Origin of the sequence: Paenibacillus endophyticus (genome assembly GCF_014192395.1) — a bacterium.
GTDB lineage: Bacteria > Bacillota > Bacilli > Paenibacillales > Paenibacillaceae > Pristimantibacillus > Pristimantibacillus endophyticus.
In genome coordinates, this window is the sequence record NZ_JACHXW010000006.1 from 288,356 (window position 1) to 384,819 (window position 96,464).

Consider the following 96,464-nt stretch of genomic DNA (forward strand, 5'->3'; position numbering starts at 1 on the left):
GAATAAGATAGAGCCTGCCTTATCCGCTTCCTTTGTGTTATTCAAGCATGCCGCGTGCCGCTACGAGTGCTTTGCGCAGCTGTCCGGACGACTCCTCGAGGTAGACGAAGCTGTGTAAATTAACCGTGCTGCAGATATGGTTTGGAATGATTCGGATGACGTCGCCAACCTGATAGGCGGACTCTGGGGATACCCGTATCATGCCATGTTCTTCGTTCATCCGCTCCAGCACGGCGTCGGAATCGTTAGTGATGTGGCCGAAGCCTTTCAGGTACAATGGGGCATTGCCTGGCTGCACGTCAGTGGCGAAGGTTTTACTGCCGCCGTCGATGATGATCAGGTCGTCCGCAGGACGGCTCACAACAGTGGCAAGTACAGTGGCCGCGCATTGCTCCAGCGTACTGGTGCCGAATGCGGCCTGCATTCGGTCTTGATAGATATAGGTGCCGGGCCGAACCTCCGTTACGCCTTCGATCTCTGCTGCAAATACGGCTGTCGGCGAGGAGCCGACGCTTACATCTTGGATATGGATGCCGGCCGTCCGAATGGCAGAGGCCGCCGCCACCATTAATCGGCCTTCCTCGTGTCCGGCTCCTTGGACATCGAGCGTTGAAGTGCCGTTCAGCAAAGCTCCTCGATAAGTGAAGATTCCGCTTAGCCTAACACCTGGAAGCTCCGAAATCTGCTTGGCCGCAGTCACGGCTTTCCCTATGGCGACTCCACTCCGCTGCAAGCCAGTATCCAGCTCAAGTCTTACCTCAAGCTCAGTGCCTTCCCGCATGGCAGTCTCGGAAATACGCCGCGCACCCTCAAGACTGTCTACTCCGATAATGAGGCGTACGCCGGACATGCTAAGTGCAGCCGCACGCTCCAGCTTGGAGAGGGCAATTAGCGGATAAGCGACGAATATATCACGGATTCCGGCGTTTGCCATAACCTCAGCTTCGGAAATTTTGGCAACGGTAATGCCTACGGCACCCGCGGATAGCTGGCGCGCGGCCATTTCCGGCAGCTTATGGGTTTTGGCATGCGGCCGCAGCATTACGCCGCGGTTTGCTACAGCCTCCGCCATTCTTGCAACGTTGGCATCAACAATTGCATGGTTGACGATGATGCAAGGTGTTTCCACCTCGCGCCCATTGTACAAAGGGATATCCAGCAGCTTGCTCATTCGAACCCTCCCTCTTCGTTTTCAGCGACCTTGGATTCCTCCAAATAGCTATACAACGTAAATTTGGAAATGCTTAAATAGCTGCAAATCTTCTCGCCGGACTTCTTGATGAGGAAAGCTCCTTTTTGGTCGAGCAGATGGATGATTTTGATTTTGTCATCTTTGGTCATCGCTGCCGGAGGCTTGCCGACCGTCTCCTGCGCTTCCTGGATGAGCGTATCGAGCAGATCGTTCACATTGCTTACAAACGATTCGCGTATCGGCTGGAGGCCGCTTGCCGTAAGGGATTGCAGGGTTTTCTCGGCCACCATCAGATCGGTGATGTCGAAATTGATGCACATCGCGCCGATGATCGTGCCGGCATTGTTTTTTACATACATGGAGGTGGAGCGGAGAATCCGCCCGTCCTTCGTTTGCGTTACGTAATTATGGCGGTTGTCGCCTTCCGATGTTCCGCGCATGATTTCCAAACCGAGATTCGTGCCGGGATCCCCAACCTTTCGCCCTGTGACATGTCCGTTCTCGATCGCGACGATGGTACTGTCAACGGGCTTCGACCAGTCATGCACGACAACTTCGCAGTTGTCGCCGAACTGGGCAGTTATGCCTTTGGCCATCTCTGTGAAAAATAGCAATTCTTGCGATATCGATTCCACCTTGGGATCACTCTCCAGTTTGCCTTTCAGTCTTATTGCACACATGGTACTATGGCTCGCTCGAAAAATCAAACAAAAAATCTGTTAACCTAAAAAAAAGTGTGATAGGATGTTTGTAAACTTTTTAAGCGATAAGACATTAAGAGAGTGTGAAGAACATGCGCTGGATCAGCAGCTCGTACCTATGCGGCTTTGACTTTTCCCTATACGGCTTTAATTCTTTCCTATACGGCTCTTGAGCTTCCCATTGCGATATTCGTGTGCGTCGCGTATATGAACACCTTTCCCAAAGAAATTGAAGAAGCGGCGATGATTGACGGCTCCGGCTATTGGGGAATTTTCCTGTGTATGATGCTGCCTTTGTCCTGCCTTGTCCCTGCCAGTGCTGCCGCTGTCCCTGCCTGCACTGGCAACCGTCGGCATTCTCGCCTTCTTGAGATATTGGAATGATTTCTCGTTCGCGCTTGTCTTTATCAGCGATCCATACCTCAAGACAGTGCCACTCAGCCTATCGATATTCGCAACAGGCTATTCGACCGATTCCAAACTGACAATGGCCGCTATGGCGCTTGCAGTTATTCCAACTATCATTGCGTATCTAGCCTTTCAGGAGCAGGTTATGAAAGGCATGACTGCGGGAGCTGTAAAAGGTTGATAGGGCCGCGTTGTACTTCATGCAATAGAAATGGAACATTTAACGGATATTCAAGCCTACCCTGTAGTTTGTGCAACAGTTTGACTACAAATTGTACTTAAAAACAGAGAGGAGCAGCATTTTGTTGTACATTTTACAATGTAGGTCGGCAGCAAAGCATCCATGTAAGGTTTCTATTGCACAAAGTGCAATGGAAGCCTTTTTTATGTGGAGAGGTAAGCAGAATTCTTACAATCGTGCCACGAGGAGTACGATATCGCTGTATAATAGCAGCTTTATTTGTGCCGGGAGTTACGCATCAGTATTCTTGCAAGCGTGCCACGAGGAGTACGAAATCGCTCTATAGTAGCAGCCTTATTTGTGCCGGGAGTTACGCATCAGTATTCTTGCAAGCGTGCCACAAGGAGTACGAAATCGCTCTATAATAGAAGAGAAGCATACAATCTCCGTATTTAAAAGATGAATGAGCGTAACTATTACGATATAATAGTAGCAATTATGATTTTTTCAAAATACAGACATACAGGAGACATTACGATGAGGAAGCATGAAAAGCATATACCGATACATTTGTTGTCAGGCTTTCTTGGGAGCGGGAAGACGACGCTGCTGAGACGTTTGCTGGATTATTATACGGCACAGGGCAAGAAGCCGGCTGTTATTATGAATGAGCTTGGCGACATTAATCTTGACGGTCAGCTGGTGGGCGACGAGGTGCCGATGGCCGAGATGCTAAGCGGCTGCATTTGCTGCACGATGCGCGGCGATCTTGGGGTAGAGATCAGCATGCTAGTCAAGGAGCATCAGCCGGATGTCATATTTATTGAATCGACGGGAGCGGCGAATCCCATGGAGACGCTGGACGGGGTAACGGAAGCAGCGATGTATCAAGCAATCGATCTGCGAAGCGTCGTTACGGTCGTTGACGGCCCCGAGCTGCTTGCCCGCAGCCGAGACGGCAAAGGTCGCACGTTCAAGCTGATGCTGGAGCAAATACGCTGCGCGACTGTGCTGCTTATCAATAAAGTAGATAGGCTGGAGCCGGAGCAGCTTGTTGAAGCCCAGCAGCAGCTCCGGGAGCTTAATGCTCATGCGCAAATCATCGCGACCGTTCGCTGCGCGATCGACGATTGGAGCTGGCTGGAGGCAGCTGATCATAGCTCAGCCCCGCCAAGCAACCATATGGTTGAAGGCACAACCATTAACGAGGGAGCGGCTTGCTCGGTTAATGGCTGTACGGCCGACCACCATCATGCCGGCCATCAAGCCGATCACCATGCCGACCACCATCATGCCGACGGCCATCAACCCGACCATCATGACCAGCATCACTCGCATGACCATGTTATGGTCGTGACTTATTATTGGCAGAAACCAGTGAACAGCGAAGCCTTTGAGGCTTTGCTGCAGCGACTGCCTGCAAACATTTATCGGGCCAAAGGAATCGTTACGTTCACGGATGCGCCAAGCCGATTTCTATTTCAATACGCCTATAAGGAATCCGATTTCATGAGAATTGATCCGCAGGGCCATGTCAATGACGTAGCCGTATTTATCGGGGAGCATTTCTCCAAGGAGTGGCTGCTGAACGAGCTGAAGCAGCTCGAGCAGGAAGCTGCTTCAACTCCCGGTGGACTCCTGTAGGAATCTGTCGAAATCTGCTGCTTTCATGTCTATCCACGTGCTGGCTTGGGCAAAATAATCCAGAGGGGACTTCCGTAGTCCTTGCATCACGATTGCAATGGAAAGGTGTGGCTGCAGTATGTTTAAAAAATGGTTTATTCCGATTGTATCGCTGGCTGTTCTGTTTTCGGCTGCTCCCGTCTGGGCTTCGAAGTCGCTATCGGCTTTGCCAACTGGATTATTGATGGCCCAGCATCCCAAAGAATCCGATATGGATCAGGAGCATAAGCATGGCAAAGGGAAAATGACGCGCAAGGACTTTGAAGCTTATCGGCTCGAGAAGCTGAAGGAAATAGCAACCTACTTCGGCATACAAGCCGAAGGTAAAACCGCCGAGCAGCTGAAGAAGGAAGTCGAAGCCGCGAAGCTTGCCAATAAGGATAAATGGGAAGCGTTCAAGGCAGAGCATCAAGCAAAGAGGCTTGAGCATTTGCGCGACATTGCCAAAGAGCATGGCATCCAAACGGAGGGCAAGACGTCTGACCAGCTGCGCGAGGAGCTCTACAAGCTGCATGGCGGCAAAGGAAAACGTCCGCATCGCCTTGAGGATCATGATCGTGCGAACCAAGAAAATAACGAAAAGCAGCAGAAGGACAAGCAAAGTCAGGTATAAGCCCATTCGCGAGGCGTTCTAGCCTTCGTTTTGGCGGTGAATACACAGCACAGTTAAAGGGGTCCAGCCTACGGGCGAGACCTCTTTTTCCTGTTCCGATTGATATGCTTTAACAGGCAAGCCTGCCTTCGAAATCCATGTGGAATTAATTACCTTGTATTTTGAAATGGAATCGGTCAACGGACTCTTGCAAAATCGAAATATGCGGAAAATAGTAGTTTTATGTCGAATTATATAGGGTAAATATCCTAATTTTTCATTGTGTTTGCTCTGAACTGTCAAGTATACTAGAACCACATCATAAATTGACAAATTTCGTCGATTTTGCTTTCTCAGACAACAAGGGGCTGACATATATTATGAGGAAGATTAGGCTAAGCATCGCACAGAAGCTAATATATTCATTTGGCCTTCTAGTCCTTCTCTCGTTCGGACTTCTAGTATTCGCCCACCTCGTTAAGCTATATCACTCCAATCTCCGCGAAAGCGAGCTTCAAGCACAAACAGAATCGATGGCTTATATTAATCCTTTCGCTAGAACGATGGACGAAACGACGACACTGCTCGAAACGCTCGAAGCCTGCTTGCTCGAGCTCAAAAAGAATCAATTCCACAATCGTGAAAATGCGATAACCTTGCTGAAGGAGGTTCTTGCGGATAATCCCGAGCTGCTGGGTGTATACACGTTATGGGAGCCGAACGCCTTCGATGGCAATGACGCTAATAATAGAAATAAGAACAGCTATGATGACGCAACGGGCCGTTTTATTCCTTATGTGGTTCGTGAGAATGAATCGATAAACGTATTCGCAATCGAAAATTACGATGATAAAGAAAAGGGAATGTTCTATCAGCTTCCAAAATTGACGAAGTCATTCACCCTTTTAGAGCCGTATATCTATGAGATTAACGGACAGTCGACGTGGATGACATCGCTCGTACTGCCGCTGCTGGACGAGCAAGGCCGGTTTCTAGGCATCGTGGGGGCAGATATATCGCTGGACTCGCTGCAGAAGCAAATCGAAAAGTTTCACCCGCTCGGCGGCTACGCCACGATTGTTACGACGGAGAACCGTTATTTGGTGAATGGAAGAAGTGCTTCGCTCATCAATACGCCTTATCAGCTCTGGTCAACTAACGATGAGCTGGAGGCGATGAAGGGGACGTCGTCGCGAATTGCCTATACGTCCGACCCGAGTGAGAGCGGAACGGTACTGCGCATGTTTTATCCGATTCTGATCCACAATGTGCTTTGGCATATTGAGACCGTCATACCCAAGAAAAAAATGTTGCCTAATTATTATAGCAGCTTATGGGAGTCTATTTTAATTACAAGCGTAGCGCTGCTCTTTATGGCTGCAGCCATGGCTTTCCTCGTTCGCAAAATCATTTTGGTCAATATCCATAAGGTGGTGCGGGCAACCTCGGCATTCGCGGCCGGGAGCGGAGAGCAGCGGCTGAATATACATACGAATGACGAGTTTGAATTTATGGCGCTCCATTTCAACAATATGCTGACGCAGCGCAAGGAAGCCGAGCGGGTTATTGAGTATCAATCAACCCATGATTTATTGACGGGCTTGCCTAACCGCTACGCCTATCACTGTTATATGGATGAGCAATCGACCCAAAACCGGCATCAAGATAGCCATTACGCACTCCTTTTCATTGATCTCGACCGCTTCAAAATGATTAACGATACGCTTGATCATGCGATGGGAGACCAACTGCTCAAGCAGATGGCTGATCGAATAGTTAATGCGGTTGGCGCTGCTGGCCGTGTATTCCGCTTCGGCGGGGACGAGTATATCGCACTTCTGGAGGACGTACCGCATCTACACTTAGCCGCGCATACGGCCGATGCGATTTTGAAGACGATTTCTGCGCCGATTCAGTTGAAGGACCGTATGTTCTACATCACGGCAAGCATCGGAATTAGCATACAGCATGAATGGACGCCGGCTGCGGCAGATCAGCTCATTAAAGAAGCCGATATCGCGATGTATGTAGCGAAGAAGGAACACAATACGAGCAAGGTATACACGGCATCTATGAATGATGTGACGAAGCGGGAGCAGCTGCTCGAGAGCTCCATGTTACAAGCGCTGGAGCTAGGGCAGTTCATGCTTTATTATCAGCCAAAAGTAGAGGTTGCGACCGGCCGGATTTACGGGGCAGAGGCATTGATTCGCTGGAGTCATCCGGAGCTAGGCATGGTTTCACCGCTGGATTTCATCCCGATCGCTGAGAAAACGGGATTCATTATTCCTCTAGGGGAATGGGTGCTTTTTACGGCCTGCCAACAAATGAAGGAATGGGAACGAATGGGGCTGCCGCAGCTCTCAGTGAGCGTGAACATGTCGATGATTCAGTTTCAGCAGAAGCAAATCGTCCATACGATCGAGCGCATCCTCACGGAAGCAGGCATTCGGCCGGAGCAGCTTGAGCTGGAAATTACCGAGTCGATATTTATGGACAACGCCGAGCATACCCTCACCATCCTGCACGAGCTGAAGCAGCTTGGCGTCAAGCTGTCGCTTGATGATTTCGGTACCGGGTACTCCTCGCTCAGCTACCTGCAGAATATCCCGCTGCATACGCTGAAGCTGGATAAATCATTCATTAACGGCATCGTAGATGATTTCAAGAAACAGATGATCTTCAAATCCGTCATCGTTATTGCCCATAATTTGAATTTAAACGTGGTAACAGAAGGCGTGGAAACGCAGGAAGAGCTGGAAATCATTTGCGGTCATCAATGCGACGCCATACAAGGCTACATTTACAGCCCGCCAGTGCCGGCGGAAAGATTCGCGCAGTTATTTATAGAACATAATAAGAATGGTTAATAAGGCACCGCCTCTCATTTCGAATGGAGGCGGTTTTTCTATTGATACAGGCATACAAATCGTTTGATAAAATAGTTTTAGGCGGAAGCTGTTACAAAATGCGCAAATGCATCGTCTTCCTTATAGCTTGAGCAAGAAAAGGTGAGGGGGTAAATGGAATGGAACATTCGGCGCCGGAATTGTTTCGCGAACAATTTAATCAGCACTATCCTACGGTCAGGAGAAAACTGCTTGCTCTTATTCGCGATGAAACAACAGCCGAGGATCTTGCGCAGGAAACCTTTTTAAGGCTATATCGCAAACCTCCAGACAATCCAGAAGCGATTGGGGCATGGCTTCACCGTGTATTAACGAGGCTTGCCTATGATTATATGGATAAGAAGGCGCGGGAACGCGCATTGAATCAGAAACAGGAGCAAAGCATGCTGGCAGAACCGCAAGCGATGCAGTCAGGCGAGCAGCAAGCGCTCGACAAGGATGAGCAAGAGCAGCTTCGAAGCTGGCTCGATATGCTGCCTGAACGCGATAAGCAGATGCTGCTGCTCCGTTATGAAGGATACAGCTATGCCGAGATTGCGGAGCAGCTGCAACTGCGACAGCCCCAAGTAGGGACAATGCTACGAAGAGCGGGTGAGCGGCTGAAGCGGCGTGCCCAGCACGCGGAGAGTGTTTATTCGCAGAAGTAACACGGCTAAGATAAAAACCTTTTAGGAGGAGTGCAGAATGACAAGCAATGAAGGCTTGAATAAAAAAGAGCAGGAACAGCTATCTGCTGCATGGGCGCGGCTGGAGGAGGAATTGCAGCATACGGAGCAATCGCCGTTGTGGCAGCAATGGGAAGCGCAGGCATCAAGCAGCGATGAGGAGCATTCAAAGGAAACAACCCTCTTCTCGGCGCAAGCCTCTCGCGAGTCTCGTGCTGTAAGCGATGAAGCCAAGCTTCATTCTCAAACGAACAACGTGCCGCTTGGAAGAGCGCATGCTTCGCGGAATGAATCGATTGGCAACCCGAGTAGGAGCGGAATGGTAAATCGTTGGCTGAGAAGAAACAAGGGTAAAACGGTCGCCGCATGCGCTGCCGCTTTCATTACGGTTATGATTGCTCTGCCTACGACCAATGAGGCGCTGGCAGCTTGGCTCAATACGTTCCGCATGGATAACGTGATGGTCGTAAACGAGAATGATCTAGAGTCGCTAATGTACAGCTTTGTTGGCGAAGGAGAGGCGCTGGAGCAGAATAACCGGTTCGGCAGCTTCGAGAGGAAGTCAGAAGGAAGCTTTGGCGAGCTCACCGCTGAGCAAGCAGCTGAAAGGCTTGGTTTTCCGATACCGGCGATTAGCGTTTCAGAGGATCAGCAGATCGATATTTCCTCAACGGCAGCCCAAACCTTTGTTTTCCGGCTGAACGTAGAAGAAATTAACGGAGCGATGAGGCGCCTCGGGGCGGATAAGCTGCTGCCTGAATCAGTGGATGGCAAGGCCATCACCTTCCAGGCGGGGCAAGCGGTAAATATTGCTTACCGCCAGATAGAAGAAGGAAATTCGAAGCAAAGCGTACATGTATCCTATATGAAGGCGCCAAGCATTGACGTAGATTCGTCGGTCGACGTGAAGGATGCGTATGAAGCGATTATTCGTTTCCCGGCGCTGCCCGATCATTTGCGTAACTCGCTTCAACAGGCTGTCAATCTGGAGAATGGCGAGCTTCCTATGCCGGTTATTTCGAATCAAGCAGCAGAGAAGATTGCCGTCAAGGGAGTTGACGTTTATTTGGAGGAGCCGAATGCAGGACAATCCAGCGTGAACGCCATATGGCTGCAGGACGGCATGATTACGAATGCATACTTCAGTGGCTACACGGACAAACAACAAATCGTTGCGATGGTGTCGGAGCTGATTCACTCATGAGCGGATTTGCGATTGAAACCAATCAATTAACGAAGGATTACGGCGATGGCCGCGGCTGTCATGGCGTAACGCTAACCATTAGAGAAGGGGAAGCCTTTGGCTTCCTCGGACCTAACGGAGCGGGTAAAAGCACGATTGTCAAAATGCTGACGGGACTAATCAAACCAACCTCAGGCAAAGCTCAAATCTATGGCCATGCTTCCGGAACCATTGAAGCAAGGCGTAGATTAGGCTATTTGCCTGAGCTTTTTCGGTATCCGGATTGGCTGACCGGCGAAGAGGTGCTTGCTTTTCATGCGAAGCTGTGTGAACTGGATAAGGGTGCAGCGAAGCGCCGGATTCAACAGCTGCTTGATGAAGTAGGCATCGGCAGCAGAGGGCGCGATCGGCTTAAAGGCTATTCGAAGGGGATGCAGCAGCGGCTTGGGCTTGCATGCGCGCTTCTCGGCGATCCGGATATCGTTTTTCTTGACGAGCCGGCTTCCGCGCTGGATCCCGTTGGCCGGTATGAGGTTAGGGAACTGCTTGCCAGATTAAGAGGGCAAGGCAAGACGATATTTTTGAATTCGCATTTGCTGGAGGATGTGGAGCAGCTTTGCGATAAGGTTGCTCTGCTTAATAATGGTCAAGTCTTATTAGAAGGCAAGGTCTGTGAGGTGCTCAGGCAGCAGTCGATTTGGCGATTGCGCGTTAATGGATATACACCCCTCGCCGCTGAGCGGATTCATCTGATGCTGGGTACGGCCGCTGCAGTCTCGGAAACGGAAGCTGGTGACGGAACGGTATGGATAGAGCTCGAGCTTGAAGATGACGAGCAGATCGGATTGATTAATTATTTGCTAATTGAGCTAGGGATGACCATCTATGAAGTCGGTAAAACGCAGTCCAGGCTGGATGAGTGGTTTATGCAGGCGGTTACGGGCTTGGAGCATAGGGGGGAGCGCAGATGATCGCGGTTTGGGGATTAACTTGGAAAGAGCTTATACGCAAGCGAGTGACCTTAATGACGCTCATTATGACGATTCTGTTTTGGATCGCTTATTGGTTTTTGGCCGGCGCGATTGCAGGCGGTGAAGTGCATGTGGTTACGTCGCTGGGCCTGCTTGAGAATTTTACACGCAGCGCGATGATTTTGACGCTCGGCTTTTTTTTCGGTGCGTTTGCGGTTGCGTTTCTTGCGATATTCAGCTCCGTCGCCGCGATAACGGGAGAGGCGGAGACTGGGGTGCTTCAGTCGGTGCTGGCGAGGCCGATCAAGCGATGGAAATGGTTTATGGGCAGATGGCTCGGCTTTGTTAGTTATGTTGCGATTTATGCGAGCTTGCTGTATGTTTCACTGCATGTCATTTGCTGGATACATACCGGCGTCTTCTTTCGCTTGGAAGCGCTCCTTCCGTCGCTTGGTTTGTTTCTTGCTGTTATACCTTTGCTTGTTTCCTTAACGATGGTTGGCTCCTGTTATATCAGTCCGCTGGGCAATGGGATTTGGATGACGATGCTGTACGGGATGGGCTGGCTTGGCAGCATGATCGGAAGGTTTATGGCAACCGGGCGACTGCATATAAACGGAATGGAGACGTTGGAGACGCTCACCGGTTTAATTAAGCTGGCGATGCCGGCAGATGCGCTGCAGCAGCGGATGCTGAGCGAGTTGTTCTCCATTTCGGAGCTTAGCGGGCTGTACGACTTGAACAGCGAGCTTAGCTTTTTTTCGGTAAATGGGGCTGCTTCCAATTCATTATTACTATATAGCGCGGTATACGTAGCGGCGCTGCTGGCGGCGGGGCTGTTGATCATGCGGCGAAAAGATTTCTAAAGAAAACTGCCTCTCATAGGACGGAGGCAGTCTTTTTATTTAGGTCGTCCACTGGGAGTGGACAATTGCGCTTACATACCAAGACCCGTTCAATTCCTCAAGAACAAGGATCAGGCTTTCCCAATCCATGCCTTCATATTGCGCGTCAAAACCGCTGAAATGATAATCCATGACATAGCTTCCGGGGAATACGTCCTTGATATTCACCATCATATTGCCGCTTCCTATGATTTGGTCCGCACCTACCTTCTCCGCATGGAGAAAGTCCTTGTCGTAAACGAACTTGTCATAATATTGCTTGAAGGTGAGATCGATCGGCTCGCCGGAGCCGTCATAGTCGCCAAAGTGGTGGACGGTTGGATCTGCCAGAGCAGGCAGCTCGTCTGCTGGAAATACTTTGGCTGAAGCCGTATCGATATGTGCGTAGGGAGAGAATAATAAGCCTTTATCTGGATGAACATAGGCTGCAAGGCTATCAAGGTTCTTCTCCTTGAGCGCTGAGAGGATAGCTGCTGCGGCTTCCTCTGGCGCAGCAGCCTTAGGCGGGTTTTGCTCGCTTGGCTTAGCGGAAGCACTCGCCTTTGGCGAGGGAGTAGGGCTATTCTGAACCGTTTGGTCAGCATTCATATTACACGCAGTTAGCAGCATCAGAACACAGGCTATGATGAGTTTCTTCATATATAACATTCCTCCGTATATGGTTGATGACTACGGTCATATTACCCAATCAGACGTGAGTTTTCGTAAAAAGTTGCAAGGTGCTTGTGGTCTTCGCCGCGGTCTGTTAAACTGAGATTGTTATTTAGTAAATTTATTAACTAAACATGGAGTGTGGCATGGCGACGATAAAGGATATTGCGCAGGAGGCAGGCGTTTCAGCCGCTACGGTATCAAGGGTGTTGAACAATGATACAAGCCTCGCAGTCAGCGAGGAAACGCGGACTCGTATATTTAGCATTGCCGAGCAGCTGCAATATAAGCCGTCCAGGCTGCGAAGAATGAAAAAAGACGAACAGCTTTCCCGTCAGCAGATCGGCTTGCTGATGTGGTCGACGCTGGAGGATGAGCATGAGGACCCTTATTTCTCGTCCATCCGCAAAGGTATCGAAACGCGCTGCGAAGAGCTTGGCATCAGCATCATCAAGGTGCTTCGCGGCAACAGCAAGGTCGATATCCAGTCCGTTCATGAGCTCGACGGCTTGATTGTCGTTGGCTCGATTGACGACCATGATGTCAACCAAATCTACAGCAGCGCGAACCGGCTCGTGTTCGTCAATCATTCAGGTGAGCTGGATGATTATGATACGGTTAAGCTGCATTTCGAGCAAGCGACAAGAGCGGTTATTAAGCATCTCACTCAGCTCGGACATGAACGAATCGGCTATATCGGCGGCAGTGATTATGTCCATCGCTTGAGCCGTCAGTACGAAGCGGCAGAGGTTGAAGAGCCGCGCCGCATTTTTTTCGAGCGGATCATGAGAGAGAACGGCATTTACGATGAAAGCTACGTGCTGAAATCCTATTGGTCTTCGAACAGCGGGTACGAGGCCATGCATCGTTTGCTTCAGCGGGAATCGCGTCCAACCGCTTGCTTCGTAGCTAGTGATCCAATGGCAGTCGGCGCATTGCGGGCCTTGCATGAGCATGGTCTTCGCGTGCCTGAGGATATGGCTATCGTCGGGTTTGACGATATCGAAATCTCCGCTTATCTCAATCCGCCGCTTACGACAGTGCGAGCACATACGGAGCATATGGGAAAATCGGCAGTACAGCTGCTGCTAGAGCGGATTGAAGGCAGGGAAGCTGCCGTTCATATGACGATCAATACGACGCTGATTGTCAGGGAAAGCTGCGGCAGCGCAAAGAGCGAGCATGGAAACTAGCCTATACATTACTTGGGAGGTTATTGATTTTGACTATTTTGTATGATCAAGAGCGTTCATTGTTCCATTTGCAATCGAAGGACACTAGTTATGTGATTCATATAACCAAAGCAGGCTACCCGGCACATATCTATTGGGGCAAAAAAGTGAGGGGCGTGCAGCTGGAGCGATTATTGGAGCTGAAAGAGAGGGCTTCCTTCACGCCGAGCACCGAGATTGACCAGCTGGAGCTGTCGCTCGACACGCTTCCGCATGAATATCCGGCTTATGGCAATTCGGATTTCCGTATGCCTGCCTTTCAAGTCAAGCTCCCGAATGGAACGACGGTAACGGATCTTCGTTATGATTCTTACCGGATCGTTAACGGCAAGCCGGCACTTGAAGGATTGCCCGCAACGTACGCGGAGAGCGATGATGAAGCTCAAACGCTTGAAATTACGCTGAAGGACGAGCTGATCGGCCTGTCGGTTATTTTATCTTATACAGTATTTGAACAATTCGATGCGATTGCCCGTTCGGCAAAAATCGTCAACAATGGGACTGGCGTCCTCGAGCTTCAGCGCGCGTTCAGCCTTAGCCTTGATTTCGCGCATGACCGTTTCGAAATGCTTCAGCTATCCGGAGCATGGATTCGCGAGCGTCATATCCACAAGCGCAAGCTTGAGCCGGGCCTGCAATCCATTGAGAGCCGCAGAGGCTCGAGCAGCCATATGCAAAATCCGTTTGTTGCTTTGCTCTCGGAAGGCTCAACGGAGGATCACGGCGATGTATACGGTGTTAATCTTGTATACAGCGGCAACTTCACAGCAGGCGTCGAAGTAGACCAATTCCATGCGGCACGCTTGTTTATCGGGATTAATCCATTCGATTTCAACTGGAGGCTTGAACCGGGCGAGCAATTCCAGACTCCCGAAGCGGTTATGGTTCACTCCGAGCACGGGCTCGGCGGGATGTCGCGCAGCTTTCATGACCTGTACCGTTCCCGCCTCATCCGCGGCACTTTCCGCGATCAGACACGTCCGATTCTCGTGAACAACTGGGAAGCGACCTATTTTAAATTCAATGCGGACAAAATCGAAGATATCGCGCGCGCGGGCCAAGAGCTCGGCATCGAGCTGTTCGTGCTTGATGACGGCTGGTTCGGCAAACGCGACAATGACGACACTTCGCTAGGTGATTGGTTCGTAGACCGCAACAAGCTTCCGAATGGGCTTGAGGATTTGGTTAGCCGCGTGAAAAGGCTCGATATGCAGTTCGGCTTGTGGTTTGAGCCCGAGATGATCTCACCAGTGAGCGAGCTCTACAAAGCGCATCCGGATTGGTGCCTGCACATTGAAGGCCGCCGACGGACGCAAGCGAGAAAGCAGCTTATTCTCGATCTCTCCCGCGAAGACGTTCAGCAGTACATCGTGAAGTCCGTTTCAGACATTCTCTCAAGCGCGCCGATCACGTACGTGAAGTGGGATATGAACCGCAATATGACAGAAATCGGCTCGGCGCTGCTGCCGGCAGAGCGTCAACGCGAGACGGCTCACCGCTACATGCTCGGTCTATACACGGTGCTAGAGCAGATTACTTCTGCTTTCCCGCATATTTTGTTCGAGAGCTGCTCGGGCGGCGGCGGACGTTTCGATGCAGGCATGCTGTATTACATGCCGCAAACCTGGACGAGCGATAATTCAGATGCGGTATCGCGCCTTAAAATTCAATACGGAACAAGCATCGTTTATCCGGTAAGCGCAATGGGCGCGCATGTGTCTGCGGTGCCTAACCATCAGGTTGGACGCATCACTTCCCTGGAGACGAGAGGGAATGTTGCGCTCTCCGGCAACTTCGGGTATGAGCTGGATTTGACTCGTTTCACGGAGGAAGAGAAAGAAACGGTGAAGGAGCAGGTTGCGCTGTACAAGGATGTGCGCCATCTTGTGCAATTCGGTGATTTCTATCGACTGCTTAGCCCGTTCGAGGGCAATGAGACGGCATGGATGTTCGTGTCCAAGGATAAGAGCGAAGCGTTCGTTGTGTACGTATCCGTGCTTCAGGAGCCTAATCCGAAGTTGAACCGCCTGCGCCTGAAAGGCCTTGACCCGAATCGGGATTACAAGCTGCTAGGCGAAGAAACGGTATTCGGCGGCGATCAGCTCCTGTATGCCGGTCTTGCTGCACCGCAATTCTTCGGAGATTATGCGAGCAAAGTGTTCCGTTTAAATGCTGTAGAATAATCGGCTGCTCTCTGAGAGAGCGGTCTGATGAAAAGGACTATTTCCTGAGACCGAAATCGGTCTTTAGGAATAGTCCTTTTTTTCTTCTGCGCTGTACATACCGGATTCGAGTGGTGTTTCGCCATCTAAGAGCAAAGTGCGGACAGCAGCAACATAACCATTCGCCGCCTGCGCTTCCGAGAGCACGGTTTTTTCCGTCACTTTGCCCGATCAGTCAGTAGTCGCATCATTGTTTGCCAGTACGGTTTCTATTCCTCTATTCACGGCCTATTCGATCTTTTGTTCCATATCCCGCAAAATTGGAATCGAGCCTTCGAGGGCTCAAACGCGCGATGAAGTATCGAACGGAGCCATCTCGATGAACGGCGAGAAGATCTCCGACTTGGAGTTCGGCGTATCGTGTGAGATCGTCCTCATTTATCATATAACCTTCTCAGATTAAAATGAGGAGGTTTTTTATACGTTGTTGAAAATGTTGGGATTTTGTATTAACAATTTGTGGAATAAACCCAATATCCAAATACAGGGTTATTTGAGAGTTTACGTATTTCCATGAGGTTGACTCTCCTAGTAGCTCAATGGAGGGGAAGGAGTTGATTTATGAAAGTGCATGAAAGTTGTTCGTCTACGAAACGAGGAATCTACTATTACGGAAATGGAGTGAAGTAATTGAACAAGAAAAGATTGAAGTGGACGTCAATAGTCAGCGTCGTTCTGCTGCTATGCATTGCTGTTTCCTGGAAAGTTTCTGCCTTAGAGTATCTTTACGATGATTTGAACCGCCTTATCTCGGCAAAGGAGGAGAGCGGTCAAACGACGCATTACGAGTACGATGCGACCGGCAATCTATTGAGCGTTGCAAAGACTGACGGGGGCGCCACGGTAGTTTCTTCTACTTATGGCGTAAGCGATGGATGGTTGCCGTACTTTACGTCCGGCGTGACGGCAGATTATCAGTTAGGCGAACAAGCACTACCAATGCTATCGCAGCAACCAGCAGACACCGAATCCGGAAATAATGCACAGGTAGCCGCACCAATGGCCGTACAGCAAATATCCGCTCAAGCAGCTGCGCCTGGCGGGGCTAATGTGTACAAAGATATCGAAGTTGCCGGTTCCGGTACGTATGAGATAAAAGGTTCAGCAATGGCGCAGTCGTTGAATAACGCCGCCGCGCAGGTGATCGTTAATTATTATGATGAACAGGGGGCATTGCTCAGCCACGATACCGTGATTAATCTGCAGGCCGTTTCCGACTATACGAGCTTTGAGCAAAGCTTGATCATGCCGAGCGGCGCTGCAAAAGCCCGTATCCACTTGCAGCTTTTGCTTCTAGAAGCTGATTCCGCCGGGGAAGCAGGATTTACGAACATTCAATTTATTTCTGCTCAGACGCCATAAGGAGGAAATAATGAAACGGTATCATATCCATAAAGCCATTCTTTTCGTTCTATTAGCTTTAGTCATGATTGTCAGCATAAAACCGGAGCAGCTGCAAGCGGAAAGCAGCAACCTATTTACAATAGGGTCTGGTTCATCAGCGTTGATCACGTCGACGGTTACCACTTCTACGACGATATACGTCAAGGGAACTGCCTTTGATTATGTCAAATACGATGATGACGGCGATGTCGTCTACTATGGGCAAGAAGAAACGTCCGATACGTATACGGTCGCGCTCGGTCAACGCGTGATCGTCACTAATACGGGTTCAGGCGCAGTCACCATAGAGGCGAAGACTCGCCCGTTGATGATGGGTTATTCATCGGCGCCGGCGCTTAAGAAGGTATTGATTGGTCCTAATCAAAGCGTAACGGCAATCAATAATAGCGATGTCAGCGAAAGCATTGAAGTAGGAGGAGACAATGACTACGCCAAGTACGACGAATTCGGCAACGTTCTTTCCTTTACGGCGGGCGATGCCCCCGGAAGCTTGACGATTCCGGCTGGCGAGAAAGCCGTCGTGACGAATAAGGAAGCATCGGGTTTTTATGTATACGGTGCGTATGAGACCTTTACGTTAACGACTCGTTCCGCTCCGGCTGTATTCCACTATTTGCTTGACCAGGGCGAAACGGCTCAAGTTGTCAGCCATGCTTCTAAAACATTCACCATAGACCTCGAAGGTGGCAGAGTGGAATATGCGATTTATGATAACGAGGGGCAGCTTGACTCGTATGGCCAGACATCGATCGGCTACCGGATCGTATCGGCCGGCGAGACGCTCATCGTCACCAACCTCGAGGCGGAAACGTTAGACGTCGTCGGACCTTATGACGCGTTCACGGTTAGTCCGAGACCGCTTCCGGCGCTGCAAACGAAGACATTAACGGCGGGAGCAAGCGTTAGGGTCAAGAATACAGGGCAGGAAACCTCTACCCTCAATTTTGAGGGGACATACGATTACGCCAAGTATGACGCGGCAGGAGAGGTCGCCGGGTTTGCGAAAGGAGTTGGCACCACTACGGGTTCCATTCCTGCCGGAGGGTACATCGACGTAACGCCGGCCAGTACTGGAACGGTGAAAGTCATCGGACCGGCGGACAGCTTCCAATTCACCGACCGCTCGAATCCCGCCCTCTACAAGAGCACCGTTACTCCCGGGCAGAGCCTGGAAGCGGTGAACGTAAGCGGCGGAACGGCCGGATTTACGCTGAACGGTGTGTATGACTATGCTCTGTTTGAAAGTGGCGAAGGCATAACCGGTTACAAAGCTTACCAAAGCACAGGTACTTTGCAGGTTCAGGGCGCAGGCAAGGTTGCTTTTACGAATAAGGATACCTTATCGACAGCTATCTTTGCTCCGTACGATGCGTTTTCCGTATCGGCAAGGGCGAATCCTGTTACTTACGAGCATACGCTTGCCCCTGGCGAGACGATTAAAGCGGATAATACGTCTTTAGCCAGCTTTACTCTTGCGGCGAGCAGCCAGCATCATTATGTCGTATACGATAACGGAGATGAAGTCAGCGAGTATGGAAGACCGACGATAAGCGGCAGCTATACAATCGACGATACGGAATCTCTTGTCATGACGAACAGCGGTACTTCAAATTTGAAGCTTTCCGGACCGAGGGACGCCTTCTCATTCAGCTCGAGAACCAACCCTGCTCTATTGAAAATGCTGCTTGCTCCGAATACTAGCTTAAAAGCTAACAGTACGAGCGCATCGAATTTTGGCCTCGACTTGTCAGGCACATACGACCAAGCGAGCTATATGGCTGATGGAAAATTACGCTCGTTCGATCGCAAAACAGGATTAACGGAGCTTATGTTGTACGAGGGAGAGAGGGTAACCTTAACCAACTCCGGCAGTCTATCGCTGCAAGTAATCGCACCGTACGATGTGACGCAAATCCTAAGCAGCACGACGCCGGCACTTTCCTTACGTTCGTTGGCTCCAGGCCAGAGCGCGGAGTTTAGGAATATCGTCGCGTTATCGGCAAACCTAGAGATCACAGGCACGCATGATCTGATGGATTATAATGCTGCAGGTTCGCCTTTTTCGTATGCGCGAGATCGTACGCTAAATGACTATTCAATAAGCTCGGGTACGCATACTGCCATAGAGAACAGCGGAACTTCTACTATAGAAGCTTACGGTGCTTATGAGCTTATTGCCGCTATCGATCGCAGCGAGCCTGTCACGTTCAAGCGAACGTTGCCAACGGGCTCCAGCTTGGATATGACTAACCAATCGAGCAAGCTGTTTTCCATCTATCCTTCAGGCCTTTACGATTATGCTTTGTATGACGGTAGCGGAGATGCCGCAGACGCTTATCGAGGGTCGGGGCTTGCCTCGAAGACGGTTCCTAGTGATAATCGCCTTGCCTTTACGAACGTTGCTACGGGCTCTATTGTCGTCGAAGGCCCGTATGATGTCTTCACGATTCAAGCCCGGACGAACCCTGCTTTATTCAAGTCGACACTTTCTTCGGGTCAAAGTATGGAGGCTGCGTATACGGGGGCCAATCAAGGCGACGTCCACATGACGGACGAATACGACTATGCTTTGTTTACCCCGCAAGGGAAGCTGGATGATTACGGACGCAACCAGACGACATCGAGCAAACAGGCTGTTAACAAAGATGAAAAAGCCGCGATTGAGAACAGCTATACGGGTTCCATTGTCGTTTATGGCGCCTATGACGTATTCGAAACGCATTCGCGGTCCAATCCGGTCACGTTCAAGAAGACGCTATCTCCGGGCCAAAGCTTTGTAGCGTCGAATACATCGGACAAACCATTTTTCATCTATCCAAGTGGCGTATACGACTTTGTTCTGTTCGATTCGGCAGGCGAATTGCTGGAACTGGACAGGAAGAGCGCTTCCCCTTCCAAATACATGCTCGCTGGAAGACGGATCACGATGACGAATACGTATTCGTCGGACATTACAATCGAAGGGGCTTTCGATGCTTTTGCGGTTGCAAACCGTGTGAATCCAGCCCTCTTCGTTAACCAGCTCGCGTCTGGGGCAAGCATGGAGGCGACGAATAAGAGCGCGGCTGATGCAGCTGTGCATGCATCTGGCATATATGATTTTGCCATGTACACTAGCGCAGGCGCATTCGAGGCTTACGGCAATACCGTGACGACCTCCAGCCATCAGAATGTGGAGCCAGGCAACAAAATTGCCGTTCAGAACAGCGATGAGGCGCCTATCGAGGTTTATGGGGCCTATGATTATTTTCAATTGAATACCCGTTCGAATCCGGTAACCTTCGTAAGGACATTGGGGCCGGACGATGGCTTGGAGCTCCATTCAACGTCGGCACGGCAGTTGTTGATTTATATTGACGGGTCGTATGATTACGCCAGATATGAGGCGGACGGCTCGGTTGAGTCTTTCTATACCTGGCAATCCTCGGGTCTTGTTTCGTTGACGGGGGACGACAAGCTGGTCTTGTCGCCTGCGGAAGCGCAAACGATAACTGTCAAAGGCTCTTACGACGGGTTCGCTCTAACGGAGCGCGAAGAACGAGCGGTAACCGTCAAGAGTTTGGAGCCGGGACAAAACTTCTCGTTCCGCAATGTTTCGCCAAGCTCTTTCAGCGCGAAAATAAGCGGAGTTTACGATTACCAAATGTATTCGCTAACCGGAACGATGGAGACTTTCGGCAACGACAGTTCCTTATCGAGCCGAAGCGTGCAGTCGACGAAGCGTCTGGTGATCCTTAATGCGGATACTGTTGCGAATACGGTAACGGTGCCTACGGATGCCATTCAAGTGACCAATGGCGACGGCACGGATCAATTCGTGAAAGGAATCGAAAGCGGAGAGAGCATTAAAGCGCTGAATACTTCAAGCGTCAAGTCTTCTCTTGTAGTGAGTGGGCGCTACGACATTGCTATATATACGGGAGCCGGTGTGCCAGTAAGCTATGCGAGGGAATCGAATGCCGTTTCCGTATCGATTCCTGCAAGCCATTATGCTGTATTGACGGGCAGGCAGACAGGCGGTACCGTCGTCAGCGGTTATTTAACTGCTTTCGAGGTAACCGAACAAGAAGAAACAGCCTTGAAAGTAGTGACGCCGGGGTACGCGAATTCGGTAGAGCTGCAATCGCTGGCCGCGGTTCCATTCAGCGTTACGTTGGACGGCAGCGCCAGCTGGGTTAAATATGATGCCGATAATTCGGCGCTTGATTACGGGTGGGAGCATACGCGTGATACGCTCATTCTTTCGTCGGATCAGCGAATCGTCATTACTTCGCCTCGCCTAGACGGATTGCAAATTTGGGGACCTTATCAATCGCTGCAAAGCACTGTGTCCGAGGAGCCGGCTCTTGTACAAGAGGAGCTAGGCGCAGGGAAGACGCTTACGGCCGTTAATTTGACAGGCGCTAGCCGTACCTTGAAGGCTGGAGGCATCTTTACCTACCGAATAGGACAGGCCGGTAATCAAACCGGGATCAATCCGCTAGCTGTACTGGCAAACGGTACCGCGTACCTGCGCAATACAGGCTCGAGCTATTATGTCGTTTATGCGCCTTACGGACATTTCGGGTTCACCGCGGGAGGAAGCGTCTCCGGACCGATATCAGGCAAGGACGCAGCCGATAAAATCGCAGCGCTTGATCCGGCCGATTACGATCCGCAATCGTTCCATGCCGATCCGATCGACACGGCAACTGGCGCTCAAATCATTAACCGGACGTTAATTACGGCGCACGGTGCGGTTCCGATACCTTTCCAGGCGCAGTACCACTCGCTCTTAAGCGGAGAAGGCGCTCTGGGACAAGACTGGAGCCATAATTTCGAAATCCGGTTGGTTGCGAATGAGGAAGGAAGTTCGGTCAAAGTGTACTGGAATGCGTTCCGCGGCAATACGTTCGTCAAAGGACTGGACGGCCAGTTTGCTTCATCCGAGGCTGCCGCGAAGTGCGACAAATTGACGCGGAAGCCAGACGGCACGTATGAATTAAGAAGAAACGACGGCGCTGTTTATCTTTTTGCCGAAAGCGGCCAATTGGCAGAGATGGCCGGCAAGACAGGAGAACGCCTGTTGTTCGGCTATTCGCAGGACGGAAGACTATCAACCGTATCCGATCCGTTAACCGACGCTGAACTTACGCTGGGTTATGATGCAGCCGACAAGCTGTCCACCGTTACGGATCAAGCGGGTAGGCAGGCATCCTTCGCCTACGATGGGGACGGTAGACTCAGCGTCATTACCGATACGATGGACAGGGAGACCACCTACGCTTACGATTCGTCAGATAGAATCGTGTCCGCCATGAGCGACGCTGTTCAATTATTCGTGAATGAGTTCGACAATGAGGGGCGGGTCGTCAAGCAGCATGATGCAATTCCAGGCAGTACGCCGACGCTGTTCTTTTACGAACAAACCGATGACATCTTAGTTACGACGATAACAGCCCGGAACGGCAATGTTCAGAAGCGGACGCATGATTCGAACTATAGGCTGCTAAGCGTGGAGGATGAACTTGGCCGCGTGACATCATACGGTTACGACAGTGACGGAAACCGGACGAGCGTGACGAATGCGGCAAATCAGACGACAACTTTTGCTTATGATGCTAACGGGAATTTGATCAGCTCAACCGATTATACGGGGCAGTCCGTTGCGATAACCTATGACGGGGCAAACAACTTGCTGACCGCGGCGGGTCCAGACGGCATTACCGTAACGAATACGTACGATAGCGGCAATCGCCTGCTTTCGGTACAAATTCCAAATAGTGGAATGACGACGTATACCTACAATAGTAACGGCCTATTAGAGTCTGCGAAACATCCGCTGGAAGGAATGACGCTTTACAGCTACACCGGAAACCGACTGACTGGTACAACGAATGCGGAGGGCGATACGACCAATTTCGCTTATGATGAAGCGGGACGTATGGTTAGCGAGTCGGATGCTGAGGGTTATACCACGACATTAAGCTATAATGCAGGGGACGAGTTGATTTCGGAGACCAATCCGCTCGGACATGCCTTCGGATACAGTTACGACGCTCAAGGCTTTCTGGCAAGCAGAACCGATGCTTTGGGGCGTGCGACGACTTATTCTTATGACGAGAACGGGAATTTGACAGCCGTAATGAATGCGCTGGACGAGACCGCGTCGCTCCATTATGACGGAGAAGGAAGGCTGCTGAGCATCGTCGACCCGCTTGGTCGAGCGGTTGCATACGCGTACGACGACGCAGGCAATCTGCTGACGGAGACGAATCCGAATGGCGGAGCTGTTAGGTACGTCTACGACTCGTTGAACCGTCTAACGGAAGCATACGATTCCAAAAATAAAAAGGTATACGCAGTGACTTATGACGAATCGGGCAATCTGAAAACGGTGACGGACGCGCTGAACGAGTCGTACACGAATATGTACGACAGCTTGAATCGTTTGACGCAGACGATCGATCCGCTGCAACGCGTGACGTCCTATGCTTACGATGGCCTGAGCCGGTTGACATCGGTAACGGATCCGATGGAAGGAAAAAGCACGCAAGCTTATGATGCCTTAAGCCGGATAACGGAAGTTGTAGATCCGAATCTCAATGCCGCTTCTTATACCTATGATCTAGTCGGCAGAATTATAGGCGAGATTGATGCAGCTGGCGGAAACCGCACTTATACGTATAATGCACGGGGCTTGTTGAGTGGTGATACCAATGCTCGAGGCCAAGAAACAACTTATGCTTATGATGCGGCCGGACAGCTTGCCGGCTTCACCGACCTGGCAGGGTCAGTGACGTATACGTACGATGGCAACGGCAATATCACTGCGGTGACGGACGGGAACGGCAAAACGCTGATTCGTGATTTTGACGAGCTCGACCGTGTTGAAAGCTATACCGATGAAGACGGCAACACGATTCGGTATGCATACAATCAAGCGGGAGAATTAACGTCGCTTATGTATCCCGATGGCAAAATCGTTACCTACACCTATGACGCCGCAGGACGCATGAATACCGTTACGGACTGGGATGGCCGCGTTACTATGTATGCGTATGACGTTAACGGACAACTCATATCTACGACACGTCCGAACGGAACGGTAGAGACACGCGCATATGACGCCAAAGGGCAATTAGTGCTTGTAACCGACACTAATGCGGAGGGAAGCGTACTGTATGCTGCCGATTACACATACGATGCAGTCGGAAACGTTAGATCCGAGGACATCAGCGCTGCCGAGACTGTTACTTCCAGCACGTATGGAGAAATTCCGCTGGCAGTAGATATTAACGGACCGGGGCTATCGCCAACGATGGAATTATCGTCTTCCTCCAACAGCGAGATGACCTACGGTGCGGATAATCGATTAATGGCCAATAACGGTCAGGATGTGATTTATGACGCGGACGGCAACATGACGTTAGGACCGCTGGACGGTTCGATGCAGGGGTATGTCTACGATGCCCGCAATCGCTTGACGGAAGCCGGAGGCATAAGCTACGGTTACAATAACGAGAATGAACGGACATCGGTCACCGTGAACGGCATGACGACGAAATATGTCATCAATCCGCATGCGCTCTTGTCGCAGGTGCTAATGGAAACCGACGAGCAAGGACAAGCAAAAGCTTGGTATGTATACGGACTGGGCTTGATCGGACGCGAAGATGCCGCTGGCAACTATCAAACCTATCACTATGATCGACGAGGCAGTACCATTGCTTTGACCGATGAGCTCGGGCAAGCGACGGATACGTACCAATATGGCAACTATGGCGAGTCGCTGGGTCATGAAGGCGAGAGTGAGCAGCCGTTCCGCTACAACGGACGCGACGGCGTCATGACCGACCCGAACGGCTTGTACCATATGCGTGCGAGGTATTATAATCCGGAAATCAAGCGATTCATAAATCGCGATGTGTTATCCGGCTCGGTCGGAAATGGCCAGACGCTGAACCGCTATGCCTATGTTAATGGAAATCCGGTATCTTATGTCGATCCATTTGGTCTCAGCCGCGACGGGGATTCGATCTGGTTGCAAGGCGGAAGCTTCTTGGCGGACGCAGTTCCATGGGTTGGTACGATTAAAGGCTTCCAGCAAGCCTTCACCGGCATGAACTACGTGACCGGCGAGCAACTGACTGTATCCGGACGCTGGTCGGAGGGCGTGGGTGCAGCGTTCAGTCTGATCCCGATTCCAGGCCTGAAATACGCAGGAAAGTACGGTACAGATGGTGTAATCTGGGCCGGGAAGCGTGCGGGGAGTTGGTTCGCGGGTAAGGGGAAAACTTTAAATCGAATGGATAGTGGTTCGGGACATATCCCAATGAACACAGGCAAGTTCAATAGGATGAAAAATGCTTTTGAAAGGCATGGCGGACTTATTGTTCCTGAACATGAAGCAGTACCTTTATTGAATTGGCATGGTACAGAAGCTTCAACATTAAATGCTACCACGATAGCCTTTAGACCAAACCCATCTACCTCAGCAGTGTTTGAGGAATTTATTCATGCCACACAGTATAGAACTGGAAGAGCTTCGGGTTCAAATATTTTAGAAATGGAGATTGAAGCAAAAGAAAAGTTAATTAGATATAGGAAAGCATATGGAATACCAAATTCCGAAACTAGAGAAACAATACAACATCTTAGGGGTTATAGAAAAGAACTGGATGACCAACGACGGAGGTGGTAATGGATTTGTTTAGAATAACTATTGAATTTTCAATGTATATTAAATCCGCCAACGTAGTTGTTATAACCGGTAAATTCCAGGGGGAGTTTACAGGAAGTATTTTAGTTGACGCAACTAATCATGCTAAAAGATTTGTTGTCAATAATATTGTCCATATGAACAATAAGAATACTGACCAAATTAAAGCTACTATTTCATTAAGTCTCAAGCCAGATGACTATGATGTAGATAAATTAGTAGGAAAATGCTTAATAAATCCTGATTAATGACCTTCAAAATCAGTATCAGTAAGCCTAAGGTGAAGAAGTTATGCAAGATATAAGAGGAAAGCTTTTACACTATGGTTTTGAATTGACCTTGATTGGCTTTATGCCTTTCAAGGTTTCTTTTTTTTAATATGGTTACCAATTGATATATCGTTGCTCATTCAATAAATGATATATGCTTATGACGAGTAGCAACTTTGGAGAGTCGCTGGGTCATGAAGGCGAGAGTGAGCAGCCGTTCCGCTACAACGGACGCGACGGCGTCATGAGGGACCCGAATGGCTTGTACCATATGCGTGCGAGGTATTATAATCCGGAAATCAAGCGATTCATAAATCGCGACGTGTTATCCGGCTCGGTCGGAAATGGCCAGACGCTGAACCGCTATGCCTATGTTAACGGAAATCCGGTATCTTACGTCGATCCATTCGGTCTCAGCCGCGACAGGGATTCGATCTGGTTGCAAGGCGGAAGTTTCTTGGCGGACGCAGTTCCATGGGTTGGTACGATTAAAGGCTTCCAGCAAGCCTTCACCGGCATGAACTACGTGACCGGCGAGCAACTGACTGTATCCGGATGCTGATCGTATGGCGTGGGTGCAGCGTAAATAAGCTAGCGAAATCCGGGAAACTTAGCCTTAATGACTTAGATATACTTGATGCTATAGCAGATGATTTAGAAAAGGCAATAAGACTGTTTAAATAGAGGAGTTGGTGGATATGAGTAAAAAATCGGAAGAATTCTTTAAAATAATGTTAGATTTCTTACCGTCGGCTGAAGATGAGTATAGAGAATCAATCGAGTATTACGGTGAAGTGCTGGAAACTATCATAATTGAGAGAGTATTCATGCCGAAAATAATTAAATTATTGAGCGAGGAAAAAAACATCAATTTGCTAGAAAGTATTTTTAAATATTTTGAGGAAGTATCTACTGATAAAGATGTTCACTTAAAGAGCATTTTTTCAACTACGGTGTTGGAAGTACTCGGAAATGACAGATCGATTTTAGGGACTGCACAGAAATACATGGGATCTAAAACGATAGAACTTCAAATAGAAGCGGATAGAGATTTAGGTAGGAGAATCTAGTCAGCACAGACTCATAAGATATTGACGGTTATCCATAGTGGATAACCGTTTTTCATTATTCATAGGCAGAAAGGTGCCAGTGCCGAATGTACTCATTATTCAACTATTAATACATCTAACTCATGTAATGCTCGCATGAAAATTTCGTTATTTTGTATGTACTTACATAATTGCTTGAATCTTATAACCTAATTAACGCCTTGGGGTTATGTCAAACAGGTTCATTATGGTCAAATACCACCATGATTGACCTGTTTTTTAAGTTCGCTTTCTCACACTTTTTTGAACATAATCGCAACTGAAGGGTAAGCCACCCCGATAGAGAGGTTGAGAAGTTATGAATCGCATCTATCAGAATGGATAGCACGACAATTAAGAGTAAGGGCGGTTTATTTTTTACACTGAATATCAACATTGAAATTAGACAGAGCAACAAAAAAGAGCATTCCGCAACGAAATGGCTCGCTGCGTAATGCCCCTCCCTTGTATGTATGTTAGTAGTTGCTCATTGCGCTTGATGCTGCTGCAGCAATAAGGATAATAGCAATAATCGCGTAAATGACTAGTACGATAGCGGCCCAGATTAAAGAAGCCTTGAAATAATTTTTTTTCGTGGGATTGCCTTCTCCGAACGCCCAAACAAACATCATTACGATGTTAACGATCGGGATAAGAAGAATAAGGGTTGTAATCATCCATTCTTTTACGGTAATAACGGGTGACATCGGCTGTTGCTGATCGTAGCCGTAGCCTGGTACACCAGAATGTACGGGCGGTTTCTGAAATTGATCCATTGCTTTCGCTCCTTTGATTTCCTGTTGCTGTAACATTTTGTTCACAACTTATTATATATAAAACGCCGATGTTTACAACCCTTAATTTAGATGAAATATTATTTTATTTTTAAATATTGTATAGATTGTCCAATTTTATATGTATGAATTTATCATGTTCTGTCGTATGTTAGGACGCGCTAGTAAACTATTAAACATTTATATTAATCATGAAACATTTTATTTGATCCTCGCAATTACCGCTTGCCCTTGACGCTGCGTCAAGGGTTATACTTTGTTCAAAGGGGATGATGAAATAGAAAATGATGGTCTATACACGATTGGAGCGTTTGCAAAGCTAACCGCTGTCACCGAACGAACGCTTCGTTATTATGACCGTAAAGGGCTGCTAAAGCCATCTTTTCGAAACATGCACGGACATCGCTTTTACACGGAAAAGGATCTTGTTGTCTTGCAAAGCATCGTAACGATGAAATATTTGGATTATTCGCTTGAAGAGATAGCAGCGCATATGCGTGAGCCGGAGTTGGATTTATTAAGCTCGCTTGCCCTGCAGAAGGATATGCTTCAAAAAAAGAAGCAGCATCTCGAGCGTGTGCTTGATACGATTGGCCGCATGCAACAGATTGCTGAAGGCGCGGGCGTGATCGAAAAAAATCTGCTGCTGGTGTTTATTCATCATATTCAGTACGAAGAGAACCAGAAGAAGGTGCTCTCTGCGCAACTGCCCGGAGCAGTTGTCGATGCCCTTTATATGGAGCATATGCTTCCGGACGAAAGACTGGATATTGAACGGAAATTGACGTCCTTTATTCTCGAACTGAAAGAGCACTGTAAAAGTGGAAAGCAGCCTTTGGATAATGATGTGCTGGATACCGGTAAAAGGCTGGTAGCGTTGTTGGAGGCATTCCTCTCTCCGGCATTGCAATCGCTGAACGATGAGGATATTGCGCAGCTCGAGCTGCTGAGCGATCCGTCTGCTGCATCCGAGCCGACATTGTTTTTAAGCGTGTTTACCGCAGAGGAGGAAGCTTTCCTCAAGCTTGTATTCGATCATTTGGAAGTGCTGAAAACGGTGAAGGAGGGCGTTCGAAATGAGAAAAAAGAGTGAGGGAAACCATACGGAATCTGTATATGGCGCCTCTTCATTTATCAAGCTGATTGCAAAACATAAGCCTAGAAATTTGCTTTTAGCTGCTGCAGTGATTTTAGGAATCGGAGAGACTTCATTATCCTTGCTCATTCCTTTGTTGACCAAAAACCTAGTTGATGAGCTAGCCCTTTCAACCGTTCGAACCGCAACGATCATCATGCTTGGCCTCGTGTTTTTTATTCAAACGGCTTTGTCTGGAATGTCCGTATATACAATGTCCTATGTCGGACAGCATGTCATTGCGGGTCTTCGAAAGGAGCTGTGGGAGAGGGTATTGAAGCTGCCGGTGCCATTCTTCGACCGCAATCGTTCAGGAGAAACGATGAGCCGTGTTACGAACGATACGAATGTAATCAAAGATTTTATAATCGGCCACGTCATCTCATTCTTGGGCGGATTAATCTCAATTATCGGAGGCGTAGCTCTGCTCTTGTTCATTGATTGGCGGCTTACGCTGCTGATGCTGGCAGCCGTACCGCTTGGGCTGCTCGTTCTTTGGCCTTTGGGTACAAGAATGTTCGCGGTGTCCAAATCGATGCAGGAGGAGACCGCACAGTTTCAAGGGGATTTGGGACGCGTGCTTTCTGATATTCGGTTAGTGAAGGCTTCATTGGCAGAACCAGCTGAGCGGCATCAGGGCGGTCTGAGAATATCGCGCTTGCTTTCGTTTGGTTTGCAGGAAGCGAGAATGATGTCAATCGTAACGCCACTAATGACGACGGTGATGCTGCTCATTCTTGTTTTGTTGATTGGGTATGGCAGCGTGCGGGTAGCGCAGGGCAGTTTATCGGGCGGAGAGCTTGTCGCGATTTTACTGTACATGTTTCAAATCGTCATGCCGTTTACGCAAATGGCTTCGTTTTTCACACAGTTTCAAAAAGCGCTGGGCGCATCTGAGCGTATTTCGGAGCTGCTGCTTGAGAAGGAAGAGGAGGATTCCAACATGATGGAATCTCCCCAGGATAACCGCCGCGAAACAGGAGATAGCCCCCTGATCGCGTTCGAGGACGTGTGCTTCGGGTATGCGAAGGACAGACTGCTGCTGCGTGCTCTCTCTTTTCAGATTAAGGAAGGACAGGTGACTGCTTTTGTGGGGCCAAGCGGAACGGGGAAAACAACCGTATTTTCTTTGCTTGAACGGTTCTATGACCCATCTGCGGGTGCAATTCTGTACAAGGGGACACCGATCACGCATTTGAAGCTGGAGGATTGGCGCCAGAGAATGGCGTATGTGTCGCAGGACAGTCCGATGATGCAAGGAAGCATTAGGCATAACCTTGTGTACGGCTTGGACGTGACGGATGAGAAAAGGTTAGAAGAAGCCGTTCGACAAGCGAATTTAAGCGATTTCGTAAACTCGCTACCAGAAGGCTATGAGACGGAAGTCGGGGAAAGAGGCATTAAGCTGTCCGGTGGTCAACGCCAGCGTCTTGCTATAGCTAGAGCTATTATACGGAACCCGGAAATTCTGCTCCTTGATGAAGCAACGGCTCATCTTGACAGCGATTCTGAGCAGCTTGTCCATGGAGCGCTGCAACGATTAATGGAAGGAAGAACGACACTCGTTATCGCCCATCGCCTCTCCACGATACGCGGAGCAGATCAAATCATCGTGCTGGAGGAAGGCGATATTTCTGGACAAGGCACACATGAAGAGCTGCTTAAAGGCCATTCATTGTATGGAAAGCTTGTTCGCCAGCAGTCCGGTGCGATGTTTTAAATCACATGGCATGTTCGTATGACCTCGCTTCGCTTGGCGCGGGAGGGCTTCATGCGATCGCAATGATGAGGGATATGGCTATGAGCGTTTCAAGCGATTCAACAGCAAATCGGAGCAGAATGCTCCGAACCCTATGCATGTGGCGAATACGGTCGTAAATATATGTCACGCAACAACCATTACAAGGGAACGTCTTCATCGGTTCCCTTGTTTGGCTATGTCTGCTTATCCCTGTAAACGCGCGCATTGAATTATTGTATCCTGCTATAGAATATATCTATTACGCTGCAGATTGACTGGCTTTGAGCACGGATGACAGACTCTTCTCAACATAATACCGACAAAACCCATTTGAATCATTATGTATGGTATGGAGCGGGCAGGCAGCGCGTTTGCTTGTCGTCTCAATCACAAAACGAGGGGCGGATAAACGATGACGGAGCGTAAAAAATTAAAATTGGGCGCGGTACTTCACGGGGCTGGAGGCAACCTGGCAGGTTGGAGGCATCCGGATGGACGTGTACGTTCAGGCGCAAATCGTGAATTTAATGCAGGATTTGCAGCAGAATCTTGGACTCACGTATTTATTTATAGCCCATGGGCTGCATGTCGTCAGGCATATTTCGAACCGAATCGGCATGATGTATTTGGGGCAGTTCGTTAAGATTGCAGGCAGTGAAGAGCTGTTTAACCATCCGGCGCATCATTACACTAAAGCGCTAATCGCATCTATCCCCTGGCCTGACCCAAGCCGGAAACGTGAACTTCAGGTGATTAGCGGCGAGATTCCCTCGCCTGCCAAGCCCCCCTCAGGCTGCCGCTTTCATACGCGCTGCCCTGCGGCGACAGCCCTTTGCAGGAGCGAGCCGCCAGAGCTTAAGGAAATTGAATACGAACACTGGGTTGCCTGCCATTACCCAGCTTAAAGGCCGAGAGCTCCGATACGGGACTGCTCGGCTTTTTGGATATATAAGCATTTATATGTTTCATATACAAATGTGCTTATCTTTTTCCGCGAAACGTAAGCTTAGCCGCCAGAGGACGGCGACAGCCGTTTACGCTCGAAATATAGGTAAGTATATCATTTCGCCAACTTTCTCTATATTTCTACGCGAAACGTAAGCTTAGCCGCCAGAGGACGGCAACAGCCGTTTACGCTCGCCTGCGATAGGTGGCAGATGTGACTATGGGACCATTGACGCAATCAAAAACAGCATGTTACGCTACCTTCATATGGAAACAAATGGAGGGATACACTTGATTGAAATTCGCTTATCAGTAGGGTATGACGAGTATGAAGAAGGGACTAGAATGTCCAGCTTGATTGAAAAACTGGCATCGAGTCCGGATGGCGAGAAGCTGTCCATACTAACGATCGGCGACTGGGGTCAGGCGTATGAAAATTCTCCGGAAAGCTTTATTGAAACATTGATCAGCCATAAGGATTCATTTCCTAACTTAACGAAACTATTTATTGGCGATATGGGCTTTGAAGAGTGCGAGGTATCTTGGATCAACCAGACGAATCTCTCTCCGCTGCTTGCAGCTTTCCCGAATTTAAAGTCGCTGTCGATAAAGGGCAGCCAAGAGCTAAGCTTGCAGCCGCTCGTTCATGAGAACCTAGAAGAGCTTGTTATAATATGCGGCGGGCTTCCGCAATCCGTGCTTCAGGAAATTACGAATGCAAGGCTGCCGGAGCTGCGGAAGCTGGAGCTTTACTTAGGCGTGGAGGACTACGGCTTCGATGGAGGAATTGAGGATGTTTTGCCGCTCCTAAAAGGCGATCTGTTCCCTAAGCTTACATATTTGGGACTGAAGGACAGCGAAATCCAGGATGAAATCGCGATTGCGGCTGCTGACGCGCCTATACTCGACCAGTTACATACGCTGGACTTGTCCTACGGCACGTTGACAGACGAAGGCGGGGAGGCTCTGCTTGCGAGTGCCCGCATCAAGCAGCTGAAGCATCTTGATCTGAGCTACCATTACATGTCTGACGAGCTCGTGCTACGCTGGCAGCAATCGGGCATGTCTGTCGACGTGAAGGACCAGCAGGAGTCAGATGAGGATGATTGGCGCTATCCATTCCTTACCGAATAATGGAGAGCTGCGAGCAGCCTTATTTGCTTATCGCTAATCCTTCCAATAAACGGACGGCAGGGCTGCAGGCGGCTAGAGCGAAGCTCGGGCTTGCGCCTGCTGCCGTCCTGTCGTATGAGCAATTGCTTAGCGGCGATGCATGCATAGGAGATGCCCTCAGAAAGCTTGCCGGCAGAGGCGATATCATCATTCGGCTCGATGCTCCCGGCGAGAACCCGGCTGTCGAGCGGCAGCTTATTGCATGGGGGGCTCCGGATCGCAATGGAGACGACATGTTTTGGTCAGGCGGCTCTTTGCCGAACAGCATTTCAATCGTATCGTCGGAAGCGCTGCTGCTGCCGCCTGAGCATGGCCGAATCTGGCATCCGGCGCAGTGGTACCGGGGGTATTGCCGGTTTCTCGCGGCGATGCAGCGGGAGGTTAAAGCTTCAGGCGCCCGAGCTTACTGGGTGAACTCACCGGGAAGCATAGCCAAAATGTTCGACAAAAGAACCTGCTGGCAGCTATTCGAGCGTCATGGCCTTCAATTGCCGGCGCTCCCGGCCGCGGCGGGCTCTATCAAAAGCTATGAAGAGCTTCGGGCAGCCATAGCAACGAGCGGGATGAAGCGGCTGTTCATTAAATTAGCCTGCGGCTCTGGAGCCGCGGGCGTTATCGCTTACCAGACGAATCCGCGCACGGGGGAGGAGCTGGCTATTACGACGATCGGCTCGGAGCAGGCTTCTAGCGGCTTCAGCTTTTACAACGCCGGCCGGCTGAGACGCTACAGCGACGCGAAGGACATTCGCCGCATTGTCGATTGGGTATGCGGCGAAGGCGCGCATATCGAGCGTTGGATCGAGAAGGAAAGCTTCGAGGGCAAAGCCTTTGACGTGCGCCAGCTTGTCGTGAACGGCAAGGCTTGCCACACCGTCGCTCGATTGAGCCATACCCCGATTACCAATCTGCATCTGCGTAACGAGCGCAGCATGGACATGAAGCGCCTTCTGCCCGAAGACGTTAGACAAGCGGTGCAGCAGACTGCCGAGAAAGCGCTCCGCGCATTCCCGGGCAGCTCGGCGGCAGGGGTGGATGTGCTTGTCCAGCGAGGCAGCAGCGCGACCTATCCCATTGATATCAATCCATTTGGCGATTTGCTGTATGGCGCCGAGTACGAGGGGATGAACACCTACGAGTGGCAAATGCGCCAGCTTCTCAGAAAGGAATAAGCATCTATGCTGAATATGAACCATATTGTGGGCACCCACGATATTGTAATGATTACGCTCGATACGCTTCGGTATGACGCGGCTAAGCTGGAGGAGGCGAATTGCCCGAATCTTTGCGGCAGCGGCGGGTGGGAGAAACGGCATTCGCCGGGCAGCTTCACCTATGCGGCGCATCATGCTTTTTTCGGAGGGTTTCTGCCGACCCCCGCGACGACCGATAAAACCGCTCATGTAAGGCTGTTCCATACGAAAAATACGGGGCTGAGAACGCATCCCCATACATGGTTGTTTGACGCCCCGGATCTTGTATCCGGCTTGCAGGAGGCGGGTTACCGCACGGTCTGCATCGGAGGCGTCATTTTTTTTACGAAAAAGAACAAGCTGGCTAAGGTGCTGCCGGGTTATTTTCAGGAAAGCTATTGGCGGATGACCTTTGGCGTGACGAATCCGCGCTCGGCCGAGCATCAGGTTAATCATGCTTTGAAGCTGCTGGAGAAGGCAGATCCCGCCCAAAGGCTGTTTCTGTTCCTGAATATTTCAGCCATGCACGGACCGAACCACTATTTTGTCCCAGGGGCCAAACAAGATTCGGTCGAAACCCAGCGGGCAGCGCTGCGCTATGTGGATAGCCAGCTAGGCGTATTGTTTGACGCGATGCGGAATAGGGGGAAAACGTTAGTCTTGGCGTTCTCCGATCACGGAACCGCATATGGCGAGGATGGCTACGAGGGTCATCGCCTCGCCCATGAAGTCGTGTGGAACGTGCCGTATCGCGAATTTATATTGAATTAAGGAGGGAACAGCATGCTGCAACCATCATCGCTACCAGCTACTCCCGAGCTGCGGGAGCTCGAGCAGCGCTGGACGGCGGCTCCATACCGCTCCTATCTGTATTCTTATCCGCATAAGACAGCTTATCGCGATTTATCGCCAGCAGAGCCGCTGAAGGAGCTGTGGGAGCGGGACCAAACCGATTATTACTTTTTGTATATGCACATTCCCTTTTGCGGGGCACGCTGCGGCTTCTGTAATTTATTCACGCTGCCGGACCGCAGGGCTAGCGTGCATGAGCAGTATGTGGATGCGCTTCACCGGCAGGCTGAGCAGTGGGCGCCGTGGTTCCGCGGACGGACGTTTTCCAGATTCGCCATCGGCGGGGGGACGCCAACGCTTCTCGAGGCTGCGCAGTTGAACCGTCTGTTTGACATTGCTGAGCACACGATGGGCCTTGATCCGCGGCAAGCTTCCATATCGGTCGAAACGTCGCCGGAAACGGTAACCGAGGATCGCATGCGTGTGCTGAAGGATCGGCTCGTTGACCGTATCAGCATGGGCATTCAAAGCTTCGTCGAGGATGAAGCGGCTGCCATCTACCGTCCGCAGAAGCCGAAGCTTGCGGAGGAAGCGCTGGAGAAGCTGATAGGCTACCAATTTCCGCTCATTAATATTGATTTGATATACGGATTGCCCGGGCAGACGCCAGATACTTGGCTGTACTCGCTCGAGAAGGCAATCGGCTACGGGCCTGGCGAAATATTCATCTATCCGCTGTATACGCGGGAAAATACGATTCTGAAGCCGGATCAAATCCGCAGCGCTGGCACGGATATTCGCTTGGAGCTGTACCATATTGCGAGGCAAAGGCTCGAAGCTGCCGGCTATAGACAATATTCGATGCGGCGCTTCGCGAAGGAAACGAATTTCACCCACAAAAGCATTCTGCCCTTCAGCTGTCAGGAGGAAGGCATGGCCGGACTCGGCTGCGGGGCGCGCTCGTATACGCGCGACGTGCATTATGCTTCGCGTTACGGCGTGAGCGCAGCGGCAACTAGAAGCATCATTGAGGATTACGTTGCCGCTGAGCGTCATGATACGGCCGATTACGGATTTAGGCTGAGCGTTGCTGAACAGAAGCGGAGATTCCTTCTGAAAGCTTTGCTGCACCGAGAAGGCTTGGCACTCGATTCCTATGAAGCTCGCTTCGGAAGCGATGCGGTGAATGAGCATTCCGATCTGCAGGAGCTGCTCTCGCTTGAACTCGCTGAGCTGGATGAAGGCATCCTGCGGCTGACGACGAGAGGGATGGCGTATTCGGATGCAATCGGAGATGAGCTCATCTCCGGCGATGTAAGAGAGCTGATGAACGGATACATCGTCCGATGAAGGCGGTGCTGTATTACCGTGGAGCGCTCTCATCCTGCAACTATGATTGTCCCTACTGCCCCTTCAGCAAGACGAAGGACAGCAAGGAGACGCTGGAGAAGGATAGGCAGCAGCTGCTCGCCTTTATGGACTGGGTTCGCGTGCAGGGAGCAGCTGGACATCGGCTGTCGATTTTTTTCAATCCTTACGGCGAGGCGCTCGTTCATCGCTGGTACCGCGAAGCGATGATGGAGCTGTCGCATTTGGAGCATGTGGAGAAGGTCGCCGTACAAACGAATTTATCGGCGAAGCTGGATTGGACGGAGCAGCTTGAGAGGAGCAAGGCCGCCTTCTGGGTAACCTATCATCCTGGACAGACAAGCGAAGTCCAGTTTCTGAGCCAGTGCATGAAGCTTTACCGGAATGGCCTTGCATTCAGCGTGGGCTCGGTCGGCATCCGCAGCGCTTTTGGCGCAATCTCGCGCCTGCGAGGCGAGCTGCCGCCAGATGTATACCTTTGGGTGAATGCATTCAAAGACCGAAAAGCGTATTATACGCTTGACGAAATCGATTATTTAACGAGCATTGATCCCTATTTCCAGCTAAACGTACCCGATTACGACAGCCTAGGGGCGCATTGCGGCGCTGGTGAAAACGTGTTTTATGTTCAAGGTCCCGGTATTGTGAAGCGCTGCTACAGCGACCGGAAGGTAATCGGACATCTCTATCGTGACGGTTTGGAGGGTCTTTCTTCAGAACGTCCCTGCGGGATGAAGAAATGCGGATGTTATATCGGTTATATTCATATGCCTGGGCTGGCCATGAACGATGTTTACGGATCAAGCTTGCTTGAAAGGATCCCGGCTGGATATGCCCGCTGAATAGGAATAATCAAATACGATCGGCCATATTTCCCAATGATGAAACGGCTGCTGTGAAAGGTGATGAAAAAGCGCCTCGCAGCAGCTTTTTTAATATATAAGACTCTATATGTTTCATGCGATAAAGTATCCTTCTATTTCTACGGGAAACGGATACCATCTTCTTGCAGAGTACGGCGATGCCGTTTCTTCTTGACGTATAGGAAAGGATATGGGTTTGCTCTTCCTTTCTCTATACGTTTCGCCGAAACGATGGCGGCTATTGAAAGGACGCCGTCAGGCGTTTTTTCTTAGTGCTTGCTATCGGTTGAGGCTCCGTCATTCTCCATACTTGGAAACAAAATTCCTTATTATGGTACGATAAGCATAGTCGATTATTTCACTAGCTGGAGGTGCAGCTGTGTTAAATGTGTTCATAACGGTTAAAAGCTTAGGAAAGAAAAAAAATCATCTCGATCGTCTGGCGTGGCCGCTTGCGGAATCACCGCCAACCTTGAGAGCATTAATTGAAGCCGTCGTGATCTTAGGTGTCCAATCGTTTAACAAACGGGAGACAGCGGTGCCGCTCGTTTCCTGCTTGACCCAGACTGATATCATGCGGCAAGGCAACGGGGGAAAGGTTGGTTTCGGGACCTTGTACAACGAGCAAGGGAACGGCGAGGAGGAGGCTGTTTCTACTGCGCTGCTCGCTTTCGAGGACGGTTTGTATCGTGTGTTTATTAATGGAATTGAAGCAGAGCAGCTGGATATGCCGCTTGCTATCTGCGATGGAGATGAGCTGGCATTCATTCGTTTTACGATGCTTTCTGGGGGATTGCGTTAGAAAAACAACGAGGAGGCAGATAGGATGGACCGTGCAGAGCAGAAGCTCTATTTCCAACAAATGAACGATAAGGCGGCAGTCATACCGCTCTCGGATGCACATCAGCGGCTCGCGCTGCTGCTTGTCCGGTTAGGCGAACGGGGATACAACGATTATGAGATTAGCGCTGAGATTAAAGAGCAGCTGCTCATTCTAGCTTCAGGAGAAGAGCAGCCGCTCTTCGAGCCGCTTGCTGTTATTATGGAGGAGCTGCTGGATGCTCCGTACGGCCGTGTATTTCGCTATATAGCGGAACACGCCATCGAATATCCGTACAGCACCGGCTATGCGCGCAGGCCGTTTCGAACCAAGGAGCAGCGGCTTCATGTGGATCGGCTGCTGACCAAGCTTATTTCCTTGTTTTATTTGCAGGCTAGGCATTTTTCGGTTAACGATTATTTGACGATTTCCGGTTACCTCTCGGAGAATGAATACCAATTCCCGGCAATGGCGATAGCAGATATGGTTGCATACGCCATTGACGCTGGCGATGATGCGGTCATGGAAGCTTTAAAGGATGTCATATATGGCGATAACAATACCGCGTTGTTGTCCCGAGCCATGATATCGGGTATCTTCCTCAGCCACAACCGAGATGCTTATCGCATGATTGGCGAGCTTCTAGTTGCAGCGAGGCTGCAGGAGGGCCTGCGGCAAAGCATTGTAGAAGCGATGGACGAGGGAACGATCGAAGCGATGATCGACATGATGAAGGTTATAACGGAGCATGATCTGATCCGTTTTAGCTCCGTTATTCGAGCTTTGGATGTATGGACGGGACTAGCGCTCGAAGCCTCCAATGCACGGGTAGCTAGGCAAAATATAGATTATGCAGCGCAATGCCTGGCAGATCCCGCTGTATTGCGGGACGGCTTGGCGAGCCATGACGTGAATAAGCTGTTCATGAGTCTATGGGCGACAGCCGTGCGCGAAGAGAAGCAGCTGTACGAGCAGATCAGCCTGATAATGGCGAGCGAAGAGCCTTTTCGGCAAATTGTGGCGCAGCATATGCTCGCACAGTCCCAGAACGAAGATATCCGTTTTCTAATCGCGCAGGACTGGCTGGGTGAGCCGCATAAGGAAGTGCAGTATTGGGTGCTGCAGAACTACACGTTCGACTATTCGTTTGAGTGGGAAAGCGACTCGCGGGGAGCATATAAGCGCCTTGTATTTAGAAGATCCGTACTGCTTGAAGACAAAGCAGTGAGGCAGCGACAGTACGAGCAGTTTAAGGCAATGCTTGCGAGCGTGGCTGCGGCGGATAGCGAAGAGCGATCGAAGGTGTTTCCGTGGGTCAGCTACTCGTTCACAGCCGATATGGTTGTCCGCAAGCTGCTGTATTTGGCCGCCTACGATATGGATAGGGAATGGATTGCCGATATAATCACCATTAAGGATAGGCTGAGCTCTGATATGAGAGGCGAGCTGCTTCGGTTTTTTATATCCGATCCCTCTGATGCGGCTCAGCGCGCCTTTCTGCTGGCTTCCCTTGCAGATAAAAGCATGAGTAATCGTGAAATCGCCATACATAAAGCTTCGGAGCTCGCGTTGAGCGAGGATGAGCTCGCAGCGGTAGCCTCGCTGCTCAAGCTGAAAACGGGAACGCTCAGGCAGGCGGCAATCGGCTTGCTGCTGAAGCAAACCCCGAATCAGCTGACCGCCGTGCTGGAGCTTCTGCTGCAAAGCCGGAATGAGCTGCAGCGCCTGGCAGCGCTTGAGCTGCTTACCGAGATGAAGGAAGAGCCGAGTTTGGCCGAGCTCTCAAGCGCGATGAAGGAAGAAGTCGATTTAATGGAAGAGCCTACTGACAAGGAGCGGCTGCTCATCGCCAAGCTGAAGCAGCAGACGGCCTATACGCTCAGCGCCGGGTTGGGCTTATTTGATCCGTTGCTTGTGCAGGAGGAGCTCGCGGGCAAAGCTCAGCTGCCGCTCACCGCGCTGGGAGAAGGCAAACGTTATTTCACTTTGACCATCGAGCAGATCAGCAGCTTTGTGAGAGGTTTGGCGGATCTCGTTCATCTGCACCGGGAGCATGAATATGAAGCGACTGATTATTCAGGCGCGAAGCAGACGCTGCTGGTAGGAGCGCAGCTGACGAAGATGAATTGGAGATATGAGCCGGATGATCCTACGCCGGAGCTGGAGCGTTATCCGCTCGCAAGCTTGTGGTCGGACTATTTGGATAGCAGCGGGTTTGGTCCCGAGGAGCTGCTTCAATTTCAATTCCTGCGCAGCGAATATAAGCTGTACAGCTATGCAGCCGGTGAGCTGGAGCATTGGGAGTCCGCGCATTATAAGCCTGCCGAGGGTTGGCGACAAGAACTGCTGGACCAGCTCTATCCGCTTGATCTCATGCGCGAGGTGCATCTGCTAGGCGAGAGCCTGCCCTATAGCTCGCAGGTTTATCGGATCATCAACGCCTATGTCGAAGACAGCCGCGGGAGTGAGCAGTTCGAAATGTCAAGGCATATCCTTGGCTTGATCATAAGCTGTTTTCCGTTTGAGTGTGCCAAAGAGGAGAGCCGGCTGCTGGATTTGTTCACGGGCTTCTGGAATCAGATGCTTCGTTCCAATAGCCGCGATGACGAATCGTTCGTCGAATGGATGCGAACTATATATCCCTTGTATGAGAGGTTTGGATTCGAGCAGCAGCTGCTTGATACGAAGGATTTCGCGCGCGCGTTCAGCTTAGGCGTGATCGATGAGAATGAGCTTTATAAGGAGCTGCTGTCAAGGCCGCACAGCGCCACGCATATCAGGCAGCTGACAAACCCGAAGCGCAAGCTGACCGAAACCTACCCGCAGCTCGCTGTCATCAAAGATACAGTCGTGCAGCGCATTCTGGAGCTGGAGCTAAGCCGCGGGGAATTGGCAACCGAGGTGACTCACTTAGCGATGGGCATTATGCATATCGAAGGCATTCGTACCTTCATTGCGATTCTTGAAGGGCTGGACAAAGAGTCCTTCGTCCGCGGCTATATTTACGGATACGGCAAGGACATTACGCGCAAGGAAACCTTTTGCCACCTGCTCAAGGCTTGCTCTCCCGGAGCCAACGAGGATGCTGCGCTGCTGCGGGAACAGCTGCTCCAAAAGAGCATTTCGGAGATCAGGCTGCTCGAAGCCGCCATGTATGCGCCGCAGTGGGTGGACCTTATCTCCGATTATTTGGGCTGGGACGGCCTGCGCAGCGCTGCTTGGTATTTCCATGCGCATATCAATGAGTCCTTCTCCGCGGAGAAGGAGACGATCGTTGCCCATTACTCGCCGATCGCGCCGCAGGATTTCAACGATGGAGCCTTTGACATCGAGTGGTTCAGGCAAGCCTATGACGAGCTTGGCGAAGAGCGTTTCCGCCTGCTGTACCAGTGTGCGAAGTATATATCCGCAGGAGCGAACCATCGTCGCTCTCAGCTGTTTGCGGACGCGGTTCTCGGCAGGCTGAACGCAAGCGAGCTTCAGGCATCGATCGTAGAGAAGCGGAATAAGGATTTGCTGCTCAGCTACAGTCTGCTCCCTTGGAGCACAGAGAAGGACAAGGCTGGACAACTGCTGGAGCGATATTCAGTTATTCAGCGTTTTTTGAAGGAAAGCAAAGCTTTCGGAGCACAGCGAAGGGCAAGCGAGGAGAAGGCATCGAGCATCGCGCTGGACAATCTTGCGCGCAATGGAGGCTATGCCGATGTCATACGCTTGACTTGGGATATGGAAGGCAGGAAGCTGGATGAGCTTCTTCCTTATTTCGAACCGCATGAGCTGGATGTTGGGATCTCCGCGCAGCTGACGATCGATGAGCTTGGTAAAACAGAGATTCAAGTAACGAAGCAAGGCAAGACGTTGAAGTCGGTGCCTGCCGTTTACAAGAAGCACGCCTATATCACGGCACTTAAGGAAACGAAAACCGAGCTGACTGACCAATATAGGCGCGCGCGTACGGAGCTGGAGCGCTCAATGGTAAGCGGGAACGGGTTCTCGCTTCATGAGCTCGACAAGCTGTTCCGTAATCCGGTCCTAGCTCCGCTCGTTCGCGAACTGGTTTTTAAGGCTAATGGAAAGCTAGGCTACTACAGCGAAAGCGAAGGGCAGCTCATTGATGCTCTGGGAGCGCAGCATAGGCTGGAAGAAAAGGACCAGCTGATCATCGCGCATCCGCTAGATCTATATGCGAGCGGAGAGTGGAGCATATTCCAGAAGGATGTGTTCGATCGACAGGCGGTGCAGCCGTTTAAGCAAATATTCAGAGAGCTGTATTTGCCGAATGCCGATGAGCTGGCAGGCGGTTCGCTGTCCCGCCGATATGCGGGCCATCAAGTGCAGCCTCGCAAAACGGTAAGCCTGCTGAAAAGCCGAAAGTGGACGATCAGCTATGAAGAGGGCTTGCAGAAGGTTTATTACAAAGAGAATGTCATTGCGAATATCTATGCGCTTGCTGACTGGTTTTCTCCTTCGGATATCGAGAGCCCCACGCTTGAAACCGTCCAATTTTTTAATCGGCATACGTTGAAAGGATTGGATATCTCAGAGGTCCCAAGTCTTGTGTTTTCCGAGGTCATGCGTGATATTGATCTGGTCGTCAGCGTGGCGCATGTCGGGGGCGTCGATCCGGAAGCCAGCCTAACGACGATTGATATGCGCCTTGCCATCGTAAGAGAGTCGCTGCGCTTGCTTATGATCGGCAATGTCCGCTTTGAAGGCAAGCATGCTTTGATCGACGGCAAGCTTGGTGAATACAGCGTCCATCTGGGGAGCGGAATCGTGCATAAGCTGGCCAAGGGAGCGCTTGCGATTATACCCGTTCATTCTCAGCATCGCGGCCGCGTATTCCTTCCGTTCATGGATGAGGACCCGAAGACGGCGGAGATCCTGTCCAAAATCGTTCTGCTGGCGCAGGACGAGAAGCTGAAGGATCCGCAAATATTGGCGCAGCTGCAAGCCTGACCTGCATGCTTCAAATGCTGCCATTTCGGGTATAGTACATTATGGTAGAAATAAGGAAGGGAGCGTGCAAGGATGACGCAGGCTAAGAAAGTGGCTTTTTTGCTGGCTAATGATTTTGAAGACTCCGAGATGCAAAATCCGTATGACGAAATGGTGAAAAATGGCCACGAGGCCGTTATTATCAGCTTGAACAGCAACGAGGAGCTGACAGGCAAGAAGGGAACGATCACGTATACCTCGCATCTAGGTATCGAGGAAGCGAATGCGGAGGATTACGCTGCGATTATTATTCCAGGCGGGAAGTCTCCGTCCCATTTGAAGGATAACGCTGCCGTGCAGGCGTTCATTAAAAAGGCGGACCAATCAGGAACGACGATATCGGCAATCTGCCATGGACCGCAAATTTTGGAGGCAGCTGGCTTGCTTAAAGGTCGTACCCTTACCGCTTATCCCGAATTGTCGGCGGAAATAGAAGCTGCGGGCGGACATTTCGTCGATAAAGAGGTCGTGGTCGACCGGAATCTCATTACCTCGCGAACACCTGCAGACGAGCCCGCTTTCATCCGTGAGACGATTGACAAGCTGGGAGTAAACGCATGGTAGCATAAGCCGCGTGCAAGCGGCAAAAGCAAGCATGACACGAAGCAAAGGCTGTTCTTGGATCTTAAATGATTGAAGAGCAGCCTTTTTGCTTTTTAGGTTTCGCAATGGCTTTGACTGTGCCCGGTTGCAGCATATCTTAATTGTCTATTGCGCAAAGCTGGAGTATACTTCATCTAACAGGCAAATACGGACAAGAGGTTTACCAAATTGAACGGACAAGGAGGTCTTCGCATGTCTGGCACTGTGATTGATAAGGAGACAGGCCCAGCGGCAGGACCGTCCAAGCTCGTGAGCCGGATTTCGATTATTGATAATGGGATGCTGACGCTTCAAGCTTGGGGTGCCGACCACATCTGCAAGGTTTGCATCGCGAACAGCGGTTCATGCTGCAGGGATTGCCGGAATCTCTCGGACGGGGTAGGCTGTCAGCTTCGGAATACGAGCTGCACGGCATGGCTATGCGGCTTTCATAAATATTTATTATATGAGGTTGGACAGCTGGAGCAGTGGCAGGCATTCTGGGAGCAGGTCCCCGGTCAGGATTATCGGGAGGACTTCACGCCTGAACAGCTTTCGCTCAAGAAAGCATTGCAAAGGCCGGAGCAGGCTATGGACCATCTCGGCGAGGCGCTTGCTGCCGACCTGCAAGATATGGCGCGGTCGCATATCGCGATTGGCATCATCCTAACGCTCCGGGAAAAGCTGGATAAAAATATTGATCAATTTCAGCTGGAGGAAAAAGACCATAAGCTGAAATTGCGGATTAAAAGAAAAATCAAAGTGCTGTCCGGCGACTTTCAGCGTTTCCACTTTTTGTTGAACAAATATTACAGTGATCTGTCAGAGATCTGATTCTGCTCGGAACAGCAAAGGAAGAGGAGCCGAAAGACCGGCTCCTCTTCTGCATTTATTTCAAAAACTCAAGCAGCTCTTGATTGAACCTAGCTGGTTCGTCGTACAATATGCCATGGCCGCTTTGTTCGAAGGTGACGAGCGTAGAGCCGTCGATTCCGTTCAGCAGCTGCTTTGCGAATTCCGGTGGGCAAATTTGGTCCAGTGCGCCTTGGAAGATTGTCGTAGCCGCTTTAATCTGTACTATATCTGATCTTAAGTCCTCATCGCGCAGCGATTCGAACGTACGTACCGTTCCCCAAGCAGAGGCCTCCAGGCCCAGCAGCTGCAGCCAATCCTTGAATGGTTCGGATATGGGATTGGACGCGGTATTAGCTAGAAAGAGCTCTCCGAAGTCACGAAGCATCTGTGGACGGTCTTTTTTGGCGGCTGCGATCTGCGCATCGGCTTCTTCTCTCTTCATGCCATGCGGATAATCCTCCCGCTGCGAGAAGGAGGGAGCTGCGGCGCCAATCAGTGCGAGCTTCTGGATGCCATAGCCTCCATGCCGTGCCATATAACGGACTGCGATGGCTCCGCCTACCGAGAAGCCAATCAGAAAAGCGTGCTCCAGCCGCAAATACTCGATGACCGCCTTCACGTCATCGGCAAGCCTATCATAGTCGTAGCCGGCTGCAGGTGCGCTGGATTTGCCGAAGCCGCGCTGGTCAATGCCGATACAGCGGTAGCCCTGCTCCGAAAGCAGGGTGAACTGGGCTTCGAACATGCGGCTGCTCAGCGGCCAACCATGCAGGAAAATAACGGGGGTGCCGGTGCCGATATCCTCGACGTATAGCTTCACTTTCCTCTCAACCTCAATATAATGTCCCATAGTATCTCTCCTCTCGTGATTATCCTTTCTATTACCCCAATAAGAAGCATTTGAAAAATAAATCTTTTTGATGCGTATGAACAGGTAGAATAAAAGCAATGGATTGGAGGTCGGCTTCAGATGTTTTCTTGGCTAAGAATGGCGGTCATTTGTATCGTTGTTGCTTTTTTAACGCGGTTCATTCCTTTTTCCGATTTTTTTCGAAATGTGAATACGCTGGTCCACGAGCTGGCCCACGCCATTGCAGCCTTGCTGCTTAAAGGCAGCGTGATGCATATTCATTTGTACGCCGACCAAAGCGGGGTAACCAATACGTCCTACACGGACAATTGGATGTCGATTCCGATTGCGCTAGCAGGCTACATTGGCGCTTCTTTGTTCACGCTGCTGCTATTCTATTTGCATGCCCGTGGGCATGATCGTATCGGATTAGCCTGTATCGCGTTGGCTGCGGGAACGGCGCTTGCTCTGTTTATACGCAACGGATATGGGATGGCATGGAGCGGTGGTTTTGCTGCATTAACGGCTTTTGTCCTATTCGCTGCGCCGGACTGGCTTCGCAAAGGCTATTATTTGCTTATCGCTTTCATATGCTTAGTAGAATCGATTGTTAGCCCGTTTATTGTTCTTTACCTAGCCGTTACTGACCCCGCCATGGCTGGCGATGCCGCGAGCTTGAGCCAAGCAGCTTACCTGCCTGCATCCGTATGGGCTTTCTTATTTTGCGGATTTTCGTTATGGTGCGCAAGAGCGGCTGTCGGTTGTTTGTTTAGGAGCAGCGCAGCTGGGATACAAATAAGTAGATAGTGAACAGGAGGGTGAGTGAAGAAAATGGCGAAGAGCTACAAGCTGATCGAAAAGAAGAAGATTCACTTATCGAGCATCGATCCAGCGGATACAGGGCGGTTTAAGCATAAAGAAGAGGTTATGGCCGAAATGATGGAGCTTGAGCAGGAGCTCGAGGAGCTTCAGAAGAAGCTCATTGCCGGCAAACAGCACGCCGTGCTGTTCATCTTTCAAGGGATGGATTGCAGCGGGAAGGATGGCGTAATCAAAAAGGTATTCGCCGGACTGCATCCGCAAGGCATATCCGCTTACAGCTTTAAGAAGCCGACGGAGGTGGAGGCTCGGCATGATTTTTTGTGGCGGGCGCATCGCGCGGTTCCGGAGCTTGGGCAAATAGCGGTGTTTAACCGCTCCTATTATGAGGATGTGCTAATAACGAGAGTGCATGGCGAGGTTTCCGAAGAGCAGGCGAAAAAACGATTTAAGCATATCAACCATTTCGAAACTTTGCTGGCAGACAGCGGCGTGAAGGTGGTTAAAATCTTTTTGCACATTTCCAAGCAGTTTCAGTTGGAGAAGCTGATTAGCAGAATCGAGGATCCAAGCAAAAACTGGAAATTTGATCCTGCAGATATAAGTGAACGCAAGGCTTGGAAGCAGTACGGCGAGCTTTACGAGGAGCTGTTCGAGAAATGCAGCAAGTCGGCGCCTTGGCATGTCGTTCCTTCGGATAATCGCTGGTATCGCAATTATGCAGTGCTTCGCATTGCGGTTGAGGCGCTGCGAAGCCTTGAGCTACAGGACCCTCCCGCCAATCCTGAGCTCCGGCCCATGCTCGAGAAGCTTAAGCGCGAGAATGATTAGTTGAAAGATATAGCCGTAGTGTTTGAATAAAATAAAGCTTAATGGAATGGAATACCGCGCCTAGCAGGCAGCCTTATCGAATTTGGGATAATAAGGCTGCCTGTTTTTTTTTGCTGCAACATTTAGAATTGGGAATATGAACGCCTAACCTGCATGCTGCCAGCCTATTTCGCCCTTCGTTTATGTTTAGAACATGTATAGAGCCAGCTACTATACTGGTTAATAGTGTTAAAACATCGAAGATAGAGCAATTGGGAGGGTAATAATCATGAATTACAAGAAATTTGTCAGAATGATCAGCATGCTGCTTGCAGCAGTATTGTTCGTTCAGGTTTATCCTGCGTATCCAAGCAGGTCTGAGCAGCAAGTATATGCTGAGCCGGCTGACATGGTGCCACCGGCTGACATGACGCCGACCGGCTCGACTTACGAGCCGGGGACGCCGCCGGCGCCGATCGACATGTTCAAAGAATACACTTGGGAGAAAGTGGTCAGCAACATTATGCCAAGCGCTCGATTGGGAGCGGCAATGGCGTTTGACGAGAAGAATGGCAAAGTCGTCATGTTCGGGGGACAAGGCGTATCCGGACTGCTGAAAGATAACTTCCTGTGGGACGGCGTGGAGAAGAAATGGCAGAAGCTTGCCGACTCCAGCGTTCCAGGGGGACTTGCTGCGCGTAAAGGAGCGGCAATTGCTTATGATCCTGGATTAGAGCAAGTGGTTATGTTCGGAGGCGAAGGTGCTTCCGGCGTATTAAACGATATGTGGGTGTGGAAGGGCGACAGCCTACAATGGCAGCCGCTTGCTATAGCGACGCCGCCAGCACGCGCTGGCGCTGCATTCGCTTTTGACGGTGAGAACCTCGTTCTATTTGGCGGCTATCAGCTGAGCGGATCAACGAAAACTCGCCTTGCGGATACATGGGTATTTGACGGTACGGCGTGGGAAGAGAAGACACCGGACCAAAGCCCGCCTGCCACGCACTCGGCAACGATGGCGTACGATGGCAAGCATGCTGTGCTGTACGGCGGTAATATAGGTGAAGAAGTGCGCGGTACAAGCTACCAAATCAATTCCAATAAGCTTTGGATTTGGGATGGAACAGCGTGGAACGACAGCGCTCCGACAGTTGAAGCACTCGATTGGGGACGCTGGGGTCAAGCCATGGCTTATGACGGACGCCGTGTCGTGTTCTACGGCGGCGAATTCGACTGGATTAATGGGTATGACCAATCCGTTAATCCAAGCAAAACCCGTCCTATAGCCCAATCTGCTGATAGTCAAGGAAGTGACGCTGCTTTTGGTTGGGATGGATCTTCTTGGACCAGATGGTCGGGTAAATCAAAGGGTCCTGGAGGCGGCATTGTAGACGGCCCTGGCTCAGGCACCTATATGAGCATGGCCTTTGACGGCAGCCAATTTGTTCTATTTGGCGGCTTTCATGAATGGGGCGGCTTAACGAATGAGACCTTTACCTTCGGAAACCCGCTTCCTGTGCTGCCGACTGCGAGCATTACCGGCTCTCCAGTCATCCTGATGGATAAGGTAGACAAAACGAAGGACATGGTCAAATTCACCTCTGAAATAAAAGGCAAGGCCATGACCGAAATCGGGATTGAATACCGTGAGGCAGGCGCGGCTGCCTGGGAGAAAAAGCTTCATAACGATACGCAAGCTGGCGCGATCCCATTTGAGATCAACGGCTTGAAATGGCAGGTTGACTATGAAGCGCGCATCTATGCCACGAACTCGGTAGGCACGGCTTACAGTTCGATTTCCACATTCAAGTTCTATGAGGATCCAGCGATGGTTGTGCCGGATCTGAGGTATGACCGCTCATCGCCATCGGTGCTGCACTCGAAGGACAAGAAGCGGATCGTCGTCGTTGGCGATGGCATTACGAACCTGTGGCGCAAGCCGGCTGACCAAATTCATTATGCGCTGAAAAGCAAAAACGGCACCTTGTATCCGCTCACGGCCAATGTGCGCAACAACGTGGAGCTGGAGCTGAACTGGACAGAAGACTTGCCAGACGGCAAGTACGATCTGGAGCTCAATCATGATTTCTACAATGATTTTATTATTCCAGATTCATTGCTTATAACGTCAACTGGTGTTTATGAGCCGCGCGATTACAATGAAATTGCAATCCCGAGCACAGATGCGGATAACGAAGACATCCAGCAGATGATTATTAGAGGTCCATTCACAGAAAAACCTGACAAGCTTGGCGTTTTCGAGCTGAACAAGCCCGATCAGGTCATTATGCTGAATGAATATATCAAATTCAAAGGCACGAGCCTTACGATTGATAAAACTGGTGAAGTAACTTACGTAGAGGGCTTCGGACGCCTGTACGTTGAAAAAGCAGGCATTATGTATACGTTGTTCCTCGGCGAATTTGAATTTAATTCCGATGAGTTCGCGATTGAGATCGCAGGGGACATGAGCGGGTACGATTATTTGAGCTTGAATCTGCCAGTTAACCTGAAAATGATCACTTTCGTTAATGGCGGCGTAAGGCTGGGCGGCGATATTAAAGTTGATTTCACCGCAGGCACAACCAAAATTAAAGGCAATTCGGAAATAGAAGCGCTTGAGTTCAAGCGGGACCGCTTTGATTTTGCGGGACAGTTCAGCGTAGAAGGACAGTTCGAGACAGGCCCTCTGGAAGGCGCTGAGTTGCGCTTTCGACTAGACACGCGCGTTCCGCTTTATGGAGCGGGAGGCTCGTTTGACCTGCGTAAACAGAAGGTCGGCTTCGAGGCTGATATTTTGTTCAAGCGCGGCAAGCTTGATTCATTGAGCTTTGGCGTTCGCCGCAAAATTAAGCTGGGCTCTACAGGTGCTCAAATTACGAGGCTTGGCGGAGGCTTCTCCGGTCTAGCGAGCCAGAACGAGGTGCCGTTTACGCTAAAAGCGTTCGGCGGCGTTTCCGATGCAATCATGCCGGAAATCAAAGGCTACAACATGGTGAACGGAAACAATTTGAGCGTAGGACTTTCCCGTTATCACTTTGAGGCATCGGGCGAGCTTGCGGTATATTGGGTTCCTGTCGCCAATCTGGATTTCTTGACGGTCTGGGACGCGTCAGGCTTTAAGGAATACAGCAGCGCGGGCTTCCGTTTCGATGCGAATCTGAACTTGGTTGACGTCGTTGTCGGACAAGTGTTCGCGCAATATTTTGCCAAAAGCGGTTATGCAGGCTTCGTTAGTGCACGCGTACAAATCCCAAGATGGGTATCCGTTATAGGCGGGAAATCTTTTGGCGGGATCGACGTTGGCGTGAATAACAAGGAGATATTCGGCTCGGTCGGCTCAGGCTGGTTCGGCGGATCGGCGAAATACATGTTTACGCCGAATAGCTTCGATTTCAGTCTAGGTGCAAGCAGTGACATGAAAAGAGAAATTGAACGGATGAAACGGAACATGGTGAAGCCGGCTGGCCGTTCGATGGCCAAAATCGGTGGAGGCGTGATGCTGTTCTCCAATGCTTTTGCGAATACGTCGTTTACGCCGCTTACGAATCCGCTGCTCACCGGCGATAACGGCTACTTTTTGAGGCTGGCAAGCGATGTGCTTCAGCAGGGTGAGACTGGCGTGGATACGTCAGCTGTTGGCCGTATCGCGCTAGGCCAGTTTACGGGAGTGCTACGCGAGAATACGCCTGAAGCGAGCTTTACGGTGGGGGATCAGATTCAATATGCATGGAAAGCTGATCATCATTATGAAGCGTTGCTCATGCTGGATGGCAAACAAGAGGACATCAAGCTTATTCGTCCGCTAGGAACGTCTGCTTCATTAAATTATACAGATAAGCCGAGCACCTCTAATGGGCTTATCGACGCGGTATATCATGAAGAAGAAGGAAAGACGTATATCAAGCTTAAGCTGAATGCGAACGAATCTTGGAAACTGATCGCTTCAGAGTCACAGCAGATCGAGCTTTATGAGCTAACATTCGAGAACCAATCATTGACGTTGAATGAGTTGGCAGAAAGATGGGCAGCAGCCTCCGAACTGAAACTGAATGCAGTTGATATCATGAAGCGAGGCTTGACGCTAATCGAGCTGGAGCAGCCGAAAGGCGATCTGAAGATATATAAACCAGACGGTCGCGAGTATGAGCTGGTCAGTGACTCTTCGAAATCAAGCTGGAACAGCTTCGTAGACCCGATAAGCAGCAAGCTGAACATACTGATTGACGTTGCTCAGACGGGAGAGTGGCTTCTTGATGCTGGCGAGAGTATAGAAGCCAAGATTTATACGTTGGGAGAAAAGACAACGCTTGAAGAGCTCAAAGCTTGGAAGGCTAACGGCCAAGTGCAAACGGAACTGAAGCTGGGGGAAGGTCAAGCCTTGGTAGAATTAGAGGAAGCCGAGGAAACGGCCGTTTTGTATCGCCCTGACGGTACGATTTATCCGCTGCAGGCAGACCGTGAGGAATCCAATTGGAATGCTCAATATGAAGCAGACAAAAAGAAATGGACGATTTTGATTGATGCCACATACGAGGAATCTGGTTTATGGACCGTTCGTGATAGCGGATTTGTGACGGTGCGCGTGTTCACGAGTACGGAGAAGTACGATAGCTTAATACCGTTCTTCTCAGAAGGCAGCGCTGACTACTCCACAAGCGTTGCAATCGATGAAGCCGGCCGTTATATGTTTATGGTGACGGGTGGCGCTCGGGATACGCAGCTCATCGCTCCGAACGGCATTGCGTATCCGCTTGTATTCTCTGATGAGGATGACAAGAATTACAATGCTGTCTTGCAAGAAGCGGTATTCGAGGATGAAGCAGCCAACGAGGAATTGTATGGCGATATGACATTTACTTCGAATATGCCGATGGTGAAGGACCAGGACTTGCTCTCCGTGGGCGCTGATGTAGAGCAAACGGGGAAATGGACGATTCGTTCTTCTCAGCCTGTAGAAGTAAATATGTATGAGCTTGATCCGGTCGCGGAAATCAGTGAATTTACAGCTGAAGCCGTAGACGCTGGTACAAACAGCTTTAAAGTAAGATGGAATGTAAAGAACGCAAAGCAGGGGACAAAAGTGAGCCTAATGGTTACGGACTTGTCCGAGAAAGCGATCGGTCCCGTTATTCTGAAGGAACTTCCTTCGTCTGGCGTACAAACGATTGATATCCCTGAACAGTTCATGCCTGGGCAATATTGGCTGTCGATGGTCGCTGAAGGCGAGGATAGCGCTCCATTATTCGCCGTTACGAAAGACAAGGTTGAACTGAAAGCATCCGTTATGCTGCCGCAACCGAGGCAGCTGGCGATTGCTTCTACCGGAAATGGTGAAATTACACTCCGCTTCCCATCCATTGCTGCAGACGGACTGGAGTATTATCAGTTGACCGTAAGCACAAAGGATAAAACCGGCAATCCAATTTCGGAGACGTTTGGCGTTGATCCGATGGACGGAAAATTTCAAGATATTATTATTTCCGGATATGAGTCCGAGCAAAGCTATTCCCTTCATGTGATGGCAGTGGGAGAACTCGACGGCAAGGTAATCGTGAGTCCCGTCTCTGATTCCATTGAGACCTTCCTGCCAGCTCCAAACAGGGCGAAGCTCGAGCTTTCATTTAACACAGCTGGCGCAAAGCAGAAAACTAGCAAATATAAGAGCTATGATGAGCAAGAAGAGCTCATGGTGAATACGGCTGCAGAGCAAGTGATTGTGAACGCGAAGAGCGATCAAGCCGCAGAAATCAGTCTTTATGTAAATGGAGAGCTGATGGCAACGAAAGCAGCTCAGTCGGATAATATCGTTGGTTTCAACTTGAATGAGTTGGTTAACGGTGCCATTAATCAAGCATCACCGCTTGATCAGCGTGATTATACGATTGAAATCGAAGCAGTCAATGAGCGCGGCGATTACAGCTCCGATTACCGGAAATTGTATATCGACCGCACGGAACCTTACCTATATGCAGCTGGTCAGTTAGAGGAGAATGGCAAAGATCGGATGCCGTTAAACGGCCAAGTTGTATACGGCAGTCGTTTGCCGATGATAGGACAAACGGAGATTGGCGCTTCGTTGACGGTGGACGGCCGTTCTGTTCCGGTCAATGCGGAGGGCAAATTCAATTATTTCGCTCCGATCGCTTGGGACGCGAGTGGCGTTCATACCGTTATCGTTATCGCGGAAGATGAGGTAGGCAACACGTCGGAATATTACTTCGATGTCGTGAAGGGCACCGAAACGGCTGAGCAGTCGAAAGTGAAACCGACTGATTTGGCAACGCTGGAGCTTGATCAAGGCGTGTTGTCGCAGCCATTCCATCCCGATCACACCGGTGTCTATGAAACCGTAATTGAGGAAGGAAAAGTTCGTTTGTATGCAGTAGCAGCAGCCGGCGATTCACTCATTACGGTGAACAATCAACCGCTTGATGCAGCAGGCTATACGGAGCTTGACGCACCTGTTGGCAATAGCGTGTATTCGGTCCAAGTCAAGGTAACCGGAGCTGATTCCAGCACCAAAACCTATGTAGTCGAGGTTCACGGCAAGCCGTCTGATGTGGCTGTTCTCAAAAAGCTTTCCTTGCTTGCAGGAACGGAAGAGCTGTTAACGGAGCCGGCCTTCAATGGCGCTCATGACGAGTACAAGGTCTACGTAGAGAATGACGTATCCACGATTCAAGTAACGGGTGAAGCGTACAAGCAAGGATCAACGATTAACGTTTATGCTGGGGACGGTCCAAACCTAATGGAACAAAACCAACAATCCATTCCTGTTCGCGTAGGGGAAACGACGATTAGAGTAAAAGTAACCGCCCCGAACGGAAAGGATACGAAAGAGTATTCGGTCATTGTCACAAGGGCGCAGGATAGCAATGCTCAGCTTTCGCAATTGACGCTGAAAGGCGGCAAGTTTACGAAAGCATTTGCGGGCAATGAAACCGAGTATCAGGTTATCGTACCGGAAGGAACGTCTGTTTTTGAGATTACACCTGAATCAGCAAGCCAGACTGCTGTCATTCGTTTGGCGGACAATGGAGCTGTCATTGCCAATGGGACATCCCATCCTATAGCGCTAAAAGACGGCGCACAACATGTGCAACTCGATGTGACGGCTGAGGATGGCACGATTGCAAGCTATAAGCTTGCAGTACTCAAACAATCCGCTCCAGCAGCGGAAGCTCCGTTTCTTAGCGAGCTGAAGGTCGATGGCTTGAACATGCTCCCGGCGTTCACTTCAAGCAAGCTAAGCTATTCGCTGGAGAAGGAAATTGAAAATTCGTATGTAAACATCGTGGCCAACACGGCAACGACAGGCGTAAAACTGACGCTAAATGGAAAGCCGATTCAAAAAGGCGAAAACCGAATAGAAGGCTTAGCCGTAGGCAGCAACTTAATCGTAATCGGAGTTGAGTCCGCCGACAGAAGCAGCTCGAGACAATATTCAATCGAGGTCGTGAAGAAGGCATCATCCGCGGTACCAGATCGCGATGCTGAGGTAGCTGCAGGAGATTCGAGCTCTGCTGTAGCCAAGGTTACGATAACGAGAAGCGTGACCATAAATGGGGTCAAAGTAGACACCGTCAATATCCCGCTTGAAAAAGCGAATGAAATTATTAAACAGGTAACGGAAAAACAGCAAAAAACAGCACGAATCATTATTACGGATCTTGCATCTGACCGTGCTGATGAGCTTAAGCTGAACATTCCATCCAAAGCCATTGCAGCATTGTCGGAAAGTGGAATCAGTCTCATCGTTACTACGCCAAATGCTGGGCTGACGCTATCGGCTGAGACGATACGCCACATCAAGGAGGCGGGGATTGAGCTGTACTTCCGGATTGTGCCGATTCGTACGCAAGCTTCACAGCAGAAAGTGCAAGACAGGCTCCTGAACGAGTCCTCCTTGAAGAAAATGCTTGGAGGCAGAGAGACGGCCGTTCTAGGCATACCGACTACAATAGAAACGAACTATAAAGACAGTCTTACTCGTATCGTTCTTCCGCTAGCAGGGCTGACCGTTACCCGCAATAGCGAAGCGGCCAAAGAACTGGCAGCACAACTAGCCGTGTATATTGAACACAGTGATGGCGACAAAGTGCTCAAGCAGGGAACCTTGCTATATGATGGCAAAGGCGTTGTATCCGGGTATGAATTCGAAGTGACGAAATTTAGTCTATTTACGCTTGTGCGCTTGACTAAGGATAAACGGTACGAGCCTTATATTTCCGGTTATCCGGATGGCACCTTCCGTCCTAGCCAAACCATTACGCGAGCAGAACTTGCCTCGGTTTTGGCCAAGGAGCTGATGCTGAATGAGGAGCTGTTCGCAGAGACAACTCAAGCTGGACAAGGTGCAGTGAAGCAATCCTATCAGGATGTCAAAGCCGGACACTGGGCAGAGGAAGCTATTACACTGCTTAGATATCATGGTATGATGAATGGAGACAAGCAAGGCAACTTCAGACCTGGTGACGGTGTAACGCGTGCCGAGATTGCGGTTATCGCGGATCGCTGGAATAAGCTGGCATCCTCTGATGGCAAACCGAGCTTTAGCGATCTTGCTGGTCACTGGGCTTCTGATGAGGTTGCTTCGGTTCAAAAAGCAGGCATGATGCAAGGTTATCCGGACGCGACTTTCCGTCCGAATAAGCTGCTGCTTCGCGGGGAGGCTGTTCGTGTGCTGAATACCGTCTTTGAACGTCCTATTCCGCAAGAACAAGCTGCGTCCAGATGGCCGGATGTCCCAGCTGCCTTCTGGGCATCCAAAGACATCGCTATAGCTTCCAGCTATGTACAGGTTTTGCCGGACGGACAAGTCCGTCTATTGCAACTAAACTAACATCAAGAGCAAGAGGCTCTCTGATAAAGAAATGGCGGAGAGGGGATTGCTGGCTTCATGCTAAAAGCTATATTAGTAGATGATGAGGAGCCGGCACTCGTACATTTGGAGCGTTTGCTTAAAGCAGATGGTCGTGTACAAATTGCCGGCAAGTATACTTCCGCTCAGGAAGGGCTTGAGTATCTTGCCCGTCACGATGCCGATGTTGCTTTTTTGGATATCGGCATGCCTGAGATGAACGGATTGCAGGCAGCTGAACGTATTCAAACGCTTTACCCGCATATACGTATCGTTTATGTAACAGCTTACTCCGCTTATGCCGTAGAAGCCTTTGAGCTGTATGCACTGGATTACTTATTGAAGCCTGTAGATGCAGCAAGAATCGGGAAAACGATCAACCGGATCGAGGAGTATGCGATGCTGATGAGCAAGCAGCCGCAACCGGTTGATAGCGAGGCGGAAACTAATGAGCTTTCGGTGCGTTTATTTAAACGGCTTGAGCTTAGCGGCGGTGCCGTATTAAACGGAAAAGTGAAATGGCGTACGAAAAAAGCGCAGGAACTGTTTGCTTATTTGCTTCATCTAAACGGGACTTGGGTTGCGAAGGATCGGCTCATCGAAACGCTGTGGCGAGAGCAGGACCAAGAAAAAGCGATTACCTACTTGCATCATTCCGTTTCGCGGATTAGATGGCTGCTTAGGGAATGGGGGGTATCGTTTACGGTTCAGTACGAGGATGACAGCTATCGCCTTGCCACATCTGGTGTTCGTACGGATGTTGACGAATTTGAGCAGGCTTTATCCAAACTGCCTTATATCTCCCGAGATAATTGGAGCCATTATGAACATGCGGCTTCCCTATATCGGGGTGATTATCTTGAGGACCACAATTACGACTGGGCAGAGACAAAGCGCATTAATCTACAGATGCGCAACTTTCAACTCATTTGCAGCATGGCGCGCTATGAAATGCAGGAAATGCTCGAACGCTCTGCCATCCAGCGGCTGTTGATCGCACAAGCAAGCTTTCCGTACTCGGACGAGCTGTGCAGGTTATTAATGACGGGGTATGCCAAGCTCGAGGATCGAATAGCGTTGAAGGAATGCTACACAGCTTTCGAGCTGGTTCTATTTAATGAGCTTGGTGTTATTCCAGAAAGACAAACAACCGATCTTTATAAGCAGCTATTATAAATGGCAATGCTTATGGGCAAGGAGGCTGCGACAGGATGAAAAAACAATGGGGGACGATAATTGTATTCTTCCTTATCGTTGTAGCTTTTCCGATATACGAATATGTGTATCAGCAGTTGGCAGAAGAAAAAGCACCGCATTCAAGCGGGGGCACGCTTGATTTAACTGACTGGGATTTTAGCAAGGATGGATCGGTTGCGCTGAATGGCGACTGGGAATTTTATCGCAATCAGCTGCTGACGCCTCAGCATTTCAAGCAAGCGGAGTCTAACACATCGAAGGGGCCTGGGCTAACAGGCCTCTTTCCTGTACCGGGGCAATGGAATGCCTATATTGCCGATAACGGCGAGCCAGCCGCAGCAGGGTTCGGCACATACCGGCTGCATATTAACCTTGGCGACCGGCATGAAAAGTATTATGGAATCAAAACGACGAATATCCGGATGGCGAATAAGATTTACATAAACGGAGAGGAAGTAGGAGCAAGCGGGCTTCCTGGTGACTCAGAGCGAACGGATAAGACCTCCAATGTTCCTTATCTAGGTTTTGTTTCGATAACTGATCCCATTGTTGAGATTATCGTGCAGGTATCCAATTTCAATTATTCTTCAGGAGGAATCATTTATCCGATTTGGTTCGGCGATGAGCAGGAGCTTCGAGAAAAACGGGAGTTCAGATTGTTTGGTGAATTTTTCAATATTGTAAGCTACTCTATGTTTGCTGTTTTTTTTCTTTTCTTATTTTATTTGCGTAGAGAGGAGCGCTCACTGCTTTATTTAGCCTTGTGCTGCTTGTCTTTGTTAGTCTATGTGCTCACGCACGGAGAGAAGCTGATAACGGTCTTTCTGCCGGAGCTGGACTATGGGATCATCATGAAGCTGCAGAGCGTTTCCTCGGCTTTCGGGCATTTGTTTTTGCTTTATTATGTGTATGTGTCCGTTCCGCAGGAAATTAACGAAAAGTTATGGAATGTTTGCAAAGCTGCTGCGATATTCGCATTGACAGCTTCCGCCATCCTGCCTACCATGCTGTATTCAAAATGGTTTTTTATTGCTGTCATTCTTTCTATGTTCGTTGTGTGTGTCCTGTTGTATACCCTAATTAAGGCGGTGCTGAACAAGTCCAAGGACGCACACTACTTGCTCTTAAGCGCGATTAGCATTCTGGTATATATTATTGTCAGTATTATGCAGGTACTAGGCATGCTGGAAAGCCACTTCTATCACTCTTATGAGCTGCTTATTCTCGTTGTCGTTCAAGTCGTCATGCTGGCTAAGCGTTTCTCGAATTCCTTTAATGAGGTTGAAGAGCTCTCACGCAAGCTCGTGGCGATAGATGGATTAAAGGATGAGTTTATGGCTAACACCTCGCATGAGCTTAGAACGCCGCTGCATGGTATCGTAAACATCGCGGAATCACTTTTGGAGGGGGTAGCTGGGACTCCGAGCAGTGACCAGGCAAGGCAGCTCTCCATGATCGTGTCAACGGGCAGAAGGCTGAACTATCTCATTCATGATATTTTGGATTTCTCTACGCTGCGGAATGGACAGCTAACCCTGAACCGTCAAGCGGTAGATCTTCCTGCTGCGGCGCAATCGGTCATGGAAGTCATCGGTCATTTGGCGGAGAAAAAGGGAGTTAAGCTCATTCAGGAGTGGCCGGAAAATCTACCGCTGTTAGATGCCGATGAAGAGAGGCTTCGCCAGATCCTCTTTAACTTGCTTGGCAATGCAGTAAAGTTCACGCATGCTGGACATATTCGGATAAAAGCCGAGCTTATTGATCGAATGGTTATCATCCGAGTGGAGGATACAGGTATAGGCATTCATTTGGACAGGCTGGATGATATTTTCAAACCGTTCAACAGCTTAGGCATGGTTGATATTCAAGCCGGGTATAGCGGGACGGGCATTGGATTGAACATAACGAAAAAACTCGTTGAGCTTAATGGCGGGAGGATTTGGGCTGAATCTGAGCCAGGCATAGGCTCCAGCTTTTCGTTCACGCTCCCTGCTGCTAGTCAATCCTCCATCACAGAAGCGGCAGCAGGCAAAAGGATTGCGGCAACGATTGAATCGCCTTACCAGCTTCAAACGGCAATTGCTCACGGACCGGGTAACGTCGAGGCAGAAAAGGATTCGCAGCATTTCACGGTACTAGTAGTGGATGACGACCCGATTAACTTGCAGGTGCTCATTAATTTATTGTCCACAGAGCATTACACCGTCATCGCTGTAGATAACGGAGAGGATGCGCTTCTTGCGCTGTCTGCCAAACGCCGCTTTGATTTGGTGATTACGGATTGGATGATGCCGGGCATGTCAGGGCTTGAGCTTTGCAGGCGAATCAGGGAGCGCCATGCCCTGTCTGAGCTCCCCGTCCTAATGCTCACAGCCAGAAGTCTTGTGGGAGATATCCAAACAGCCTTCAGCGCAGGCATTAACGATTTTTTGACGAAGCCTGTGGACGGTGTTATCCTGCGGGCAAGGGTAAGAACCTTGCTGGAGCTGCGTCAGTCTGTGCAAGCGGCGATCCGCTCTGAGCTTGCTTTCCTTCAAGCGCAAATCAAGCCTCATTTCTTATATAATGCGCTAAATACGATCATATCGGTTTGCCCTACCGACCCGGAAAAGGCTACCGAGCTATTGATGGATTTAAGTAAATATTTGCGAAGCAGCTTTGATTTCCATAATCGGCAGCAGATTGTCAGCTTGGAGAAAGAGCTGGAGTTGGTCCGTTCCTACGTCGCACTGGAGCAAGCAAGATTTGGCAAGCGTCTGCGTGTGGTGTACGAGGTGGATGAACGCACGACCGGCTTTATCCCGCCACTTAGCATTCAGCCCATTGTCGAAAATGCAGTAAGACATGGCGTTATGCAGACGGCGGCTGGCGGGACCGTTTTCTTGAAGGTTCAGCAGCTAGGTGATCACATGCAGATTTCGGTAACAGATAGCGGTGTCGGTATAAAAGCCAGCGAGCTTAACTCGCTGCTATTAGAGCAGCGTCCTCTACGCGGGGTCGGATTAATTAATATTCATCGACGTTTGTTGTCTCTGTATGGGGAAGGTCTTGCCATTATAAGCAAGGAAGGCGAAGGTACGACGGTTTCCTTCCAGGTTCCTCAGGCTAAGCAGGGAAATGAAATCGAAATCTATGAAGACTAGTCCTTAGTGAAAATAGGCAGTCCAAAAGTCATTTTTCGAGAATGTTAAATCTAATTTGTATGGTACGTAATAGAAAGCAGAGAAAGAACCTTCAGTTCCACTTTTATAGTGGTTTTGAAGGTTCTTTCGTGCACGTATTGGATCCGTTCGGGTTACCCTTTTGGGAAGGACCCTTTGCATGGAATGTTAACCAAGATTACTGGCCGGAAGTCTTTTTGAGCAATCGACTTAGTTCTTCGTCGACGCGTGCGCTGCGGAGCTCGGTTTGCTCATTGATGCCCGTTTGGCGGGCGTCTAGCCCATATCGTCCTCTTGCAAGCTCCTGCTGCGCTTCTTGCTCCATCAGCTTCTGCTCGATCCGATCGAAGCCCCGCGCAGCCGTGCTGCCATGGTGGACGGAGGAAGAGGGATATCCAGATGTTTGAGCCGTCTTTTCCAACCTTGCGACAAGCTCTTGCCGTTTTTCTTGAAGTCTAGCTTTGTCTTCCTTCAACGCTACGACCCGAAGTTCCAAATCAAGCACCGCTTGCTTGGCTAGATGTATGAGCTTCTGCGTTTCTTCCTTTTGTTCCAAATACAAAAGCTTAGCCTCAAGCGCAGTGCGAGCTTCCGCCTCACGACCCTCCAATGCTGCTTGTTCTGCTTTGCCTTCGTAGTAGGACGCCTGCTCGTTCAGCTCATTCAGCTTAGCCAGCAAGAATCGCTCATGCGCCTGCTGCTTCAAGCTTTCATGCTCCGCATTTGCAATTTCTTCGTCCAAATCTCTTAAATAGTGGTTTAACATCATGACCGGATTTTCAATCTTGTCTAACATTTCATTAGCGGCCGCCTTCGTCATGCTGGCCAAACGTTGTAAAATTCCCATCATATCATCTCTCCCTGAATGGTTTAGTTTAGTAGTGGTCAACAAATCTAAAATCATGGTTTGCGGCTTTAGGAACAAAGAGCGTAGCAAGGAAGTAGATCAGAATGACTGCCCCAAAGCTGAAAAATGCGGCGATGACAACTAACAATCTGATGATCGTAGAATCAATGCCTAGCCACTGTCCAATACCTCCGCATAGACCGGTCAGCTTGCTGTCCGTCGTTGATCGAAATAATTTTTTCATCTCTTTCATCCTTTCCCTTCGGCTCATCTATGTCCTTATTGTAGAATAAGGCCTGCATTCTCGTAACGGACCGCGGTCTGTTCCTGCTACTGGTCTTTAGGCGGGTATACATGCGACAAATGGCGGGGAAGGTTTTTTTGAAGGTTATTGGGAATTACGTTTCAAGATGCAATTATGCTTTACAGCAACCACGTAATCTCCTATTATGAATCTAGTTTTAATAGAGAATTATTAGCAGGTATGGGAGGAAAGGTTAAATTGGATAAGAAGGCTTCTTATAGAAAAGGAATTTGTGCAATCCTTGTTTTTGTATTATGTTTTCCAAATTGGATGGCTCCTTTATTCGTTCAAGCGGAATCTGCTCCATCAGTTGGTTCATACCTGGCAGAGAGATGGGCACTAAACGTCGAAGGTGCGGTAGCGGCGGAACCCGTTATCGGTATTGATGGCACAGTGTACGTCTTAACGAAAAAGGGGAAATTTTATGCGTTAAGTCCCACTGGCAAGCCTTTATGGACAGCAGTGGTTAGGCCAATGAGTGAAGAATACGAGGACGAAAAAGGTCAAGTCCTACTAGGGACTGACGGGGTCATTTATGTAAGCTCAAGCGGAAACTTATACGCTTTTCAGGCTGATGGAACGAAGAAATGGGAATATGAAACGACCTACTCGCGCTTTGACAAGGTGGAATTGCAGCGTAATGGTTTGATCTACATTAAACTTAATAATAGCAGCATGCTGGCACTGCGCTTGGATGGGACCAAAGCACTCGAACGCAGCGACATTTCGGGTTTAGTGAAATATAAAGGCCTGAGCGAGGATAAGATTTATGCGACGTCTTACAGTTTGATAACAAATATAGTTGGCGGCAAGCTTGCTCTTGAGACGACCACTTATGCTGAGGAATTGAATACAAACGGTTCAACGCGCTGGAAGGTGAAGTTGAACGCTACTTCGTCCTACAATAGCCCTTCTGTAGATAAAGACGGGAATTTAATGGTATTTGCAGAGCCTTCGGGTCTTGGAAACCAACCGCAGACTCCGTCATATGTTAAATCTAGGCAGCCAACCGAGGTGAAGGTCATTAGCGAGGGAGTCGTAAGGCGCACTTATTCGCTTACCGGGAGAACGGAAGCGCCTATTCTTTTTGACGAAAATAATAATGCTTATATCGTTACTCTAGATGCTGTTGTTTCTAAATTTGACTCATCAGGCAAACTCATTTGGAAATTGCAGCTTGATGATCGAACAAATCTAATTGAGCGCGGCACGGTTATGCATCTTGAAAAGGATGGAGCCCTTTTATTCTACAGCACGCTTCTTCGATATGAAAAGTCAGAGAATACTTCATATGAGCGGAGCGAGCTTTACAAACTCGAACTTCAACGGATTAGCGAAGATGGGAAGCTTATTTCTTCAACAGTCATAAAAAATGAAAAACCAGTTGTTTGGTTTGATAATGGAATGATGCTTTCCGACGGCTACAATAAACTCATTTTCTCGGACTTGCAAATGGAAAAATCGGTAGAATTTGATGTCAGTTCTACCTTTCATCTTACGTTTGTAGACAAAAACCAAATTTATATGGGTACAAAAAGCGGGCGGGTCATTGCTTTGGAGTTGAAAAATATTACGAATGAGCGTGACGTTGTCTCCCTTTCATTCGGAAATATATATACACAGTTCCAGGTAGGAACGATTAGCGCCCTACAAGCAAGTGCGAAGTATGCTGATGGAAAAGAACAAACGAACCCAGTAGGTATAATCTACCGTACAAGCAATGATAAAATCGCGTATTTCGACAAAGCCGGCTTTCATGCGGCTGCTCCCGGAGAGGTGGAGGTGACTGCTGAATACCTTAAAGTAAAGACAACCATTAAAGTAACTGTGAATGGAAATCCGAATACATCAAAGCCGGAACCGATCTATAGCGCTAATCTTAATAAAAAGTGGTCATTCGTATTGCCAGCGCTTGAGACGAGTGAAAATGAAAAATATTTAGAGCCGATCATTTCAGCAGAGGGATCAGTTTATGCGCTAAGCAGCCAAGGGAAAATCACAGCTGTCAGTTCAGATGGAAAGCTTCGATGGCAGCATGATATGAATGAGATTGTGGCGAAGCCGCCAGTGCTCGGACCTGATGCACGTCTTTATGTCGGGACGAATACGGGGCAGCTTGTATCTTATGAGCTCGCCAGCGGTAAGCAAATGCTTAATCAGAATATCGCGGTTGGACAGTTCAGCACGCTGCTCGGCTGGGATCGTTTCGGAAACAGATATACAGGATTCAGCATCAGCAGTTCTAACAGAATGGCAAGAAGTGAGAGCAGTACGCTGCAAGCGACAGATATATCGGACGCTGTTCGATGGACAACTCCGTTGAATGGAGAAATTGTACATGATGAGCTTGTGTTGAACAGTGAGGGTGACACCGTTTACGTCGTTACAAAGAATACAGAAACGGTTGGCGAGGTTGCAGACTATCCGATGGCAATGGTCACATTCCGCTCTATAGGCACGCTTTATGCGATTGATGCTTTGTCTGGAAATATACGATGGAAATACGATTTAGGAAAGTCTGATTCAACGTTCTACAAGCCTGTGCTGCTTCAGGATGGAACCATCGTTGCTGCTAGCTCGCAAGGCACGGTGAGCGCAGTCGATGCGGACGGAAACTTGAAATGGAAAAACAACTTTAAATTTTATTTACAAGCTGCGCCTATTATAAGCAAAGATCATATAACGATGTTTAGACATCGTGTTGTTGAAGGTCTAACAGAGGGAGAGAATTCGATTCAATTTATGAATCTACAAGATTATCCGGAAACCATTAACCAAATGCAGAATGAATGGCTGTTCACCATAAAAGATACTGCCATAGCAACTAGAAATCGCCAATCTGTTGCATCTTACGATGCAGCGGGAAAAATGAAGTGGCGAGTTGATTTGGCAGGGGACAAGTCAGTCGCAAGCGGCGTTACAGATGGTTATCAAGTAGCAGTGATTGATCATGTGAATGAACTAAGCTTATTCGATATTACAGTGACACGCTCATCGGATGTTTTATTTTATGACATGAAGCTGCATTGGGCGAGGGAAGCGGTAGAGAAGCTGGTTGAAGCAGGGGTAGTTTCGGGTTTCCCTGACGGAACCTATCGTCCGAACGCTGCAGTTACGAGAGAGCAGTTTTTGTCCATGCTTTCGAAGAAGCTCAATACGACTTTAAGGGAAACAGAGCTAGCCTTCACTGATGTAGCTAAGGATAGGTGGTCAAGAGCCATTATAGAATCTGCTTGGGCAGATGGCTGGATTGATGCGACAGCATACGGCAGCACATTTAAGCCCGCTGATCCTGTAACAAGGGAAGAAGTGACGGTATGGACAGCTAAAGCACTAAAACTGACAGAAAAAGTGGATGGTCTGGCAAAGGTTTTTGATCTTTCATCGATCAAGGCATCGAACAGAGGTTTGGTTGGTGCAGTTATCGATGCGGGCATCATAAACGGCTATGAGGATGGAAGCTTTAAGCCGCTAGCCACTTTGACTCGTGCAGAGGCAGCGGTTCTGTTGTCTAGAGTAAAACGTTAACGGAGAAGAGAATCGACAGCTTCTGAATCAAATCAAGAAGGGGAAAGGCCAGTCGAGAACATCCTGAATGTGACGAATAAGATACATTGCTAAATAATAGCTGGACATATCGATTATGTTTGGTAAGCTTGGTATAAGGCCTCTAACGAAGAGGCCTTATATTTTTTTAGGAGGAGAAAAGGATGGAAAAAACAGTTGGTTGTTTGAACAGAATCAGTATTGTGCGCATAGGGGGGGAAGTCTACTATGAACCATAGTACCGGTCTATCCCGTGTAAGAGAACAGTTGGTCGCACAGCTTGTCCTGTTGGGTGACGAGAAGAAGCGCTTTCTCGACGCCTATTTTGTCATGCATGGCAAAGAGCGTACTGAAATCAGTCAATTTTTATCATTGTATACGGATACCTTACAAAAGCTGCTTACGGACCGGGATTCGTTGGCAGACGAAGAGCTGCATTCCCAGGTGCTTATTGGCAGCTTTGTCACGTTTGAGTATCCGGATTTCGATACCAAGGATTCCTTTGCGATTGTGCTGCCTGATCAGGCAGATCCGGATGAAAACAGGATTTCCTTTCTGTCTCCTGTGGGCAGGCAATTGCTGCTGGCCCGCCTCGGCGAGCTTATTTCCGTTGCCGCGCCATCCGGAGCGATCCGAACCCGTATTGCCGCAATCACGTTCACGGGCGGAAACTCCTGTATGGAAGGAGATGAGGCATGTGGATCTTAGAGAAACCGAACTGCCCGGCATTGGCCGTAAGTATAGTCTGATTACCCGTAGCGGAGAAAAGTTGGTAATCGTCGTTCATAACGATGAACGACGGGATATTTTTCATATGAACCCTGATGAGCCGGACGATATGCTGTCCGTGGCCACGCTTGACGATGAGGAAGCAAGAGTCGTCTCCGCGATTATCGCAGGGATCACTTACAAGCCGAAGTTTCTGGAAAATCAAGAGATTGCTCTGGATAGCTTGATCATAGAATGGATTCGGCTGGAGCCATTGTCCAAATGTGTAGGCAAGCGGATTGGGGAGCTGGATATCCGCAGAACGACAGGGGCAACCATCCTCGCCGTAGTTGGTAAGGATAAGACGAAGCATATTAATCCGGGCGCGGAATACATGTTCACTGCTGGACTGACCTTGGTCGTAGCCGGCGAACGCATGCAATTAAACCTGTTAAAAACATTGCTGCTGAATGGAACGCTATAGCCGATGGAGACGCTCATATTTGAAGTCGGACTGGCACTGGCACTCATTACGCTGACAGGCTTGCTTTCAGCAAAACTGCGTTTCTCGGTTATTCCTTTTTATATTCTTATTGGAATGGCCGTAGGACCGCATGCGCCGCATTTTTGGATTATTGACCTGCGGTTTATTGAGAGCTCTTCCTTTATCGAATTTATGGGACGTTTAGGCATTTTATTTTTACTGTTTTATTTAGGGCTGGAGTTTTCCGTTGCCAGGCTATTGAAATCAGGCAAAGCGATAATCGTGGGCGGCTCTTTCTATGTAGCGCTAAATTTCTTGTCAGGCCTGCTGCTCGGTTCGATAGCGGACCTGCCCATCAAGGAAACGCTTGTCGTTTGCGGCATTATGACCAGCTCCTCAACTGCAATCGTGGCCAAGGTTTTGGTCGACTTGAAAAGGACCGCAAATCCCGAAACGGAAATCATTATGGGCATGATCATGTTCGATGATTTGTTCATTGCGGTCCACATTTCGATTTTAACTGGACTGATTTTGAGCGGCGCGACATCCTTCTGGAGCGTTGTGCTGATTTCGATGACTGCGCTCGCATTCATCGTATTATTTTTGTATATCGGTCGGAAAATAATCAAATATATCGATTGGGCGCTGAATATCAAATCATCGGAGCTATTTTTGCTGATGATTATGACGCTGCTGTTCCTTGTGGCGGGTTTCTCCGAAACGCTGCATGTCGCAGAGGCAATCGGAGCTTTAATGATTGGGCTTGTGCTTGGGGAATCCCGGCATGTGAAGCGAATTGAGCAGCATGTCCTGCCTTTCAGGGATTTTTTCGGAGCGTTATTTTTCTTTAGCTTCGGTTTGACGATTGAGCCGGCTTCCTTAGGCGGAGCGGTAGGGATGACGCTGATTGCGGTTGTCCTGACGATTATCGGCAACCTTGGAGCGGGTATCCTCGCAGGCCGGATATCCGGTATTTCACCAAAGGCATCGCTGAATGTCGGATTCACGCTGGTCTCCCGAGGCGAGTTCTCCATCATTATGGCAAACATCGGCAAGGCAGGCGGCTTGATGGTATCGATTCAATCCTTTGCCGTCCTTTACGTTCTCATCTTGGCTGTTCTTGGGCCGCTCCTGACTAAGGAGTCCAAATGGATATACCAAAGCTTCGAGAGGCTGAGGAAAAAGGAGAAGCGTGCTAGAGGGTAGTCTAGCGCTTCGCTGCTCATGAAGCGAATTCAGGCGTTAAATCGATGTGCGTTAGCAAAATAAAGGGATTACTCCGAAGGCAGTTTTACTGTTGAAGGAGTAACTCCTGTTCTTTCCGCTGGAGCACAGTCATTTCATATCATTCCTCCGGAATAGAGCTTGCTGTATCGAATGTTGATAATGATTCACATATGAGTATTAAACGAATAATAGTTAATTAACCGCCTTTTCACACAAAGGGCGGTTTTCTTTTTGGGTAAAAACATCATTAAGATTTAACACTGCCTTTTCATAGATGCACAGAAGGTTGCCTCTAATCGCATGGATATGAAATCATCCGAAAAATAAGGTTTACATGAGAGACGAATAAGACAGGCAATTGCGAGCTGGAAATAAAGAATGGCCACTTTGCCTTAGCTTGTCAAATTAGTCCGCATAATAAATAAACGACCTTGATTGTGTGGCTCTACTCTGCTGCTTCTTTTAAATGACTATATGATTTCTCTTTTACAAGATTTGAGGATATTGAAAGAACTTTTGCGAGAATTTTAAATGTAAATTTTTATCTTAGATGATATTATTTGAAAAGCGATTTCCTGGTGGAATTGGAAATCGGCGCTAAATGATCTCTACACAGGCATGTTAACAACTGTATATCCTTTTAGCTTGGCCAGCGACCAAATCGTGAAGGGGTAATGGCGAACGACATGAGGTGTAGAAGCTCTGAGAATACATAGAAGGAGGTTGTTGCTTAGCTTGTGGAGTTGAATTCATGATGACTTGTACGTTCTGAGTTTGTACGGTAAAAAAACATTATTTACTAATAGGGAGGAATTTTTATGAAGAAGACTGTACTATTGACGCTCATGATTTTTTTACTAGTGGGGACTACGTCAGTTTTTGCCGAGACGGAATATAACGACTCTTGGTTCGCAGCAAATTCGATGACTTACTCTTCGAGTACACATTCATATCAATCCGGTTATGTTAGTGCAACTGATATAGATTGGTTCAAGTTTTCAGGTAAGTCAACAACACAAACATTGTGGCTGGGTTCTGGCGCGGCTATTTTAGCGCTATACGAAGATCCGGGATCTGGTCCTTTCGTTTATATTGGCAGTGCCACTAATAGCAGCCTTACGGTCCCTGCAGGTACGAATAAAAAATTTCTTATTACAGTAACGAATCAATTCCCCTACTACTCCACCGAAGCTCACTACATGATCCACTTGAATGGATAACGTTTGTCTCAGATTAGGAAAATGAACACCATGGCATCATAAATAACAACTATATTTGTTAGAATAAAGCCGAGGTGCGTAACCTCGGCTTTATTTATGTGCGTACGGCATTCCGAGACCTACCCTTCTCTGACGTTAACATTACCACCCACCGCACTCTAAAAGAACCGGAGATTTCTCCCCGGTCAAGATCTTTTATTTTCAACTCCAACTGCTTGTTGGATCATTCTTGAAGAATTGAAACGTAACGCAAAAACGGACTTTCACTATTCCGAAGCAGGGACTGAATTCAGGTTCTTGCAGCGGGAGCACCACTCGCCCTCTTTCGCTCATTTTATTAAACATTTCTTCAATCTCGCTTTGTTGCGTCGCTGTAATGCAAATATTTACCTGATCTCCGACTACATAAGGTTGCCCGGAAAGATATCAGCGACCATCAAATCGTTTTCACCAGTTTGTAGCACCGCATGGGAAATACGGTTTTTCACTTCTTCTCGCAAACTCTCGGCATCCTTGCCTTCCCCGTACGTAGTTTTGAACAATAACTTTGATTTCAATGCTTCCCGGTAAAACTCAATCGCTTCCGCAGCTTGTCCATCCAGCATAGCTGCTACCCTGGATGGAGAGAATCCCGTTGTTTGCCATAGTGTTTGCCAGCTTTAATGTGAATATTTTCAAGGAACGATTCTACAGAAAAGCAATAAGTGTACAATTTCCCCGATGAACGGGGGCTCTCGGCTCTCAAACTTGGTTTTTCACATTAAAAATTGAGCCAAGCCATTGCCAGTCCGCATAATTGGTCAAGTCCCCTCATAGACATGTTATCAGCCAGTAAAAAACAATGTGCAGAGGGGATGATTACATGCGTCGCATGACATGGACCGCGGCAATCATATTGTGTTTGTCGCTCGTATTAGCAGCTTGCGGAACGAAGGACGCCGAGTCCGTGGTTAAGGAGCTCGACAAAGTAGTGAACAGCATGGAGAGCTATCAAGGAAGCGGTACGATGACGCTGCGGACAGGTCAGCAGCCACTGGAGTACAAGGTGGAGGTATCCTACCAAAAACCGCAATATTATCGGATCAAGCTTACGAATGAAGAGAAGGACATTACACAAATCGTGCTTCGCAATGACGACGGCGTATTCGTTCTCACACCGAAGCTGAATAAAGTTTTTCGCTTCCAAAGCGATTGGCCGCAAAACCAAGGCCAAGTTTACTTGTACCAAACGCTCGTACAAAGCATTCTTGTGGACAATTCCAGGCAATTTGTAATCGACGAGGACAATTATGTTTTTGATGTAATGGCTAATTATAATAACGGCTCGTTGGCTCGCCAAAAAATTTGGCTCAACAAAGCGGATTATAAGCCCGTTCAGGTTGAAGTGAGCGATACGAACGCGGCAGTTATGGTCGAAGTTAAATTTGACAATTTTGACTTTGGACCGAAGTTCGACAAAGCCGTTTTCGAGACGGAGGCCAACATGAAAGCGACACCTTCCAGCCAAACGACAGAAGAGCCTACGATGGCGCTGCCGGATGACGAGAGCACCACTGGTGCTGCTGAAGGAAACGTCGACGATGCTGATGCTGATGCGAATGCTGCAACGAACGGGAATATAGCAGACGATGCGGGTACAGATGCGAATGCTGCAACAGATGGGGATAAAGCAGACGATGCCGGCAATCAAACCGATGTCAACAGCGCTGTAGATGGTGATGATCAAACGAACAACAGCGGGAACGCGGCTGAGGATGAAGGCGATGATGCGGCAACGAGCGTCAAACCGGAAGAAGCAGCGGGCTTTACTGCAATGAAACCTTCGTATTTGCCAGCAGGCGTTCAGGAGCCAGAGCTCATTGATATTGTGTTTGGCGGGAACCCAGGCCTGATGCTGCGTTACTCAGGCGATTACAGCTATACGCTTATTCAGACAGAACCGAAAGATCAAGCGGCATCATTGGTGCCAGGCACGATACTGGATCTAGGCTTCACGGTCGGTGAGGTGAGCGGCGATGAGCAGCAGACTTTGACTTGGACGTATGAAGGTCATCAGTTCCGTCTGACAAGCGCAAATCTGCCTGAATCCGAGATGATTAAGGTCGCGCAGTCCGTTCAGGGTGAAATCGGCAAATAAAACGGTTAAAAGGGCGATTTTCCAAGACGTACTAGCCATTTTCAAGGTTCGTTTCATTGACAGTCTTAGCGGCAAGGTTTAACATTATTGCTATTGATGTTTGCTGCTCGGACTGTTGTGGCTGCCAGATAAGGAGAAGGTGAACGGCTTGGATTTGTATTATCGCCCTACTAGGGTTGAACTTTCATTAGATGCTTTACGACATAATTTAGAGGCTTTTCGAAATGCGATCCCGAATGAATGTAAGATTATGGCATCTGTTAAAGCAAATGCTTACGGACATGGCGCGGTTGAGATTGCGCGGGAGGCAGAACGCTTCGGCGTAGATTATTTAGGCGTTGCATTTCTTGATGAAGCATTGCAATTGCGCCAGGCTGGCATCCAAACCCCGATTCTCGTGCTTGGATTCGTGGCTGCGGATGCCTTGTCTGTTGCAAGAAGCCATAACATTACGATCGCTCTCTTTCGAGAGGACGTTTTAGCCGCAGCGTCGGTTCTTACGCCTGATCATAGTGGCCGCAGGCTCAAGGTCCATATCAAAATGGATTCCGGAATGGGTAGGCTAGGCGTAATCGGCAAGGATGAGGTATTGTCCTTTATCGAAACGGCTATGAAGGTTCCTCAGGTGGAAGTGGAAGGTTTATTCACGCATTACGCGCGAGCAGACGAGGCAGATAAAGAATACACGCAGCGTCAGTACAACAGATTTCATGAGGTAGCTGAGCATGTGAGGCAGCAGGGCTGGCCTATACCGATTATTCATGCGGCAAACAGCGCCGCGGGTATTGATACACCGCAATGGGCAGGCAATATGCTCCGCTTAGGCGTCAGTATGTATGGGTTGTATCCGTCAGATGAGGTAAACCGGCAGCGTATCGCGCTGGAGCCAGTGATGTCTCTGAAGACGGAAGTCGTTATGGTCAAAACGGTACCGGCAGGCTGGGGAATTAGTTATGGCACACGTTACGTAGCGGCACAGGAAGAGTGCATCGGAACGCTGCCGATTGGATATGCAGACGGCTATAGCCGTATGCTTACCGGCAAAGCACAAGGGATCATACGCGGAGTAAAAACTCCGATTCTTGGAACGATATGCATGGACCAGTGCATGATTGCGCTTGATCCAGCGGCAACTGAGAGTGATGGCAACGTTAAGAACGGCGAAGAAGTGGTGCTCATAGGCCGCCAAGGCGATTCGGTTATTACCGTTGGGGATGTGGCGGATCAGCTTGGTACGATTAACTATGAGGTCATCTGTATGCTTGCTGCACGGCTGCCACGCATTTATGTTAGAGGTGACCAGACAATCGCGATTCAAAACCCCCTCGCTCAGTCATAATAACTATTGGTAATTGTTTCAACTTACAAATTTTCGTAAATGAAGAGGATTTTCGCCAAAAATCTCGAATGTAGTATGGCAGATCATCTATAAGGGCTATACATGAAAACATGCAGCATATTTGATATACGGCTATCATAGATATGTTGAAGTATAGCGACGGCATTATATTGTCATAATGTGTAGTAAGGTTATGGAAAAGTTTTGGGGGTGCGAGTTCGGTGGCCAATGTACAAAATACCAAAAGAATCATGATTAGCCTGCCAGATCATTTGCTGGAGGAGGTTGACGGGATTGTTGCCAAGGAAAACTCCAACCGCAGCGAATTTATTCGGCAAGCCATGAAGCTTTATTTGGTGGAGCGTAAAAAACGTCAAATCCGGGAATCCATGCAGCGCGGATATATGGAGATGGCGAAAATAAACCTGAACATGGCCTCGGAAGCTTTTCAAGCGGAGGAAGAAGCAGATCATACGTTAGGCCGTCTCGTTAGCGGGGTGTAGAGGTTGATTGTAAAACGTGGTGATGTTTTTTTTGCGGATTTATCGCCAGTCGTCGGATCGGAGCAGGGAGGCGTTCGTCCTGTTCTTGTCATTCAGAATGATATTGGTAACCGTTTCAGCCCTACGGTCATCGTAGCTGCAATAACGGCTCAAATCCAGAAGGCAAAGCTGCCGACCCATGTCGAAATGGATGCAGCCGCACACGGCTTTGACCGCGATTCCGTGGTGCTTCTTGAGCAGATTCGTACGATTGATAAGCAGAGACTTACTGACAAAATTACGCATTTGGATGATGAAACGATGCGCAAGGTCGATGATGCCTTACTGATTAGTGTAGGCTTAATTGATTTCTGAGCGTTATGGGCTGTTTAGCATCTAGAAGGGATAACCTTCTGCTGAATAGCTTTTTTTGTTGTATTTTACATAAAAATGATGAAATTAGGAAAAAATGATAGACAAATGAAAGATGGATTTGCTATTATGAACTCAATTACTTAAGTAAACCTATAAACGAGCACGATTATGCGAAGAACGCACTCAGTAAGCCTTAGATGGCAGCTGGTGCGTTCTTTTTTTGTGTTCGGGGAGGAGTAGCGATGAGAAAACGAAGAAATGCAATCATCAGCCTGACAGCGGCCGTTCTGTCGGCAAGCTTAGTTTATGGCATCTACGAGCTGCAGCGCGTGCATATGGAGAGCGAGGAGATGATAGCCGTAATAGTACCCAATCGATTCATAGGAGCGGGAGAACGGCTTCAGGAGAGCGATTTGGAATACAAAACGGTTCCTCAGGCTGTGTATGTTCCCGACATGGTCATGAAGCTGGAGGAGGCAGCTGGGAAAGAGACGATTATTCCGCTTGGCAAAGGCGAGCCTCTGCTGCTTTGGAAGGTGGATGAGTTCCGCTTGCAGCCAAAGCGGTCGGAATCTACTTTTCAGATTCCCAAGGAGTACATCCGTTCCATCTCCAACGGCATTAGGGCTGGCGATAAGGTACTGCTGTATGCATCAGGGGAAGGGCACCCTTCCGAACGGTTATTCTCAGCCGCAGTTACCGTTGCATCGGTGAAGTCATCGGGGAATGTGGAGATCGACAATATCGAGAATCCGAATCTCATCTCGCGGGCGGAAGGGAATAAGGAGCAGATGTATGCTTCGCGGCGAGAGGCTAACGGCATGATCGACTACCTGAACCTGAATTTAACGGAAGAGCAGTGGTTATTGCTTGATGGCTATTGCAAAGGAGGAGCCTTAAAGCTGGTCGTGGCATACAGCCCGGAATCGCTTGATCTAGCTGGAGCTGGAGAGGATGGTGGGCTGTGAATGCTGCAATCGCACCTTTAGCTGCATTTATAGGAACGACACCTAATATCGGAACGACAGCAGCGGCGTTCGCAGCTGCTTTCAGGATTGGGGAAGCGAGCGGCAAGCCAGTCGGATATTTATGCCTCAATCTCAAAAGCTCAAAAATTCATCGCTATCTCGGTATCGATGAACCGCTCGTCACATTAGATAAGCTTCGCCCAGAGCTGAGATCCTCCGCGTTGACGCCGGATATGCTGCGCAAGGCGGCATATCCGGTGGCGAACCTGCCGAATGTACAGGTGTTATTCGGCAACATGATGAGGGAGCAAGCTGAATATTTCACGCCAGAAGAAGCGAAGCATTTGCTCGATGTCGCAGAGCAGACCTTTGCATTCGTTATCGCGGATGTCGGCGCATATTGGGATAACGCTGCCACCATTTGCGCGGTTAGAAGAGCAGGCTCGCGCATACTGGTGACTACGCCATCCTTGTCTCATTTTCAAGAGGATGGCAAGCACTGGATCGGGCAGGTATCGCCGTTATTCGGTGTAAATCCTGATCAATATGATTCGATCACTATTAATGGACCTTGGAGAAATGGAGGCTATCAAATGAAGCATATTTGTAAAGAGCTCGGCACGTCGGCACTGGGTCAGCTTCAATTAAGCGAAACAGTATCCAGCCAATTGGATAGTGGAACCTATGCTCAGTGGCTGAAGACGGACAGCGGCGGTTCGGAGATGATGAAGGGTCCTGCAAAGGCGATGATGCAGAGGCATGGCATTCGGAGCTTGGGGGTTACTGTAGCCGTACAACCGTGGTACCGCAAGCTGCTAGCCCATCGTAACGGTACAAGCTCGTGACGGCACAGCAGAATCGATTCTCGCCTTCAGGTTTTGCCGCGCAGATGCAGTCGGAGCGGGAGCAGCACGATAATGAGCCGCTTGCACCGTATAAGGAAGCAGAATCGCAGGGAGAGTTTGCGCGGCTGGCTGATGATATCCGCTCTTATCTAAGCATTCCGCACGGAGTAGGTGAAGATGAGCGCAGGCAATACAGCGAAACGCTGAATCGCGCGGTATTAGGCTATTCACAGGAACGAGAGCAGGTGCTTGCGGTCATCGCGGATCGATTGATTAGACTTCGCATTCATCGAGCAGATCATGTACAGCACCCCTATCACACATTGGCGGAAGCGTTGTTCGCTGAGGTAATTGGATTGAATGTACTTGAGCTGGTGCTGGCAGATAAAGACGGTTTAGAGGAAATACAGGTTGTCGGAACGAGCATCTTCCTTGTCAGGAATGGAATCTCCAATCCAAGCGAATATCGTTTTGACAACGTACGGGAGGTTGAGCGAATTCAGCAAAATCTGGTTTTGTACAATAATGATCGCATTAATCCGCGTAAGAGATGGGCGGAGGTCATGCTGCAGGATGGCTCGCGCGTAACGATGACCGGATTTGGGTTCACGGCAAATCCTACCTTGACCATTCGTTTTTATACGGTAAGAAGCATTAGCTTGCTGACATTGTGCGATCCGAGGTATAGGACGATGAACGAGCAGATCAAGATGCTCCTGAGCGCCATTCTTGAGGCGCGTTTCAATATCGTTATTATTGGTCCTACGAATTCAGGCAAAACGAATCTAATGAAAGCATTCATTGCCGAACTGCCGGACGAAGAGCGGATTATTACGATCGAAGGCCGCTTTGAAATGATGCTCGGGCGTGATTTTCCGGGCAAGAACGTCATTGAATACATGACGGATGAAGAGGATGACTATCACCGGTCGGATCAGGCTTTCAAGCTTGCCTTGAGGCAATCGCCGAAGCGCATTATTCATGCCGAGATACGCGACCTGGATGCAAACATTTACGTGCGTGCCTGCACGCGGGGACATTCGGGAAGCATGACGACCGTGCATGCCAATACGCTGGAGGATGTGCCTGAGGCGATCACGGATATGTGCATGCAGGATGGTAGAGGGATGAATGCTGAGCGTTTGACCAAACGGATTACGCAATACGTTACAGAGATTGGAATCGAGATGGCTCTAATAGGAGGGAGACGCTTGGTTAGGAGGATTAGCGAGCTTAGCTGGGAGATCGGGCAGGTAAGTGTTAAGGATTGGGTTATGTACGATGAGAAGAAGGAGGAATGGATTTATCCAGCCTCTCCGTCTGCATCAGCTGCCTTGAGGCTTGCTGCAGGAGGCAAGCGCTATGAATGAGCTTTCTGCCGGCGCGGCTGCAGGACTATTGTTTTGCCTATTGTTTATTGCGATTGTCAATTTGCTTTTCCTATGGTCTAAGGAGCATCAGCTCGTCAGCAAGCTAACTTATATTTCGAATCGCAGCTTTCGCGTACGGGCAGCAGAGCGCTTCAAACGCTACGCATGGCTGTACCGTCATTTATCTGATTTGCTGGAGGCACTGCGTCTTGCTGTTTCACCATCCGCCTTTGCTTATATTTCCGGACTGCTGCTGTTGGCAGGACTTGCTGCAGGTGGACTCTTCTTCCAAAGCGTAAAGGGAACCTTGTTGTTCGGCTTAGTGATTGGATTATTGCCCTATACGATTCTCCGGACGCTGCTCGTGCATCGGCGCATGCAGACGCAAATGGACTTTTTGCCGGCAGTTGAGCTTTTTTATCAATGCTATCTGATTACGGGGGAGAGCCAGGTCAGGGTTGCGCTGCAGCGAACCGTCGAAGAGCGAAGATTGCTGGGGCCGATGCAAGCTGTATTCGAGCAGCTTTACCGTAATTTGTCGGTGCGGGCTGATGATGAAGCAAGCCTAAGATTGCTCAGCACATCGCTTGGTCATTTGTGGGCTGATTATTTCGTGCATATCTTGCGGGTAGCGCTCTCAGAAGGTGTAACGGTGTCAGACAGCTTGAAGGAGCTGCTCACTGATATGCGCAAAGCTAGACGGGCGAATGAACAAGAGCGGAACCGCTTGCTGGAAATTCGAGTTGCTAATTTTTCACCACTGTTGTTCCTTGCTTTATTTATTGGCATTAATTTGCGGTACAACAAAGAAAACACCTATTTCTATTACGTTGTTGATCCGATGGGACGGGATATGCTGCTTAATGCAGCTTTGTTGATTTTCGCTTCATTTCTGATGGGATTGTGGCTATCGCGCAAAAAAATGTGAGAGGAGGGTAGCGATGCCGAATGGGGTCATGCAAATGATGGGGCTGGCTTTTATAGTTGGGCAATGCGTTTTCGGAGCGGTATTTTTTTACATCTTATTGCAGCTATGGCCCGAACGTCCTGCTATATGGAAGCATTTGACCGTCGTGTCGGCTTGGCGTACGAGAATGGTACCGGAGAAATGGCTGCGGTTCTTCTTGATTTCAAGACAGAGGGAGTCTTTCATGGAAAGAGAAATTTTGCTTGCCGGCTGCGGGGTAACGGCTGATGCGGCATGGTATATGCTCGCGCACCGTCTGCTTGTTTGTACGATGGGCAGCTTAATCGTTAGTGTGGCTATTTGGTCTAAATGGCTGAACGCCTATGTTCCTGTTTCCTATGTCGCTCCCTTCTTGCTTCTGGCGATGATGCTTATTCATCTTGACCTCCTATGGCTGCGTTCCATTCGCAAGATGCGAGCGCTGCAAGTGACGAAGGAGATTTTTGTAGTCAGCAAGCAATTGATCTATTTGTCAGATTCTTCACTGCATATTCATGCTAAGCTGCAGCGCTGTGTTCCCTTTACGCGCGTGATGCGTTTTGAATTGAACCAGCTTCTTGCCGAGTGGTATCACGATGCGGGTGGGGCTTTGCAGAGATTTAAACAGAGGCTTGGCACGGAAGAGGCCTTAAGTTTCGTAGAAACGCTGGATGCGCTCAGGCTGCATGAAAGCCATCAATATTATGAGCTGATCCGCACAAGAATTGAAGACTACAAGGAGAAGATTGAGCTGGCCAAGGAAAGCCGCAAAGAATCAACTTCCTATTTATTATTTATCATCGCGGGCATTCCAATATTGTATACCTTTCAAATCTTTATATATCCGTGGGTGAGAGAGGGACAAAAGCTCTTTCAGTCACTTAGCTGAAAGTGGCACCGAAGCTTTTGGAAGGAGGTGATCACGTGCGCAATATTCTAATGACCGTCATGATGCTGGTCGTCGTAATCGTCCTATTCAATACGATAATCGCTCAGGATACAACTGGAACAAGCAGTCAAATCGAAACGCAGGGCACAGCCGCCAATACAAAGATTAGTCAAATGCTTCCTTAATTCATCGGCATTGTGTTAGTCATAGAGAGCGGAGGTATTACTATTTGCGCGGAATTCTAATCTCCATGCTGCTGCTTGTTTCCGTGCTGGCTTGCTATCAAGCAATCGCCGAGGGCGATGCAGGAATGAAGCGGCAGATTGACGGCGCTGGCAGCTCGATCAGCTCGCATATCAGGAGCATGAGCCCATGAAGCAGATTTTGATCTTCGTATTGTTTGCAGCGCTGCTCTGCTGGCTTATGTTCTCTCCGATTTATAAACATGTTCTTATTGTCAGGCAGGCGGTATTGCAGCAAGAGGTGGATTACTTGTTGGAAATAGGGGCTAGCGGAGGTTACGGATACATAAGCTCGGCTATGCAGGAGCAGTCCAGACAGCGTCTGGCCGGATTTGGCATGCGTCCTGAGGATATTTCGTATGAGCTTGTATCAACAAACGGGCAGTCAGCATCCAATCCGTACGATCCGCTGCCTCGAGGTACGGGAATATCATTAACGATGAGCTACCCCTACGAGCAATTATTTGAGATTGATCGTTTGATCGGCTTAACGCCGCCGTTACCGTCAGATAGGATGAAGGCGTTCGGGATGAAGATGAGCGAATATGTTCCATAGGAGGAGAGGATGGTTAACGAGTGTACAAGCTGCTGCTCATCGTTGTAATGATGTCGATATGGCTTTCGTTGCATCTGCTTCAGGTGGAGGAACAGCTCGCTATGAAGACTTTATTTCAAGGGAAGCATGCCGTCAACCGAGCCACTCATGCAGCGGCCCAGCAGGTTGATACGGCAGCGTTAGGAGAAGGTGTATTTCGTATTGAGCCGATAAAGGCCGAAGCTGCAGCAGCTTTGTACTTGCAGCAGAACTTGCTGCTGAATGCACACGGTGCACCGCTTGCCGGCTCCTTTTTGAAGGAAGCGGTGCAGGTTGTGGTGTTCAAGCTAGTAAACGCGGACGAAATATTTCCTTTTACATACCGAAATAAGGCGTATCAATACGAGGTTACCTTGCAGCGTCCAGGCGTTATTTTAATCATAAAAATGGCATATCCTCGCGTATTTGAAGTGTTGGAGCCTATTGAATGGCATATTAAGGGGGCGGCGGAGCTCATAGCAGGTTGACGTAAAATAGGAAAATTGGTGTAATAAGGGGAGGGAGTTTATATAGGAGTTGATAATGGCTGTGATGGATATTGTTGCTGATGTACCTGAAGCGCTTGTGAGCGAGAGAATCATCCGTTTGCAGGCTGTTATGCAAAAGGAAGGCGTAGATGCGTTTCTTCTTACGCAAAATGTTGATCTTTATTATTTCAGCGGCTCGATGCAAAATGGGTATTTGTTTATTCCAAGCACCGGCGATGCTACCTTTTACGTTCGGCGCAGTGTTCAGCGAGCCAAGCTGGAGACCGCGGTAAAGGTAGCCGAACTTGGTGCTTTTCGGTTTTTTGGGGAAACGCTTGCGCAGCACTACCCGTATTTGTTTGGCAAGGAATCAGGCCTGCGAATCGCCGCTGATCTCGATGTACTGCCGACTCAACTATACGCCAAGCTACAGGAGACCCTTGGTTCGGCCGCAAGCTGTACGATTATAGATGGCTCGACATATATTCGCAAGCTTCGAATGATTAAGTCGCCTTGGGAAATAGGTAGAATCGAAGCGGCGGCAAAGGTAGTCTCCGAGTCATTGACCGCAGCGCTTCATGTGCTTAGAGAAGGAATAAGCGAGCTTGAGTGGATGGCACGCATTGAATACGAGCTGCGAATTAGAGGTCATATTGGCTTGATGCGCATGCGGGGCTTTAATCAAGAAATTACGACGGGGATGGTCATATCTGGTCCAGCGGCTGCGGTTCCGTCTTATTTTGACGGGCCAGCGGGAGGATTGGGGCTGGGAGCAGCTTCTCCGCAAAGCGTCAGCCGGTCAATAATTAAGCGAAACGAGCCCATCTTGATCGATATCGGCTGCTGTGTAGACGGTTATGTGATTGACCAGACTCGGACTGCCGTTTTGGGGAAGCTGCCCGAAACGCTTCAGCGTGCATACGATGCGTCGGAGACGCTCATCGCTAAAGCAGAGGAGATGATGGTTCCTGGCGCGCCTTGCTCGAAGTTATATGAGGCGGCGCTTGCTGGCTGCGCCTCCGCAAATCTTTCCGATCACTTTATGGGCTTCGGAGCCGATCAGGCCAAATTCCTGGGACACGGCATCGGGCTTGAAATTGATGAATGGCCCGTTCTCGCCAAGGGCTTCGATATGCTATTGGAGCCAGGAATGGTGCTTGCCGTAGAGCCCAAATTTACGTTCCCTGGTCTTGGGGTTGTTGGAATTGAGAACAGCTACCTTATTACGGATCAGGGTGCAAGGAAGCTGACGCAGTTCAAAGATGGACTAATCTTATTACCTTAAACAAGGGGGGATGTAAGTATGAATCGGGAGCTTACCAAGCGGCTTCATCGTGATTACGTAAAGGTTTACCGAATTAGCGAGCTCATATCGAATGGTATCTTCCTAGCTGTCATTATTGCCTATTTTATTTGTGCTTCGATCTGGGCTTGGACACTCGTTCCGGGGTGGATTGCATTGTCTGTGTGCGCTGCTTCTATTATTCTCTTTACTTGGATTTTTCCCGAAATGAAGTATAAGCGGTTTCAGTATGAGCTGTTTGAGGATGAATTGGAAATCCAATCCGGGCTTGTTTTTTTGAGCAATGTTTTGGTTCCTATGGTGCGTGTGCAGCATGTGGAGCTTGAAAGCGGCCCGCTTATGCGCAAATATGATTTGGCCAGCGTTTCGGTTGTTACGGCTGCGACAACGCACCGGATTAGCGGACTGAAGCTCGGAGAAGCTCAACAGCTTAAACGCAGAATCGGCGCATTGGCTAAGGTGGACGATCAAGATGAATGAACGTCGAACGCTTCATCCCATATATATTTTGTTCGGGCTGCTGAATACAATTCGAGGATTCATTCCGTTTATATTGATCGGCTTATTGAGGGGAACAGACTGGACGGGACTGGAATGGTATTGGTATGCTGGCGTCTCTGCGCTCTCCGCCGTAATACTTGTGTTCAGTTACATCGAATGGAAAAGCTTTGGTTTCTGGCTTGAAAGCGATCGGATCATCATTCGCAAAGGCTGGTTGTTCAGAGACGAGAAAACGATATATTATACGAGGATTCATTCGGTTAACGTAGAACAGCCGCTAGTTCAGCGATTGTTGAAGGTCGCGCAAGTGAAGATCGAGACGCCCGGCGGCAATAAGAAGGCAGACGGTGTGTTACCGGCGCTCTCCCTTAAAGAAGCAAGCGATATCCAGCTGATGCTTAAGAAACAAGCCTCGGTCATAGCTGCTCCCGAAGGGCAACCTTTGTCTGAGAAGCTGATGACGCAGAAACCTGAGGCAGATGAACAACTGGTTGTGAGAATAAATCAAAAACCGCTAGCCTCAGAATCCGTCAGCCATAATGCTGAGCGCGGTCCTTCGATTGCGCTTCATGCGGGACAGTTGCTTCAGGCAGCTGCGACCTCGATGAATTTCGGCTTGGTTGCAGCTTTTATGGCTGGATTGTACTCTTTCGCTAACGACTTCATCAACCAGCTGCTTCCCGATCATTTTTTCGAGTCAGTCGTTGAGGATTCATCGAGCTTTATGCCAAGCTATTTCGCCGTAGTTATTGTAGTCATTGCAGGAGTTGCCTTTGCTTGGCTGCTCTCGATTATATTGTATGTGCTGAAGTTCAGCGGCTTCGCTGTTCAAAAAGACGGCAGGCAAATTTCAGTATCCTATGGATTGCTGGAAAAAAAGTCGTTCGTGTTTGATCCTAAAAAAGTGCAAGCCGTCATTGTGAGCGAAAGCTGGCTGCGCCAAGCTTTCGGATACGCTGAGATTCGGCTGCAAATCGTTTCATCTGACAAGAAGGAGCAGCTTATGCTGCATCCCTTTATAAAGCGTTCCGATATTCAACAGGTTTTGAATGATTTTGTGCCGCAGATTGTGCATTCTGAGGAAACGCCCTTGCAGGGCGCACCGAAGCGAGCTTTATTATATTATATTAGAATTGAGCTTCTGATTGCCGCGCTGCTATGCGCAGCTTCAATCATTTTTTTGAAGGAAGCAGGGTTGTGGTCGTTAGTGCTCATTCCGCTTGTTCTGTGGTGGAGGAGGAGCTGTTATGTTGCTGCAGGGGTTAGTCTGAGGAATGGACAGCTCACGCTGCGCACGCGATTCTTATCAAGATCGACATTTTTGATTCGAAGACCGCAGATCGTGACGATGCGTGTGAACCGTTCGATTGGACAGCAGCGCAAGAACTTGCTAACCTTATCTGTGCGCGCGCTCGGCAGTCCGTTTGAGTACCGCGTGAAATGCTTGGATCATGCTGATGTTGAGCCTGTGTGGCGTTGGTACAGCCGAAGTCAAAACTAGCATTAGTGTAAAATAGAACCTATAGCTGCTGCAGAAGAGCCACTTGCTTCTGCGGCTTTTTTCATTTCATAAAATAAATATGCATTCGGAGTGAACGAATCGCGCAAGCTGTTCGTCTAAGCTATATTACCGAAAGAAGCAAGGGGGTCAGGCGCTCGTGGAAGACGAGGCGAAGCTTATTAAGAAAGCGGTTCGCGGAGATATGCGGGCGCTATCCGAGTTGCTCCGTGAGCATTACTCATTTTTGTATCAGTATCTGCTTAAGGCAACGATGAACAAAAACCGTGCGGAGGATGTTACGCAGGAGACGATGCTGAAGGCGATTGAGAAAATAGCGACCTTTCAGGGAAAAGCAAAATTCTCAACATGGCTGATTACGATAGCCTCAAGGATTGTTATTGACCGGATGCGCCGCAATGAGCTGGAGCGGCATTGGCTTCAGGAAGAAGGCTCGCTGCGGTCGATCCAATACGAAACCATCCGGGAGGGCGTTGATTGGTCGGATGCACTCCAAGCACTGGGACGGCTAAGCAGCAGCATACGAATTCCTGTACTGCTTAAATATTATTACGGCTATGGACAAGATGAAATATCCGCAATGCTGGACATTCCCGCGGGAACGGTGAAATCGAGACTGCATAATGGATTGAAGCAGCTGCGAAAGGAGCTAACGGAGCATGAAGAAGCATGATGAGGAGGACCAACTTTGGTTCAATAATCTAATGAAAGAAGATTTAACCCGTTTTGACGCTGCGCATGCGCCGGAGGTTCCTGAGCAGCATCGATTTGAGGAGCTTGTTTATGCCCACGTGCAGGATACGAAAAGAAAGCTTTGGAGGGAACTGCTGCTATTCTGGTTGCTGGCATGCTTTATTTTCGGAGTGATGCTGTGGATCATCGACCGCAACTGGATATGGTTCGCAATTATTCAAGCAGTCACTACGGCTGGCGGAATTGGGTATGCGAGCTACGCACTCGCACGGGGGAGGCACCGCGAATGGAAGAGCTGAAAATCTTGCCGATATGGTTTTGGATTTTGCTCGTTGCTGCTCTGATTGCGCAATCTACCTGGCTATTTATCGATGCGCGCAAACGGGACAGCATGCCTTGGCTTTGGGGAATATGGGGCTTGATTCAAATTCCGATGCCGCTTGCCTTTTATTTTTTATTTGTTCGTAGCGGGTGGTTTCGTCGCGGCAGACGAAAAGAAGAAAAGTAGAGATTTAGAGAGCTAGAGAAGCAACTGCGGAAGCTGACAGGCTTAAAGGAGGATAAAGGATGAATGAATCAATCGTAATCGCCGACTTGTTGCCAATCCTTGCACCGATTATCGTCATTCAGTTGATCATAATGACTATCGCTTTGGTTTTGTGTGCAAAGGCGGAGAGTACGCGCGGACCCAAGTGGGTCTGGGTTCTTATTATTATTTTTATCAATATATTCGGGCCGATCGCCTTTTTTATCGCAGGCAGGAGGAATGAAGGATGACTGCATTGCTTGAGGTTAAAGATTTGACGAAAGCTTTCGGCACCGTAAAAGCAGTTGATGGCATCCATTTTACGATAGCCGAGGGGCATTGCGTTGCGCTGCTCGGACCGAATGGGGCAGGCAAAACGACGACCATTCGCATGATTGCCGGCCTTCTAAAGCAAACATCAGGTCAGATGGTCTTCAAAGGTGCCGGAAATCGCGGAGAACACAGAGAGCTGATTGGATACTTGCCGCAAACGCCTTCCTTCCATAATTGGATGACGGGTTTTGAGTTTGTTGTCTATGCTGGTCAATTGTGCGGCCTGACCTCTGCCGAGGCCAAGAAAAGTGCAAAGGAACTGGTTGAACGCGTTGGAATTGCAGGCGCTGCCAAAAGGCGGATCGGCTCGTACTCAGGCGGCATGAAGCAGCGGCTTGGGCTTGCACAAGCGCTTGTCCATCGGCCGAAGCTGCTTGTTATGGATGAACCGGTATCGGCGCTAGATCCGATTGGGCGCAGGGAGGTGCTTGATCTTCTGCGTGAATTGAAACGGGAAACGACGGTGCTCTTCTCGACGCATGTCCTTCATGATGCTGAGGCGCTTTGTGATGATGTCATCATTATTCGTGAAGGAAAAGTTGCTCTGCAAGGAGCAATTGAAACCATCCGCGATGAGCGGCGGAAGCCAATCATTAATCTGCAGCTTGAGAATGATGAAAGCTCAAGGCAATGGCTAGCTTTATTTATCCAAACCATAAGGGATGAGAAGAGGCTTGCCAATCAACTCTCTTTGTTCGAAACAGCAGAGCAGCACGAAGGAGCTGCCAGCTTTGCCGTGAAGGATGTAGACGCTGCTAGGCAGCTCCTTATCGGAGAGATGGCTCGCAATCAAATAAAAATAAGCAAGCTAGAGGTAGGCCATTCATCATTAGAGGATTTGTTTATGAAGGTGGTGGGCGAATGAAGGGTGCAGCGAATACGTCAAACAAGCTTGACCCAACATCCTTCATGACCTCAAGCTTTATCCGCTATCTGGTTATGGTTCAGAAGGAGCTGCTCGAACAAGCAAGAAGCTATAAGCTGCTATGGGTACCGCTTGTGTTCGTGCTCCTTGGAATCATGCAGCCTGTTTCGACCTATTATATGCCTGTAATTCTAGAGCATGCGGGCAGCTTGCCGGAGGGAACGGTTATCGATATTCCAATGCCGCTCGGAGCCGAGGTACTCGCACAAACCCTTCAGCAATTCGGAACGCTGGGCATGCTTGTTCTCGTATTAGCCTGCATGGGAACGGTTTCCGGCGAGCGTCTCAGCGGTGTCTCAGCGATTATTCTTGTAAAGCCCATATCGGCATCAGCCTATATCAGTTCCAAGTGGACGTCGATGCTGCTGCTTGCGTGGGGCTCGCTTGCAGCCGGTTATTTGGCATCCTGGTACTATACGGGGTTATTGATCGGTGAGACGCCAATCGTCCAGGCATACGAAAGCATGCTCGTATATGGTTTGTGGTTAAGCGCGGTAATGACGATTACCCTGCTTTTCAGTACATGGTTGCGAAGCTCGGCAGCAGCGGCTTTTGCTGCGCTAGGCGGCGCATTGATGCTAACCTTGCTGGCGAGCCTTTTCCCCAAGCAGCTTGGCTGGACGCCGGGTGCTTTAAGCGGATTTGCCTATCAACTAGCGGCCGCAGGCACACCAGACTCTAGCACTTTGAGTGCAGCTGTAGTAGTAACTATTGTTTGTATGTTAGGTTCAATAAGTCTTGCAGCCTTGCAGCTTCGCAAAAGTTTGGCAGCTGAATAAAGAAAAGTCTGTCTATTGACTCTCTTCGATTGGACACCGCTATTATTTTTTAGTAGGATAGTAGTGAAAGAATCAGCGGCGAAGAAACGGGAGTTGAGGACGATGCTACAACTAGGCACAAAGGTCGTCATTGTGGCTGACCAATTTGAACAAAACCTTCCCATTGGGGAGCATGGTTATATAATAGCTTACGATCGCAATGCGGATAATGTGTTTGATTACGTACTGAGGGTGCCTTCGGCGAATCGGAACTTTTTAATTCCGGACGAGGACGTAGAGCTCGAAGAGGTACTTATTCAAGATGAGGTCGATCGAATCGAACGGGAGGCGCTAATTGATTTCGCACTCGCTACGCACAACGAAGAATTGTTCAAGCGTGTGATGAATGGCGAGCCTGAGCAGGAGACCGAGCTCGAACAGGCAGGCAATGAACCGCTTAGCCCTGCCGATTTTATCCGTCAAGTTAATTTAAAAGCATGGATTTAGCTTGCAGCCATGCGCTGCAGACTGTTCTGCATGTCACTTTGCTGACATCGGAGCAGTCTTTTTTTATGCTGTCACTTGAATTGCGTGCATATGGGCTGGATGTTTGCCCCTTTTCATTGATGTTCGCCATGCAAGTAAGATATAATAGGAAGAATGATTACAGGAATAGGAAAGGAAGAATACCTGATGAGCATTACGCCCAAGGATGTAGAGCATGTCGCGAGACTGGCGCGGCTTGAGCTTTCCGACTCGGAGAAAGATCAATTTACAGAGCAGCTTAACGCGATATTGAAATATGCCGAGAAGCTAAACGGTTTGGATACCGAAAATGTCGAGCCAACCAGCCATGTGCTTCCGATTACGAATGTGATGCGTGCGGATGAGAATCGGCCTTCGCTGCCGATCGAGAAAGTGCTGCTGAATGCGCCTGATGAAGAGGATGGACAATTTAAAGTACCTGCGGTACTTGAATAATACGAATGGGTTTTATTTGAAGGGAGGAACTACTGTTGGCACTGTTTGATTTGCGCCTGCAGGATGTACATAACAAGCTGAACAATAAGGAACTTTCCGTTTCTGAGCTGGTTAGCGCATCATATGCGAGAATTGCAGAAACTGAGCCTGCTATCAAGGCTTTTATTACGTTGAATGAAGAACAAGCACGCTTGCAGGCTTCCGAGCTGGACAAGCAATTGCAAGAAGGCGGCGAACGCGGGTTGCTGTTTGGATTGCCGGCGGGAGTGAAGGACAATATCGTAACAGAAGGACTGCTTACAACCTGCGCAAGCCAGTTCTTAAGCAATTATGATCCGATCTACGATGCAACCGTCGTTCGCAAGCTGAAAGCCGCTCAATCTGTAACGATTGGCAAGCTGAATATGGACGAGTTCGCTATGGGCGGATCGAATGAGAATTCAAGCTTTTATCCGACACGCAATCCATGGAATACGGAATTCGTACCAGGCGGATCCAGCGGTGGATCGGCAGCATCAGTGGCAGCGGGCCAAGTATACTTCTCGCTCGGATCTGACACTGGCGGTTCGATTCGGCAGCCTGCTGCTTATTGCGGTATCGTAGGTCTTAAGCCTACTTATGGGCTTGTGTCGCGATTCGGACTCGTTGCATTTGCTTCTTCCCTTGACCAAATCGGTCCATTAACCAAAAATGTTGAGGACTCTGCGTATGTATTGCAAGCTATTGCTGGTTATGATGCAGGCGACTCCACGTCTGCTAATGTGGAAATTCCTGATTATACATCGGCACTTACTGGCGATGTTAAAGGCTTGCGTATTGGCGTGCCGAAGGAGTACCTCGGAGCGGGTATCGATCCGCGTGTGAAGGAAGCGGTGCTCCAAGCGCTATCGGTATATGAGTCTTTAGGCGCTACGTGGGAAGAGGTTTCGCTGCCCCATACGGAATATGCGATTGCGACGTATTATTTGCTTGCTTCCTCGGAGGCATCATCAAACCTGGCTCGCTTTGACGGTGTGCGTTATGGCGTACGCGCTGAGAATCCAGAAAACCTGATCGATTTATATAAGAAATCACGCAGCGAAGGCTTTGGCGCCGAAGTGAAGCGCCGGATTATGCTTGGCACATATGCGCTCAGCTCGGGCTATTACGACGCCTATTATTTGAAAGCTCAGAAAGTGCGTACGTTAATCAAACAGGATTTCGATCAAGTGTTCAGCCAATATGACCTGATTATCGGACCGACGGCTCCGACACCTGCTTTCCGTATTGGAGAGCAGGTTGGCGATCCATTAACGATGTATTTAAACGATATTTGTACGATACCAGTTAGTCTTGCAGGCGTTCCCGCTATTAGTGTACCGTGCGGAATGGCTGACGGCTTGCCGATCGGCTTGCAGATTATCGGGAAAGCGTTCGACGAATCGACGGTGCTGCGCGCCGCTCATGCGTTCGAGCAGCATACGGAGCATCATAAACAACGCCCGCAGCTATAAGCGGCCATATATACGTTTACGAAGGGATCGATACGAATGTCTGAACCGAACAAATACGAAACGGTTGTAGGGCTGGAAGTCCATGTGGAGCTGCATACGAATAGTAAAATCTTTTGCGGCTGCTCCACGGCTTTCGGTGCGCCACCGAACACCCATACCTGTCCAGTATGCCTTGGACATCCCGGCGTGCTGCCGGTATTGAACCGCCAAGCAGTCGAATACGCGATGAAAGCAGCGATGGCGCTTAATTGCCAAATCGCGGACATCAGTAAATTTGACCGTAAAAACTACTTTTATCCGGATTCTCCGAAAGCATATCAGATCTCTCAATTCGATCAGCCGATCGGCGAGCATGGCTGGATCGATATTGAGGTGAATGGCGAAACGAAGCGGATTGGCATTACAAGGCTCCATCTCGAGGAAGACGCAGGCAAGCTGACTCACGTAGACGGCGGCTATGCATCCCTTGTCGATTTCAACCGTGTTGGAACGCCGCTCATCGAGATCGTATCGGAGCCTGATATTCGAACGCCTGAAGAAGCCAAAGCCTATCTGGAGAAAATAAAGGCCATTATGCAGTACTGCGACGTATCGGACGTGAAGATGGAGGAAGGCAGCTTGCGCTGCGATGCCAACATCAGCCTTCGTCCATACGGACAGAAGGAATTCGGTACGCGTGCCGAGCTCAAAAACATGAACTCCTTCCGCGGCGTTCAGCGTGGTCTTGAATATGAGCAGCTCCGCCAAGCGGAGATTTTAGATGGCGGCGGCGAAGTGATTCAAGAGACGCGTCGTTTTGACGATGCGCTGGGCAAGTCGTTCTCAATGCGTGGCAAGGAAGAGGCACATGATTATCGCTATTTCCCGGATCCGGATCTTGTGCAGCTGCATATCAGCGAAGAATGGAAGCAAAGCGTGCGAGCGACTATTCCGGAATTGCCAGACGGGCGCAAAGCCAGATATACGTCTGAGTACAGCCTGCCGTCTTATGACGCAGAAGTGATCACATCATCCAAGAAACTCGCGGATTTCTTCGAGGAGAGCCTTTCCTATACGAAAGATGCCAAAGCGGTTTCGAACTGGATCATGGGCGATTTGCTCGGTTATTTGAATGCGAACGGGCAGGAAATTTCAGATGTGAAAATTACGGGACAAGGTCTCGGCGAAATGATCGGTTTGCTTGAGAAAGGCACGATCAACGGAAAGATTGCCAAAACGGTATTCAAAGCCATGCTTGAATCGGGCAAACTCCCGCAGCAAATCGTTGAGGAGCAAGGCCTTGTTCAAATTAGCGATGAAGGCGCCGTTCTCGTTATAGTGGACCAGATTATCGAAGCGAATCCACAATCGGTTGAGGATTACAGGGCAGGCAAGGACAAAGCGATTGGTTTCCTGGTCGGTCAGATCATGAAAGCATCCAAAGGCAAAGCGAATCCCGCACTTGCCAACAAGCTGTTAATCGAGCGCTTGAAATAAAGCGTTCTATACCAAAAAGACGCGGTTCATCATGCGATGAGCCGCGTCTTTCTTTTTGGGCAGCCGGTATTGTACAAGAGCTGTGCGCTCCAACTCGAGCATACACTTATGTTACAATAGCGTGTATAGAAAGGTCGGGATCGCTTATGGAATTACTTGCCACGCATAATCCTTGGAATATCAGCGAGCTTCATATTCTGCTCCGATTGCTCCTTGCGCTGCTCCTCGGCGGCCTTGTAGGCTTTGAACGCGAACAATCGAATCATGCAGCGGGCTTGCGTACGAATATATTGGTCTGTTTAGGCTCCTGCTTGCTAATGCTGCTCTCTATGTACGGTTTCTCAGCATTTGTTGATGAACCGAATGTTCGGGTTGACCCTGCGCGTCTTGCGGCAGCCGTTATTACAGGAATTGGATTTCTTGGCGCGGGAACGATACTGTTTACCGGGAAGTCTATTACAGGTCTAACCACCGCTGCATCGCTTTGGGTCGTATCCGCCATTGGACTGGCCGTGGGAGCAGGATTTTATTTTGCATCGGCAACCGCGACTGTAATGGTGCTCGTTACGCTGTGGGCATTCAATAAGCTGGAGAAAAGATATATTAATATCAAGAAGGAGCATTTGCTCAAAATCAAAGCCAAGGATCTGTCTCAAGCCATGATTGATATAAACGGATTGTTATTGGACCGCAAGATCATCATGAGAAAAATGCTGCTGGAAGAATGCGAGGACGATGACGAGGGCGGTCAGGTAATGCTGCAACTGTACATTACATTGCCGAAATCGGAAACGCTGCTCGTCCTGCTCGATAGCATTAAGCATTTGGAGGGTGTGCGTTGGGTCAGCTCGGAATAAAACGAATGAAAAACAGACTGCTTACGGTTTTGTTTGCTTTTGCAATGCCTGGTGCGGGACATATGTATACCGGACAGCATCCGAAGGGCTTGCTGCTGATTGCAGCCTTTTGGCTGGATTTGACTGCGATTGTTCGGTTGGCGGATTCTGACGGGGGAAGACATTTATTGCTTATCGTTTACTTAGGAATCATGCTGCCTGTTTTTTATTTCATCAGTGTATTTGATTCTTTGCAGAGTGCTGATGCTGCGCATCACAAGCCTGCCACGTTTAATGCTGTGCACGGCAGTTTATTATTGGCAGCGGGAATTGTCATGCTTGTTTTGGTGAAACCGCCTCAAGCTATTATGCCATGGATGAATGAACTTGCTGAGCTTTGCGTAGGTCCAATTATTATGGCATCTTCTATTATACTGCTGCTACGTTCACGGAAAGGGTCGGTACTTATGTTTAAGCTTGGACGCTTTACAGCTGCGGTTCTCATACTGGTGGTGGGAGTTCTGCTTTTATTGGACCAATTAAACGGGCGAAATGATATTTCACTACTGGGACAATGGTGGCCTGTCATATTTATTATATTAGGATTAGAAATTATACTGTACAGCTGGAAATTTAAAGGGGTGGAGAAGAAGCTTCGGCTGGACGTAGCAGGCGGGATGATTGCGCTTGTCATTACATTTACGGCTTATGCTGTAACGCAATACGCGGATATTCCTTTTCGCTGGCTGGATCAATTCAATGTGGATTTGAACGGAGCTGCCGACTATGGTGAAGAAAAAGGCTTCCGATATGACAAAGCGATCATTAAAGTACCGCTTGATGAGGCAGTTTCCCTTATCCGTATCGCCAATCCTAATGGACAGGTGACCGTTCGAACAGGGGACGTACAGGAAATCGAGGTTGTTACTGCTGTATGGGTAGATGTCATTGAAAAATCGGAAGCGGATGCAATTGCCGAGCAATCAACTGTAAAAGTCAATCCTGGCAAAGAAGTAACACTCGAGGCGAAAGGCGAGTCTTATGGAGCAAATGGCAGCAGGAAGCCAAGAATGAATATGCTCATAACCGTACCTATGTCATTGTCGGATCAGGTAAAGGTTGAAGAGGAGCCTACTCCGACGCCAAAACCGTCAGCAACGGATGGATTAGCAATTTCACCTTCCCCTACGGAAACGGATACAACGGATGGAGCAGGTACTCCAGCATCTCCTACGGCAACCAATATAGAAGAAGTAGAGCAAAGCCCGGATGTTACAGAAGAGCCGAAGCCAGCTTTGAACCTGCAAATAGAAGCAGATAACGGTTCAGTTGAAATTATGAAGCTTTTGCTTCCCGGCGGCTTGGACATTCGGAGCAACAGCGGAATGGTAACGGTTAGCAACATTGTTGGAGCTGTTTCCGTCAAAGGTAATAATAGCGGAATTACGGTTAACGGCATAACCGGTGATTCCATTCTAGAAACCAAAAACGGTACGATTACAGCAGCGAACATAAAAGGAAAGCTTTATGCCAACACCCTCAATGGAAGCCTGGAGATTAAGGAAATCGAAGGGAATATCGAAGCCGAAACCAAAAACGGGAAAATTAAAATGGATGGCGCAGGCTCGTCAGTAAAAGCAGATACTTTAAACGGCAGCATTGAGCTGAACAGCAGCGCGGTAGGCGGTGACTGGGACTTGGACAGCTCCGTTGGCGAAGTAAAGCTCGCAATGCCGGCTGATGGACATTTTCGGATGTACGGATCGGTAACTTTCGGTAATATTACGACGGAGCTTCCGCTTGAGGTAAGTAAGAAAACGATTAGAGGCACTATAGGAGAGGGGACTTACCGCATTCAAATTAATGCCACAAACAGCATTGCCATTAGGCAATTTGGGCTATCCCAATAAGGCGCATTCATTGACAAACGCTTAAACAAGAACGTACAATAGCTGTAACTACTTAGGAAGGGCGTGAGGGGAATGGGAGCCAGCGTTAACTTAGCACTTGAGCAACTGAAGAGCAACGGCGTCCGAATGACCCCGCAGCGTCACGCCATATTAAGCTATTTGATGGATTCAATGACCCATCCTACTGCAGATGAAATTTATAAAGCGCTCTCGCCGATCTACCCCAGCATGAGCGTGGCTACAATATATAACAATCTGCGTTTATTTGTAGAAGCTGGATTAGTGCGTGAGCTGACTTACGGTGACGATTCAAGTCGTTTCGACTCGGATTTATCGGATCATTACCATGCGATTTGCAAACATTGCGGTTCCATTGTAGACTTCGATTATCCGCCGCTGCTTGAGGTTGAGCGTGCTGCATCGCGAGTGACGGGGTTTGTCGTGGAAGGCCATCGGATGGAGATATACGGAATATGCTCGACATGCAATGCCACATCAGCGAAATAATGGCGTTAAGCCACTAAACGAACGTGCCGTGAAGCGAATCAACGCTAATCTGCACGTTTTTTATTAGGAAGCCTACTATCATGAATGGATTCAGGAGTGTGATGACTTGGAAACAATGTATAACCGAGCGCCGCGGCGTAAAGGCAACCGTGGAGCCCGGAGCATCTTTTTATTATTTATAGTCGGTGTATTAGCCGTATTTTGTTGGTACGGGTACATGCGTTATATTCCGAACAATGAACAAACAGTGCCAGATTATCAAGCAGAATATCCAATTCTTATCCGGGGCGTTGAAGCAAATCAGGGGGCTATTATCGAAAACAATGAAGTCAAGCTGCCTCTTTCGGTACTTGAGCAGGAGCTTGGAGCGGACAAGCCTATCCGATATGAACCGGATTCGGGCTCCATTATTTTGACGACAGCCGATAAGGTGTTTCATTTGAAAACAGACTCCCTAACCGCCACAATCAATCAAAAGCCCTATAACTTAACGATTGCGGCAGAAAAGAAAAATGACAATGTCTATATTCCGGCAGAGCCATTAGCAGAGCTATATGGACTGAAGGTTGAATACATGGAAGACACAGGAATCGTTACTCTATTGTCAGAAGGAGAATCGATTCAGCTCGGACAGGCTATTCGTGAGAAGGGCGCAGCAATTCGCACCGAAGCTACCATTCGTGCTCCTTTCATTCAAAAGGTACTTCCAGGTGAATCGTTAAGAATCTGGCAGGAGCAGGACGGTTGGCTGCATGTTCAAAGCGCTAACGGTTGGACAGGCTTCGTGAACAAAAAGGATGTAGAGCTAACAGAAATTGACCAGACACCAGCCAAGGAGCAAGCAGCACCTTTCATTGCTTGGAAGGTGCTGGGCAACAAAATCAATATGACCTGGGAAGCGGTATACGAACGCAAGATCGATACAGCTAAAATTTCTCCGATGCAAGGTTTAAATGTTATAAGCCCAACTTGGTTTGCGTTAGCTGATGATAAAGGAACCATTAAAGGCAAAGCGGATTCCGCTTATGTCAAATGGGCACATAATCAAGGCTTGCAAATATGGGCGCTTTTCAGTAACGATTTTGAGCCGGACCGAACGACCAAAGCCTTAGCTACAGCGGAAACACGGTTTTTTATGATCCAACAGTTGATTGCTTTTGCTCAAATGTATGGTCTGCAAGGCATCAATTTAGATTTCGAGAATGTGCATACGTCCGACAAAGCGAATTTCGTGCAATTCGTGAGAGAGCTTACGCCTCTGCTGCACGAGCAGGGCTTGGTGGTTTCAGTTGATGTTACGCCTAAATCGAATAGCGAAATGTGGTCATTGTTTTTGGATCGTGCAGCATTAGGAAGCGTTGTTGATTATATGATGGTTATGGCTTACGACGAGCACTGGGCCTCTAGTCCGAAATCAGGTTCGGTTGCTTCCCTGCCTTGGACAGAGAGTTCGCTCGCTCGGATCATGCAAGAGGATGGCGTTCCTTCTAATAAGCTTATATTGAGCATGCCGCTGTATACGCGCATATGGACAGAGAAGAAGGGGGCGGACGGTAAAGTGGATGTCTCATCGAAGGCCGTAGGTATGGAGCGGGTTAAAGACATTATAAAAGAAAAGAAACTGAAGCCTGTGTTTGACGCTGCAGCAGGACAGAATTACGTACAATATACGGAGAATGGAAATCTTACGCGGATTTGGATAGAGGATGACGTTTCCATAAAAGCTCGCGTTGCGCTCGTGCGCAAATATGATTTGGCTGGCGTTGCAACCTGGCAGCGCGCTTTTCAAACCCCGCCGATATGGAAAACAATTGATGATGCTATCAAGCTTAAGCCATAATATTCTAACTCTTTATAAATCAAAAGCGCCGCCTCCTTGTTGGATACAGGGAGGCGGCGCTTTATCGTTGTATGCGTGAATGGCAATAATTAAACCTGCTGCTCGGTTGGATTATGAGTAGCTTGTGCGGGATCAAGCGTCAGCATCGTTTTGCAATACATGCATCGGTCGGTTTTTCCAAGCATCTTGGTAGGACGGCTGCATTCAGGGCATTGCAGCATCGTTGCGCTTGTGGACATCATTCCAGCCCAGAAATAAACGGCGACGCTTATGAGCAAGGAGATCATTCCGATTACCATAAAAATGGCGGCAATAATCTTTCCAGCTTGTCCCCAAAAAACGATGCCGGCAGTGCCGAGAATCATTACACCCATGCCCACTAAGGTGAAGACAAGTCCCCAGAGACGGAATTCATTGATCTTGGCAGACTTAAAAAAGAACTTATTCATGCGTTCAAACCCTTCCTATAACGAATGACTTTTAAATTGAGTCTGTTTTCTGTGTTAGTAAGCAGGAATGTGCCTCTAACCTGTCGAAAAAGAATAAAACTGTAGAATATTATTATAGCTTAATAAAATGTGATTAGCTATATGGAGGAACCAGTGAAACATATAAAAGCGTACATCGCAAAGAGCTATCAAGATGAACCTAGTGTTATCGGAGTGGCTGTCATTGAGAACCCGTATCCATACAATCCTTTGATTGATGGTCTGGATTCATTAGTGCTTGTTGTCGTGCAGGAGGATCATCCCCGTAATGAAACAGAGCATATTCAAATTGCTGGCAAGCGGGTAATGATTCGCATGATAGATTCAAATGGTCTGGCAGAGTGGCTGTCAGGCGGAGAAAACCGCAATATTATTGAGTGGCTAGTTCGGGGGGAGATCTTGGTGGATCGCGACGGCTATTTAAGCAATGTTCGTGAACGGATTCTTCAGTTTCCTGATTCAATGAGGGAGCAGAAGCAATTCACGGAATTTGCCGGTTTCTTAAGAACGTATTTGCAAGCAAAGCAGGATTTGCTTGACAATAATTTACTCGATGCATATAGCCATATATTAACTGCTCTTAATCATTGGGCGCATATTGTTCTTATAGAAGAAGGACGTCATCCCGAGCTGACAGTCTGGAAACAGCTGAGGCGCGTTCATCCTGGTATATACAAGCTTTACGAAGAGCTGACTGTAAGTCCGGAAACGCTGGAGCAGAGAGTTCAATTGGTTATGCTTGGCTGCGAGTTCTCCGTCATGACCAAAATGAAAACTAGCTGCGTGCTGTTATTTAATATTCTAAAAAGCCGCGAAGAGCCTTGGAGCATTGCTGAGCTTCAGTCTCACCCATCGATACATGTGCTGCATGTCGATTTGTCGCTTATTCTTCAGAAGCTTGTAATGCGAGAATATATTCGTGAAGTAGCCGTTATACACGAGCATGGGGATGTCGGTGCACTTGAGCTGCGTTATATGATGAATGATCATAACTCTGTTTAAGGAAATGAAGTTATTATAAAGGCTTGTTAAGCCGCTACTATAGGGCTTAACAAGCCTTTTTTAATATTTATGGTTATTTTGAAAATCATGCTTGACTTAGCGGATCGACTGATGATATATTAGTACTCGCCGCTTTTGAAGAATGTTTTCTCGCACAAACGACAACTGAAAAAAATGTCGAATGACGAAAAAAAGTGCTTGCAATGAGATAGGCGAATGTGATATATTATAAAAGTCGCCGAAACGAAACACCTCGTCGACACGAAAGAAAAGATTGCTCTTTGAAAACTGAACAACGAGTAATAACTGCCTCGCAAATCCTTCGGGATAAGCGAAAAAGCGATAACAAGTAATGAGCATTTCAAACACCAATTTGGAGAGTTTGATCCTGGCTCAGGACGAACGCTGGCGGCGTGCCTAATACATGCAAGTCGAGCGGATCTTGTCCTTCGGGACAAGGTTAGCGGCG

77 protein-coding genes, 1 rRNA gene and 1 pseudogene are annotated in these 96,464 nt (G+C 49.0%); 70 read left to right on the forward strand and 9 right to left on the reverse strand.

The annotated features are described in order from the left end of the window. Positions 1 to 37: 37 nt before the first annotated feature. Positions 38 to 1,171 carry an alanine racemase gene (locus FHS16_RS12720; RefSeq protein ID WP_183562570.1) on the reverse strand — a complete coding sequence of 378 codons (1,134 nt, stop codon included), beginning with the start codon at positions 1,169 to 1,171 and terminating at the stop codon, positions 38 to 40. Then, positions 1,168 to 1,827: a helix-turn-helix transcriptional regulator gene (locus FHS16_RS12725; protein WP_183562572.1), complete on the reverse strand. Its 660-nt coding sequence runs from the start codon at positions 1,825 to 1,827 to the stop codon at positions 1,168 to 1,170. Before FHS16_RS12725 ends, FHS16_RS12720 begins: the two co-directional genes overlap by 4 nt. A 204-nt stretch (positions 1,828 to 2,031) precedes the next feature. Here FHS16_RS12725 and FHS16_RS12730 point away from each other — a divergent pair. From FHS16_RS12730 to FHS16_RS12765, 8 genes and pseudogenes are all read left to right on the forward strand, one after another. Further along, a pseudogene (locus tag FHS16_RS12730) lies at positions 2,032 to 2,482 on the forward strand (carbohydrate ABC transporter permease); the annotation flags it as partial. A 537-nt stretch (positions 2,483 to 3,019) separates the two neighbouring features. Then, positions 3,020 to 4,126: a CobW family GTP-binding protein gene (locus FHS16_RS12735; protein ID WP_183562574.1), complete on the forward strand. Its 1,107-nt coding sequence runs from the start codon at positions 3,020 to 3,022 to the stop codon at positions 4,124 to 4,126. 118 nt (positions 4,127 to 4,244) lie between these two features. Beyond that, positions 4,245 to 4,778: a hypothetical protein gene (locus FHS16_RS12740; protein WP_183562576.1), complete on the forward strand. Its 534-nt coding sequence runs from the start codon at positions 4,245 to 4,247 to the stop codon at positions 4,776 to 4,778. 359 nt (positions 4,779 to 5,137) lie between these two features. Then, the gene (locus tag FHS16_RS12745; protein ID WP_183562577.1) at positions 5,138 to 7,627 is read left to right on the forward strand and encodes an EAL domain-containing protein; all 2,490 of its coding nucleotides are present in this window, start codon (positions 5,138 to 5,140) and stop codon (positions 7,625 to 7,627) included. A 158-nt stretch (positions 7,628 to 7,785) separates the two neighbouring features. Beyond that, the gene (locus tag FHS16_RS12750; protein ID WP_183562579.1) at positions 7,786 to 8,313 is read left to right on the forward strand and encodes a sigma-70 family RNA polymerase sigma factor; all 528 of its coding nucleotides are present in this window, start codon (positions 7,786 to 7,788) and stop codon (positions 8,311 to 8,313) included. Between the two features lie 37 nt (positions 8,314 to 8,350). Further along, the gene (locus tag FHS16_RS12755) at positions 8,351 to 9,535 is read left to right on the forward strand and encodes a hypothetical protein (RefSeq protein ID WP_183562581.1); all 1,185 of its coding nucleotides are present in this window, start codon (positions 8,351 to 8,353) and stop codon (positions 9,533 to 9,535) included. Further along, on the forward strand, positions 9,532 to 10,485 hold the full coding sequence (locus FHS16_RS12760) for an ABC transporter ATP-binding protein (protein WP_183562583.1): 954 nt from the start codon (positions 9,532 to 9,534) through the stop codon (positions 10,483 to 10,485). The genes FHS16_RS12755 and FHS16_RS12760 overlap by 4 nt, the downstream gene beginning before the upstream one ends. Further along, on the forward strand, positions 10,482 to 11,351 hold the full coding sequence (locus tag FHS16_RS12765) for an ABC transporter permease subunit (protein WP_183562585.1): 870 nt from the start codon (positions 10,482 to 10,484) through the stop codon (positions 11,349 to 11,351). The genes FHS16_RS12760 and FHS16_RS12765 overlap by 4 nt, the downstream gene beginning before the upstream one ends. Before the next feature lie 39 nt (positions 11,352 to 11,390). Here FHS16_RS12765 and FHS16_RS12770 read toward each other — a convergent pair whose 3' ends face one another. Continuing rightward, entirely contained in the window at positions 11,391 to 12,029 is a 639-nt protein-coding gene (locus FHS16_RS12770; protein ID WP_183562587.1) for a hypothetical protein, read from the reverse strand. A 158-nt stretch (positions 12,030 to 12,187) separates the two neighbouring features. Between FHS16_RS12770 and FHS16_RS12775 the strand changes: the two genes are divergently transcribed. From FHS16_RS12775 to FHS16_RS12805, 8 genes are all read left to right on the forward strand, one after another. Next, positions 12,188 to 13,234, forward strand: coding sequence for a LacI family DNA-binding transcriptional regulator (locus FHS16_RS12775; protein ID WP_183562589.1), 1,047 nt, complete (start codon positions 12,188 to 12,190; stop codon positions 13,232 to 13,234). Positions 13,235 to 13,263: 29 nt separating this feature from the next. Next, a complete protein-coding gene (locus tag FHS16_RS12780) occupies positions 13,264 to 15,456 on the forward strand; it encodes an alpha-galactosidase (RefSeq protein WP_183562591.1) in 2,193 nt (730 codons plus the stop codon). 229 nt (positions 15,457 to 15,685) lie between these two features. Further along, positions 15,686 to 15,898, forward strand: coding sequence for a hypothetical protein (locus FHS16_RS32620; protein WP_376769667.1), 213 nt, complete (start codon positions 15,686 to 15,688; stop codon positions 15,896 to 15,898). 227 nt (positions 15,899 to 16,125) lie between these two features. Next, a complete protein-coding gene (locus FHS16_RS12785; RefSeq protein WP_183562593.1) occupies positions 16,126 to 16,857 on the forward strand; it encodes an RHS repeat domain-containing protein in 732 nt (243 codons plus the stop codon). Between the two features lie 10 nt (positions 16,858 to 16,867). Then, positions 16,868 to 25,582, forward strand: coding sequence for an RHS repeat-associated core domain-containing protein (locus FHS16_RS12790; protein WP_183562595.1), 8,715 nt, complete (start codon positions 16,868 to 16,870; stop codon positions 25,580 to 25,582). After that, positions 25,582 to 25,848 carry a hypothetical protein gene (locus FHS16_RS12795; RefSeq protein WP_183562597.1) on the forward strand — a complete coding sequence of 89 codons (267 nt, stop codon included), beginning with the start codon at positions 25,582 to 25,584 and terminating at the stop codon, positions 25,846 to 25,848. Before FHS16_RS12790 ends, FHS16_RS12795 begins: the two co-directional genes overlap by 1 nt. Positions 25,849 to 26,029: 181 nt before the next feature. After that, positions 26,030 to 26,431 (forward strand): RHS repeat-associated core domain-containing protein, encoded by a 402-nt coding sequence (locus FHS16_RS12800; RefSeq protein WP_183562599.1) that lies wholly within the window; start codon positions 26,030 to 26,032, stop codon positions 26,429 to 26,431. Between the two features lie 136 nt (positions 26,432 to 26,567). Then, entirely contained in the window at positions 26,568 to 26,939 is a 372-nt protein-coding gene (locus FHS16_RS12805; protein ID WP_183562601.1) for a DUF7674 family protein, read from the forward strand. A gap of 494 nt (positions 26,940 to 27,433) precedes the next feature. On the opposite strand, the gene FHS16_RS12810 is transcribed toward FHS16_RS12805, so the two are convergent. Beyond that, positions 27,434 to 27,733 carry a hypothetical protein gene (locus tag FHS16_RS12810; protein ID WP_246431727.1) on the reverse strand — a complete coding sequence of 100 codons (300 nt, stop codon included), beginning with the start codon at positions 27,731 to 27,733 and terminating at the stop codon, positions 27,434 to 27,436. A gap of 274 nt (positions 27,734 to 28,007) precedes the next feature. Between FHS16_RS12810 and FHS16_RS12815 the strand changes: the two genes are divergently transcribed. The 12 genes from FHS16_RS12815 to FHS16_RS12870 all read left to right on the forward strand — a co-directional run bounded on the left by FHS16_RS12815 (position 28,008) and on the right by FHS16_RS12870 (position 44,192). After that, a complete protein-coding gene (locus FHS16_RS12815) occupies positions 28,008 to 28,844 on the forward strand; it encodes a MerR family transcriptional regulator (protein WP_183562603.1) in 837 nt (278 codons plus the stop codon). Next, positions 28,828 to 30,606: an ABC transporter ATP-binding protein gene (locus tag FHS16_RS12820; RefSeq protein WP_183562604.1), complete on the forward strand. Its 1,779-nt coding sequence runs from the start codon at positions 28,828 to 28,830 to the stop codon at positions 30,604 to 30,606. Before FHS16_RS12815 ends, FHS16_RS12820 begins: the two co-directional genes overlap by 17 nt. 512 nt (positions 30,607 to 31,118) lie before the next feature. Next, the gene (locus FHS16_RS12825; protein ID WP_183562606.1) at positions 31,119 to 31,532 is read left to right on the forward strand and encodes an oligopeptide/dipeptide ABC transporter ATP-binding protein; all 414 of its coding nucleotides are present in this window, start codon (positions 31,119 to 31,121) and stop codon (positions 31,530 to 31,532) included. Between the two features lie 334 nt (positions 31,533 to 31,866). Beyond that, the gene (locus FHS16_RS12830) at positions 31,867 to 32,706 is read left to right on the forward strand and encodes an STM4015 family protein (protein WP_183562729.1); all 840 of its coding nucleotides are present in this window, start codon (positions 31,867 to 31,869) and stop codon (positions 32,704 to 32,706) included. Further along, entirely contained in the window at positions 32,679 to 33,914 is a 1,236-nt protein-coding gene (locus tag FHS16_RS12835) for an STM4014 family protein (RefSeq protein WP_246431728.1), read from the forward strand. The genes FHS16_RS12830 and FHS16_RS12835 overlap by 28 nt, the downstream gene beginning before the upstream one ends. 6 nt (positions 33,915 to 33,920) lie before the next feature. Beyond that, positions 33,921 to 34,706 carry an STM4013/SEN3800 family hydrolase gene (locus tag FHS16_RS12840; RefSeq protein ID WP_183562608.1) on the forward strand — a complete coding sequence of 262 codons (786 nt, stop codon included), beginning with the start codon at positions 33,921 to 33,923 and terminating at the stop codon, positions 34,704 to 34,706. A 12-nt stretch (positions 34,707 to 34,718) separates the two neighbouring features. After that, positions 34,719 to 36,077 (forward strand): STM4012 family radical SAM protein, encoded by a 1,359-nt coding sequence (locus tag FHS16_RS12845; protein ID WP_183562610.1) that lies wholly within the window; start codon positions 34,719 to 34,721, stop codon positions 36,075 to 36,077. Further along, a complete protein-coding gene (locus tag FHS16_RS12850) occupies positions 36,074 to 36,937 on the forward strand; it encodes an STM4011 family radical SAM protein (RefSeq protein ID WP_183562612.1) in 864 nt (287 codons plus the stop codon). The genes FHS16_RS12845 and FHS16_RS12850 overlap by 4 nt, the downstream gene beginning before the upstream one ends. 400 nt (positions 36,938 to 37,337) lie before the next feature. Then, positions 37,338 to 37,760, forward strand: a complete 423-nt coding sequence (locus tag FHS16_RS12855; RefSeq protein WP_183562614.1) for a ubiquitin family protein — start codon at positions 37,338 to 37,340, stop codon at positions 37,758 to 37,760. A 24-nt stretch (positions 37,761 to 37,784) separates the two neighbouring features. Further along, on the forward strand, positions 37,785 to 42,737 hold the full coding sequence (locus FHS16_RS12860; protein WP_183562616.1) for a DUF4132 domain-containing protein: 4,953 nt from the start codon (positions 37,785 to 37,787) through the stop codon (positions 42,735 to 42,737). Between the two features lie 72 nt (positions 42,738 to 42,809). Beyond that, positions 42,810 to 43,340 (forward strand): type 1 glutamine amidotransferase domain-containing protein, encoded by a 531-nt coding sequence (locus FHS16_RS12865; RefSeq protein WP_183562618.1) that lies wholly within the window; start codon positions 42,810 to 42,812, stop codon positions 43,338 to 43,340. A gap of 231 nt (positions 43,341 to 43,571) precedes the next feature. Further along, on the forward strand, positions 43,572 to 44,192 hold the full coding sequence (locus FHS16_RS12870) for a hypothetical protein (RefSeq protein WP_183562620.1): 621 nt from the start codon (positions 43,572 to 43,574) through the stop codon (positions 44,190 to 44,192). 55 nt (positions 44,193 to 44,247) lie between these two features. Here the strand turns inward: FHS16_RS12870 and FHS16_RS12875 are convergent, their stop codons facing one another. Then, positions 44,248 to 45,063: an alpha/beta fold hydrolase gene (locus tag FHS16_RS12875; RefSeq protein ID WP_183562622.1), complete on the reverse strand. Its 816-nt coding sequence runs from the start codon at positions 45,061 to 45,063 to the stop codon at positions 44,248 to 44,250. A gap of 120 nt (positions 45,064 to 45,183) precedes the next feature. Between FHS16_RS12875 and FHS16_RS12880 the strand changes: the two genes are divergently transcribed. The 5 genes from FHS16_RS12880 to FHS16_RS12900 all read left to right on the forward strand — a co-directional run bounded on the left by FHS16_RS12880 (position 45,184) and on the right by FHS16_RS12900 (position 59,895). Next, on the forward strand, positions 45,184 to 45,870 hold the full coding sequence (locus FHS16_RS12880; RefSeq protein WP_183562624.1) for a M50 family metallopeptidase: 687 nt from the start codon (positions 45,184 to 45,186) through the stop codon (positions 45,868 to 45,870). A gap of 24 nt (positions 45,871 to 45,894) precedes the next feature. Continuing rightward, on the forward strand, positions 45,895 to 46,713 hold the full coding sequence (locus FHS16_RS12885) for a PPK2 family polyphosphate kinase (protein ID WP_183562733.1): 819 nt from the start codon (positions 45,895 to 45,897) through the stop codon (positions 46,711 to 46,713). 268 nt (positions 46,714 to 46,981) lie between these two features. Continuing rightward, a complete protein-coding gene (locus FHS16_RS12890) occupies positions 46,982 to 55,537 on the forward strand; it encodes a cadherin-like beta sandwich domain-containing protein (RefSeq protein ID WP_183562626.1) in 8,556 nt (2,851 codons plus the stop codon). A gap of 57 nt (positions 55,538 to 55,594) precedes the next feature. Continuing rightward, positions 55,595 to 56,731 carry a response regulator gene (locus FHS16_RS12895; protein ID WP_183562629.1) on the forward strand — a complete coding sequence of 379 codons (1,137 nt, stop codon included), beginning with the start codon at positions 55,595 to 55,597 and terminating at the stop codon, positions 56,729 to 56,731. 35 nt (positions 56,732 to 56,766) lie between these two features. Next, positions 56,767 to 59,895, forward strand: coding sequence for a hybrid sensor histidine kinase/response regulator (locus tag FHS16_RS12900; protein WP_183562631.1), 3,129 nt, complete (start codon positions 56,767 to 56,769; stop codon positions 59,893 to 59,895). A 196-nt stretch (positions 59,896 to 60,091) separates the two neighbouring features. Here the strand turns inward: FHS16_RS12900 and FHS16_RS12905 are convergent, their stop codons facing one another. Together FHS16_RS12905 and FHS16_RS12910 are read right to left on the reverse strand one after the other, a co-directional pair. Continuing rightward, a complete protein-coding gene (locus FHS16_RS12905) occupies positions 60,092 to 60,763 on the reverse strand; it encodes a PspA/IM30 family protein (protein ID WP_183562633.1) in 672 nt (223 codons plus the stop codon). A 25-nt stretch (positions 60,764 to 60,788) separates the two neighbouring features. Continuing rightward, entirely contained in the window at positions 60,789 to 61,004 is a 216-nt protein-coding gene (locus FHS16_RS12910) for a PspC domain-containing protein (protein WP_183562635.1), read from the reverse strand. Positions 61,005 to 61,262: 258 nt separating this feature from the next. On the opposite strand from FHS16_RS12910, the gene FHS16_RS12915 reads away from it, so the two are divergent. From FHS16_RS12915 to FHS16_RS12935, 5 genes are all read left to right on the forward strand, one after another. Further along, on the forward strand, positions 61,263 to 64,592 hold the full coding sequence (locus FHS16_RS12915) for an outer membrane protein assembly factor BamB family protein (RefSeq protein WP_183562637.1): 3,330 nt from the start codon (positions 61,263 to 61,265) through the stop codon (positions 64,590 to 64,592). A 246-nt stretch (positions 64,593 to 64,838) separates the two neighbouring features. Further along, complete coding sequence (locus FHS16_RS12920; RefSeq protein ID WP_183562639.1) at positions 64,839 to 65,318, forward strand: GreA/GreB family elongation factor; 480 nt, start codon at positions 64,839 to 64,841, stop codon at positions 65,316 to 65,318. After that, positions 65,299 to 65,802 (forward strand): cation:proton antiporter regulatory subunit, encoded by a 504-nt coding sequence (locus FHS16_RS12925; RefSeq protein ID WP_183562641.1) that lies wholly within the window; start codon positions 65,299 to 65,301, stop codon positions 65,800 to 65,802. Before FHS16_RS12920 ends, FHS16_RS12925 begins: the two co-directional genes overlap by 20 nt. A 3-nt stretch (positions 65,803 to 65,805) precedes the next feature. Then, the gene (locus tag FHS16_RS12930) at positions 65,806 to 67,008 is read left to right on the forward strand and encodes a cation:proton antiporter (protein ID WP_183562643.1); all 1,203 of its coding nucleotides are present in this window, start codon (positions 65,806 to 65,808) and stop codon (positions 67,006 to 67,008) included. 839 nt (positions 67,009 to 67,847) lie between these two features. Further along, positions 67,848 to 68,249, forward strand: a complete 402-nt coding sequence (locus FHS16_RS12935) for a hypothetical protein (RefSeq protein ID WP_183562645.1) — start codon at positions 67,848 to 67,850, stop codon at positions 68,247 to 68,249. Positions 68,250 to 68,650: 401 nt separating this feature from the next. Here FHS16_RS12935 and FHS16_RS31740 read toward each other — a convergent pair whose 3' ends face one another. Next, positions 68,651 to 68,854: a VOC family protein gene (locus FHS16_RS31740; RefSeq protein ID WP_246431729.1), complete on the reverse strand. Its 204-nt coding sequence runs from the start codon at positions 68,852 to 68,854 to the stop codon at positions 68,651 to 68,653. A gap of 257 nt (positions 68,855 to 69,111) precedes the next feature. Between FHS16_RS31740 and FHS16_RS12945 the strand changes: the two genes are divergently transcribed. From FHS16_RS12945 to FHS16_RS13090, 30 genes are all read left to right on the forward strand, one after another. Next, complete coding sequence (locus FHS16_RS12945; protein WP_183562647.1) at positions 69,112 to 70,386, forward strand: outer membrane lipoprotein-sorting protein; 1,275 nt, start codon at positions 69,112 to 69,114, stop codon at positions 70,384 to 70,386. A 148-nt stretch (positions 70,387 to 70,534) separates the two neighbouring features. Beyond that, positions 70,535 to 71,725, forward strand: coding sequence for an alanine racemase (alr, locus tag FHS16_RS12950; RefSeq protein WP_183562649.1), 1,191 nt, complete (start codon positions 70,535 to 70,537; stop codon positions 71,723 to 71,725). 221 nt (positions 71,726 to 71,946) lie between these two features. Further along, complete coding sequence (locus FHS16_RS12955; protein ID WP_028609437.1) at positions 71,947 to 72,228, forward strand: CopG family ribbon-helix-helix protein; 282 nt, start codon at positions 71,947 to 71,949, stop codon at positions 72,226 to 72,228. Between the two features lie 3 nt (positions 72,229 to 72,231). Continuing rightward, positions 72,232 to 72,582 (forward strand): type II toxin-antitoxin system PemK/MazF family toxin, encoded by a 351-nt coding sequence (locus FHS16_RS12960; protein WP_028609438.1) that lies wholly within the window; start codon positions 72,232 to 72,234, stop codon positions 72,580 to 72,582. 242 nt (positions 72,583 to 72,824) lie between these two features. Beyond that, positions 72,825 to 73,550, forward strand: coding sequence for an SAF domain-containing protein (locus tag FHS16_RS12965; RefSeq protein WP_183562651.1), 726 nt, complete (start codon positions 72,825 to 72,827; stop codon positions 73,548 to 73,550). Then, entirely contained in the window at positions 73,547 to 74,395 is an 849-nt protein-coding gene (locus FHS16_RS12970; protein ID WP_183562653.1) for a CpaE/TadZ family protein, read from the forward strand. Before FHS16_RS12965 ends, FHS16_RS12970 begins: the two co-directional genes overlap by 4 nt. Next, a complete protein-coding gene (locus FHS16_RS12975) occupies positions 74,392 to 75,765 on the forward strand; it encodes an ATPase, T2SS/T4P/T4SS family (RefSeq protein ID WP_312890879.1) in 1,374 nt (457 codons plus the stop codon). The genes FHS16_RS12970 and FHS16_RS12975 overlap by 4 nt, the downstream gene beginning before the upstream one ends. Then, the gene (locus FHS16_RS12980; protein WP_183562655.1) at positions 75,758 to 76,693 is read left to right on the forward strand and encodes a type II secretion system F family protein; all 936 of its coding nucleotides are present in this window, start codon (positions 75,758 to 75,760) and stop codon (positions 76,691 to 76,693) included. The genes FHS16_RS12975 and FHS16_RS12980 overlap by 8 nt, the downstream gene beginning before the upstream one ends. Positions 76,694 to 76,706: 13 nt before the next feature. Further along, positions 76,707 to 77,600, forward strand: coding sequence for a hypothetical protein (locus FHS16_RS12985; RefSeq protein WP_246431730.1), 894 nt, complete (start codon positions 76,707 to 76,709; stop codon positions 77,598 to 77,600). Positions 77,601 to 77,635: 35 nt separating this feature from the next. Next, a complete protein-coding gene (locus tag FHS16_RS12990; RefSeq protein ID WP_183562657.1) occupies positions 77,636 to 77,785 on the forward strand; it encodes a hypothetical protein in 150 nt (49 codons plus the stop codon). Between the two features lie 44 nt (positions 77,786 to 77,829). Beyond that, complete coding sequence (locus tag FHS16_RS12995; protein ID WP_183562659.1) at positions 77,830 to 77,976, forward strand: hypothetical protein; 147 nt, start codon at positions 77,830 to 77,832, stop codon at positions 77,974 to 77,976. After that, complete coding sequence (locus tag FHS16_RS13000) at positions 77,973 to 78,398, forward strand: hypothetical protein (RefSeq protein WP_183562661.1); 426 nt, start codon at positions 77,973 to 77,975, stop codon at positions 78,396 to 78,398. Before FHS16_RS12995 ends, FHS16_RS13000 begins: the two co-directional genes overlap by 4 nt. A gap of 20 nt (positions 78,399 to 78,418) precedes the next feature. Beyond that, positions 78,419 to 78,904, forward strand: coding sequence for a hypothetical protein (locus FHS16_RS13005; protein ID WP_183562663.1), 486 nt, complete (start codon positions 78,419 to 78,421; stop codon positions 78,902 to 78,904). A gap of 64 nt (positions 78,905 to 78,968) precedes the next feature. Continuing rightward, a complete protein-coding gene (locus FHS16_RS13010; protein ID WP_183562740.1) occupies positions 78,969 to 80,189 on the forward strand; it encodes a M24 family metallopeptidase in 1,221 nt (406 codons plus the stop codon). 18 nt (positions 80,190 to 80,207) lie between these two features. Then, entirely contained in the window at positions 80,208 to 80,687 is a 480-nt protein-coding gene (locus FHS16_RS13015) for a PH domain-containing protein (RefSeq protein ID WP_183562665.1), read from the forward strand. Then, on the forward strand, positions 80,680 to 82,209 hold the full coding sequence (locus tag FHS16_RS13020; RefSeq protein WP_183562667.1) for a PH domain-containing protein: 1,530 nt from the start codon (positions 80,680 to 80,682) through the stop codon (positions 82,207 to 82,209). Before FHS16_RS13015 ends, FHS16_RS13020 begins: the two co-directional genes overlap by 8 nt. Before the next feature lie 157 nt (positions 82,210 to 82,366). Beyond that, on the forward strand, positions 82,367 to 82,900 hold the full coding sequence (sigY, locus tag FHS16_RS13025) for an RNA polymerase sigma factor SigY (protein ID WP_312890880.1): 534 nt from the start codon (positions 82,367 to 82,369) through the stop codon (positions 82,898 to 82,900). Next, the gene (locus FHS16_RS13030) at positions 82,887 to 83,219 is read left to right on the forward strand and encodes a YxlC family protein (RefSeq protein WP_183562669.1); all 333 of its coding nucleotides are present in this window, start codon (positions 82,887 to 82,889) and stop codon (positions 83,217 to 83,219) included. The genes sigY and FHS16_RS13030 overlap by 14 nt, the downstream gene beginning before the upstream one ends. Beyond that, positions 83,207 to 83,428 carry a sigmaY antisigma factor component gene (locus FHS16_RS13035; RefSeq protein ID WP_183562671.1) on the forward strand — a complete coding sequence of 74 codons (222 nt, stop codon included), beginning with the start codon at positions 83,207 to 83,209 and terminating at the stop codon, positions 83,426 to 83,428. The genes FHS16_RS13030 and FHS16_RS13035 overlap by 13 nt, the downstream gene beginning before the upstream one ends. A 59-nt stretch (positions 83,429 to 83,487) precedes the next feature. Beyond that, a complete protein-coding gene (locus tag FHS16_RS13040) occupies positions 83,488 to 83,697 on the forward strand; it encodes a PLD nuclease N-terminal domain-containing protein (protein ID WP_183562673.1) in 210 nt (69 codons plus the stop codon). After that, positions 83,694 to 84,644, forward strand: a complete 951-nt coding sequence (locus FHS16_RS13045) for an ABC transporter ATP-binding protein (protein ID WP_183562675.1) — start codon at positions 83,694 to 83,696, stop codon at positions 84,642 to 84,644. Before FHS16_RS13040 ends, FHS16_RS13045 begins: the two co-directional genes overlap by 4 nt. Beyond that, a complete protein-coding gene (locus FHS16_RS13050) occupies positions 84,641 to 85,483 on the forward strand; it encodes an ABC transporter permease (RefSeq protein WP_183562677.1) in 843 nt (280 codons plus the stop codon). The genes FHS16_RS13045 and FHS16_RS13050 overlap by 4 nt, the downstream gene beginning before the upstream one ends. Before the next feature lie 102 nt (positions 85,484 to 85,585). Then, complete coding sequence (locus FHS16_RS13055) at positions 85,586 to 85,969, forward strand: ATPase (protein ID WP_183562679.1); 384 nt, start codon at positions 85,586 to 85,588, stop codon at positions 85,967 to 85,969. A 186-nt stretch (positions 85,970 to 86,155) separates the two neighbouring features. Beyond that, positions 86,156 to 86,443, forward strand: a complete 288-nt coding sequence (gene gatC / locus FHS16_RS13060; protein ID WP_281379088.1) for an Asp-tRNA(Asn)/Glu-tRNA(Gln) amidotransferase subunit GatC — start codon at positions 86,156 to 86,158, stop codon at positions 86,441 to 86,443. 35 nt (positions 86,444 to 86,478) lie between these two features. Then, a complete protein-coding gene (gatA, locus tag FHS16_RS13065; RefSeq protein WP_183562681.1) occupies positions 86,479 to 87,936 on the forward strand; it encodes an Asp-tRNA(Asn)/Glu-tRNA(Gln) amidotransferase subunit GatA in 1,458 nt (485 codons plus the stop codon). Positions 87,937 to 87,972: 36 nt separating this feature from the next. Further along, positions 87,973 to 89,412 carry an Asp-tRNA(Asn)/Glu-tRNA(Gln) amidotransferase subunit GatB gene (gatB, locus tag FHS16_RS13070; RefSeq protein WP_183562683.1) on the forward strand — a complete coding sequence of 480 codons (1,440 nt, stop codon included), beginning with the start codon at positions 87,973 to 87,975 and terminating at the stop codon, positions 89,410 to 89,412. 146 nt (positions 89,413 to 89,558) lie between these two features. Then, positions 89,559 to 90,269, forward strand: a complete 711-nt coding sequence (locus FHS16_RS13075) for an MgtC/SapB family protein (protein WP_183562685.1) — start codon at positions 89,559 to 89,561, stop codon at positions 90,267 to 90,269. Continuing rightward, positions 90,251 to 92,158, forward strand: a complete 1,908-nt coding sequence (locus FHS16_RS13080) for a DUF4097 family beta strand repeat-containing protein (protein ID WP_183562687.1) — start codon at positions 90,251 to 90,253, stop codon at positions 92,156 to 92,158. The genes FHS16_RS13075 and FHS16_RS13080 overlap by 19 nt, the downstream gene beginning before the upstream one ends. 72 nt (positions 92,159 to 92,230) lie before the next feature. After that, the gene (gene perR, locus FHS16_RS13085) at positions 92,231 to 92,665 is read left to right on the forward strand and encodes a peroxide-responsive transcriptional repressor PerR (RefSeq protein ID WP_183562689.1); all 435 of its coding nucleotides are present in this window, start codon (positions 92,231 to 92,233) and stop codon (positions 92,663 to 92,665) included. 115 nt (positions 92,666 to 92,780) lie between these two features. Next, complete coding sequence (locus FHS16_RS13090) at positions 92,781 to 94,505, forward strand: glycosyl hydrolase family 18 protein (protein ID WP_246431743.1); 1,725 nt, start codon at positions 92,781 to 92,783, stop codon at positions 94,503 to 94,505. 89 nt (positions 94,506 to 94,594) lie between these two features. Here FHS16_RS13090 and FHS16_RS13095 read toward each other — a convergent pair whose 3' ends face one another. Further along, complete coding sequence (locus tag FHS16_RS13095) at positions 94,595 to 94,954, reverse strand: YgzB family protein (protein WP_183562693.1); 360 nt, start codon at positions 94,952 to 94,954, stop codon at positions 94,595 to 94,597. Positions 94,955 to 95,107: 153 nt separating this feature from the next. Here FHS16_RS13095 and FHS16_RS13100 point away from each other — a divergent pair, with 153 nt between their 5' ends. Together FHS16_RS13100 and FHS16_RS13105 are read left to right on the forward strand one after the other, a co-directional pair. Next, entirely contained in the window at positions 95,108 to 95,995 is an 888-nt protein-coding gene (locus FHS16_RS13100) for a nucleotidyltransferase-like protein (protein ID WP_312890881.1), read from the forward strand. 370 nt (positions 95,996 to 96,365) lie between these two features. Beyond that, positions 96,366 to 96,464: ribosomal RNA gene (locus FHS16_RS13105) — 16S ribosomal RNA — on the forward strand; the annotation flags it as partial.

Coding starts and splice junctions, on each gene's coding strand:
- FHS16_RS13090 (WP_246431743.1), top strand. CDS start 92,781: ATGTATAACCGAGCGCCGCGGCGTAAAGGCAACCGTGGAGCCCGGAGC.
- FHS16_RS12965 (WP_183562651.1), top strand. CDS start 72,825: ATGAGAAAACGAAGAAATGCAATCATCAGCCTGACAGCGGCCGTTCTG.
- FHS16_RS12920 (WP_183562639.1), top strand. CDS start 64,839: ATGAACCATAGTACCGGTCTATCCCGTGTAAGAGAACAGTTGGTCGCA.
- FHS16_RS13035 (WP_183562671.1), top strand. CDS start 83,207: ATGGAAGAGCTGAAAATCTTGCCGATATGGTTTTGGATTTTGCTCGTT.
- FHS16_RS12750 (WP_183562579.1), top strand. CDS start 7,786: ATGGAACATTCGGCGCCGGAATTGTTTCGCGAACAATTTAATCAGCAC.
- FHS16_RS13015 (WP_183562665.1), top strand. CDS start 80,208: ATGAATCGGGAGCTTACCAAGCGGCTTCATCGTGATTACGTAAAGGTT.
- FHS16_RS12840 (WP_183562608.1), top strand. CDS start 33,921: ATGCTGAATATGAACCATATTGTGGGCACCCACGATATTGTAATGATT.
- FHS16_RS13050 (WP_183562677.1), top strand. CDS start 84,641: ATGAAGGGTGCAGCGAATACGTCAAACAAGCTTGACCCAACATCCTTC.
- FHS16_RS13055 (WP_183562679.1), top strand. CDS start 85,586: ATGCTACAACTAGGCACAAAGGTCGTCATTGTGGCTGACCAATTTGAA.
- FHS16_RS13045 (WP_183562675.1), top strand. CDS start 83,694: ATGACTGCATTGCTTGAGGTTAAAGATTTGACGAAAGCTTTCGGCACC.
- FHS16_RS12910 (WP_183562635.1), bottom strand. CDS start 61,004: ATGAAAAAATTATTTCGATCAACGACGGACAGCAAGCTGACCGGTCTA.
- FHS16_RS12810 (WP_246431727.1), bottom strand. CDS start 27,733: ATGGATCAATTTCAGAAACCGCCCGTACATTCTGGTGTACCAGGCTAC.
- FHS16_RS12925 (WP_183562641.1), top strand. CDS start 65,299: ATGAGGCATGTGGATCTTAGAGAAACCGAACTGCCCGGCATTGGCCGT.
- FHS16_RS12745 (WP_183562577.1), top strand. CDS start 5,138: ATGAGGAAGATTAGGCTAAGCATCGCACAGAAGCTAATATATTCATTT.
- FHS16_RS31740 (WP_246431729.1), bottom strand. CDS start 68,854: ATGCTGGATGGACAAGCTGCGGAAGCGATTGAGTTTTACCGGGAAGCA.
- FHS16_RS13075 (WP_183562685.1), top strand. CDS start 89,559: ATGGAATTACTTGCCACGCATAATCCTTGGAATATCAGCGAGCTTCAT.
- FHS16_RS13040 (WP_183562673.1), top strand. CDS start 83,488: ATGAATGAATCAATCGTAATCGCCGACTTGTTGCCAATCCTTGCACCG.
- FHS16_RS12795 (WP_183562597.1), top strand. CDS start 25,582: ATGGATTTGTTTAGAATAACTATTGAATTTTCAATGTATATTAAATCC.
- FHS16_RS12800 (WP_183562599.1), top strand. CDS start 26,030: ATGACGAGTAGCAACTTTGGAGAGTCGCTGGGTCATGAAGGCGAGAGT.
- FHS16_RS12765 (WP_183562585.1), top strand. CDS start 10,482: ATGATCGCGGTTTGGGGATTAACTTGGAAAGAGCTTATACGCAAGCGA.
- FHS16_RS12875 (WP_183562622.1), bottom strand. CDS start 45,063: ATGGGACATTATATTGAGGTTGAGAGGAAAGTGAAGCTATACGTCGAG.
- FHS16_RS12935 (WP_183562645.1), top strand. CDS start 67,848: ATGAAGAAGACTGTACTATTGACGCTCATGATTTTTTTACTAGTGGGG.
- FHS16_RS12770 (WP_183562587.1), bottom strand. CDS start 12,029: ATGAAGAAACTCATCATAGCCTGTGTTCTGATGCTGCTAACTGCGTGT.
- FHS16_RS12945 (WP_183562647.1), top strand. CDS start 69,112: ATGCGTCGCATGACATGGACCGCGGCAATCATATTGTGTTTGTCGCTC.
- FHS16_RS12825 (WP_183562606.1), top strand. CDS start 31,119: ATGGACGTGTACGTTCAGGCGCAAATCGTGAATTTAATGCAGGATTTG.
- FHS16_RS13020 (WP_183562667.1), top strand. CDS start 80,680: ATGAATGAACGTCGAACGCTTCATCCCATATATATTTTGTTCGGGCTG.
- FHS16_RS13000 (WP_183562661.1), top strand. CDS start 77,973: ATGAAGCAGATTTTGATCTTCGTATTGTTTGCAGCGCTGCTCTGCTGG.
- gatC (WP_281379088.1), top strand. CDS start 86,156: ATGAGCATTACGCCCAAGGATGTAGAGCATGTCGCGAGACTGGCGCGG.
- FHS16_RS12895 (WP_183562629.1), top strand. CDS start 55,595: ATGCTAAAAGCTATATTAGTAGATGATGAGGAGCCGGCACTCGTACAT.
- FHS16_RS12905 (WP_183562633.1), bottom strand. CDS start 60,763: ATGATGGGAATTTTACAACGTTTGGCCAGCATGACGAAGGCGGCCGCT.
- FHS16_RS13010 (WP_183562740.1), top strand. CDS start 78,969: ATGGATATTGTTGCTGATGTACCTGAAGCGCTTGTGAGCGAGAGAATC.
- FHS16_RS12740 (WP_183562576.1), top strand. CDS start 4,245: ATGTTTAAAAAATGGTTTATTCCGATTGTATCGCTGGCTGTTCTGTTT.
- FHS16_RS12845 (WP_183562610.1), top strand. CDS start 34,719: ATGCTGCAACCATCATCGCTACCAGCTACTCCCGAGCTGCGGGAGCTC.
- FHS16_RS12865 (WP_183562618.1), top strand. CDS start 42,810: ATGACGCAGGCTAAGAAAGTGGCTTTTTTGCTGGCTAATGATTTTGAA.
- FHS16_RS12735 (WP_183562574.1), top strand. CDS start 3,020: ATGAGGAAGCATGAAAAGCATATACCGATACATTTGTTGTCAGGCTTT.
- perR (WP_183562689.1), top strand. CDS start 92,231: ATGGGAGCCAGCGTTAACTTAGCACTTGAGCAACTGAAGAGCAACGGC.
- FHS16_RS12775 (WP_183562589.1), top strand. CDS start 12,188: ATGGCGACGATAAAGGATATTGCGCAGGAGGCAGGCGTTTCAGCCGCT.
- FHS16_RS12880 (WP_183562624.1), top strand. CDS start 45,184: ATGTTTTCTTGGCTAAGAATGGCGGTCATTTGTATCGTTGTTGCTTTT.
- FHS16_RS12860 (WP_183562616.1), top strand. CDS start 37,785: ATGGACCGTGCAGAGCAGAAGCTCTATTTCCAACAAATGAACGATAAG.
- FHS16_RS13030 (WP_183562669.1), top strand. CDS start 82,887: ATGAAGAAGCATGATGAGGAGGACCAACTTTGGTTCAATAATCTAATG.
- gatB (WP_183562683.1), top strand. CDS start 87,973: ATGTCTGAACCGAACAAATACGAAACGGTTGTAGGGCTGGAAGTCCAT.
- FHS16_RS12890 (WP_183562626.1), top strand. CDS start 46,982: ATGAATTACAAGAAATTTGTCAGAATGATCAGCATGCTGCTTGCAGCA.
- FHS16_RS12720 (WP_183562570.1), bottom strand. CDS start 1,171: ATGAGCAAGCTGCTGGATATCCCTTTGTACAATGGGCGCGAGGTGGAA.
- FHS16_RS12885 (WP_183562733.1), top strand. CDS start 45,895: ATGGCGAAGAGCTACAAGCTGATCGAAAAGAAGAAGATTCACTTATCG.
- FHS16_RS12900 (WP_183562631.1), top strand. CDS start 56,767: ATGAAAAAACAATGGGGGACGATAATTGTATTCTTCCTTATCGTTGTA.
- FHS16_RS12870 (WP_183562620.1), top strand. CDS start 43,572: ATGTCTGGCACTGTGATTGATAAGGAGACAGGCCCAGCGGCAGGACCG.
- FHS16_RS12820 (WP_183562604.1), top strand. CDS start 28,828: ATGAGAAAAAAGAGTGAGGGAAACCATACGGAATCTGTATATGGCGCC.
- FHS16_RS12760 (WP_183562583.1), top strand. CDS start 9,532: ATGAGCGGATTTGCGATTGAAACCAATCAATTAACGAAGGATTACGGC.
- FHS16_RS12790 (WP_183562595.1), top strand. CDS start 16,868: ATGAAACGGTATCATATCCATAAAGCCATTCTTTTCGTTCTATTAGCT.
- FHS16_RS13095 (WP_183562693.1), bottom strand. CDS start 94,954: ATGAATAAGTTCTTTTTTAAGTCTGCCAAGATCAATGAATTCCGTCTC.
- FHS16_RS12850 (WP_183562612.1), top strand. CDS start 36,074: ATGAAGGCGGTGCTGTATTACCGTGGAGCGCTCTCATCCTGCAACTAT.
- FHS16_RS12985 (WP_246431730.1), top strand. CDS start 76,707: ATGCCGAATGGGGTCATGCAAATGATGGGGCTGGCTTTTATAGTTGGG.
- FHS16_RS12980 (WP_183562655.1), top strand. CDS start 75,758: ATGAATGAGCTTTCTGCCGGCGCGGCTGCAGGACTATTGTTTTGCCTA.
- FHS16_RS12930 (WP_183562643.1), top strand. CDS start 65,806: ATGGAGACGCTCATATTTGAAGTCGGACTGGCACTGGCACTCATTACG.
- FHS16_RS12805 (WP_183562601.1), top strand. CDS start 26,568: ATGAGTAAAAAATCGGAAGAATTCTTTAAAATAATGTTAGATTTCTTA.
- FHS16_RS12755 (WP_183562581.1), top strand. CDS start 8,351: ATGACAAGCAATGAAGGCTTGAATAAAAAAGAGCAGGAACAGCTATCT.